General features: G+C 69.9%; 73 protein-coding genes, 3 tRNA genes and 2 pseudogenes. 42 read left to right on the top strand and 36 right to left on the bottom strand.

Annotation, left to right across the window (positions count from 1 at the left end):
* Positions 1–70 precede the first annotated feature (70 nt).
* Positions 71–997, bottom strand: a complete 927-nt coding sequence (locus AC3WQR_RS08550; RefSeq protein ID WP_070062401.1) for an alpha/beta fold hydrolase — start codon at positions 995–997, stop codon at positions 71–73.
* A gap of 118 nt (positions 998–1,115) precedes the next feature.
* On the opposite strand from AC3WQR_RS08550, the gene AC3WQR_RS08545 reads away from it, so the two are divergent.
* From AC3WQR_RS08545 to AC3WQR_RS08530, 4 genes are all read left to right on the top strand, one after another.
* Positions 1,116–2,177 carry an aldo/keto reductase gene (locus AC3WQR_RS08545; protein ID WP_062469984.1) on the top strand — a complete coding sequence of 354 codons (1,062 nt, stop codon included), beginning with the start codon at positions 1,116–1,118 and terminating at the stop codon, positions 2,175–2,177.
* A gap of 17 nt (positions 2,178–2,194) precedes the next feature.
* The gene (locus AC3WQR_RS08540) at positions 2,195–2,686 is read left to right on the top strand and encodes an aminoacyl-tRNA deacylase (RefSeq protein WP_492741736.1); all 492 of its coding nucleotides are present in this window, start codon (positions 2,195–2,197) and stop codon (positions 2,684–2,686) included.
* Positions 2,687–2,760: 74 nt separating this feature from the next.
* The gene (plsY, locus tag AC3WQR_RS08535) at positions 2,761–3,396 is read left to right on the top strand and encodes a glycerol-3-phosphate 1-O-acyltransferase PlsY (RefSeq protein WP_062469978.1); all 636 of its coding nucleotides are present in this window, start codon (positions 2,761–2,763) and stop codon (positions 3,394–3,396) included.
* Between the two features lie 7 nt (positions 3,397–3,403).
* The gene (locus AC3WQR_RS08530) at positions 3,404–3,757 is read left to right on the top strand and encodes a RidA family protein (protein ID WP_070062404.1); all 354 of its coding nucleotides are present in this window, start codon (positions 3,404–3,406) and stop codon (positions 3,755–3,757) included.
* A gap of 19 nt (positions 3,758–3,776) precedes the next feature.
* Here the strand turns inward: AC3WQR_RS08530 and AC3WQR_RS08525 are convergent, their stop codons facing one another.
* Both AC3WQR_RS08525 and AC3WQR_RS08520 read right to left on the bottom strand, forming a co-directional pair.
* Positions 3,777–4,421 carry a retropepsin-like aspartic protease family protein gene (locus AC3WQR_RS08525; RefSeq protein ID WP_492741735.1) on the bottom strand — a complete coding sequence of 215 codons (645 nt, stop codon included), beginning with the start codon at positions 4,419–4,421 and terminating at the stop codon, positions 3,777–3,779.
* A gap of 7 nt (positions 4,422–4,428) precedes the next feature.
* Entirely contained in the window at positions 4,429–4,914 is a 486-nt protein-coding gene (locus AC3WQR_RS08520) for a YajQ family cyclic di-GMP-binding protein (RefSeq protein ID WP_095746332.1), read from the bottom strand.
* Positions 4,915–4,957: 43 nt separating this feature from the next.
* Between AC3WQR_RS08520 and murB the strand changes: the two genes are divergently transcribed.
* Complete coding sequence (murB, locus tag AC3WQR_RS08515; RefSeq protein ID WP_307696005.1) at positions 4,958–6,010, top strand: UDP-N-acetylmuramate dehydrogenase; 1,053 nt, start codon at positions 4,958–4,960, stop codon at positions 6,008–6,010.
* Positions 6,011–6,014: 4 nt separating this feature from the next.
* Positions 6,015–6,848: a glycine-rich domain-containing protein gene (locus AC3WQR_RS08510; RefSeq protein ID WP_487848174.1), complete on the top strand. Its 834-nt coding sequence runs from the start codon at positions 6,015–6,017 to the stop codon at positions 6,846–6,848.
* Between the two features lie 90 nt (positions 6,849–6,938).
* Here the strand turns inward: AC3WQR_RS08510 and argG are convergent, their stop codons facing one another.
* The 4 genes from argG to AC3WQR_RS08490 all read right to left on the bottom strand — a co-directional run bounded on the left by argG (position 6,939) and on the right by AC3WQR_RS08490 (position 9,808).
* The gene (argG, locus tag AC3WQR_RS08505) at positions 6,939–8,279 is read right to left on the bottom strand and encodes an argininosuccinate synthase (protein WP_492741734.1); all 1,341 of its coding nucleotides are present in this window, start codon (positions 8,277–8,279) and stop codon (positions 6,939–6,941) included.
* 15 nt (positions 8,280–8,294) lie between these two features.
* Positions 8,295–8,621, bottom strand: coding sequence for a pyrimidine/purine nucleoside phosphorylase (gene ppnP, locus AC3WQR_RS08500; RefSeq protein ID WP_492741733.1), 327 nt, complete (start codon positions 8,619–8,621; stop codon positions 8,295–8,297).
* A 127-nt stretch (positions 8,622–8,748) separates the two neighbouring features.
* Positions 8,749–9,396 (bottom strand): hypothetical protein, encoded by a 648-nt coding sequence (locus AC3WQR_RS08495; protein WP_492741732.1) that lies wholly within the window; start codon positions 9,394–9,396, stop codon positions 8,749–8,751.
* A 58-nt stretch (positions 9,397–9,454) separates the two neighbouring features.
* Positions 9,455–9,808, bottom strand: a complete 354-nt coding sequence (locus AC3WQR_RS08490) for an ArsC family reductase (RefSeq protein WP_492741731.1) — start codon at positions 9,806–9,808, stop codon at positions 9,455–9,457.
* A 36-nt stretch (positions 9,809–9,844) separates the two neighbouring features.
* On the opposite strand from AC3WQR_RS08490, the gene folC reads away from it, so the two are divergent.
* The 11 genes from folC to AC3WQR_RS08435 all read left to right on the top strand — a co-directional run bounded on the left by folC (position 9,845) and on the right by AC3WQR_RS08435 (position 18,628).
* Complete coding sequence (gene folC, locus AC3WQR_RS08485; protein WP_492741730.1) at positions 9,845–11,152, top strand: bifunctional tetrahydrofolate synthase/dihydrofolate synthase; 1,308 nt, start codon at positions 9,845–9,847, stop codon at positions 11,150–11,152.
* A 72-nt stretch (positions 11,153–11,224) separates the two neighbouring features.
* Entirely contained in the window at positions 11,225–12,100 is an 876-nt protein-coding gene (locus tag AC3WQR_RS08480) for an SPOR domain-containing protein (RefSeq protein ID WP_492741729.1), read from the top strand.
* A gap of 35 nt (positions 12,101–12,135) precedes the next feature.
* Positions 12,136–12,621, top strand: a complete 486-nt coding sequence (locus tag AC3WQR_RS08475) for a CvpA family protein (RefSeq protein WP_192192989.1) — start codon at positions 12,136–12,138, stop codon at positions 12,619–12,621.
* A gap of 12 nt (positions 12,622–12,633) precedes the next feature.
* Entirely contained in the window at positions 12,634–14,136 is a 1,503-nt protein-coding gene (gene purF / locus AC3WQR_RS08470) for an amidophosphoribosyltransferase (protein WP_070062415.1), read from the top strand.
* A gap of 21 nt (positions 14,137–14,157) precedes the next feature.
* A complete protein-coding gene (locus AC3WQR_RS08465; RefSeq protein WP_492741728.1) occupies positions 14,158–15,381 on the top strand; it encodes an O-succinylhomoserine sulfhydrylase in 1,224 nt (407 codons plus the stop codon).
* Between the two features lie 11 nt (positions 15,382–15,392).
* Positions 15,393–16,781, top strand: a complete 1,389-nt coding sequence (gltX, locus tag AC3WQR_RS08460) for a glutamate--tRNA ligase (protein WP_492741727.1) — start codon at positions 15,393–15,395, stop codon at positions 16,779–16,781.
* Between the two features lie 36 nt (positions 16,782–16,817).
* Positions 16,818–16,893, top strand: a tRNA-Ala gene (locus tag AC3WQR_RS08455).
* A 51-nt stretch (positions 16,894–16,944) separates the two neighbouring features.
* A tRNA-Glu gene (locus AC3WQR_RS08450) sits at positions 16,945–17,020 on the top strand.
* A gap of 69 nt (positions 17,021–17,089) precedes the next feature.
* Positions 17,090–17,166, top strand: a tRNA-Asp gene (locus tag AC3WQR_RS08445).
* Positions 17,167–17,385: 219 nt separating this feature from the next.
* Entirely contained in the window at positions 17,386–17,757 is a 372-nt protein-coding gene (locus tag AC3WQR_RS08440; protein ID WP_070062418.1) for a hypothetical protein, read from the top strand.
* A gap of 253 nt (positions 17,758–18,010) precedes the next feature.
* The gene (locus AC3WQR_RS08435) at positions 18,011–18,628 is read left to right on the top strand and encodes a DUF4337 domain-containing protein (RefSeq protein ID WP_070062419.1); all 618 of its coding nucleotides are present in this window, start codon (positions 18,011–18,013) and stop codon (positions 18,626–18,628) included.
* A 159-nt stretch (positions 18,629–18,787) separates the two neighbouring features.
* On the opposite strand, the gene AC3WQR_RS08430 is transcribed toward AC3WQR_RS08435, so the two are convergent.
* The 5 genes from AC3WQR_RS08430 to AC3WQR_RS08410 all read right to left on the bottom strand — a co-directional run bounded on the left by AC3WQR_RS08430 (position 18,788) and on the right by AC3WQR_RS08410 (position 23,430).
* The gene (locus AC3WQR_RS08430; protein WP_492741726.1) at positions 18,788–20,422 is read right to left on the bottom strand and encodes an ATP-binding protein; all 1,635 of its coding nucleotides are present in this window, start codon (positions 20,420–20,422) and stop codon (positions 18,788–18,790) included.
* A gap of 169 nt (positions 20,423–20,591) precedes the next feature.
* Positions 20,592–20,855: a hypothetical protein gene (locus tag AC3WQR_RS08425; protein ID WP_070062421.1), complete on the bottom strand. Its 264-nt coding sequence runs from the start codon at positions 20,853–20,855 to the stop codon at positions 20,592–20,594.
* A gap of 76 nt (positions 20,856–20,931) precedes the next feature.
* Positions 20,932–21,447, bottom strand: coding sequence for a hypothetical protein (locus AC3WQR_RS08420; protein ID WP_062469933.1), 516 nt, complete (start codon positions 21,445–21,447; stop codon positions 20,932–20,934).
* The gene (locus tag AC3WQR_RS08415) at positions 21,437–22,387 is read right to left on the bottom strand and encodes a universal stress protein (protein WP_492741725.1); all 951 of its coding nucleotides are present in this window, start codon (positions 22,385–22,387) and stop codon (positions 21,437–21,439) included. Before AC3WQR_RS08415 ends, AC3WQR_RS08420 begins: the two co-directional genes overlap by 11 nt.
* A gap of 419 nt (positions 22,388–22,806) precedes the next feature.
* Positions 22,807–23,430: a TetR/AcrR family transcriptional regulator gene (locus AC3WQR_RS08410; protein WP_492741724.1), complete on the bottom strand. Its 624-nt coding sequence runs from the start codon at positions 23,428–23,430 to the stop codon at positions 22,807–22,809.
* Between the two features lie 212 nt (positions 23,431–23,642).
* Between AC3WQR_RS08410 and AC3WQR_RS08405 the strand changes: the two genes are divergently transcribed.
* Complete coding sequence (locus AC3WQR_RS08405) at positions 23,643–24,350, top strand: siderophore-interacting protein (protein ID WP_492741723.1); 708 nt, start codon at positions 23,643–23,645, stop codon at positions 24,348–24,350.
* 15 nt (positions 24,351–24,365) lie between these two features.
* On the opposite strand, the gene AC3WQR_RS08400 is transcribed toward AC3WQR_RS08405, so the two are convergent.
* Positions 24,366–25,376: an AraC family transcriptional regulator gene (locus AC3WQR_RS08400; protein WP_492741722.1), complete on the bottom strand. Its 1,011-nt coding sequence runs from the start codon at positions 25,374–25,376 to the stop codon at positions 24,366–24,368.
* A gap of 184 nt (positions 25,377–25,560) precedes the next feature.
* On the opposite strand from AC3WQR_RS08400, the gene AC3WQR_RS08395 reads away from it, so the two are divergent.
* The 5 genes and pseudogenes from AC3WQR_RS08395 to AC3WQR_RS08375 all read left to right on the top strand — a co-directional run bounded on the left by AC3WQR_RS08395 (position 25,561) and on the right by AC3WQR_RS08375 (position 30,691).
* A complete protein-coding gene (locus AC3WQR_RS08395) occupies positions 25,561–26,355 on the top strand; it encodes an SDR family oxidoreductase (RefSeq protein ID WP_070062424.1) in 795 nt (264 codons plus the stop codon).
* 48 nt (positions 26,356–26,403) lie between these two features.
* Positions 26,404–27,651 carry a styrene monooxygenase/indole monooxygenase family protein gene (locus AC3WQR_RS08390; protein ID WP_492741721.1) on the top strand — a complete coding sequence of 416 codons (1,248 nt, stop codon included), beginning with the start codon at positions 26,404–26,406 and terminating at the stop codon, positions 27,649–27,651.
* Between the two features lie 13 nt (positions 27,652–27,664).
* Positions 27,665–28,900 (top strand): annotated as a pseudogene (locus AC3WQR_RS08385) (styrene monooxygenase/indole monooxygenase family protein); the annotation flags it as partial.
* 9 nt (positions 28,901–28,909) lie between these two features.
* Positions 28,910–29,398 (top strand): annotated as a pseudogene (locus AC3WQR_RS08380) (flavin reductase family protein); the annotation flags it as partial.
* 51 nt (positions 29,399–29,449) lie between these two features.
* Positions 29,450–30,691, top strand: coding sequence for a dienelactone hydrolase family protein (locus AC3WQR_RS08375; RefSeq protein WP_492741720.1), 1,242 nt, complete (start codon positions 29,450–29,452; stop codon positions 30,689–30,691).
* Positions 30,692–30,746: 55 nt separating this feature from the next.
* Here AC3WQR_RS08375 and AC3WQR_RS08370 read toward each other — a convergent pair whose 3' ends face one another.
* From AC3WQR_RS08370 to AC3WQR_RS08350, 5 genes are all read right to left on the bottom strand, one after another.
* Entirely contained in the window at positions 30,747–31,106 is a 360-nt protein-coding gene (locus tag AC3WQR_RS08370) for a hypothetical protein (protein ID WP_095746312.1), read from the bottom strand.
* 103 nt (positions 31,107–31,209) lie between these two features.
* A complete protein-coding gene (locus AC3WQR_RS08365; RefSeq protein WP_235944037.1) occupies positions 31,210–31,539 on the bottom strand; it encodes a roadblock/LC7 domain-containing protein in 330 nt (109 codons plus the stop codon).
* 101 nt (positions 31,540–31,640) lie between these two features.
* Complete coding sequence (locus tag AC3WQR_RS08360) at positions 31,641–32,165, bottom strand: GTP-binding protein (protein WP_062469903.1); 525 nt, start codon at positions 32,163–32,165, stop codon at positions 31,641–31,643.
* Positions 32,162–32,878, bottom strand: a complete 717-nt coding sequence (locus tag AC3WQR_RS08355) for a hypothetical protein (RefSeq protein ID WP_369646213.1) — start codon at positions 32,876–32,878, stop codon at positions 32,162–32,164. The genes AC3WQR_RS08360 and AC3WQR_RS08355 overlap by 4 nt, the downstream gene beginning before the upstream one ends.
* A gap of 351 nt (positions 32,879–33,229) precedes the next feature.
* Positions 33,230–34,078 (bottom strand): plasmid replication/partition related protein, encoded by an 849-nt coding sequence (locus AC3WQR_RS08350; protein WP_307637836.1) that lies wholly within the window; start codon positions 34,076–34,078, stop codon positions 33,230–33,232.
* A 175-nt stretch (positions 34,079–34,253) separates the two neighbouring features.
* On the opposite strand from AC3WQR_RS08350, the gene AC3WQR_RS08345 reads away from it, so the two are divergent.
* From AC3WQR_RS08345 to AC3WQR_RS08300, 10 genes are all read left to right on the top strand, one after another.
* Positions 34,254–34,787, top strand: a complete 534-nt coding sequence (locus AC3WQR_RS08345; protein ID WP_492741719.1) for a sigma-70 family RNA polymerase sigma factor — start codon at positions 34,254–34,256, stop codon at positions 34,785–34,787.
* Positions 34,788–34,826: 39 nt separating this feature from the next.
* Entirely contained in the window at positions 34,827–35,075 is a 249-nt protein-coding gene (locus tag AC3WQR_RS08340; RefSeq protein ID WP_492741718.1) for a FecR/PupR family sigma factor regulator, read from the top strand.
* A 159-nt stretch (positions 35,076–35,234) separates the two neighbouring features.
* A complete protein-coding gene (locus AC3WQR_RS08335) occupies positions 35,235–35,483 on the top strand; it encodes an MbtH family protein (protein WP_492741717.1) in 249 nt (82 codons plus the stop codon).
* Between the two features lie 5 nt (positions 35,484–35,488).
* The gene (locus tag AC3WQR_RS08330; protein WP_492741716.1) at positions 35,489–36,232 is read left to right on the top strand and encodes a thioesterase II family protein; all 744 of its coding nucleotides are present in this window, start codon (positions 35,489–35,491) and stop codon (positions 36,230–36,232) included.
* Positions 36,210–36,911 carry a 4'-phosphopantetheinyl transferase family protein gene (locus tag AC3WQR_RS08325; RefSeq protein ID WP_492741715.1) on the top strand — a complete coding sequence of 234 codons (702 nt, stop codon included), beginning with the start codon at positions 36,210–36,212 and terminating at the stop codon, positions 36,909–36,911. Before AC3WQR_RS08330 ends, AC3WQR_RS08325 begins: the two co-directional genes overlap by 23 nt.
* A gap of 5 nt (positions 36,912–36,916) precedes the next feature.
* Complete coding sequence (locus AC3WQR_RS08320) at positions 36,917–42,178, top strand: amino acid adenylation domain-containing protein (protein WP_492741738.1); 5,262 nt, start codon at positions 36,917–36,919, stop codon at positions 42,176–42,178.
* Positions 42,178–49,221, top strand: a complete 7,044-nt coding sequence (locus AC3WQR_RS08315; protein WP_492741714.1) for an SDR family NAD(P)-dependent oxidoreductase — start codon at positions 42,178–42,180, stop codon at positions 49,219–49,221. The genes AC3WQR_RS08320 and AC3WQR_RS08315 overlap by 1 nt, the downstream gene beginning before the upstream one ends.
* 5 nt (positions 49,222–49,226) lie before the next feature.
* A complete protein-coding gene (locus tag AC3WQR_RS08310; protein ID WP_492741713.1) occupies positions 49,227–52,331 on the top strand; it encodes a non-ribosomal peptide synthetase in 3,105 nt (1,034 codons plus the stop codon).
* Positions 52,328–60,091 (top strand): amino acid adenylation domain-containing protein, encoded by a 7,764-nt coding sequence (locus AC3WQR_RS08305; protein ID WP_492741712.1) that lies wholly within the window; start codon positions 52,328–52,330, stop codon positions 60,089–60,091. Before AC3WQR_RS08310 ends, AC3WQR_RS08305 begins: the two co-directional genes overlap by 4 nt.
* Positions 60,092–67,468 (top strand): amino acid adenylation domain-containing protein, encoded by a 7,377-nt coding sequence (locus AC3WQR_RS08300; RefSeq protein ID WP_492741711.1) that lies wholly within the window; start codon positions 60,092–60,094, stop codon positions 67,466–67,468. It begins immediately after the preceding gene.
* Positions 67,469–67,564: 96 nt separating this feature from the next.
* On the opposite strand, the gene AC3WQR_RS08295 is transcribed toward AC3WQR_RS08300, so the two are convergent.
* The 6 genes from AC3WQR_RS08295 to fhuF form a co-directional block, all read right to left on the bottom strand.
* A complete protein-coding gene (locus AC3WQR_RS08295; protein WP_492741710.1) occupies positions 67,565–70,012 on the bottom strand; it encodes a TonB-dependent siderophore receptor in 2,448 nt (815 codons plus the stop codon).
* A 204-nt stretch (positions 70,013–70,216) separates the two neighbouring features.
* Positions 70,217–71,245, bottom strand: a complete 1,029-nt coding sequence (locus AC3WQR_RS08290) for a FecR family protein (protein WP_492741709.1) — start codon at positions 71,243–71,245, stop codon at positions 70,217–70,219.
* On the bottom strand, positions 71,242–71,820 hold the full coding sequence (locus tag AC3WQR_RS08285; RefSeq protein ID WP_070062439.1) for an RNA polymerase sigma factor: 579 nt from the start codon (positions 71,818–71,820) through the stop codon (positions 71,242–71,244). Before AC3WQR_RS08285 ends, AC3WQR_RS08290 begins: the two co-directional genes overlap by 4 nt.
* 160 nt (positions 71,821–71,980) lie before the next feature.
* Positions 71,981–73,291, bottom strand: coding sequence for a lysine N(6)-hydroxylase/L-ornithine N(5)-oxygenase family protein (locus AC3WQR_RS08280; RefSeq protein ID WP_447746396.1), 1,311 nt, complete (start codon positions 73,289–73,291; stop codon positions 71,981–71,983).
* The gene (locus tag AC3WQR_RS08275; protein WP_492741708.1) at positions 73,278–74,384 is read right to left on the bottom strand and encodes a GNAT family N-acetyltransferase; all 1,107 of its coding nucleotides are present in this window, start codon (positions 74,382–74,384) and stop codon (positions 73,278–73,280) included. The genes AC3WQR_RS08280 and AC3WQR_RS08275 overlap by 14 nt, the downstream gene beginning before the upstream one ends.
* Positions 74,385–74,452: 68 nt before the next feature.
* On the bottom strand, positions 74,453–75,238 hold the full coding sequence (fhuF, locus tag AC3WQR_RS08270) for a siderophore-iron reductase FhuF (protein WP_492741707.1): 786 nt from the start codon (positions 75,236–75,238) through the stop codon (positions 74,453–74,455).
* A gap of 162 nt (positions 75,239–75,400) precedes the next feature.
* On the opposite strand from fhuF, the gene AC3WQR_RS08265 reads away from it, so the two are divergent.
* The 3 genes from AC3WQR_RS08265 (at position 75,401) to AC3WQR_RS08255 (ending at position 78,724) form a co-directional block, all read left to right on the top strand.
* Positions 75,401–75,634 carry a hypothetical protein gene (locus tag AC3WQR_RS08265; protein WP_062469860.1) on the top strand — a complete coding sequence of 78 codons (234 nt, stop codon included), beginning with the start codon at positions 75,401–75,403 and terminating at the stop codon, positions 75,632–75,634.
* Positions 75,635–75,719: 85 nt separating this feature from the next.
* Positions 75,720–77,399, top strand: a complete 1,680-nt coding sequence (locus AC3WQR_RS08260) for a cyclic peptide export ABC transporter (RefSeq protein WP_492741706.1) — start codon at positions 75,720–75,722, stop codon at positions 77,397–77,399.
* A gap of 74 nt (positions 77,400–77,473) precedes the next feature.
* Positions 77,474–78,724: a glutamate carboxypeptidase gene (locus AC3WQR_RS08255; protein ID WP_492741705.1), complete on the top strand. Its 1,251-nt coding sequence runs from the start codon at positions 77,474–77,476 to the stop codon at positions 78,722–78,724.
* A 17-nt stretch (positions 78,725–78,741) separates the two neighbouring features.
* On the opposite strand, the gene AC3WQR_RS08250 is transcribed toward AC3WQR_RS08255, so the two are convergent.
* From AC3WQR_RS08250 to AC3WQR_RS08240, 3 genes are read right to left on the bottom strand one after another with little or no spacing between them, the layout of a single operon-like run.
* Positions 78,742–79,446: a glutathione S-transferase N-terminal domain-containing protein gene (locus AC3WQR_RS08250; protein ID WP_492741704.1), complete on the bottom strand. Its 705-nt coding sequence runs from the start codon at positions 79,444–79,446 to the stop codon at positions 78,742–78,744.
* Between the two features lie 54 nt (positions 79,447–79,500).
* Complete coding sequence (locus tag AC3WQR_RS08245) at positions 79,501–80,463, bottom strand: TIGR03571 family LLM class oxidoreductase (protein WP_492741703.1); 963 nt, start codon at positions 80,461–80,463, stop codon at positions 79,501–79,503.
* Positions 80,464–80,470: 7 nt separating this feature from the next.
* Positions 80,471–81,142, bottom strand: coding sequence for a TetR/AcrR family transcriptional regulator (locus AC3WQR_RS08240; RefSeq protein ID WP_139702901.1), 672 nt, complete (start codon positions 81,140–81,142; stop codon positions 80,471–80,473).
* A gap of 202 nt (positions 81,143–81,344) precedes the next feature.
* On the opposite strand from AC3WQR_RS08240, the gene AC3WQR_RS08235 reads away from it, so the two are divergent.
* The 3 genes from AC3WQR_RS08235 to AC3WQR_RS08225 are packed head-to-tail and all read left to right on the top strand — an operon-like array spanning position 81,345 to position 84,855.
* Positions 81,345–82,148: an SDR family NAD(P)-dependent oxidoreductase gene (locus tag AC3WQR_RS08235; RefSeq protein WP_369629680.1), complete on the top strand. Its 804-nt coding sequence runs from the start codon at positions 81,345–81,347 to the stop codon at positions 82,146–82,148.
* A 23-nt stretch (positions 82,149–82,171) separates the two neighbouring features.
* A complete protein-coding gene (locus AC3WQR_RS08230; RefSeq protein WP_492680677.1) occupies positions 82,172–83,305 on the top strand; it encodes a DUF5938 domain-containing protein in 1,134 nt (377 codons plus the stop codon).
* 5 nt (positions 83,306–83,310) lie between these two features.
* Positions 83,311–84,855: an AMP-binding protein gene (locus AC3WQR_RS08225; protein WP_492741702.1), complete on the top strand. Its 1,545-nt coding sequence runs from the start codon at positions 83,311–83,313 to the stop codon at positions 84,853–84,855.
* Between the two features lies 1 nt (position 84,856).
* Here the strand turns inward: AC3WQR_RS08225 and AC3WQR_RS08220 are convergent, their stop codons facing one another.
* Positions 84,857–86,464 carry a class I adenylate-forming enzyme family protein gene (locus AC3WQR_RS08220; protein ID WP_492741701.1) on the bottom strand — a complete coding sequence of 536 codons (1,608 nt, stop codon included), beginning with the start codon at positions 86,462–86,464 and terminating at the stop codon, positions 84,857–84,859.
* 115 nt (positions 86,465–86,579) lie between these two features.
* The gene (locus AC3WQR_RS08215) at positions 86,580–87,419 is read right to left on the bottom strand and encodes a hypothetical protein (RefSeq protein WP_492741700.1); all 840 of its coding nucleotides are present in this window, start codon (positions 87,417–87,419) and stop codon (positions 86,580–86,582) included.
* Positions 87,420–87,605: 186 nt separating this feature from the next.
* On the opposite strand from AC3WQR_RS08215, the gene AC3WQR_RS08210 reads away from it, so the two are divergent.
* On the top strand, positions 87,606–88,259 hold the full coding sequence (locus AC3WQR_RS08210; RefSeq protein WP_492741699.1) for a DUF1345 domain-containing protein: 654 nt from the start codon (positions 87,606–87,608) through the stop codon (positions 88,257–88,259).
* Between the two features lie 7 nt (positions 88,260–88,266).
* Here AC3WQR_RS08210 and AC3WQR_RS08205 read toward each other — a convergent pair whose 3' ends face one another.
* From AC3WQR_RS08205 to AC3WQR_RS08195, 3 genes are all read right to left on the bottom strand, one after another.
* Positions 88,267–89,229, bottom strand: coding sequence for a DMT family transporter (locus AC3WQR_RS08205; RefSeq protein ID WP_095950807.1), 963 nt, complete (start codon positions 89,227–89,229; stop codon positions 88,267–88,269).
* Between the two features lie 76 nt (positions 89,230–89,305).
* Positions 89,306–89,803 (bottom strand): methylated-DNA--[protein]-cysteine S-methyltransferase, encoded by a 498-nt coding sequence (locus tag AC3WQR_RS08200; RefSeq protein ID WP_062469816.1) that lies wholly within the window; start codon positions 89,801–89,803, stop codon positions 89,306–89,308.
* Positions 89,800–91,404, bottom strand: coding sequence for a DNA-3-methyladenine glycosylase 2 family protein (locus AC3WQR_RS08195; RefSeq protein ID WP_492741698.1), 1,605 nt, complete (start codon positions 91,402–91,404; stop codon positions 89,800–89,802). The genes AC3WQR_RS08200 and AC3WQR_RS08195 overlap by 4 nt, the downstream gene beginning before the upstream one ends.
* A 110-nt stretch (positions 91,405–91,514) precedes the next feature.
* On the opposite strand from AC3WQR_RS08195, the gene AC3WQR_RS08190 reads away from it, so the two are divergent.
* Together AC3WQR_RS08190 and AC3WQR_RS08185 are read left to right on the top strand one after the other, a co-directional pair.
* Positions 91,515–92,897 carry a phosphomannomutase/phosphoglucomutase gene (locus AC3WQR_RS08190; protein WP_095746279.1) on the top strand — a complete coding sequence of 461 codons (1,383 nt, stop codon included), beginning with the start codon at positions 91,515–91,517 and terminating at the stop codon, positions 92,895–92,897.
* A 7-nt stretch (positions 92,898–92,904) separates the two neighbouring features.
* A complete protein-coding gene (locus tag AC3WQR_RS08185) occupies positions 92,905–94,296 on the top strand; it encodes a 3-deoxy-D-manno-octulosonic acid transferase (protein WP_492736670.1) in 1,392 nt (463 codons plus the stop codon).
* 20 nt (positions 94,297–94,316) lie between these two features.
* Here the strand turns inward: AC3WQR_RS08185 and AC3WQR_RS08180 are convergent, their stop codons facing one another.
* The 4 genes from AC3WQR_RS08180 to AC3WQR_RS08165 all read right to left on the bottom strand — a co-directional run bounded on the left by AC3WQR_RS08180 (position 94,317) and on the right by AC3WQR_RS08165 (position 97,690).
* On the bottom strand, positions 94,317–95,846 hold the full coding sequence (locus AC3WQR_RS08180; protein WP_492741697.1) for a TolC family outer membrane protein: 1,530 nt from the start codon (positions 95,844–95,846) through the stop codon (positions 94,317–94,319).
* Between the two features lie 24 nt (positions 95,847–95,870).
* Entirely contained in the window at positions 95,871–96,224 is a 354-nt protein-coding gene (locus AC3WQR_RS08175) for a rhodanese-like domain-containing protein (RefSeq protein ID WP_369646240.1), read from the bottom strand.
* Between the two features lie 16 nt (positions 96,225–96,240).
* On the bottom strand, positions 96,241–96,918 hold the full coding sequence (locus AC3WQR_RS08170; protein ID WP_369646241.1) for a protein-L-isoaspartate O-methyltransferase family protein: 678 nt from the start codon (positions 96,916–96,918) through the stop codon (positions 96,241–96,243).
* Between the two features lie 94 nt (positions 96,919–97,012).
* The gene (locus AC3WQR_RS08165; protein WP_095950801.1) at positions 97,013–97,690 is read right to left on the bottom strand and encodes a TetR/AcrR family transcriptional regulator; all 678 of its coding nucleotides are present in this window, start codon (positions 97,688–97,690) and stop codon (positions 97,013–97,015) included.
* Between the last annotated feature and the right edge of the window lie 21 nt (positions 97,691–97,711).

Here is a 97,711-nt window from a genome sequence, read left to right as displayed (position 1 = left end):
GCGGCGTCACGCGCCTTGATTGGCCCGCCGTGGCAGACCTTCGCGACGCCAGAAATAGGGTGAACAGGCCCTAGGCCAGGAAGTCTTCGATCAGCTGCGCCACGCGCTGCGGCTGGTCGTGGTGCAGCATGTGGCCCGCGTCGTCGAGCTGCTCGATGCGCACCGAAGGCACGGACTTCAGCCGCTCGTGGAATTCGGCGAGCGTGTAGCGGGCTTTCCACCAGCCGTGCAGGCTGTCGTCCGAGGCCTCGACCATCAGCGTCGGCGCGGTGATGCGCGCGTAGAGCGCCAGTGTTTCGTCGACGCGGAAGATGTTGGCGTTGACGATCTTGTGCGCGGCCTCGCCGAGGATCTGCCAGCGCGCGCTGCCGTCGGGCTGGGCCTGCGGCGCCGACCAGTGGCCGGCCAGCCAGTCGGCCTTGTCCTGCGTGAGGCGCGGGTTGGTCTTCATGAGGCGGCGTGCCACGCCGTCCACCGCCGAATAGCCCGCGAGCGCCTTTTCGCCGCGGTGCAGGCCCTTGAGCTCGTCGATCCACTGGCCATAGCGCGCGGGCGCCTCGGCGGGCTGGCGCGCGGGCATGCCGAAGCCTTCGAGGTTGACGAGGCGGCGGATGCGCGCCGGGCGCACGCCCGCGTAGTGCATCGCGACGTTGCCGCCCATGCTGTGGCCCACGAGGTCGACCGGGCGGGCATCGTCGCCCTCGCCGGCGTAATGATCGAGCAGCCATTCGAGGTCGGCCAGGTAGTCGGGCAGCCAGTAGTTGTCGACACCGCCGCCGTCGGTGAGGCCGAAGCCGCGCCAGTCGGGGGCGATGATGAAGCGGTCGTCCTTCAGCGCATCGACCACGAACTGCCAGGAGGCCGCCACGTCCATCCAGCCATGCACCAGCACCAGCGGCGGGCGCTCGCTCGACGGTTGCCCCCAGAGGCGGACGTGGTAGTTCAGGTTGCGCACGGGCACGAATTCGCTGCGCGAGGGGCGGAGGGCTTGGTACATATGGCGCTCGATGATACGGAGAGGCCGCGCCGCGCGCAGTCCGCCACAGGACAGGGCGGCGCTCGGTTTCTCGGGGCCGGGGCAGCGCCTGCCGCGCGGGCGCGCTAGCATTCCGCGCATGAAAAAGATTCCACTCGGTCAGAGCGACCTCCACGTCACCCCGATCTGCCTCGGCACCATGACTTTCGGCGAGCAGGTCGACGAGCCCACGGCCCACGCTGTATTGAACCGTTCGCTCGAGCGCGGCGTCGACTTCATCGACACGGCTGAGATGTACGCGGTGCCGGCGAGCAAGGAAACCTGCGGCGCGACCGAAACCATCATCGGGAACTGGTTTGCGGCCAACCCCGGCACGCGCCAGAAGATCACGCTGGCGACCAAGGTGGCGGGCCCCTCGCGCGGCATGCCCTGGGTGCGCGAAGGCACGGGCATGACGGCGGCCGACATCGAGGCCTCGTGCCACGGCAGCCTGCGCCGCCTGCAGACCGACGTGATCGACCTGTACCAGATCCACTGGCCCGAGCGCCACGTGCCGGTGTTCGGCAACATCCACTACAACCCCGAGAAGGAAACCTCGCAGACGCCGATCCACGACCAGCTCGAGGCGCTGGGCAAGCTGGTGAAGGCGGGCAAGGTGCGCACCATCGGCCTGTCGAACGAGACGCCCTACGGCGTGCACGAGTTCGTGCGGCTGGCCGAGCAGCACGGGCTGCCGCGCGTGGTGTCGGTGCAGAACGTCTACAACCTGGTGAGCCGCGCGCACGAGAACGCGCTCGACGAGACCATGCACCGGCTCGGCGTGTCGCTGCTGGCGTACTCGCCGCTGGCCTTCGGCCTGCTGACGGGCAAGTACGACCAGAGCGGCATCGAGGGCCCCGACGCTCCCAAGGGCGCGCGCATCTCGAGCTACGAGTCGGTGCGCAAGCAGCGCTGGGGCAAGCCCGACGCGCTGCGCGCGGCGCGGCGCTACAACCAGCTCGCACGCGACCACGGCCTGAGCCCCACGCAGCTCGCGCTGGCCTTCTGCTACACCAAGTGGCAGGTGGCGAGCACGATCATCGGCGTGACCTCGGTGGCGCAGCTCGACGAAGACCTGGACGCCTACGGCACCACGCTGTCGGCCGAGGTGCTGGCCGAGATCGACAAGATCCGCCTGGACATCCGCGACCCCGCCGCCTGACCCGAACAAGTGAGCAAGTGAGCAAGAAAGCCCACGTTTCCGAGACGCCCGCCACCCAGCTGCTGCGGGCGAACAAGGTCGCCTTCACCGAGCACCCCTACGAGTACCTGGAGCACGGCGGCGCCCAGCACAGCGCGCAGGTGCTGGGCTTCGACCCGTTCACCGTGGTCAAGACGCTGGTGATGCAGGACCAGGACGCCAGGCCGCTGATCGTGCTGATGCACGGCAACCGCACGGTGTCGACCAAGAACCTCGCGCGGCAGATCGGCGCCAAGTCGGTCGAGCCCTGCAAGCCCGAGGTGGCGCAGCGCCACAGCGGCTACCTGGTGGGCGGCACCTCGCCCTTCGGCACGCGGCGCGAGATGCCGGTCTACATCGAGTCGAGCGTGCTCGAGCTGCCGAAGATCGCGATCAACGGCGGGCGGCGCGGCTACCTCGTGGGCATCGATCCGCAGGTGTGCGTGACGCTCCTGGGCGCCAAGCCCGTGCAGTGCGCGCTGGCAGAATAGCCGGCGTTTGCTTTTTCCCGCCGGGCATGCAGGCCGGCGGCGCACAACAACAATCCGTTCCCCGGAGACCCGCCTTGAGTTTCGATCTGCCTTCCCTCCTTGCCATCGTGGCGTCGTACCTGATCGGTTCGCTGTCGTTTGCGGTCATCGTGAGCAAGTCGCTCGGCATGGCCGATCCGCGCAGCTACGGCAGCGGCAACCCCGGCGCCACCAACGTGCTGCGTTCGGGCAACAAGGGCGCCGCGCTGGCCACCTTGCTGCTCGATGCGGCGAAGGGCTGGCTGCCGGTGTTCCTGATCCGCCAGTTCGGCGCGCAGTGGGGGCTGGGCGAGGGCGTGGCGGCGCTGGCGGGCCTGGCGGCCTTCCTGGGCCACCTGTACCCGGTGTTCTTCGGTTTCCAGGGCGGCAAGGGCGTGGCCACGGCCGCCGGCGTGCTGGTGGGCATCGCACCCTGGCTGGGGCTGGCCACGGGCGCGACCTGGCTGATCATCGCGATCTTCTTCCGCTATTCGTCGCTGTCGTCGCTGGTGGCGGCGTTCTTCGCACCGGCCTACTACCTGCTGGGTGGAAACATTGCGTGGCCACTCGACCGCACGGTGCTGATTGCGATCATCATCATGAGTCTGCTGCTGATCTGGCGGCACCGCGAAAACATCCGCCGGCTCGCGGCCGGCACGGAGTCGAAACTCGGCTCGAAGAAAAAGGCTTGAACTCACCATGGCATCCATCACCCGCTTCCACGTCGGCCCGCGTCTGTCCGAGACCGCGGTGCACAACGGCACCATCTACCTCGCGGGCCAGGTGCCCGACGACACCACGCAGGACATCCGCGGCCAGACCGCGCAGGTGCTCGGCATGGTCGACCGCCTGCTGGCCGAGGCCGGCAGCGACAAGTCGCGCATCCTCATGACGCAGATCTTCCTGGCCGACATCGGCGACATCGGCGCCATGAACGAGGTGTGGGACGCGTGGATTCCGGCCGGCAACACGCCGCCGCGCGCGACCGTGGAGGCCAAGATGGCCAACGCGGCTTACAAGATCGAGATCGTCGTCACGGCCGCGCAGGCCTGAGGCCGGATCGGGAGCGGTCTCAGTACCGCTTCTCGAGAATCATCTCGTCGGCATCGCGCCGCATCGAGAAGCGGTTGAGAAAGCTGTTGCCCAGCAAGACGAAGGGCATGGGTTGCTGCGAGACGATGGCGTCGATGTCGTAGACCTCGACGTCGCCCACGCGCACGCTTTGCAGCCGCAGCCTGTAGCCCGCAGCGTTGCCGTTGGCCGTGCGCATCTGCACCAGCTGCCCCTTGCTGTAGTCGAGCCCGATGCGCTGGGCATCGACCGCCGACAGCGCGATGGTGGTCGCACCGGTATCGAGCATGAAGGTGACGGCGCGGCCGTTGATCTGGCCCTGCGTCATGTAGTGGCCCCGGCTGTCGGCCTGCAGCACGATGCGGTTGCCGCCGCTGCCGGCAATACCGCCCCGGCCGATGCTCACGGGCGAATCCATGCGCAGCGAGAAGCGCTTGCCCGCCGATTCGACCACCGCCTGGTCGGCCTGCAGCGACACCAGCTTGACGCCCTGGAAGGTCTCCCCGACCGCCACCGTCTTGGGCGGCGCGCCATTCACGATGAGGATGGCGCGGCTGCCGATGGAGCCGGTCAGCGTGACCGAGTCGGCGGCGTGCGCCGCCGTGGCCGCGGCCGCCCACAGCGCCGCGACGAGGAGCGCCTTCATGCGCGGGTCAGTCGCGGAAGTTGTTGAAGGACAGCGGCATGTCGGGCACGTCCTTCTTGATGAGGGCCATGGCGGCCTGCAGGTCGTCGCGCTTGGCCCCGGTGATGCGCACGGCGTCGCCCTGGATCGCGGCCTGCACCTTGAGCTTGCTGTCCTTGACGATGCGGGTGATCTTCTTGGCCTGCTCGCTCTCGATGCCGTTCTTGATCTTGATGACCTGCTTGACCTTGTCGCCGCCCATCTTCTGGACGTCGCCCTTATCGAGAAAGCGCACGTCGACGTTGCGCTTGGTGAGCTTGTTGCGAAGGATGTCCTCGACCTGCACGAGCTGGAACTCGGCGTCGCCGATCATGGTGATCTCCTTGTCCTTGAGCTCGACGGCGGCGGCGGTGCCCTTGAAATCGAAGCGCGTTCCGATTTCCTTGGCGGTGTTTTCGACCGCATTCTTCACTTCGGGCAGATTGGGCTCGCAGACGGTATCGAAAGACGGCATAGGCTCTCCTGGACGCACGGGTACTGAATGCGACAATTCTCCCATGATCGTGGAGTCCAATGTCCCGCTGCAGCCCTACAACAGCTTCGGCATCGTCGCGCGCGCGCAGCACCTGGCGCGCATCACCAGCGAGGCCGACCTGGCCGCGCTGCACGCCGATCCGGCCTGGCGCGACGAACCCCGTTTCGTGCTCGGCGGCGGCAGCAACATCGTGCTCACGGGCGACGTCAAGCCACTGGTGCTGAAGATCGAGATCAAGGGCCGGCGGCTGGTCGAAGAGACGCCGCGCGCCTGGATCGTCGAGGCCGGCGCCGGCGAAACCTGGCACGACACCGTCGAATGGATGGTGCGCAGCGGCTACCCGGGGCTGGAAAACCTGGCACTCATTCCCGGCACCGTGGGCGGCGCGCCGGTGCAGAACATCGGCGCCTACGGCGTCGAGCTGCAGGACCGCTTCGACTCGCTCGACGCCTTCGACCTCGAAACCGGCCGCGCCTTCACGCTCGACGCGGCGCAGTGCGCCTTTGGCTACCGCGATTCGGTCTTCAAGCACGTGCGCAGCGGCCCGAACGATTTCGGCCTGGCGGGCCGCGCGGTCATCACGCGGGTGCGTTTCCGGCTGCCCAAGCCGTGGAAGCCGGTGGTCGGCTACCTCGACCTCGAGCGCAAGATGGAAGAAACCGGCAATTTCACGCCCAGCGCGGTCGACATCTTCGAGTGGATCTGCGCCATCCGCCGCGCCAAGCTGCCCGACTGGCGCGTGCTGGGCAACGCCGGCAGCTTCTTCAAGAACCCGACGGTCACGCCCGAACAGTGCGCCGACATCATTGCGCGCGACCCCAAGATCGTGCACTACCCGATGGACGACGGCAGCATCAAGCTCGCGGCCGGCTGGCTCATCGACGCCTGCGGCTGGAAGGGCAAGTCGGTGGGCAACGCCGGCGTGTACGAAAAGCAGGCGCTGGTGCTGGTCAACCGCGGCGGCTCGGCCAACCCGGTGACGGGCGGCGAGGTGATGACGCTGGCCAAGGCGATCCAGACCAGCGTGTACGAACGCTTCGGCATCCGATTGGAGCCGGAGCCGGTGGTGGTCTGACGCGGTGGATCTCGACTTCCTGCACCTGAACTACCGCCGGCGCATCGCCGTGCTGGGCTGGGCGCAGCTTGCCGTCATCGTGGCGGGCATCGCCTCGGTGTTCCTGGTGCGGGCGGGCTGGTGGGGGTCGGTGCTGCTGATCCTCGCGGCCCTCTTATTCGCGGGGCTCCTGAGCCAGATCGAACTCAGCCTGCGCCGCCAGTTCATCCGCGAGGCCCGGCTGCCGCCGTTCCTGATCGGCAAGCTCCGCGCGGCGCACCCGCAACTGAGCCGACGCGACGCCGAGTTGGTGCTGCGCGGGCTGCGGCAGTTCTTCATGGCGTACCTGCGCAGCAACCTCAAGTTCGTCGCCATGCCCTCGCGGGTGGTCGACACGGCCTGGCACGAGTTCATCCTGCACACGCAGGGCTACCAGACCTGGTGCCAGGCGGCCTTCGGGCGCCTGCTGCACCACAGCCCGGCCGAGGTACTGGGCCAGGACGCGCGGCGCAACGACGGCCTGCGCCGCACCTGGTACTGGGCCTGCAAGGAAGAAAGCATCGACCCGCGCAATCCGGCGCGACTGCCGCTGCTGTTTGCGCTGGACATCAAGTTTGCGATTGCGGACGGCTTTCACTACATCCCCGATTGCCGGGCGATCGAGCGCGCAACGGGCACCGACGCGCACTGCGGCACGAGCTTCGGCGATTCGTCGTCCGACGGCGGCAGCTCGGGCGATGCCGGAGGCTTCGGCGGCAGCGAGGCGAGCGGGAGCGGCGATGGCGGCTCCAGCGACGGCGGTGGCGCGTCCGATGGGGGCGGTGGATGCGGTGGCGGGTGCGGAGGAGGCGGCGACTGACGCCGGGTGCACCTTCCAAAGAAAAACGGGCCCCGAGGGGCCCGTTGTCATTGCTGCCCTTGCGGTTGGCAAGGGCAGCGAAGGGATCGATCAGCTCGCGTCGTCGTCGTTCGCCAGCTTCGGCAGCGAGGCGCCTTCGCCCGACGACAGCAGGCCGACCTGCGTGTAGATGGCGAGCTTTTCGCGCGTGTCGACGATGTCCAGATTGCGCATCGTGAGCTGGCCGATGCGGTCCAGCGGCGTGAACGCGCCTTCGACCTTTTCCATGCTCAGGCGCTCGGGCTTGTAGGTGAGGTTGGCCGATTCGGTGTTCAGGATCGAGTAGTCGTTGCCGCGGCGCAGCTCGACCGTCACTTCGCCGGTGATGGCGCGCGCCACCCAGCGCTGGGCCGTTTCGCGCAGCATGATGGCCTGCGGGTCGAACCAGCGGCCCTGGTACAGCAGGCGGCCCAGGCGGCGGCCGTTGTCGCGGTACTGCTCGATGGTGTCTTCGTTGTGGATGCCGGTGACCAGGCGCTCGTAGGCGATGAACAGCAGCGCGAGGCCCGGGGCCTCGTAGATGCCGCGGCTCTTGGCCTCGATGATGCGGTTCTCGATCTGGTCGCTCATGCCCAGGCCGTGGCGACCGCCGATGCGGTTGGCTTCGAGGATCAGCTCGACCAGGTTCGTGTAGCGCACGCCGTTCAGGGCGACGGGCACACCTTCTTCGAAACGCACCGAGACGGTTTCGCGCTTGACTTCGACTTCGTCCTTCCAGAAGGCCACGCCCATGATGGGCTGCACGATCTGCATGCCGCTGTTCAGGTGCTCGAGGTCTTTGGCCTCGTGCGTGGCGCCCAGCATGTTCGAGTCGGTCGAATAGGCCTTCTCGGACGACATCTTGTAGGCGAAGCCGGCCTTCTGCATGAACGCCGACATTTCGGCGCGGCCGCCCAGCTCGTCGATGAAGACCTGGTCGAGCCAGGGCTTGTAGATCTTCAGCGCGGGGTTGGTGAGCAGGCCGTAGCGGTAGAAGCGCTCGATGTCGTTGCCCTTGTAGGTGCTGCCGTCGCCCCAGATGTGGACGTCGTCTTCCTTCATGGCCGACACCAGCATGGTGCCCGTCACCGCGCGGCCCAGCGGCGTGGTGTTGAAGTAGGTCACGCCGGCGGTGGTCACATGGAACGCGCCGGCCTGCAGGGCGGCGATGCCTTCGTTGGCCAGTTGTGCGCGGCAGTCGATCAGGCGGGCGTTCTCGGCGCCGTAGAGCATCGCCTTGCGCGGGATCTCGTCGTAGTCGGGCTCGTCGGGCTGGCCGAGGTTGGCGGTGTAGGCGTAGGGGACGGCGCCCTTGAGCTTCATCCAGTGCAGCGCTGCGCTGGTGTCCAGGCCGCCCGAGAAGGCGATGCCGACCTTCTGGCCGGCGGGAACGTTTTGGAGAATGGTCGACATGTCAGGGGTTCCGTTTCAACCGAAGTGGCAGATGTAGCTGTAGGGCTCGCCGCTCACGCGGATCTGGAAGCTCGAATTGCCGGGAATGCTGAACTTCTGGCCGGGGCCCGAGGCGATCCATTCGCTGGTGCCCGCGAGCTGGTATTCGCAGCTGCCGCCGGTGCCTTCCATGATTTCAGGCGCGCCGGTGTTGAAGGTGAGGGTGGAGGGCAGGATCACGCCGACCGATTTCTTGGTGCCGTCCGCCAGGGTGAGGTTGTGGCTCACGCACTTGCCGTCGAAATACACATTGGCCTTGGTGGCCACTGCGGCGCTGTTGATGGTGTCGGTAGTCGTCGTCATTGGATGGATGGCGCCGGCGCCTGCGCGTTCGGCGGATCGAGGGACGCGCCGCGGCAGCAGCACCCCCGGGGTTGGAGAAGCCCTCGATTTTAGGGGCTCGGGAGAGCCGGCCCGCCGTGGGGGAAACTCAGTAGCGCCAGCCGTGGCGATGGCCGCCCCATCCGCGATAGCCACGGTAGTAGCCGCCACCGCCCCAGCCGCGCGAATAGCCCAGGTTCAGCGAGATGCCGACCGGCGGGTAGGCGTAGGGCTGCGCATACGGGTAGGTGTAGGCGGGCTGCACGTAGACGGGCGGGGCGTACACCGGGGCCGGCTGCACGTAGACCGGCGCGGGCGCGTTGGACACCACCACGCCGGGTTCGGGCACGACGCTGTCCCAGGGGGAGTTGGCGCCTTGCTGGTACTGCCCCTGTTGCGGGTACGGCTGGTACTGCTCCTGGTACTGCGGGCCGTTGTTGGCCTCGACCGGGTAGGGCTGCAATTGCGACTGGGGCTGGACCGGCGCGGTGGTCACGCCCGACGTGGTCACGCCGTAGGCGCTGGCCTGAATCGGGATGGTGGCGCCCGGCCGGCTGGTGGTGCGGGTCGTGTACTGGCGGCCCTGGTATTCGTAGGTGACGTTGTAGCTGACGTCGCTGCCGGTCGTTTCGCGGATCGGCGTGGCGGAAATCACGCGCGCCTGGACCACTTGCTGGGCCTGCACGACGCTGGCGCCCGTGGCCAGCAGGCCAGCCGCCGACAGCCCCGTGAGGATGCGAAAAACGTGTCTGTTCATGGTGTTCTCTCCTGCAGATCGCGGTTGGAGGCCGGCCGGCGGGACGGGGTTCCGGGGTTTACACGGCGTTCACAGCCCAGCTGTCGGCATCGAAACCAGTCGTTACGCCCGTCTTCGGGCCCCAATCGACCACCGGCCGCTTGATCAGGCTGGGGTTGGCCAGCAGCACGGGGCGGGCCGAGGCGGCGTCGACCACTGCGTCGCGCATGGCCTCGTCCAGCTTGCGCCAGGTGGTGCCCTTGCGGTTGACCAGCGCCTCCCAGCCAGGGGCCTGGAGCCAGCGGTCGAGCTCGGCCTCGGGCACGCCCTGTTTCTTGAAATCGTGGAAGGCGTAGGCCACGCCATGGTCGTCGAGCCAGGCGCGGGCGCGCTTGACGGTGTCGCAGTTCGGAATGCCGTATAGGGTTGTCATGGCCGCCATGATGCCGCGAGCGGCGGGTCGGCGACAATGCCGGCCTCCATGGAAACCCTGAACGACTGGCTCGCGCGCGCCGAGCACCTTCATCCCGACAAGATCGAACTCGGGCTCGATCGCGCCAAAGAAATGGCGCAGCGTCTGGGCCTGCGTTTCGACTGCCCCGTCATCACGGTGGCGGGCACCAACGGCAAGGGTTCGACCTGCGCCATGCTCGAATCGATCCTCACGCACGCGGGCTACCGCACGGCCGTGTTCACCTCGCCGCACCTGGTGCGCTTCGAGGAGCGGCTGCGGCTCAAGGGCGAAGCGGTCGATGCTTCCAAACTGATAGCAAGCTTCGAGGTGGTGGAAAAGGCCCGCGGCGACATGGCCCTGACCTACTTCGAGTTCACCACGCTCGGCATCCTGCATTGCATGATCCAGGAGAAGCCCGACGTGGCGATCCTCGAGGTCGGCCTGGGCGGCCGGCTCGACGCGGTGAACATCATCGACGCCGACTGCGCGATCATCACCAGCATCGACCTGGACCACATGGAATACCTCGGCCCCGACCGCGAAAGCATCGGCTTCGAGAAGGCCGGCATCCTGCGCGCCGGCAAGCCCGCCATCGTGAGCGACCCGGTGCCGCCGCAAAGCGTCATCGACCACGCCAACGCCATCGGCGCCGACCTGTGGCGCTTCGGGCACGACTTCAACGTCTCGGGCGACAAGCAGCAGTGGGGCTGGTCGGGCCGCGGGCGGCGCTACAGCGGGCTGGCCTATCCGGCGCTGCGCGGCGCCAACCAGCTGCTCAATGCGGCGGGCGTGCTCGCGGCGCTCGAGGCGCTGCGCCCGCAGCTGCCGATCACGGCGCAGGCGGTGCGCAACGGGCTCGCGATGGTCGAGCTGCCGGGCCGCTTCCAGATCGTGCCGGGCGAGCCCACGCTGGTGCTCGACGTGGCGCACAACGCCCACGCCGTCGCGGCGCTGGCCGAGAACCTCGACGCGATGGGTTTTTCGCCCACCACGCACGGCGTGTTCGGCGTCATGGCCGACAAGGACCTCGCGCCCATCCTGGCGCGCATCGGGCCGCTGATCGACCGCTGGTACTTCACCGACCTGCCCACGCCGCGCGCCGCCAAGGCCGCCGATCTGCTGGCCGCGTGGCAGGCCCAGAACACGCGCAAAGACGCCTCGGGCAGCGTGCACGCGAGCCCGATGGACGCCCTGCGCGCGGCCATCGAGCAGGCAGGTGCCACTGATAGAATCGTGGTCTTCGGATCGTTCTTCACCGTGGGTGGCGTCCTCGAAAACGGCACCCCCCGGCTGCAAGCCAAACACCTGCTGCCAGGCGGCTGATCGTCGGGCTGTCCACACCCATCCGGCACCATCGGGCACCACCTCGCTGCACTCCTCCAGGGATCGAACTTCATGGCGTTTTTCAAGTTCCGCGCGCGCGGCCCACAAGGCAACGAAGGACGCAGCGCCCCCGCGGCGGTGCCGGCGGAAAGTGTCGAATCCATGCGCCGGCGTGCGCGCCATCGGCTGCTCGGCGCGGCGGTGCTGGTGCTGGTCGGCGTGATCGGCTTCCCGCTGCTGTTCGACACCCAACCGCGCCCCGTGCCGGTCGATATCCCGATCGAGATTCCCGACCGCAACAAGGCCAAGCCGCTGCCCGTGCCCGCCACGCCGGCACCCGCGACGAGCAGCGCGCCGTCGTCGTCGTCCGACGGCAGCTCCCGCGTGGCGGCCGCCTCGTCGGCCGGCGGCATGATCACCGAGACCGCCGACGGTACCGTGATCGAGCCGGGCGCGACCGTGCCCGCGACGCCGGCGGCGCCCAAGCCCGCCGTGGAGCCGAAGAAGCCCGAGCCCAAGCCGGAACCCAAACCCGAGCCGAAGCCCGAGCCCAAACCGGAACCCAAGCCGGAGCCGAAAAAGCCCGAACCGAAGCCCGAGGCCAAGCCGAAGCCGGAACCCGCCAAGCCCGCCGCGAACGCCGATGACGGCGCCCGCGCCCGCGCGCTGCTCGAAGGCAAGCCGCCCGCCGCCGCGCCCAAGCCGGCCGCCGACGACAACGGCCGCTTCGTCGTGCAGGTCGGTGCTTTCGCCGATGCCGACAAGGCGCGCGAAGTGCGCCAGAAGCTCGAACGCGCCGGCCTCAAGACCTACGTACACGTCGCCAAGACGACCGACGGCGAACGCACGCGTGTGCGCGTCGGGCCGTTCGCCTCGCGTGCCGAGGCCGAGAAGGCCGCGGACCGGGTCAAGGGCTTGTCTTTGGCCGCAGCCATCCTCACGTTGTAAGCACCGCCGTCGCCCGCTGCCTGTAGTTCATTGCCGTGGCCCTGCTCGACTGGATCGCCATCGCGCTCATCGTGCTGTCGATGCTGTTCGGGCTGGTGCGCGGCCTGGTGTTCGAAGTGATTTCGCTGATCGGATGGGTGGCCGCCTTCATCGTGGCCCAGTGGGTGGCCTCCGACGTGGCGGCCTGGCTGCCGTTCGGCGAACCGCAGGCCACCTGGCGTTACCCGCTGGCCTTCGTGCTGGTGTTCGTGGCGGTGGCGTTCGGCGTGGGGCTGGCGGCAGCCCTCACGCGCAAGCTGATCGCCGCGGTCGGCCTGCGGCCGGTGGACCGGATTTTGGGAGCAGCGTTCGGCGCGGCACGGGGGGCAGTGGCCCTGCTCGTGCTGGCGGTCGTTGTTCATTTGCTGGCGTTGAGCGACAGTGCCTGGTGGCACGAATCGCGCAGCGCCATTGTTCTCGATGCGGCATTGCAGGGCCTCAAACCCTCGCTGCCTGAAAAGTTGGCAAGCTACCTGCCCTGAGAGGAATCGTTCATGTGTGGAATCGTCGGCGTTGTCAGCAACGCACCCGTCAACCAGCTGCTCTATGACGCGCTGCTGCTGCTGCAGCACCGCGGCCAGGACGCGGCCGGCATCGTGACCTTGCTGGAACGCAAGTTCTTCATGCACAAGGCCAAGGGCATGGTGCGCGACGTGTTCCGCACCCGCAACATGCGCGCGCTGCCGGGCAACGTGGGCCTGGGCCAGGTGCGCTACCCGACCGCGGGCAACGCCTACAGCGAAGAAGAGGCGCAGCCCTTCTACGTGAACGCGCCCTTCGGCATCGTGCTGGTGCACAACGGCAACCTGACCAACGCGCACGCCCTGCGCGCGGAGCTGTTCTCCACCGACCACCGCCACACCAACACCGAGAGCGACTCCGAAGTGCTGCTCAACGTGCTGGCCCACGAAGTCGAGCGCTCTTCGCGCGGCGTGCCGCTGCACCCGGCCGAGGTGTTCGCCGCCGTCAAGAACGTCTACAAGCGCCTGCGCGGCTCCTACGCCGTGGTCTCGCTGATCGCCGGCCACGGCCTGCTGGCCTTCCGCGATCCCTACGGCATCCGCCCGCTGTGCATGGGCCGCAGCGCCGACGGCACCGTCATGGTGGCCAGCGAATCGGTCGCGCTCGAAGGCTCGGGCCACGTGTTCGAACGCAACATCGAACCGGGCGAGGCCGTGTTCATCGACCTCGAAGGCAACGTGCACTCGATGCAGTGCGCCGAAGGTGCGTCGCTCAACCCGTGCATCTTCGAGTTCGTGTACCTCGCACGTCCCGACTCGGTGCTCGACGGTATCTCGGTGTATCAGGCGCGCCTGAACCTCGGCGAAACGCTGGCCAAGCGCGTGGTCTCGACCGTGCCGCCGAACCAGATCGACGTGATCATCCCGATTCCCGAATCGAGCCGCCCGAGCGCCACGCAGCTCGCGCACCTCCTGGGCATTCCATACCGCGAAGGCTTCGTGAAGAACCGCTACGTCGGTCGCACGTTCATCATGCCGGGGCAGGGCGTTCGCAAGAAGTCGGTGCGCCAGAAGCTCAACGTGATCGGCAGCGAATTCAAGGGCCGCAACGTGCTGCTGGTCGACGACTCCATCGTGCGCGGCACCACCAGCCGCGAGATCGTGCAGATGGCGCGCGACGCCGGCGCCCGCAAGGTCTACCTGGCCAGCGCCGCGCCGCCGGTGCGCTACCCCAACGTCTACGGCATCGACATGCCGACCAAGGACGAACTCGTGGCGCACGACCGCACCGTCGAGGAAATTCGCGAGCTCATCGGCTGCGATGCGCTGATCTACCAGGACGTTGACGCCATGAAGCGCGCCATCGGCTCGCTCAACCCGAAGCTCGCCGGTTTCGACGCCTCGTGCTTCGACGGCGTGTACGTGACCGGCGACATCGACACCGCCGCCATCTCGCGCATGAACGGCAACCGTCCGCGCATCGAGGAAAACGAAGAAGACGCTTCGCGCCTCGCCCTGCCGAACCCCAGCGAGTAAGAGAAAGAAGAGAGGGCCGACGTGAGCCAAGACGAACGCACCTTGCCACCCGGCCTGCACCGCGACACCCTCGCGCTGCGCACCGGCCTGGCGCCCAGCCAGCACGGCGAGCACTCGGAGGCCCTGTTCCTCACGAGCGGCTTCGTGCAGCCCGACGCCGAGACCTCGGCCCGCCGCTTCGCCGGCACCGAGGCCGGCTTCACCTACTCGCGCACCTCGAACCCGACGGTCGCCAGCTTCGAGCAGCGCCTGGCCGCGCTCGAAGGCACCGAGGCCGCCATCGGCGCCTCGACCGGCATGGGCGCGATCCTCATGATGTGCATGGGCCTGCTCAAGGCCGGTGACCACGTGATCTGCTCGTGCTCGGTGTTCGGCTCCACGCTGAACCTGTTCGGCAAGGAGTTCGCCAAGTTCGGCGTCGAGACCACCTTTGTCTCGCAGACCGACGTGGCCGAATGGCGCGCCGCGCTCAAACCCAACACCAAGCTGCTCTTCGCAGAAACGCCGACCAACCCGCTGACGGAAGTCTGCGACATCCAGGCACTGGCCGACCTGGCCCACGGCGTGGGCGCGCTGCTCGCGGTCGACAACTGCTTCTGCACGCCGATCCTGCAGCGGCCGGCCGAGCTGGGCGCTGACCTCATCATCCATTCGGGCACCAAGTACCTCGACGGCCAGGGCCGTGTGATGGCTGGCGCGATTTGCGGTCCGTCGAAGCTCATCGTCGATGTCTTCGGCCCCGTGGTGCGCACCGCCGGCATGGCGCTGTCGCCATTCAATGCGTGGGTCGTGCTCAAGGGCATGGAAACGCTCGGCATTCGCATGAAGGCGCAATGCGCGAATGCGCTGGCCGTGGCGCAGTGGCTCGAGCAGCAGCCCGGCATTGCGCGCGTGTACTACCCCGGTCTTGCCTCGCATGGACAGCACGAACTCGCGATGCGCCAGCAGTCGGGGCAGGGCGGGGCGGTGGTGTCGTTCGACGTGGTCGGCGACACGCCCGACGCCGCGCGCGCCAACGCCTTTCACGTGATCAACAGCACGCGCGTCGTGAGCATCGCCACCAACCTGGGCGACACCAAGACCATCATCACGCACCCCGGCACGACCTCGCACGGCCGCCTCACCGAAGTGCAGCGCCAGGCTGCCGGCATCAGCCAGGGGTTGATCCGCCTCGCGGTCGGCCTCGAATACATCGACGACATCACGGCCGACCTTTCGCGCGGCCTGAGCACCCTGACTTCCTGATTTTTCATTTCATGACCGGCAAAGTTCGCACCCGCATCGCACCGTCTCCCACCGGCTTCCTGCACCTGGGCACGGCGCGCACTGCACTCTATTCGTGGGCCTATGCACGCCACCACGGCGGCGAGTTCGTGCTGCGCATCGAGGACACCGACGTGGCCCGCTCCACGCAGGACTCGACCGACCAGATCCTTGCGTCGATGCACTGGCTCGGCCTCGACTACGACGAAGGCCCGATCTACCAGATGCAGCGCCTCGAGCGCTACCGCGAAGTCATCGCGCAGATGCTCGCGGCCGGCACCGCCTACCACTGCTACTGCACGCCGGCCGAGCTCGACGAGATGCGCGAAGCCCAGCGCGCGCGCGGCGAGAAGACGCTGTACGACCGCCGCTGGCGTCCGGCGCCCGGCAAGGTGCTGCCGCCCGTGCCCGAAGGCGTGCCACCCGTGGTGCGCTTTTGCAATCCGCCCGAAGGCGACGTGACGTGGAACGACCTCGTCAAGGGCGAGATCACCATCAACAACCGCGAGATCGACGACCTGATCATCCTGCGGCCCGACGGTGTGCCCACCTACAACTTCGCGGTGGTGGTCGACGACTGGGACATGAACATCACGCACGTGTTCCGCGGCGACGAGCACATCAACAACACGCCGTGGCAGATCAACATCTTCCGCGCGCTTGGCGCACCGCTGCCGCAGTTCGGCCACGTGCCCGTGATCCTCGGCGACGACGGGCAGAAGCTTTCGAAGCGCCGCGGCGCCGTGAGCGTCACCGCGTACGAGGACAACGGCTACCTGCCCGAAGCCATGCTCAACTACCTCGCGCGCCTGGGCTGGAGCCACGGCGACGACGAGCTCTTCACGCGCGAGCAGATGGTGAGCTGGTTCGACGGATCGCACCTGTCGAAGAGCCCCGCGCAGTGGGACGCGGCCAAGCTCGCGTGGGTGAATGCGCAGTACATCAAGGCCAAGAGCGGTGACGAGCTTGCACCGCTTGTTGCAGCGCAGTTGCAAAAGCGCGGCATCGTCGCCGACGCACGTTTGCCTGCGATCTGTGCGCTCTTCAAGGACCGTTGCGACACCACGGCGGCGCTCGCTGGTTGGGCTGCAGCGTTCTATTCGGACATCGAAGTGAGCGATGCAGACCGCGCGCAGCACATCACCGATGCAGTGAAGCCAGCGATCGCAACACTCGTTGAAAAATTGATGACGGTCGCCTGGGAGAGGGCCGAAATCGCAGTTATGATCAAGGAAGTCCTCGCGACACACGCGCTGAAAATGCCCGTGTTAGCGATGCCAGTACGAGTGCTTGTGATGGGAACATCGCAGACACCGTCCCTCGATTCAGTGCTCGAAATTTTTTCCCGCGAAAAAGTTATCGAGCGATTGAAAAAGGCCTGAAAAATCGGGCTATAATTCGAGGCTCGACACCCACACGGGGGTATAGCTCAGCTGGGAGAGCGCTTGCATGGCATGCAAGAGGTCATCGGTTCGATCCCGTTTACCTCCACCATCAAAGTGTCGAGTAGGTTAGAGATGCTGATCGCAGCACGTCCAAGGTTTTGACCCTATCGTCTAGAGGCCTAGGACACCACCCTTTCACGGTGGCTACCGGGGTTCGAATCCCCGTAGGGTCGCCAGTTTCACTTCGGTGAAGTCGGCACGAGTCGTCAACACTCGGTTCCGCAAGGAACGAACGTTGTCTACCAGGAGTGGTAGTTCAGTTGGTTAGAATACCGGCCTGTCACGCCGGGGGTCGCGGGTTCGAGTCCCGTCCACTCCGCCAAACACAAGCCCCAGTAGCAGTTTTGCTACTGGGGCTTTTTGTTTTGCTCCGGGGCTTGGGCGCGGATGGGCACTTGTTCCAGGGATTCCGACCAACCCCACCTCGACCAGCTGGCAGCGTGACATTTGGGAACGTTCTTCACCGTGGCGATGTACGCGGCGCCGCAAGGCCAGGCGTTGGTTGTGCATCAGGGCTATTTCTCGCCCTCCAGGAGATGAAATGACTTTCCCCCGAGCCACTCTCAAGCTGGGTTTCGCAGGTCTCGTTGCTGCCGCAGCCTTGTTCACCGCTGCATCGGCCAGTGCAGCCACCAGCTGGTCCATTGGCGTCAACCTGCCTGGCGTGGTCGTGAGCGAGCCCGCACCGGTCTATTACGAGCCGGCGCCTGTCTATTCGAGGCCCGCCCCGACCTACTACCAGCCCGCGCAGCCGGTCTACTCCGCCCCGGCACCTGTCTACTACGAGCCTGAATCCCGTTGGGAAGAGCGTCGCGCGCAACGCTGGGAGGAGCGCCGCGCAGAGCGCCGCGAATGGCGTCGCCGGCAATGGGAGCGCGAGCAGCACCGTCGCTACTACGAGGATCGCGACTGATATCGGGAACGTCGATCCCTGCGAATCTGCCGGGCCTGGCATCGGTGATCTGCTGCCAAGCCCGGCTCGCACGCACGCGCGGCTGACCTGAGCGCAGCACGTTTCCGGAGTGCACCCAAGCGTTCCCGGCGGGTGCCTGCGAGCCCTGCGCATCCGCAGAGCCGACAGGACTTTCCCCGAGCCATCGACGCATGAAGTCCGGGCATACTCGCGCGCCCTCCAGATTTCCAACAACAACGCCTAGAAGAACTTCATGTCAGGACACGGCTTTCACGTGCATGGTCCGCACGATCACGAACTCGAACATGCCGCCTCCGGCGGCCACGACCACGGCCATGACGGTGCCGCCTCCTCAGGCAAGGGCATGAGCACGACCGGAAAGATCGCCGTGAGCACCGCAGCCATTGCGACGGCGGGCGCGATCTTCGCGTACATGGGCGGGGCCACGCAGGCCAACGCCGGCCTCTACAAGAACAACGCGGCCATCAAGAAGACCGAGGCTTCGAACCAGTGGAACTACTTCCAGTCGAAGAGCACCAAGCAGGCGCTGGCGGAGTTCGCACGCGACACCGCCACCGACGACGGCCGTCGCCAGGGCTGGCAGGTGAAGGTCACCCGCTACGAGCAGGAGAAGACCGAGATCCAGGCGGCTGCCAAGAAGCTGGAGGACGAGGCCAGCCGCTGGGACGCGCAGTCCGAGACGCAGATGCACCAGCACCACCGCTGGGCGCAGGCCACCACCGTGCTGCAGGTCTCCATCGCGCTGGCGGCCATTGCGCTGCTCACCCGGAAGAAATGGCTGGAGCGCGCCATGTACGGCGTGGCCGTCGCGGGCGTCGCGATCGGCGCGCTGGCCGCGCTGCACATCTAGTGTGGTGTCCCACAAATAACTGCGCATGAAATCGCGCCTTTCACGCCAGGGCGGCGTTGCAAATCCTCGCGATACCTACGGGTATCGCTGCGGTTTGCGCCTTGCCCTGGCGCGAAACGCATCGATTTCATTTTGCGCAGCTATTTGCGGGACACCACACTAGGACTTGGCGGGGCGGTTCACCAGCGCGTGAATCCCGCGCAGGTCCAACCGCTCCAGCAGGTCGACAAGCAGGGCCAGGAACGGCGTGTAGGCGGCTTCTTCGGCGTGGCGTTCGATCCAGTGCTCGATGTCCGTGACGCGGCCCTGAAGCGCCAGGCTGGCGAGCTCGTCCAGGGCACGATCCTCCGGCATGGCATGCCGGGGCATCGCGAGCGCCGGTGATGGCTCGCCAGGCGCGGTCTCCCGCTGCGCGACGACGGGCCAGTCCGCGTCGAAGGCATCGACCGGCACCGACAGCGCGAAGGAGAACGTCGCACCCTGACCGGCCACGCTCAGCGTTCCGCCCATGGCCGAGACGATGCGCTGCGCGATGAACAGGCCCAGTCCCGTGCTGCCGCTCGCGGGGTGCATCTGCTGGAAGGCGCCGAAGATGTCGATGTTGCGGCTCATGTCGATGCCGATCCCGGTGTCACTGACCGCGAAGCTCAAGACACACGCGCGTCCCTCGGGCCGGGCCGTGACCGACAAGGTCACCACGCCGTCGCGCGTGAACTTGGCGGCGTTGGACAGCAGGTTCAGCAGCACTTGCTGCATGCGCTTTCCGTCCAGGCCGATCTCTCGGGGCATTCGCTCGGAAGGGCGGTAGCGAAAGCGGTTGTTCCGCTGCGCGCACAGAGCGACGGCGTAGTCGGAAATGTCGTCCAGCAGGCGCGGCAGGTCGGTGGTGACGGGGTGGACCGTCAGCGGTTGCAGCTCTGCCTTGGCGTACTCCAGCAGTTCGTCGATCAGGTGGAGCTGGTACTTGACGCTGCGCTGGATGGTCAGCAGATGCTTGCGCTGCGTGTCGTGCGCATCGGCGAGCAGGAGAGACGCGTACCCGCCGATCGTCGCAAGCGGTGCGCGCAGGTCGTGGCCGATGTAGCCCAGGATCTCGACTTTCTGATGGGCCTTGGCCTCGATGTGGGCGAGGGCCGCGCGCAGATCGGCATGCAAGGCGGCGGCGTGCATGTTGCCGAACGCGAGCGCGTAGCCGATGTGGGTCAACTTCAAGCCGAAGGCCAGCAGGGTCTGGAAATTGCCCGACGCCAGAAAATCCTGTGGCACGGGAAAGAAGGGCGTGCCGACCAGACGTGCACCATGAACCAGCAACGCCAACAAGGCGACGACGACCACTTCGGGGTTGCTGTTTCCCCCGCGTCCACGACCCATCGTGCACAGTGCCTGGAGGGTCATCAGGGCGATCGCCGACTGGGCCGCGCCGTACACGTAGACACGGGCCGAGGTGTCGTAGGTGACATAGGAGAAGCAGGCCAGCAAGGCCACTTCCACGGCCAGTACCCCTGCCATCCAGGGCAGCCACGCGCGGCGCCGATCGAAGAACAGGCAGATGCCCACGTAGAACAGGACCGAACTCAGTGTCGTGAGGAAATTCCCGAGGAGGATGGAGAAGAAGTCCGGGATCCTGTCCCGCAGGATGAGCAGCAAGGCGCCGATCCCGAAGACAAGGAAGCCGACGCCCCAGACCAGCAGATAGCGCGCGCGTCCCTTCGCCCACAGCGCCAGCATGCCGGCGGCAAGGACGAATTCCGCCAGCGCCGTGAAGAACGCAGCAGTTCCCAGATTCAGGTTCATTTGGACTTCGATCGACGCTTGGCGATGCGCGTCGCTCCGAGGGGAGTCCGATTCTGCGGAGGATCTCGTCAGCCGCCTTTGCCTGGCGGTGCGCCGGTTTTGATCGGGCGCCCTGTCCGGTCATTGACCGGTTCGCGCCTTCCCAGGTTGCGCGAGTTCAGGCGCAGCGCTACCCCAGCAGCAGGACCTGCGTGCCGTCGGAGGCCACCATCACACCCGGCGAGGCCGCATCGATCTCGATGCGGATGCCCATGTGCAAGGCCGGGTCCAGGGGGCGCTGGCGGCCCGCGTTGAAGAGCGCCACGTCGCGCAGGTAGGTGTCGTGCTGCGCAAGGTTCAGCACGAACTTCTCCGGATAGGCGCCGGTCGCGCTCAGGTGGTCCGAGAATTTCTCGGTCATCGTGAAGAAGAGGAACAGCGGGTTGTCGGCCATGTCGCAAATCTAGCCGCGCCGGCCGAAATCCGGCTACCGGGTTTGTGGGAGGGAGAAGAGGCGCCCGGCCGCAGCCTCAGGCCATCCCGTAGCGCAGCAGCCAGTTCCAGATCACCGCCGAGCCGTTCGACATCGCCAGCGCCGACTTCGCGTAGCCCATGAGGTCGGCCAGCCGCACCTCGGCGCGGATCACGACGTCGTGGCGCTGCAGGTCTTCTTCCTTCACGTCCGCGCGGCGCCGGTCGAGCTCGTCGCGCAGCACGGTGGCGTAGGCGCGCGGGCTCTTCAGGCGCAGGAACATGATCGGCTCGACCACCGCGTCGAGCGCGGGATCGACGAAGGTGTGGATCTCGGGTTCGCGCGAGACGACCTGATCGCCGTGCGCGTCCCGGATCAGCTGCTGGGCTTCTTCGAGCGCGGCCTCGTTCGCCGCGTAGATCCGGCCGCCGCGTCCTTCGCAGATGAACACGTACTGGTCGGGGCGCGAAAGCCAGTCGACCGGCCCGCGCTGGGCGAAGACGGCCAGGCCTTCGGCGCCGGGCAGCAGCGACTGGCGCAGCGGGTACTTGGTGAGGGGGTCTTCAGCGAACATCTTGCAGCTTCCTCGAAATGACGAGCGACGGGGTGTCGGCGCGGCGGTCCGCGGGCACGACCAGCACGTCGCCCGTGGCCCAGCACAGCACGCGCTGCGCCACGCTGCCGAACAGGAAGTCGGCCATCGGATGGGCGCGGCGCTTGCCGACCACCAGCAGCTCGGCGCGCGCGTGCTGCTGCTGCACCGTGGCCTGCCGCGCCGGGTCGCCGCGGCCGATGGCCGAGAGCACGCGGTTGCGCCGCGCGCTCGACGAGTCGGTGAGCGAGAACAGCCGCTCGCGCGCCTGCCGCATGCTGTCGTGGCGGTAGGTCTTGATGGCGTGCTCGGACACCTCGGCGTAGCGCAGCTTGCTCTCGTGCATCGTGTTGAGTGCGTGGAACAGCTCCAGCGCGGCGTCGGGGTCCAGCCCGTGGGCCAGGCTCACGAGTTCGCGCGAGGCGGGCGTGAAGTCGACGGCCACCAGGATGCGGCTGTAGCGCAGGCGCGTGTCGAGCCGCGTCACGAGCACCGGGCAGCGCAGCTGCCGCAGCAGCCGCTCCACGGGCTGGCCGGTGAAGAAGGCGGCGGGCGAGCGGTCGCGTTCGTGGCTCAGCACCACGAGGTCGACGTAGCGTGCCTCGTCCACGATCTGCGCGAGGCCGCCGCCCGGCCCCGCGACCTGCTTGACCAGCACATCGAAGCGCGAGGCCATGGCGCGGGCCAGCCCCGCGAGGGCGGTCGCTGCTTCGGCGTGCGCGAGCGGCGCCAGGTCCGCGGGCGCGTAGACGAGCTTCAGCAGTGCGCCGTGCTCGGCCGCGAGCAGGGCGGCGCGTTCGACCGCGCGGTTGCCGCGCGCCGTCAGGTCGGTGACGGCGAGGATGGATTGAAAGGACGGCGTGCTGGATGCGACGCCGCCTCCGGGAAGGGCGTGCTCCCGCTGAACCTGATGATGATGCATGACGCACTCCAGTCGAACGCGACCCCGGATGACGGGGGCGCAGCCGCGCGGGGCAGGTGCCCGGCGGTCGATGGTTTGCGCTGAAAAGAGAGAGGGGGAAAGAGGCGGACCGCCGGGCTCAGGAATGTGCGGGCGTCTGCTGGGCCGCCGCTGTCATCCGCGCCCACGCAGGCGTGCAACCGCCGGGGCGGGACGTCGAGGTGTGGAGGAAGGGCTGGGCGTTCATGCGGGGGAGTCTAGGCCGGATGCGGCCGAATCCGCTCAGTACCCGCACAACCTTTGCCAGATTGGAGCCGCGCGGTGCAGGGTGTGCGCGGTTGGGCTTCCCATTTTTCCTTTTCATTTGTCATGCGCAGGAGGGGACGTGTTTCCGTGTCTGTCCCTGTCTTCCTGGAGGTTCACGCATGAGATCCCACTGTTTAGCGCCCGGCCGGGCCGCAGAGATAGCCCATGAGCGCATCGACGATCGAGGCCTCGAGCGCGGCCGGCTCGAACTGCGCGGGCGGCTCGATGACGGCCGCATGCACCAGCGTCTCCATGATCTGCAGCACCACCCAGGTGGCGAGGTCGAGGTTGCGCGGCGCGAGCTCGGGGCGGTGCTCGTCCAGCAGCTGGCGCACGCGCCGGAAGATGTCGTGGTCGGCCGCACTCTCTTCGCGCGGCGCATCGAAGAAGGGAAATTCCTTTTCGAGCACGCGATGCAGCTCGGGATACACCGCATGCGCCGCGAGCAGCGCGCGCACCATGGCCTGCACGCGCCCGCGCAGGCTGCGCGCACGCGAGGCGGCCAGCACCTCGTCGATCACCGCGTACATCTGACCCGCGTGCCGCTCGTGCAGCGCGGTGATCAGCGAGTCCTTGTTCGGGAAGTACTGGTAGAGCGACCCCACGCTCACGCCGGCGCGTTCGGCCACCACGTTGGTGTTGGTGCCGGCATAGCCGCGCTCGCCCAGAACGCGAGCCGTGGCTTCCAGGATGACCTCGACCATCTGCTGCGAGCGCGCCTGGCGCGGCGTCTTTCTTGGCTGGGGAAGGGATTTCATCGGGCGGTTCGAATGCGAGTTTTCAATGCGAGTGATGGCTCGTATTCTAAGAAGAACCGAGCAAATGCTCGCATTCAAGAGTTCGCAACATCCGAATCGATACACACACCATGACAGCCAATGCCTCCGAGGCCCACGCGCCGCGTGCGTTGCCTTCCGCCTTCCAATCCCCGCAACCGAGTGCAGCGGCCCCGCCTGAGCGCGGTGCGCGATTGGAAGCCCACGTCCTGCAGTGCCGCCTCGTGACGCCGCACATGCGCCGCATCACCCTCGGCGGCTCGGATGTCGCCGCCTTCTTGCGCCACGCGGCGGCCGACCAACCCAGCGCCTGGGTGAAGGTGTTCGTGCCCGGCGGCGAAGGGCGGGCCTACACCATTCGCCGCATCGACCGCGTCGCCGCCACGCTCGAGTTGGACTTCGTGCTGCACGGCGACAGCGGCCACGAAGGCCCTGCGTCGGCCTGGGCGGCACGGGCGCAGCCGGGCGAACGCATCGGCTTCGCCGGGCCGCGCGACGGCGGTTTCGCGCTCCCGGACGACGCGCGCTGGGTGATGCTGGCCGGCGACGCGACCGCGCTGCCCGCGATCCAGTCGATTGCCGCGAGCCTCGGGCCGGAGATCCGCCTCAAGACCTATGTCGAAGTGCCCACGGCGGCCGATGTGCAGGAGATCCGCAGCCAGGCTGTGTTGCGCACCTGCTGGCTCACCGGCGATCCGGCCGAGCCGGGGCTGGCGCTTCAACAACAGCTGATGCACCGGCCGCAGCCGGCAGGGCCGGGTTACATCTGGCTGGCGGGCGAGTCGGGCGTGGTGCGCACGCTGCGCGCCCATTTCCTGAACGACCAAGGCCTGGCGCGCACGCGCCTGACCGCCAAGGGCTACTGGAAGCACGGCGAAGCCGATCACCGCGACCGGGCCTGAGCCCGACGCGCCGGGTCAGTGTTCCGCCGGTGCGTGGCGCGCGCGGGTGTCCGAGGGCCGCTCGCCGAAGCGTGCGCGGTACTGGGCGGCGAAATGGCCCAGGTGAAGGAAGCCGTATTTCTCCGCCACGTCGCGCACGCCCGTCTGCGTGGACGCGGCCTGCAGCTCGGCGCGCACCCGGTCCAGCCGCAGCTCGCGCAGAAACTCCATCGGTCCCTGGCCCGCATGCTGGCGGAACGCGATCTGCAGGGCGCGCGCGCTGCAGCCGGCCTCGCGGCACACGTCGGCCAGCGACAGCGGCTGCTCGGCGTGCGCGGCCATGAACTCCTGTGCCTTGCGCACCGCGCGCGGCAGCAGGTGGCGCTGCGCATCGCCGGCGAGCGCGCGCGAGTGGTTGTGGCCGGCCGACATCAGCAGGCTCGACATCAGGTACTCCTCGGCATGCTCGGCCAGTCGCCCGCCGCCTTGGAGCGCATTGCCGGCATCGAGCGTGAGCCGCAGGTAGTCGATGAAGTGCACCAGCGGCGCGAGCGCGGGGTTGTCCAGCGGCACGCCGAGGTCGAACACCAGGTGCTGGCGCACGGGGGCCTGCAGCAGTGCCTCGAGCCGCGACAGCAGCGCCGCGCGCGCGATGCGCACGATCAGGTGCGGGCTGTCGTCGGCCCAGCGCATCGACAGCAATTCGGTGGGCGAGGGCAGCGAGGCGACGCGCGGCGTGGCGTCGACCTGCTGGCCGCCGCAGCGGATGTCGGCGCCGCCGCGCAACGGAATCTGCAACAGGAAGAAATCCTGCAGGTAGCCCGGGTCGATCTGCACGCCGGGGCCGTACTGCACGTAATTGAGGCTCACGTCGCGGTGCAGCCGCGCGCTGTGGTGGCAGGCGTCCAGTTCGGTGCGCGGGCGCAGCATCGTGAGGCCGTGGGGGCAGAACACGCGGGCCACGCTTTCGCGCGCCTCGTCCATGTCGTGGCTCTCGAACAAACGGTAACGCTGCAGCGGCAGCCGGGGGGCGGTGGCGGTTTCCATAGGGAAGCGGGCAGACCGTAGCAAAAAGCCTTCCAGCCCACAATTCGGGCCGTCCCTTGGAGCCCCCGAAAAAACCTGCGCGGCAGGGACAGCGCCTGCGTTTTCCGGATCGGCCGGCGAGGTCCGGCGCTCTACCTTTGGCCCATTCGCCGAACCGGCGATTCAACCGAGGAGAGCAAGCGTCATGTTCAAGGGACTCGAAGGCAAAAGCGCCATCGTCACGGGTGGCTCGACATTGATAGGCGCCGGCGTGGTGCGCGCCTTCCACGCGGCGGGCGTGAAGGTGGTCATCGCCGACATCGACGCCGACAAGGGCCAGCCGCTGGCCGACGCGCTGGGCGCCGGGGTGCGCTTCGTGCGCACCGACATCACCGACGACGCACAGGTGAAGGCCTGCGTCGACGAGGCCGCCACCCGCCACGGCGGCGTGCACTTTCTGGTGAACCTGGCGTGCTCGTACGTGGACGACGGCTTCAAGTCGCCGCGCGCCGACTGGCTCACCTCGTTCAACGTGAACGTGGCCAGTGCCGTGGCCATGCTGCAGGCGGCGCACCCGCACATGGTGGCGGCCGGCGGCGGGGCGGTGGTCAACTTCACCAGCATCTCGTCGCGCGTGGCCCAGACCGGGCGCTGGCTTTACCCCGTGAGCAAGGCCGCCATGGCGCAGCTCACGCGCAACATGGCGATGGACCTCGCCCCCGACCGCATCCGCGTGAACAGCGTCTCGCCGGGCTGGACCTGGTCGGCCGTGATGGACCAGCTGACGGGCGGCGACCGCGCGCGCACCGATCGCGTGGCCGCGCCCTACCACCTGCTGGGGCGCGTCGGCGACCCCGACGAGGTGGCGCAGGTGGTGCTGTTCCTGTGCTCCGAGCACGCGAGCTTCGTCACCGGCGCCGACTACGCGGTGGACGGCGGCTATTCCGCCATGGGCCCCGAGCAGGCCGTGCCAGCCATTCCCCGCCTGATGGAGCCCTGATCGGCATCCACAACAACACCCCACGAGACAACACAGAAGGAGCAAGCCATGAAGCGAATCGCCATCGTCGGCGCGGGCCAGTCGGGCCTGCAACTGGGACTGGGTCTGCTGGACGCAGGCTACGAGGTCACCATGTACAGCAACCGCACGGCGGACGACATCCGCCACGGCAAGGTCATGTCGAGCCAGTGCATGTTCCACACCGCGCTGCAGGTCGAGCGCGACCTCGGGCTCGACCATTGGGCCAGCGACTGCCCCACGGTCGATGGCATCGGCTTCGCCGTGCCGCACCCCGAGCAGAAGGGCGCCAAGGCCATCGAATGGGCGGCGCGGCTGAACTCGAGCGCGCAGTCGGTCGACCAGCGCGTGAAGGTGCCGGCGTGGATGGCGCTGTTCCAGCAGAAGGGCGGCGAGCTGGTCTTCAAGGACGCCGGCATCGACGACCTCGAGGCATGCGCCCGCAGCCACGACCTCACGCTGGTGGCCAGCGGCAAGGGCGAGATCTCCAAGCTCTTCGAGCGCGACGCCGCCAAGTCGACCTACGACCAGCCGCAGCGCGCCCTGGCGCTCACCTACGTGAAGGGAATGCGCCCGCGCACGCCGTACTCGGCCGTGTGCTTCAACCTCATTCCGGGCGTGGGCGAGTACTTCGTGTTCCCGGCGCTGACCACCACGGGCCCGTGCGAGATCATGGTGTTCGAAGGCGTGCCCGGCGGCCCGATGGACTGCTGGGCCGACGTGAAGACGCCGCAGGAGCACCTGGCGCGCAGCAAGTGGATTCTCGACACCTTCACGCCCTGGGAGGCCGAGCGCTGCGCCGACATCGAGCTCACCGACGACAACGGCATCCTTGCGGGCCGCTTCGCGCCCACCGTGCGCAAGCCCATCGCCACGCTGCCTTCGGGTCGCAAGGTACTCGGCCTGGCCGACGTGGTGGTGCTCAACGATCCGATCACGGGACAGGGTTCGAACAATGCGGCCAAGTGCGCCGACACCTACCTGAAAAGCATCCTGGCGCGCGGCGACGGCGCGGCCGATGCGCCGTGGATGCAGCAGACCTTCGACCGCTACTGGTTCGGCTACGCGCAGTGGGTCACGCGCTGGACCAACATGCTGCTCGCACCGCCGCCGCCGCACGTGCTCAAGCTGCTCGGCAGCGCCGGCGCTGTGCCGCCGATGGCCAGTGCCATCGCCAACGGCTTCGACGATCCGCGCACCTTCTTCCCGTGGTTCGCCGACCCGCAGGAGGCCGACCGCTACCTCGACACCTGCGCGGCCGCCGCGGCGGCTGCGTAGGCGGAGCCAGCGCATGACACGACGCGTGGCCATCGTCGGCGCCGGCCAGTCCGGCATGCAGCTCGCGCTGGGCCTGCGGGCCAAAGGGTACGCCGTGACGGTGTATGCGAACCGCACGGCGCAGGAGATCTTCGACGGGCCGGTGATGTCCAGCCAGTGCATGTTCGAGACCGCGCTGCAGACCGAGCGCGAACTGGGGCTCGACAGCTGGGCCGACACCTGCCCGGTGGTCGAGGGCATCGGCATGTCGGTGCGAAGCCCGGAAGGCAGTCGCGCCATCGCGTGGGAGGCGAAGCTCGACGGCCCCGCGCAGTCGGTCGACCAGCGGCTGAAGATCTCTGCGTGGATGACGTTGTTCGAGGCGCGTGGCGGCCGGCTCGTTCACCAGGACGCAGACCTCGACACGCTGGAAGACTGCGCGCGCACGCACGACCTCGTGGTCGTGGCGAGCGGCAAGGGCGAGATCTCGGCGCTGTTCCCGCGCGATGACGCGCGCTCGCCGTTCGACGCGCCGCAGCGCGCGTTGGCGCTCACCTACGTGAAGGGCATGCGCCCGCGCGAGCCGTTCGCGGCCGTGAGCTTCAGCCTCATTCCGGGTGTCGGCGAGTACTTCGTGTTCCCGGCGCTCACCACCAGCGGCCCGTGCGAGATCATGGTGTTCGAAGGCGTGCCCGGCGGCCCCATGGATTGCTGGGACGACGTGAAGACGCCGCAGGAGCACCTGGCGCGCAGCAAGCAGATTCTCGAAACCTTCCTGCCCTGGGAGGCCGAGCGCTGCGAACACATCGAGCTCACCGACGACCACGGTGTGCTGCGTGGCCGCGTCACGCCCGTGGTGCGCCACCCGGTCGCCACGCTGCCCTCGGGCCGCCAGGTGCTGGGGCTGGCCGATGCCGTGGTGCTCAACGACCCGATCACGGGGCAGGGCTCGAACAACGCGGCCAAGGCGGCCGACATCTACCTCAAGCGCATCCTCGAACACGGCGACGCGCCCTTCGGCGCCGCGTGGATGCAGCAGACCTTCGATCGCTACTGGGAGGGCTACGCCCGCTGGGCCACCGACTGGACGCACAGCCTGCTCACGCCGCCCGCGCCGCACCTGCAGAAGCTGCTGCAGAGCGCCACGCACAGGCCGGCCGTGGCGAGCGCGGTGGTCAACGGCTTCGACGATCCGCGCAACTTCGCACTCTGGTGGTTCGACGCGGCCGAGGCCGACCGCTTTCTCGAAGCCAAGGCGCGCGAGGCGGCGGTCGACCGCTTCGACCGGCGCGACTTCCGCAAGGCGCTCGGCCAGTTCAGCACCGGCGTCACCGTCATCACCACGCGCGCGCTCGACGGGCGCCGCGTGGGCATGACGGCCAACTCGTTCTCGTCGGTGTCGCTCGATCCGCCGCTGGTGCTGTGGAGCCTGGCACGGCAGGCGCCCAGCGTGGCCGACTTCACCGGCGCGAGCCACTTCGCGATCAACGTGCTGGCCGCGCCGCAGCATCATCTGTCGCGCCAGTTCTCGACACCGCAGGCCGACAAGTTCGGCGGCGTCGACTGCTGCGAGGGCACGGCCGGCGTGCCGCTGCTCAACGGCGTGCTCGCGCGCTTCGTGTGCCGCAACGTGCGACAGTACGACGGCGGCGACCACCTGATCTTCATCGGCGAGGTCGAAGGCTACGAACGCTTCGACGGCGAGCCGCTGGTTTTTCACTCGGGCTACTACCAGGTCACGACGCGCCATCCGGAATGCGTACAGTGAGCCCCTGGTTCCCCACGTCCACCTTTGAGCATTGAACGGAGTCACACACCCATGCAGAACAAGGCATCCACCTCCTCGTCGCAAGACATCCGCATCCAGGCCGCCGACGGCAGCGGCAGCTTCGGCGCCTACCTGGCCCTGCCGCGCGGCGGCACCGGCCCGGGCCTGGTGCTCGCGCAGGAAATCTTCGGCGTCAACAAGACCATGCGCGACGTGGCCGACTACTACGCCGAGGAAGGCTACGTGGTGCTCGTGCCCGACCTGTTCTGGCGCCAGCAGCCCGACGTGCAGCTGGGCTATTCGCCCGACGACTGGCAGCGCGCCTTCGCGCTGTACCAGGGCTTCGACGAAGCGCTCGGCATGCAGGACATGCAGGCCGCCATCACCGCGCTGCGCCAGCGCCCCGAGGTGCCCGGCGGCAAGGTCGGCGTGCTCGGCTTCTGCCTGGGCGGCAAGCTCGCCTACCTGGCGGCCTGCCGCACCGACGCGGACGTGGCCGTGGGCTACTACGGCGTGGGCATCGACGCCGCGCTCGACGAGGCCGACCGCATCCGCTGCAAGCTCGCGTTGCACGTGGCCGAGCTCGACGGCTTCTGCCCGCCCGAGGCGCGCGACCGCATCGTGCAGACCCTGCGCGGCCGGCCGAACGTCGAGGTGCATGTGTACCCCGGCGTCGACCACGCCTTTGCGCGCGTGGGCGGCGAGCACTTCCACCGCGCCTCGGCGCTCATGGCGCACGAGCGCAGCGTGGCCGCGCTGAAGTCGGCCATCGGCCCGAACTACGACCTTGCCGCGCTGTGGGACAAGCACTGCGAGTACGAGTTTGGCACCCGCAACGTGGACGACACCATGGGCACCATGGTGGCCGAGCCCTACGTGAACCACATCCCGACCATGACCGGCGGCGTGGGCTACAAGAACCTGCACGCGTTCTATACGAACCATTTCGTCAACAGCAACCCGCCCGACACCTCGCTGGTGCCGATCTCGCGCACCGTGGGCGCGACGCAGGTGGTCGACGAGATGCTGTTCTGCTTCACCCACACCACCGAGATCCCATGGATGCTGCCCGGCGTGGCGCCCACCGGAAAGCGCGTGGAGATCCCGCTGCTCGCGGTCATCAAGTTCCGCGGCGACAAGCTCTACCACGAGCACATCTACTGGGACCAGGCGAGCGTGCTGGTGCAGGTGGGCCTGCTCGATCCGGCGCTGCTGCCGGTGGCGGGCGTGGAAACGGCGCGCAAGCTGCTCGACGAGACGCTGCCGTCGAACACGCTGCTGACGCGCGCTTGATGCGAACCTGATGCGTCCGCGCGGCGAAGCTGCCGCGCGGGACGCGGCGGGCTTCTCAGACCGTCATGCCTTGTTCGACGTCGAGCGTCTTGCGGCGCGCCATGGCCAGGTTCGACTTGGTCTTGTCCAGCACCAGGTAGACGAACAGGCCTTCCTTCTTCTGCATCGGGCGGATGATGTGGTATTGCTTGCCGAGCGTGATCAGCATGTCTTCGATGCTGTCGTTCAGGCCGAGGTCGCGCATGGTGCGCAGCTTGGCGCGGACCACTTCGGTGTTGCCGGCGGCGGCCACCTCGAGATCGACGCCCGAGCCGATCTGGCCCAGGATCATGCCGCTGCTCGAGTCGACCAGCGCCGCGCACAGGGCGCCGTCGCAGGTCATCAGGTCGTCCATGGATTGCTTGATATTTGCCATCGAAATCTTTCCTAGTCCTCGCCCCTGAAAGTCGGCGGCCACCCGGGCGAAGGGGATGGGCGGCTGCCGGTGTCGAATGGGTGTGGTGCGCCGATGCCCGGCGTCAGGCGTGCTGCAGCAGCTGCGTCGCCTGTTTCGCGAAGTACAGGACCTGGCCGATGATGGCTTCGCGGCTGGTGACCACGCTCACGATCAGCGTCATCTCGGGATGCCGCGCCTGCAGCATCAGGATGTGGCCGTGCGTGGCCTCGATCGCCACGTTGTCGCAGTGGCCCAGCTGGCTTTCCTCGCCGGCCACGGCGCCCAGCGCGGCCAGCGAACTGGCGATGGCCGACAGGCGCGCGACCTGCGCGGTGTTCTCGACGCGCGCGGCCAGCTCCAGGCCGTCCTCGGTCGAGATCACCACGGCCTTCACGCCCTTGATTTCCCGCATCAGGGTGTCGATGGCCGATTCCGCTGCAAGCCTGATTCTTGGAGTGATGTTCATTGCTGCCTGAATGGAAGGAAAAGGAGAAAAAGAGGGGCGTCCTGCGTTCAGACCTCGAGCTGGAGCAGGAGCAGTTCCAGCAGCTGCACGACCTGCTGCGCATCGGTGACGTTGGCCGGCAGCACCGGGCACACGACGCCCTTGGCCTCCATGCGGCGGGCGTAGGCGTCGATGCCGGGGCTCGGGTGCGTTTCCATGCGGCCCACCGCCACCACGCAGGCGGTCTGCGCGATGAGTTCGGCGAAGCCGTCCAGGTAGATGTCGAGGTCGGCCAGCGGATCGGGGCGGCTGTTGTCCACCAGGATCACCACGCCGAGCGCGCCGCGTCCCAGGATGCGCCACATGAAGTCGAAGCGCATCTGGCCGGGCGTGCCGTACAGGCGCAGCTTCTCGCCGTTGTCGAGCGTGAGTTCGCCGTAGTCCAGGCCGACCGTGGTGGTGGCCTTGGCGACCGAGGTGTCGCTGTTGCGCACGTCGGTGCTCACGGGCGGGATCTCGCTCACGCCGGCGATGGCCGTGGTTTTGCCGGCGCCCATGGTGCCGGTGAAGAGGATCTTGTGTTCTACGGTCATTGAGGGCCTGACGGCAGCAAGCCGAGTCGGTTCCTGATGCGTGCGAGCAGGCCGGGCTGCACGGTGTCGCGGGCGGGTGCCGGGAAGCGGCTGTCGGGAAAGACGCTGTCGGGGGCCGAGGCCGCCACCAGCGCGCCGGGGGGCGCGGCGCGTTCGAGCAGGCCGGCGCGCTGCAGGTCGGCCAGGAAATCCGCGCACTCCTGGCGCGTGGCGGGCGAGCGCTGCTGCAGCGACAGCACCGACGCCGGCCGGTTGGACATCAGCGTGGCCAGCCGCAGGCGGATCGGCGCCTCGAGCACGGCCGCGGGCGGCCAGCGCAGCATGCGGAATTCTTCGTGCTCGCCGATCGGCACCTCGGTCGTAGCCAGCCCCAGGCCGCGGGCGTGGACGACCATCGCGCCGAGGCGGTTGAGCACCACTTCCAGCGCATCGGTGTGCAGCGGCAGGGCCAGGAAAGGGCCGCGTTGCGGGTCTGCATGGGCGACGGTCAGCGTGGGCACCGCCGGTTGCGGCGAGGCGGCGGCAAGGGCGACCTGGTCGCCGACGACCCGCAGGTCGGCCTGTTCAGCTTTCCATGACCAGTTCTGGTGCGTGCGGTGGTCGAGCAGCCGGATCAGCGACTTGAGCAGCACTTCTTCGCGGTGCGGCAGCCCTTCGACGCTGTAGCTCAGCAGGGCGCGTTGACTTTTGGGAACGGTGTTAACGGCCGTCATGCAGCCTCCGCACCACCGTGCACATCGGCCGGCCGCTGTGGGATGTTGCGTTCAACCGCATCGAAAACACCGATTGGAGGCGGCATCGCCGTTCTTTTTGCAACTTAAGCACTCACTGTAAGAAGTTGGACGGAGACGCCGATCGCAACGCTGGCTGGGAGAACTAAAGTGTTTGTTTGGAGGTGGCGTCAAAAATATAACACTTGTTTCAAATAAAAACACAAGATTACGAACAACTGTTTTCAGTGGGTCGCGGACGCGACAAAGCCTCGCGGGCCGCAGTGCGGCGCGCGAGGTTTCAGGGAGGGGCGGTGAAAGCGGCGGGCGAGGGGAAGGTCGCCCGCCGGGGCGTCAGTGCGCCAGTTGCGCCTGCAGCTCGGCCACTTGCCGGCGCAGGTCCGCGTTCTCGGCCGTGAGTTCGGCCACGCGCTGTTGCAGTTGCTGCACGGCGTCGAGCGCCGCCGGTTCGGCGCCTTCTTCGGTGTCGGGCGCGGCCTCGCGCGGCTTGCGCTTGGCCTCGCGCACGCGCTTGGCGGCCTGCTTGAGCTCGTCCTTGCCGGCGTTGGCGGCTGTCACCTGCTCTTCGGCGGGCAGCGAAGCGACGGCCGCGGCCGTGTTGATCGAGATCACGCCCGATTTCACGGCAGCCACCAGCTCGGGCGCAGCCTGCTTCTGGATCTTCTCGATCATCACGACCTGGCTGCTGCTCAGGCGCGCGGCGCGGGCGATGGCCTCGCGGCTGTTCAGCGGCACGGGCGGCGGCAGGGCTTCGTCGGAAGCGGGAGAAGAGGTCGAAGCGGGCGCGTCGTCGACATCGAAGGGCGGGTCGTCCGCCGTGGTCGGGGTGGTCGGCGTGGCGGCGCTGCTGCGGGCGCGGCGCTCGTCCACGATGTCCTTCTTGCGCAGCGCCAGCACGCCGCGCAGGTAGTCCGAGATGCTGCGGCGGCCCAGGTGCTGGTCGATCATCCACAGGTGCACGTCCTGCAGCGTCTTGAAGCGCGTGTTCTGCACGGTCTGGAAGGGCAGGCCGTGCTTCTGGCAGATGCCGTAGCGGTTGTGGCCGTCCACCAGCACGTCGCCCCACAGCACCAGCGCGTCGCGGCAGCCTTCGGTGAGGATGCTGCGTTCGAGGGCTTCGTACTCCTCCGGCGTCAAGGGATCGATATAGGCTTTGAGTTCTTCGTTGACGACGATGTTCATGGGTACGGGTGCGATGTAAGGGGCGGAATTTTAGGTGTCTCGGTTTCGGCCGCTCGAACGTCTAGACAGGGAGAGAGACGAGAAGGCGCCACCGGGAAAAACAGGGCCTTCTTGCGTCATCAAATGGTAATAGTTCTTATTTGCATCTTTGCCCTTGAACACTTCAGGAGTACCCATGGATCTGTCGCTTTCCCCGTCCGCGCCCACGCTGGGGGAGGTCTTCATCGCGAACCGTGCCCAGCTCCAGCGCGTCGCGCAAAAGATCGTCCGCACCGCTGACCTCGCAGACGAAGTGCTGCAGGACGCCTACCTGAAGCTCGCCGACGGCGCTTTGGTGCGCGATGTCCGCAAGCCGCTCGGTTACTGCTGCCAGGTGGTGCGCAACGTGGCGGTCGACTACCACCGCCACCATTCCGTGGAGGCCAGCTACCGCACCTACTGCGACGACGTCGAGCTCGTGAGCCCGCCCAGCAGCAACGACGCGCCCGACCGCGTGCTCGGCGGCCGGCAGGCGCTGGTGGCCATCGACCGCGTGCTCGAAGCGCTGCCGGCGCGCACCCGCCTCGCGTTCGAACTCAACCGTCTCAGTGGCCTGACCCAGCGCGAGATCGCCACGCGCCTGGGCTGCTCCGCCACGCTCGTGAACTTCATGATCAAGGACGCCGACGCCGCACTCGAAAGCTGCCGCTACCTCGTGCAAGCCGGCTGATTTTTCCGACGCACCGCATCGGCGCTACGATGGCCGCCGATGAGCAGCAGCCCCAACGACACGCAAAGCGACCCCACCTGGCAGACCGCCTGGGCGTGGGTCCGCCGCCAGCACGCCGGCGAGGGCGAGCTCGACGCCGCCGCGAGCGCCGAGCTCGCGCACTGGCTCGCCGCCGATCCCGCCCATCGCCAGACCTATGCCGAGGCGGCCCGCCTCTGGCTGCTCGTCGGCCGCGTGCCGCCCGCGCACGACGTCCCTTCGCCGGACGCCGAAGACGCGGCCCGCTGACCGACTTCCTCTTTTTTTCGCAGCTCCTACAGCGGCCCTCGCCGAGGCGCAGCCGTGTGCGGCTTTCATGCACAGAGGACTAAACACCCGGCCTCGCGGCGCGTCTTGTATCGCAAGGGCAAACCCTGCCCGCCATTGCACTTACCAAGAGGACCGCCCATGTCTACCAGCTGTTTCGACCGCGAGGACGAGACCTTCATCGTGCTCGTCAACCACGAAGCGCAGTACTCCATCTGGCCGCACTGGAAGGCCGTGCCCGGCGGCTGGAGCGCCGTCGACGGCGTCAAGGGCGACAAGAAGACCGTGCTCGACTACGTCGAAGCCCAGTGGACCGACATGCGCCCCAAGTCGTTGCGCGACTGGATGGCCGCGCAGCAGCAGAGCGACAACGCCTCCACCTCCGCCTGACGCGCATGCAGGCCTCGCTGCCCCTGCTGTGCCTGCCCTGCGCGGGCGCCAGCGCCACCATGTACCTGCGCTGGCGGCGTGCGCTGCCGTGCTGGATCGAGGTCGTGCCGGTCGAGCTGCCGGGCCGCGGCGGGCGCCTGGGCGAACGCTTCGTCGACAGCTTCGACCGCATGGTCGCGCAGCTGTGCGCCGAGCATGAAGGCCTGCTGCGCGGTCGCTACGCGCTCTTCGGCCACAGCATGGGCGCCTTGCTGGCCTGGGGCATGGCGCAGCACCAGCGGCAACAGCACCGCCCGCTGCCGAGCGCGCTGATCGTCTCCGGCAGCGCGGCACCGTCGCAGCGCGACCCCGACCGCTTTCTCGACAAGACCGACGACGCGGCCCTCATCGCCGACCTGCGCAAGCAGGGTGGCACGCCCGACGAACTCTTCGGCAGCCCCGAGCTGCTGCGCATGACGCTCGACACCCTCGGCGCCGACTACCGCCTGTGCCGCAGCTTCGTGCACGCCGACCCTGCGCCGCTGCCCGTGCCGCTGCATGTGCTGGCCGGCCGCCAGGACGACATCGCGCCGTGGCGCATGCAGGCCTGGGCCGCCGAGACCGCGCATGTGCGCTTCACGCTCGATTGGTTCGAGGGCGGCCATTTCTTCATCCGCCAGCACGAGACCTCCGTGCTGGCCGCGCTGGCGCGGCACCTCGCGCCGGCGGTGATGGCGGGAGGCGTCGATGCGGCTCGTGCCCTGGCATGACCCGTTGCCGCCGGGCATCGCGTTGCACCGCCTGGACCTCGACCTTGCGACGGAGGACGGCGATGCCTGGGCCGATCTCACGCCCGACGAACGTGCCCGCGCCAATCGCTTTGCCCGCCGCGCCGACCGCGTGCGCTTCGCCCACACCCGCGCCGCCGTGCGCCGCCTGATCGCGCAGCGCCTCGCCTGCCGTCCGGCGGAGGTGCCGCTGTGCGCCGACGCACACGGCAAGCCCTTCGTCGAGGCTGGCGACGACAAAGCAGTGCCCCTCTTCAACATCTCGCACGCCGGAGACCACGCGCTCATCGCGCTGGCCGATCCGGCGCGCGTGCGTTGCGTCGGCGTCGACATCGAAGCCTGCGCGCGCGACCTCATGGCCGACGCCGATGCACTGCTCGCCATGGCCTTCACCGCGCGCGAGCAGCGCGAAATCCGCAGCGACGCCGACCTGCCACGCGCCTTCTACCGACGCTGGGTCGGCAAGGAGGCTGTGTTGAAAGCCGCCGGCGTCGGCATGGCCGAACACCTGCAAAGCATCGGCATTCACCCCGACGCCCACGGCGCGCTCGCCGTCGACTGCGCCGTGCCCGCGTGGGCCGGCATCGAAGCGATGGCGCTGTCCGCGCCGCCGGGCTATGCCGCCGCGCTGGCCTGGCACACCAAGGAACAACCCCTGTGAACCCGATGCATCCCGTGGATTTCGTGACCCACCTGCGCAGCCTCGCCGCGCAGCGCCCCGACGACATCGCCTTGATCGCCATCACCGACCGCGATGGCGCCGCACTCGACACGCCCATCAGCTACCGCACCCTCGACGCGCGCGTGCGCGGTCTCGCGGCGCACCTGCAGCGGGCCTTCGCGCCCGGCGGCCGCGCGCTCATCATGCTGGACAACAGCGACGACTACGTTGTCAGCTTCTTCGCCTGCCTCTACGCGGGCCTCGTCGCCGTGCCGGTGTTCCCGCCCGAGTCCACGCGCAAGCGCCACCTGGGCAAGCTCGAGGGCATCGCCGCCGACGCGGGCGCCTGCTGCGTGCTGACCCACGCCGCCATCCGCGATGCGATGGCGGGGGTGGCCGACGCCTTCGCGCAGGCCACGCTCATCGCCGTGGACGAGATCGACGCCGCCGGCGCCGACGCATGGCGCCCGCACACGCCGGCCGCCACCGACATCGCCTTCCTGCAGTACACCTCCGGCTCCACCTCGGCGCCCAAGGGCGTCATGGTCACGCACGCCAACCTGATGGCGAACATGCGCGCGATCGAGGAGGGCCTCTCGGTCTGCACGAGCGACACCTTCGTCACCTGGCTGCCGCTGAACCACGACATGGGCCTCATCGGCGGCCTGCTGCAGCCGATGCACCGTGGCGCCGTGGTGGCGCTGATGTCGCCGCGCTACTTTCTCGAGCGTCCCGTGCGCTGGCTCGAAGCCGTCTCGCGGCTGCGCGCCACCGTCAGCGGCGGGCCCGACTTCGCCTACCGCCTGTGCCTGGACCGCGTGTCCGACACGCAGTTGCAAAGGCTCGACCTGTCGTCCTGGCGCCTCGCGTTCTCCGGCGCCGAGCCGGTGCGCGCCGACACGCTGCGATCGTTCCAGCAACGCTTCGCGCCCGCGGGTTTTCCGGCCGAAGCGGTGTACCCCTGCTACGGCCTGGCCGAATCGACGCTGTTCGTCACCGGCGGGCAGCGCGGCGCCGGCATGGTCGCGCACGCCTTCGACAAGGCGCGCATGGCGCAAGGCGCCGTGGTGCGCGACGAGGGCGGCGCCATGCTCGTGGGCTGCGGCCGCAGCGTCGCGCACCATGCGGTGCGCATCGTCGACACGGCCACGCTGGCCGTGTGCGCGGACGACGGCGTCGGCGAAATCTGGGCCTCGGGCCCGAGCCTGGGCAGCGGCTACTGGAACAAGCCCGAGGTGTCGCAGCAGACCTTCGTCGTGCAGGACGGCACGCGCTGGCTGCGCACCGGCGACCTGGGCTTCGTGCACGACGGCCAGCTCTACGTGGCGGGCCGCATCAAGGACATGGTCATCGTGCGCGGCCACAACCTCTACCCGCAGGACATCGAGCGTGAAGTCGAGCGCGAGGTCGAGGCCGTGCGCAAGGGCCGCGTCGCGGCCTTCGCGGTCGAGGGGCCGGAAGGCGAGGGCATCGGCCTTGCGGCCGAGGTGTCGCGCAGCATCCAGAAGCTGGTGCGGCCCGAGGTGCTGGTCGAGGCGCTGAGCGCGGCCGTGAGCGAACAGTGCGGCGAGCCGCTGTCGGTCGTGATGCTGCTCAACCCCGGTGGCATGCCCAAGACCACGAGCGGCAAGCTGCAACGCGGCGCCTGCCGCCAGGGCTGGATCGATCGCACCGCGGACGCCTATGCGATCTACGCACACGGCGCGTTCGTGCTGGGCGGCAGCGCCCCCGAGGTCGACACATCCGAAACCGCACTCGACGACGTCGAGCGGGCCCTCGCCACAATCTGGCACGAGGTGCTGCGCCGCCCCGCCGAACGGCCGCTGGCGCGCGACGCGCACTTCTTCACCCACGGCGGCAACTCGCTCGCCGCCACGCAGGTGGCCGCGCGCGTCGGCGAGCGCTGGGACATCGACTTTCCGCTTCGCGCGCTGTTCGAACAGCCGCGCCTGGGCGACCTCGCGCGCGAACTGCAGCGCGTGCTCGCGCTCGGCCAGCGCCGCGCGCACCAGCCGATCCCGGCCCTGCCGGCCGAGCGCCGCACCGGGATGCTCGCGCTGTCGCATGCGCAGGCGCGCCAGTGGTTCCTCTGGCAACTCGATCCGCAGAACAGCGCCTACCACGTGGGCGTGGCGCTGCGCCTGTCGGGCGTGCTGGATGCCGATGCACTGAAGGCGGCGCTCGAAGGCCTGCTCGCGCGCCACGAGAGCCTGCGCACCGTGTTCCGCACCGCGGCCGACGGCACGGTCGGGCAGCAGGTGCTGCCGACGGCGCCGCTGGCGCTCGCCCACATCGACCTGCGCGCGCTGCCGGACGGCGACCGCGAAGGCGCCGCCGCCGCACAGGCCCGCGCGCTGCAGGCCGAGCCTTTCGATCTCGCAGCCGGCCCCGTGCTGCGCGCGGCCTGGCTCCAGCTCGGCGACGCGCACCACATCCTCGCGATCGTCACGCACCACATCGTGTCCGACGGCGCCTCGCTGCAGGTGCTGCTCGACGAGTTTGGCGTGGCCTATGCGGCGCACGCGAAGGGCGAGACGCCGTCGCTCGCCGCACCGGCGATCCAGTACGCCGACTACGCCGCCTGGCAGCGCGACTGGCTCGCCGCCGGCGAGGCCGAACGCCAGCTGGCCTACTGGCGCACCCAGCTCGGCAACGACCATCCCGTGCTGGCCCTGCCCACGGACCGCCCCCGCCACGCGGTCGCCAACTACCGCGCCGCCTCGCATGCCTTCGACCTCGATGCGGCCCTCGTCGCTCGCCTGCACGCCACCGCGCAGGCGCATGGCGCCACGCTGTTCATGGTCTTGCTCGCGGGCTTCCAGGCGCTGCTGCATCGCTACACGGGCCAGCCCGACGTGCGTGTGGGCGTGCCGGTCGCCAACCGCCACCGCCCCGAGACCACGGGCCTCATCGGCTTCTTCGTCAACACGCAGGTGCTGCGCGCCGCGCTGAGCGGCCGCACCCCGTTCGCGCAACTGCTCGCCCAGACCCGCGAGGCCGCGCTCGGCGCGCAGGCCCATCAGGACCTGCCGTTCGAGCAGCTCGTGGACGCCCTGCAGCCGCAGCGCAGCCTCAGCCACAACCCGCTCTTCCAGGTGATGTTCAACCTGCTGCGCGAAGACACAGCCGTGCTGCGCGGCCTGCCGGGCCTGGCGGTCGACGAGTACCGCATGGACGACAGCGCCGCGCAGTGCGAACTCGCGCTCGACATCCGCGAGCGCGCCGACGGCCAGGTGCGCGCGGTCTTCACCGCGGCGGCCGAGCTGTTCGATGCCGCGACGGTTGCGCGCATGGCCGCGCACTACCGCGCGCTGCTCGAAGCGTTGACGGCGGACCCGGTCCGTGCCGTCGGGGACGCGCCGTGGCTCGCAGCCGAAGAGCAAGCGCAACTGCATGCCTGGGGCACGGGCCCATCGCCCGCATCCGCCGCGACTCCCGCGCATCGCCTGTTCGAGGCGCACGCCCGCCGTGCACCGGATGCCATCGCCTTGATCGACGGCGACACCGAACTGTCCTACGCCGCCCTCGACCGCCGCGCCAACCGCATTGCGCACCGCCTGCTGCGCCACGGCGTGCGGCCTGACACGCGGGTCGCCGTGGCCGTCGATGCCCCGATCGATCGCGTCGCCAGCCTGCTGGCCGTTTTGAAGGCCGGCGGCACCTACCTGCCGATGGACCCGTCGCACCCGCCGCAGCGACTGTCGCAGTTGCTGGCCGACAGCGGCGCCGCGCTGCTGCTGGCCGGCAGCCACAGCTCGGTGGACGGACCCGTCACGCGCATCACGGTCGATGACGCATCGCTCGACGACGAACCGAACGAGGCCCCGCAAGTCGCGCTGCACGACCACCACCTGGCCTACGTGATCCACACCTCGGGCACCACCGGCCGCCCCAAGGGCGTGGCGGTCGCGCACGGCGCGCTGTCGATGCACCTGCAGGCCATGGCCGAGGCCTGCGGCTTCACGGCGGACGACCGCTCGCTGCAGTTCGCGCTGCCGCACGTCGATGCCGCCATCGAGCAGTGCCTGCTGCCGCTGACCTCCGGCGCCGCGCTGGTGCTGCAGCCGCAGTGGTGCTCGCTCGCCAGCGAACTCGACGCCCTGCTGCAGCGCCACCGCGTCAGCGTGGTCGACCTGCCGCCGGCCTATGCGCGCCAGCTGCTGCAGGACCAGCCGCCGTTCCAGCACGCCGTGCGCCTCGCGCTCTTCGGCGGCGAGGCCTGGACCGGCGAAGACCTCGCGCTGGTCCGCCGCGTGCTGCACCCTGCACGCATCGTGAACGCCTACGGCCCGACCGAAGCCGTGATCACGCCGACCCTGTGGTCCGCCGACGCCGAGGCCATCGTGCAGGGCTACGCCCCCATCGGCCGCCCGGTCGGCCGGCGCACCGCCCACGTGCTCGACGCCGACCTGCAGCCCGTGCCGCAGGGCGTGCCCGGCGAGCTGTACCTCGGCGGCGACGGCCTCGCGCGCGGCTACCTCGGGCGTTCGGCCCTGACGGCCGAGCGCTTCGTCGCCGATCCGTTCGACGGGGCGGGCGGTCGCCTGTACCGCACCGGCGACCTCGTGCGCTGGCGCGCCGACGGCCAGCTCGAGTACCTCGAGCGGCTCGACCACCAGGTGAAGGTGCGGGGCTTCCGCATCGAGCTCGGCGAGGTCGAGGCGCGCTTGCGCGAGCAGCCCGGCGTGCGCGAGGCGCTGGTGTGCCTGCATGAGGGCGCAGCCGGCCCGTCGCTCGTGGCCTACGTCGCACCGGCGGCGGGCGCATCGCTCGACGCGATCACGCTCAAGACGCAGTTGGCGCAGGCGCTGCCCGACTACATGGTGCCTTCGGCGCTGATGGTGCTCGACAGCTTCCCGCTCGGTGCCAACGGCAAGGTCGACCGCCGCGCGCTGCCCGCACCGGCGGCCGCCGGCACACCAGGCTACGAAGCCCCCCACGGCGACGTCGCGCAGACATTGGCCGCGATCTGGGCCGAGCTGCTCAAGGTCGTGCAGGTCGGCCTGCACGACAACTTCTTCGACCTCGGCGGCAACTCGCTGCTCGTGATCCGCATGCACCGGCTGGTGGAAGACCGCCTGCAGCCGGGCTTGGCGGTGGTCGACCTCTTCAAGTACCCGACCGTCGGCGCGCTCGCCCGCCACATCGAGCAGAAGGGGCGCGGCCCCGCCGCGGCCTCCGACGACGCCGCGCAGGCGAAGCAGCGCGCGCAACAGCAGCGCGCCGCCCTGCTGCAACGCCGCCGACCCACGGAAAGAACCCTCTGATGCACGCGCAAGACGACACCCCGCCTTCTTCCCCCGACACCACGGGCCTCGAGATCGCCATCGTCGGCATGGCCGGCCGCTTTCCCGGCGCGCCCGACGTGGACGCCTTCTGGCGCAACATCCGCGACGGTGTCGAGTCGGTCACCGTCTTCAGCGACGACGAACTGCGCGCGCGCGGCGTGCCCGAGCGCGCGCTGGCCGATCCCGACTACGTGAAGGCCGGCGTGCTGTTCGACGGCTTCGACCGCTTCGACGCCGGCTTCTTCGGCTACTCGCCGCGCGAGGCCGAGCACCTCGATCCGCAGCAGCGCATCTTTCTCGAATGCGCCTGGGAGGCGATGGACCATGCGGGCTGGCCGACCGGCCAGAAGGGCGGGGCGCCGGTCGGCGTCTACGCGGGCGACGGCCCCAACCTCTACCTCATGAAGCACCTGCTGCCCGCCGTCGGCATCGACGCGGGCACCGGCATCGCCGACATGCTGGGCCTCATGAGCGGCAACTCCGCCGGCTCGCTGTGCACGCGCGTGGCCTACAAGCTCGACCTGCGCGGCCCGGCGCTGAGCGTGCAGACCGAATGCTCGACTTCGCTGGTGGCCGTGCACCTGGCCTGCCAGGGCCTGCTGAGCCACGACTGCGACATGGCGCTGGCCGGCGGCGTGTGGCTCAACCTGCTGCAGGAGGGCGGCTACCGCTACCAGAACGGCGCCATCCTCTCGCCCGACGGCCACTGCCGCGCCTTTGACGCCCAGGCCGCGGGCACGGTGATCGGCAGCGGCGCGGGCATCGTCGTGCTGCGCCGACTGGCCGATGCGCTGCGCGACGGCGACACCATCCACGCCGTCATCAAGGGCACGGCCGCCAACAACGACGGCGCCGACAAGATCGGCTTCACCGCACCGAGCGTGCAGGGCCAGGCCGGCGCGATCCGTGCGGCGCAACTGATGGCCGACGTGCCCGCGCACACCATCGGCTATGTCGAGGCGCACGGCACGGGCACCACGCTGGGCGACCCGATCGAGCTGGCCGCGCTCACGCAGGCCTTCCGTGCCGACGGCGGCGACGGCGGGCGCTGCGGCTATTGCGCCATCGGCTCGGTCAAGACCAACATCGGCCACCTCGATGCGGCGGCCGGCGTGGCCGGGCTCATCAAGGCGACGCTGGCGCTGCGCCACCGCACGCTGCCGCCGAGCCTGCATTTCGAGCAGCCGAACCCGCAGATCGATTTCGCGAACAGCCCGTTCCGCGTGAACACCGAGGCGCTCCCCTGGCCCGAGGGCGATACACCGCGTCGTGCGGGCGTCAGCTCCTTCGGCATCGGCGGCACCAACGTGCACGTCGTGCTGGAAGAGGCGCCGCGCGTGGTCACGGCCACCGCATCGGCCGGCTGGCAGGTGCTGGCACTGTCGACCCGCAGTGCGCCCGCGACACGGCAGGCCGCGCAGCAGCTGGCCGATCACCTGCGCGCGCAGCCCGCGTTGCCGCTCGCCGATGTCGCCCACACCCTGCAGGCGGGTCGCCGTGTCTTCGAGCACCGCAGTGCCGTGGTGGCCGACCATGCCGAAGGCGCCGTGCAATTGCTCTCGGCGGGCGAAGGCCTGGCCGTGCGCGCCGCACCCGCGCAGGCACCCGAAGTGGTCTTCCTCTTCCCCGGCGGTGGCACGCAACATGCGCAGATGGGCCGCGCGCTCTACGAGGACGACGCGGCCTTCCGCGGCGACATCGACCGCTGCTGCGCGCTGCTGGAACCCGAGCTGGGCTTCGACCTGCGCACCGTGCTGTTCCCCGCGCCCGGCGGTGAAGCCGAGGCCGACGCGCGGCTGTTCGACATCGCACTCGCGCAACCCGCACTCTTCGTCGTCGCGTACGCGATGGCGCAGTGGTGGATGCGTCGCGGCGTGCGGCCCGCGGTGATGATGGGCCACAGCTTGGGCGAGTACGTCGCCGCCTGCCTGGCGGGCGTGTTCCGTCTCGAAGACGCGCTGCGCGTCGCGGCCCTGCGCGGTCGCCTGCTGCAGTCGATGCCGCCCGGCGCGATGACCGCCGTGCCGCTGTCGCAAGCCGCGCTCGCGCCCTTCCTGGCGCCGGGCTGCGACCTCGCTGCCGCCAATGCCGAACAGCTGTGCGTGATCTCGGGCCCGCGCGAGGCGGTCGAGGCCGCCGAGGCGCGGCTGCGCGCGGCGGGCCACCTGCCGCGCCGGCTGCATGTGTCGATCGCTTCGCACTCGGCGATGACCGAGCCGCTGCTCGCGCCGCTCGAAGCGCTCATCGCTTCGGTGCCGCGCCGGCCGCCGACGATCCCCTTTGTCTCGAACGTCACGGGCCAGCTCATCACGCCCGAAGAGGCCATGAGCCCCGCCTACTGGGCGCGCCACCTGCGCGGCACCGTGCAGTACGCCGACGGCGTGGGCACCTTGCTGCAGGTGCCGGGCCGCGTGCTGCTCGAAGTCGGCCCCGGCGAAACGCTGGCGGGCCTGGCGCGCCAGCATCCGCTGGCCGACACCGCCGCCGGCGTGCTCGCCAGCCAGGCGCATCCGCAGCAGCAGGCACGCAATGCGCAGCAGATCGCGCAGACGCTGGCCCAGCTGTGGGTCGCTGGCGTGGACATCGACTGGGCTGCCTGCCGCGCGGGCGCCGCGCGTCGGCGCGTGCCGCTGCCGGCGTATCCGTTCCAGCGCCGCCGCTACTGGGTGGATGCGCCTAGTGGTGCGAAGGCACCGCAACACATCAACGCCGGCGCGTTCTACGTGCCGTCGTGGCAGCGCACGGAGCCGCTGGCGCTTGCGTCTTCGATCAATGCCGATGGTTGCCTGCTCGTGCTCGGCGACAGCCGCAGCCTCACGGGCCACCTCGTGCGTCAGCTGCGTGCACAGGGCCGCACCGTGGTGCTGGCCGAGCGCGGCAGCGCCTTCGCGCGCACGGCCCACGGCCACTGGACGCTGCGCCCCGGCGCGCGCGACGACCACGCCCGCTTGCAGACGGAGATTGCGGCCGACTTCGGCGCCATCGCCGGCATCTACCACCTGTGGAGCCTCGACGAAGCGCTGCCCGCGCAGCAGCCGCAGGCCGAGCTGCTCGAGCGCAGCTTCTTCAGCCTGCTCGCGCTCGTGCAGTCGCTCGACGCCGGCGACCGCACGCTGCCGCTGGCCGTGGTCGCCAACCAGCTCGAAGACGTGACCGGCACCGAGCCGCTGTGCCCCGAGAAGGCCACGCTGCGCGGCATCGGCAAGGTGATCGGCCAGGAATACCCGCGCGTGCATTGCCGCGTGATCGACGTGGTGCTGCCTGCGCCCGAAAGCGATGCCGAAGGCCGGCTGGTCGCGCAGATCGTGGCCGAGGCCGTGGCGTTGCAGACCGAGCCCGGCGAGCCGCTGGTGGCCTGCCGTGGCGCGCACCGCTGGATCAAGACCTACGAGCCCGCGACACTGACCGCCGCCGCGCCACCGCGTCTGCGCCGCGAGGGCGTCTACCTTGTCACCGGCGGCCTGGGCGGTGTCGGCCTTGCGCTGGCGAGGCACCTCACAGTGCACTGGCAGGCGCGGCTGGTGCTGCTGGGCCGCACCGCGCTGCCGGCGCGCACCGAGTGGCCCGCGCTGGTGGTGGCCGACAGCACGCCCGCCGATCTGAAGGCGCGGCTGCATCAACTGCTCGAACTCGAAGCGCTCGGCGCACAGGTGCTCACCGTGTCGGCCGACGTGTCCGACGCCGACGCGGTGCGTGCCGCCCTCGCACAGGCGAACGCCCGCTTCGGCCCGCTGCACGGCGTCGTGCATGCCGCCGGCGATGCGGGCGGCGGAATGATGGCCGGGCGCACGCGTGCGCAGGTCGACACCGTGTTCGCAACCAAGGTGCGCGGCACGCGCGTGCTGTTCGACGCGCTGCGCGGCCAGCCGCTGGACTTCGTGCTGCTGTGCTCGTCCATCTCCAGCGTGGCCGGCGGCCTGGGCATGAGCGACTACGCTGCCGCCAACGCCTACTTCGACGCCGTGGCCGTCGCGCACGAGCGGCTCGGCGCGTTCCCGGTGTTCTCGGTCAACTGGGACGCCTGGCGCGGCCTGGGCATGGCCGCGCACATGGACGTGCCCGAGGACATCGGCATGGACGGCCCGGAGGGCGCGCGCGTCTTCGAGCGCATCGTCAACGGCCCGGTGCGCGCGCAGACCGTCATCTCGACCGCCGACCTGGCCACACGCCTGGGCCCGCTCGACAACGGCATGCTCGAACTGCTCGGCGACGAGGCACCGGCCGCCGCCGCGGGCGCGGCCCATCCCCGGCCCGCGCTGCAGACCCCGTTCGTCGCGCCGCAGGGCGAGATCGAGACCGCGCTCGCCGCGCTGTGGACCGAGCGCCTGGGCATCGCGCCCATCGGCGTGGACGACAACCTGTTCGAGCTCGGCGGCGATTCGCTCGTGGCCATCCAGCTGCTGTCGCGCGTGCGCAAGCGCTACGCGACCGAGCTGCACCCCAGCGAGTTCTTCAAGGCGCCGACCATCGCCGGCCTGGCCGCGCGGCTCGGTGTCGCCTCGACCACCGCTGCGCCGCAGCGCAGCGCGATGGAGATCACGCCCGTGGCGCGCGGCGGCGCGCTGCCGCTGTCGCCGATGCAGCGCCGCCTCTGGCTGGTCGATCGCCTCACCGACGCTGCCAACCGCAGCGGCCGCGCGGCCTACAACATGTCGGCCGGCCTGGCGCTGCACGGCGAGCTCGACATCGGCGCGCTGCGCGCCGCCATCGACGCCATCGTGGCGCGTCACGAGGTGCTGCGCACCGTGTTCACCGAAGACGACGAGGGCGAACCCATGGCCGTCGTGCGCCCCGGTGCGCCGCTCGACATTCCCGTCATCGCACTCGACGACGGCGCGCGCTACGGTCAACTTTTCGACGAGCTGGTGCGCGCACCGCTCGCACTGGCCGAGGGCCCGCTCATCCAGGCCACCGTCGTGCGCATGGCTGCGCGCGAGCATGTGCTGGTGCTCGTGGTGCACCACATCGTGTTCGACGGCTGGTCGATCGCCGTGTTCGCACGCGAGCTGGCTGCGTTCTACGAGCGCGCACGGCGCGGCCAGCCGCTCGAACTGGCACCGCTGCCCGTGCAGTACGCCGACTATGCCGCCTGGTACGCGCGCGCGCTGGCCTCCGACGGCTTTGCGCCGAAGGCCGCGTTCTGGCGCGAGCGGCTGGCGGGCGCGCCGCAGGCCTCGGGCATCAAGCCCGACCACCAGCGCCCGGCCGTGCCCACGCACGCCGGCGATTCGGTGCGGCTCACGCTGTCGCCGGCGCTGTCGCAGTCGTTGGCCGCGCTCGCGCGCGCGTCGGACACGTCGCTGTTCACGCTGCTGCTGTCGTCGTTCTTCCTGTTCTTCCACCAGGTCTCGGGCGCCGACGACATCGTCATCGGCACCGACGTCGCGGGCCGCGGCCACCCGGACCTCGAAGGGCTGCTCGGCTTCTTCGTCAACGTGGTGCCGCTGCGCTCGCGCCGTGCGAATGCCGCGACCGACTTCGCGCACTGGCTGGCCGTCACCAAGGCCGACACCCTGGCCGCGATGGACCACCAGGACGTGCCTTTCGACCGCATCGTCGAGTTGTCGGGCGTGCCGCGCGCACGCGACCGCAACCCGCTGGTGCAGGTGCTCTTCGTGCTCCAGAACACTCCCGAGATCCGGTTCGCCATCGAAGGCGCCGAGGTCCAGGTGCTGCCCCAGCAGATGAACGAATCCAAGTTCGACCTGGCGGTGTTCGCCAGCGAACAGGGCGGCGCGCTCACCGCCGAGTGGGTGTTCGCCACCGACCTCTACCGGCGGGAGACCGTCGAAACCTTCACCGCTTCGTGGCATGCGCTGCTGGAGCGGATCGTCGTCACACCTGGCCAGCCGATCGACGCGCTGGCCCCCATGCCCTCGGAGGAATCCATCGCCATGACAAACGCTCCCAACGTCCGCCCGGCCTCGAAACTGGACAAGCTCGGCAAACTTGGAAAGCTCGACGCCCTGGGCGCCGGCCGCGCGCCCGTGCGCGCCGCCGCGCGGCCCGCCGTGCAGACCTCGTTCCTGAAGCCCGGTGCCGAGTTCCCCATCGTGCTGCAGGCCACCAGCCCCGAGCTCGACACCGTCGCCTGGGCCAAGGGCCAGGCCGACTACATCGAGATGCTGGTCGCGAAGCACGGCGGCATCCTGTTCCGCGACTTCGGCCTGAAGACGCCGCAGGACTTCGAGGCCTTTGCCGAGGCCATCGAGCCCGAGCTGTACGGCAGCTACGGCGACCTGCCGAAGAAGGAGGGCGGCAAGAAGACCTACCGCTCCACGCCGTACCCCGAGCGCCAGATGATCCTGTTCCACAACGAGAGCGCGCACCTGGACCGCTGGCCGCGCAAGCAGTGGTTCTTCTGCGAGCTGCCGTCGCCCGTGGGCGGGGCCACGCCCATCGTCGACTGCCGCGAGATGCTGCGCCGCCTGCCGGCCGAGGTGGTCGCCGGCTTCGAGCGCAAGGGGCTGCAGTACGCGCGCACCTTCACGCCCGGCCTGGACGTGAGCTGGCAGGACTTCTACAAGACCGACCGCCGCGAAGACGTCGAAGCGCGCCTGGCCGCCGCCGGCATCGAATGGCGCTGGCTCGACGGCGACACGCTGCAGACACGCACCCGCTGCCCTGCCGTGATCCGCCACCCGCTCACCGGCGAGCGCGTGTTCTTCAACCAGGTGCAGCTGCACCACGTCGCCTGCCTCGAGCCGCAGGTGCGCGAAGACCTGCTGGCCATGGGTGGCGTCGAGCGCCTGCCGCGCCACGTGACCTACGGCGACGGCTCGCCCATCGCGGACGAAACCATGGCCATCGTTGGCGAGGCCTACGAGGCCTGCGCCGTGCGCTTCGACTGGCGCCAGGGCGACGTGGTGATGCTCGACAACATGCTCGCCGCACACGCACGCGATCCCTTCGAAGGCCCGCGAAAGATCGTGGTGGCGATGGGCGCGATGTTCGACCGCACCGCGCTCGACGACGGCGCGCGCGGCACCGAGTCCCGCCTGGCCGACGAACAAGGCGCCTGAACGAAATGACGACCATGACCGACCACTTCGACGACACGACCTTCCCGCTGAGCCCCGAACAACGCGCGGTGCCGGCCGATGCGCCGCGCCTGCTGCTGCGCGCCGACATCGAGGGTACGCTCGATGCCGCGCGCCTGCGCGACGTGGTGGCGCGCGTGCTGGGCGCGCATGGCGCGCTGTGCAGTGCCATCCGCGCGGTGCCGGGCTACCGCGGCCTGCGCCAGCAGTACACCGACGGGATGACGCTGCTGGCCTGGGCGGACGCAGACCTGCGCGATGCGCCTGAAGCTGCCTTGGCCGACTGGCTGGCGAACCTGCAGGCCGCGCCGCTGGACATCGCGCGCGGCGAGATGGTCCGTGCCGGGCTCGCACGCACCGGTGAGGCGCGCCACACGCTGGCGCTTTCCGTGCATGCCTGGGTCGGCGACCGGGGCAGCCTGCAGCACTTGTTCGACCAGATCGCCACGGCCTTCGCGGACGAACACGCCTTCGATGCCGCCGAGGTGTTCCCGTACGCACGCTTCGTGACCTGGCGCCAGGACCTGCTCGACGGCGAAGACGCCGCCGAGGGACGCGCCTACTGGCAGCGCTACCTCGCGCAGGCTTCCTCGCTCACACCGCCGCGCCTCGTCGGCCGGCAAGCTGCTGCCTCCCAGCAGGCTGTGCGCGTGCGTGCTGACGAATCTGTCAATGCCACTTTCGCGAGTCGCATCGCCGCCTGCGCCGACACGCTGGGCGCGCAGCCCGACACGTTGTTGCAAGCCGTCTGGTGGCTGCTGCTCGCGCGGCTGGACGGCACCGGCCGTTTCGTCGCCGGCTGGCAGCACGACTGCCGCCGCGACTACCCGCCGATGCAGGGTGCGGTCGGCGTGTTCGACAAGGTGCTGCCGCTCATCGTCGAGACCGCCCCCGAGACGCGCTTTGCCGACTGGTTCGAGAACGTCGACGGCACGCTGGCCGCGCATGTCGAGGCGCAGGAGTACTGGGCCGTCGAGTCGCCGCCCATCGCCGCGCACCTCGCGGTCGGCTTCGCGTGCCACGAGCGGCCGCGCCGTCACGGCGCCGATCCGCAATGGCAACTGGCTGCGCTGCCGGGGCCGTTACCGGCTTTCGAACTCGCCTTGCAGGTTGCATGGGATGCCGACGGTGTCGCGCTCTCGGTGCATGCCGATGCCGCACGCCACAGCGAGGTGGCGGCGCAGCGCCTGCTGATGCAATACCTTTGCCTGCTGGATGCCATCGTCGAACGCCCCGACACTGCGCTCGGCGCGCTGCCGCTGGTCGGTGCGCGTGAGCGCGAGTTGCTGCTGCAGTCGCAAGAAGCCGTGGCCGATGTCGGCACGCAGACCGTCACGCAGCGCATCGCCCACTGGGCTGCCCAGACACCCGACGCGCCCGCGCTCGAAGCGGGCGACCAATGCCTGAACTACCGCGAGCTCGACCGGCGCACGGGCCGCGTCGCCCGCTGGCTGCAAGGGCAGGGCGTGACGCCCGGCGCCATCGTCGCGCTGAACCTGCCGCGCGCGCTCGACCTGCCGGTGGCGATCCTCTCTGTCTGGCGCGCGGGCGCCGCCTACCTGCCGCTCGACCCCGACTGGCCCGAGGCGCGCCGTGCGGCGGTGCTGGCCGATGCGCAGCCGGTGTTCACCATCGACGCCGCATTGCCCGATGCGACCACGCTGCCCGAAGCGAAAGCCGCATCGCACATCGCCGCACCGAGCGACCTCGCCTACGTGCTCTACACCTCCGGTTCCACCGGCACGCCCAAGGGCGTGGCCGTCGAGCAGGGCCAGCTGCAGAACTACGTGGCAGCCGCCTCGGCCGCGATGCAGCTCGACACCTGCCGCCGCTGGGCGCTCACCAGCTCGGTCGCGGCCGACCTGGGCAACACCGCGCTGTTCGGTGCGTTCCACAACGGCGCCTGCCTTGTCGTGGCGGCGCCGCATGAGGCGAAAGACGCCGAGGCCTTCGCGCGCTTCATGCGCACGCACGCCATCGACGCGCTGAAGATCGTGCCCTCGCACCTCGAAGCGTTGCTTGAAAGCACCACGCCCTGCCTGCCGCGCACCCTGGTGCTGGGCGGCGAGGCCGCGCCGCGCGCGCTGGTCGAGCGCATCGCGCGGCTGGCGCCGCAGTGCGCCATCTACAACCACTACGGGCCGACCGAGGCCACGGTCGGCGTCATGGTGCATGCCGTCGAAGCCGGCGCGCCCGTGCCCGAGCAGCTGCCGCTGACGCGCGTGCTCGCGAACAACCGCGTGCGCGTGCTCGATGCGTCGCGCGGCCTCGTGCCGGCCGGTGGACTGGGCGAGGTCCACATCGGTGGTGCGCAGCTGTGCCGCGGCTACCTGAACCGCGCGAACGCTGACGTGTTCGTCGCCGACCCGTTCCGTTCTGGCGAGCGGCTCTACCGCACGGGCGACCTCGCGTGGGTGCTGCCCGAAGGCGGCCTGCGGCTCGCGGGGCGCGCCGACCACCAGGTGAAGGTCCACGGCTACCGCGTCGAGCCCGCCGAGGTCGAGGCGGCGCTGCTGGCGCGGCCCGGCGTGCGCCAGGCCGTGGTGCTGGCCGTGCCCGATGCGGCCGGCGCCGCCACGCTCGCCGCCTTCTTCGTCGGCGACAGCGAGGCGACCGACGGCCGCGCGCTGCGCGAGCAACTCGCCGCGCTGCTGCCGGCGCACATGGTGCCCGCGAGCTGCACGGCCGTGAGCGCCTTCGTGCGCTTGCCGAACGGCAAGATCGACCGGCTCGCGCTGGCGGTATCGGCCCCGGCCGAAGCACCGCAGCGCGTCATCGCGGCGCCGCGCGACGCGCTCGAAGCGCTGCTCGCCGACGGCATGGCCACGCTGCTGGGCAGCGGCCCGGTCGGTGTGGAAGACGACTTCTTCGAACTCGGCGGCCACTCGCTGCAGGTCATCAAGCTGGTCGCGCGCATCCGCAAGCTGCTGCAGGTCGAGGTGGCGGCCGGCGTGGTGTTCGACCACCCGACACCCGCGGCGCTGGCCGCCGTGTTGCGCGAGGCGAGCGCCGACGCGGTCGCACTCGAAAATCTGGCGCAGACGCACCGGCAGCGCGACCTGGCCGACGAATCCGTGGGCGAGGCCGCATGAGCATCGTCATGGACGAGATCACCCGCACCGTGCACGACGGCCAGGCGGTGCCGTTGTCGTATGCGCAGGAGCAGTTGTGCTTCCTGCAGAAGCTGGAGCCCGGGCTCACGGCCTACAACCTGCCGCGCGTGTTCCGGCTGACCGGCGCGCTCGACGCCGATGCGCTGGAACGTGCGTTCCAGGCGGTCGTTGCGCGCCACGCGATCCTGCGCACGCACTTCGTCGAGCATGACGGCGTGCCGATGCAGGTGGTGCAGGCCGAGGTGCCGTTCGCGCTGGAGCGCATCGACCTTTCGGGCCAGAGCGCCGACGCGCAACAAGCCGCTGTCGATGCGCTCGTGCGCCGTACAGCGACGCATGTGTTCGACCTGGGCCGCGCGCCCGCACTGGTGGCCCGGCTCGCAAAGCTCGCAGACGACCGGCATGTGCTGGCCGTCTGCCTGCACCACATCGTGTCCGACGCCTGGTCGAACCCGATCCTGGCGCGCGACCTCGGCGCGGCCTACGCGCTGGCGCTGCGCAGCGAGGGCCCGGTGCAGCTGCCGCCGCTGCCCGTGCAGTACGCCGACTTCGCCGTGTGGCAGCGGGCCCGCGTGCAGGGCGGGGCGCTCGCGCCGCAGCTCGACCACTGGAACCGCCACCTCGGCGACGAGGTGCCGTCGCTCGATCTGCCGACCGACCGCGCACGCCCCGCGCAACAGACCTTCGCCGGCACTGCACTCGGCTTCGAACTGCCGCCGGCCCTGGCGGCGGCGTTGCAGAAGTTCTGCCGCGCCGAACGCTGCACGCCGTTCGTCGTGCTGCTCGCGGCCTGGCAGGTGCTGCTGTCGCGCTGCAGCGGGCAGGATGACTTCGCCATCGGCGTGCCCAATGCCGGCCGCCACCGCGAGGAGGTGCAGGACCTGCTGGGCTTCTTCATCACCACCCAGGTGTTCCGCGTGCGGCTCGCGCCCCGGTGCACGCTGCGCGAGGTGTGCCGCCAGGTGCGCACCGACGCGCTGGCCGCGCTCGACCATGCCGACCTGCCGTTCGAAGTGCTGCTGGCCAGCCGCAAGGACCGTCGCGATCCCGCGCGCAGCCCGCTGTTCCAGGCCATGTTCGGCGTGCAGATGGCCGGCGAGGCCGTCGCGCTCGACTTCGCGGGCGTGCGCGCCGAGCTGCAGGAGTTCGACGACGCGGGCGCCAAGTTCGACCTGTCGCTGGACTTCTACATCGACCCGCACGGCGTGCGCGGCCGGCTCGAATACAACACCGACCTGTTTGACGCCACGACCGCGCAGCGCCTGGTGCGCGCCTACCAGCGCGTGCTGCAGGCGATGTCGGACGACCCCGACCGCGTGCTCGCGAACCTCGTGCTCACCGATGCGGACGATGAGGCGCGGCTGCGTACGTGGAGCGAGAACCTGCCGCACCGCCCGTACACGCAGCCCGTGCACCGGCTCATCGAAGCACAGGCACGTCAGCAGCCGGAGTCGGTGGCGCTGGTGTTCGGCGACGCGGTGCTGCGCTATGGCGAACTCGACGCGCGCGCCAACGCGCTGGCCCACCGCCTGATCGGTCGGGGCGTACGGCCCGACATGCCCGTGGGCATCGCCGCCGAGCGCAGCCTCGAGATGGTGGTGGGGCTGCTGGCGATCCTGAAGGCCGGCGGCGCCTATGTGCCCATCGACCCCGAGCTGCCGCGCGAACGCATCGCCTACATGCTCGAAGACAGCGGGGTGACGCTGCTGCTCACGCAGTCGCACCTGCGCGAGGCGCTGCCGGTGGCGGCGCATGTGCAAATGCTGGCGCTGGATGCGCTCGACCTGTCGGCCGAATCCACCGCCCGTCCGCAGGTCGCACTGCATGGCGAGAACCTCGCCTACGTGATCTTCACCTCCGGCTCCACGGGCCGTCCCAAGGGCGCGGCCAACCGCCACAACGCGCTCTACAACCGCCTGGCCTGGATGCAGGACGCCTACGCGTTGAACGAGGGCGATACCGTGCTGCAGAAGACGCCGTTCGGCTTCGACGTGTCGGTGTGGGAGTTCTTCTGGCCGCTGATGCAGGGCGCGCGCCTTGTCGTCGCTGCGCCTGGCGATCACCGCGAGCCGGCACGCCTGGTCGAGCTGATCCGCGCGCACGGCGTGACCACGCTGCATTTCGTGCCCTCGATGCTGCAGGCCTTCCTGGCGAACGACGGCATCGAGGCCTGCACCAGCCTGCGGCGCATCGTCTGCAGCGGCGAGGCGCTGCCCGCCGAGGCTCAGGCGAAGGTGTTCGAGCGCCTGCCGGGCGCGGGGCTGTACAACCTCTACGGCCCGACCGAGGCGGCCATCGACGTGACGCACTGGACCTGCCGCGCCGACGGCCTGAACCACGTCGCCATCGGCCGCCCCATCGCGGGCTGCAAGACCTACGTGCTCGACGCGGGCCTGAACCCGGTGCCGCCGGGCGTGGGTGGCGAGCTGTACCTGGGCGGCATCGGCCTGGCGCGCGGCTACCTGCACCGGCTGGGCCTCACGGCCGAGCGCTTCGTCGCCGACCCGTTCAGCGACACCGGCGAGCGCCTGTACCGCACGGGCGACCTCGTGCGATGGCGCGACGACGGCCAGCTGGCCTACCTGGGCCGCATCGACCACCAGGTGAAGGTGCGGGGCTTCCGCATCGAGCTCGGCGAGATCGAGGCGCAGCTGCTGGCCCAGCCGCAGGTGCGCGAGGCCGTGGTGGTGGCCGACGAAGGCCCCGGCGGCACGCGGTTGGTCGGCTACGTGTCGCCGCAGCCCGGTGCGGCGGTGGACGCGGCCGTGCTCAAGGCCCGCCTGGCCGAGGTGCTGCCCGAGTACATGGTGCCAGCGCTGCTGTGCGTGCTGCCGGCCCTGCCGCTCAATGCCAACGGCAAGATCGACCGCAAGTCGCTGCCCAAGCCCGAGCGCAGCGGGGCGCAGGCCTACGAGGCGCCCGAGGGCGAGATCGAACAGGCTCTGGCAACGGTCTGGGCCGAGGTGCTCGGCCTTCCGCGCGTGGGTCGGCAGGACAACTTCTTCGAACTCGGCGGTGATTCGATCCTGAGCCTGCAGATCGTGTCGCGGCTGCGCACGGCCGGCTGGAAGCTCACGCCGCGCCAGATGTTCGAGCGCCAGACCGTCGCGGGGCAGGCGGCCGTGGCCGAGCCCGTGGGCGCGGCGGTGCAGGCCGAGCAGACCGCAGCTGAAGGCGAGGTGCCGCTGCTGCCGTTCCAGGCCGCGTTCTTCGAGGCCGACATGCCCGAGCGCCATCACTGGAACCAGTCGCTGCTGCTGCGAGGCCGCGAGCCGCTGGCAGTGCCCGCGCTCGAAGCTGCGCTGGCGGCCGTGGTGCAGCATCACGATGCCTTCCGCCTGCGCTTCCATCGAACGACCGATGGGCGTTGGCAACAGACTTACGAGGAACTGCCGGCGCGCTGGCGCGAGGAATGGCTCTGGGTGCGCGATGCAGCGCACCCCGCGCAGATCGCCGCGCTGTGCGACGAGGCGCAGCGCAGCCTCGACCTCACGCACGGGCCGCTGCTGCGTCCGCTGGTCATCCGCCTGCCCGGCGGCGACTGGCGCCTGCTGCTGGCAGCGCACCACCTCGTGGTCGATGGCGTGTCGTGGCGCATCGTGCTCGACGACCTGGCCACCGCGTACGCGCAGTGCCGCGACGGCGAACCGGTCGTGCTGCCGCCGAAGAGCGCCAGCCTGCAGGCCTGGGCGCGCGCGTTGCAGAGCGAAGCTGCCGCGATGGACGGCGAACTCGCGCACTGGCAGGCCTTCGCCGACGTGCCGGTCGCGCTGCCCTGCGCGCGGCCCGAGGGCGCGAACACCGTGGCGCGTCGCGCCAGCATCGCGTGGCAGCTCGACCGCGCGCGCACGCAGGCATTGCTCAAGACGGCGCCGGCCGCCTACCGCACGCAGGTCAACGACCTGCTGCTCACGGCACTGGGGCGCGCGCTGTGCGGCTGGAGCGGGCATGCGCAGCTCGCGATCCTGCTCGAAGGGCACGGCCGCGAAGACATCCTCCCCGCGCGGAAGGCGCTCGACCTGTCGCGCACCACGGGCTGGTTCACCAGCCTGTTCCCCGTGCGGCTCGATCCGTTGGGCGCGTGGGGCGACGCGATCAAGCGCGTGAAGGAAGACCTGCGCCGCGTGCCGCAACGCGGGCTCGGCCATGGCGTGCTGAGGCACCTGGGCACGGACGCACAGCAGCAGGCGCTGCGCGCATTGCCGCGGCCGCAGCTGGTTTTCAACTACCTGGGGCAGGTGGATGGTGCGGCCGAGGCTGCGTGGTCGCTCGCGCCCGAAGACGCGGGCGAGCCGGTCGCGGCGAGCGCGCCGCTGCTGCACGAGTTCAGCGTCAACGCGCAGGTGCGCGACGGTGCGCTGCAACTGACGGTGGACTTCAGCGCGGCGCGGCATGCGCAAGAGGACGTGCAGGGCTGGGTGAACCGCTTCGGCGACGAACTCGAAGCGCTGATCGCGCACTGCACCTCGGGCGCTTGCGGCGTCACGCCGTCGGACTTCCCGCTGGCCGGCCTCGAAGCCGCGCAGCTCGACGCGCTGCCGCTGCCCGTGGCGCAACTCGAAGACCTCTATCCGTTGTCGCCGATGCAGTCCGGCATGCTGTTCCACAGCCTGGTCGATGCGCAGGGCGAGGCTTACGTCAACCAGCTGTGCATGGACATCGACGGCCTCGATGCCGAGCGCTTCCGCGCCGCATGGCAGCGCGTGCTCGCGCGCCACGAGATCCTGCGCAGCGGCTTCCTGGCCGACGGCGCCACGCCGCTGCAATGGGTGGCGCGCAGTGCCGAGATGCCGTGGGTGGTGCAAGACCTGCGTGAGAGCGCCGATGTGCCAGGTGCACTGGCGCGGCTGGCCGCATCGCAGCGTGCGAGCGGCTTCGACCTCGCGCGCCCGCCGCTCATGCGCATCGCCCTGGCGCGCACGCAGGCGCAGCGCCATCACCTCGTCTGGACCTACCACCACCTGCTGCTTGACGGCTGGAGCGTGGCGCAGCTGCTGGCCGAGGTGCTGCGCAGCTACGCGGGGCAGGCCGGCGAGCCCGCGCCGGGGCGTTTCCGAGATCACATCGCGTGGCTCGCAACGCGCGACGCGCAGGCCGGCGAGGCGCACTGGCGCAGCGTGCTGGCCGGTGTGGAAGAACCGACGCGCCTTGCCACGGCGCTGGTGCCGCCTGTCGCACCGCGCCCGGGCAAGGCCCGCCAGCGGCTGGCCTTCGACACCGAAGCCACGCGCGGCCTGCGCGAAGCCGCGCGGGCCGCGCACGTCACGCTCAACACCGTTGTGCAGGCCGCCTGGGCGCTGCTGCTGGGCCAGCGCACGCGCACGGGCACCGTCGTGTTTGGCGCCACCGTCTCCGGCCGCAGCGCCGAGATGCCGGGTGCCGAGCGCATGCTGGGCCTGTTCATCAACACGCTGCCCGTGGTCGCGCGCCTGCGGCCCGGCCAGCCCGTGGGCGACTGGCTGCGCGAACTGCAGGCGGCGCAGGTCGCGTCGCGCGAACACGAGCACACGCCGCTGCACGAGATCCAGGCCTGGGCCGGGCTGGGCGGGCAGGGCCTGTTCGACACGCTGGTGGTGTTCGAGAACTACCCGGTCGATGCGGCCTTGCGTGGTGACGCTGCGGCCGGCCTGAGCTTCGGCACGGTGCACACGAAGGAAGAAACCTCGTACCCGCTGACGCTGATGGTGCATGACGATGCGGCGCTGCACATCGACCTCGTGCATGCGCTCGACGTGTGCGACAACACGCAGGCCGCGGCGCTCGTGGGCCAGTTGCGCGCGGCGCTGCTGGCGCTGGCCGGCGATGCGGCGCAGGTCGTGGGCCAGCTGACGTTGGCCGATGCGGCCGAGCGCAAGCGGTTGTCGTCATGGTCGCGCGGTGCATTCGCACCGCAGGCGGTCGTGCCCGTTCACCACCTCATCGAACAGCAAGCGAAGGCGAACCCCGACGCACTGGCACTGGTCACAGCCGAGCATCGCCTCACCTACGCCGCACTGAATCGCCTCGCCAACCGCTGGGCGCATCGCTTGATCGCGCAGGGCGTGCGGCCCGACATGCCGGTCGCGATCGCGGTCGATCGCTCGGCCGAGACCGTCGTCGGCCTGCTCGCCGTGCTCAAGGCCGGCGGCGCGTACGTGCCGCTCGACCCGGCGTTCCCGACCGAACGCCTGGCCTACATGGTCGAGGACAGCGGCGCCTCGCTGCTGCTCACGCGCCGCGCGCTGATGCCGCGTTTGCCCGACGCAGCAAGCGTGCAGAGGCTGGCCTTCGACCTCGACGCAACCGACGACGGCATCGCCGACTGGCCCGACCACGACCCGGCGGTGCCGGTGCATGGCGAGCAGCTGGCCTATGTGCTCTACACCTCGGGCTCCACCGGCCGCCCGAAGGGCGTGGCGATGCGCCACGACGCGGTGGCGCGCCTCATCGCGTGGCAACTGCAACGCCTGCCGGGCGCGAGCCGCACGCTGCTGTTCGCCTCGCCGTGCTTCGACGTGGCGTTCCAGGAAATGGTCAGCGGGCTGGCCGGCGGCGGCTGCCTCGTGCAGACGACCGACGCGCAGCGGCTCGACCTCGATGCGCTCGAGGCGTTGGTGCACGGAGAAGGCGTCGAACGCATGTTCCTCACCTTCTCGGTGCTGCAGCATTTCGCCGAACAGTCGCTGGCCTCGGGCCGGCGGTTGCCGGCGCTGCGGCAGGTCATCACGGCGGGCGAGCAGCTCAAGCGCACGCCCGCGCTGGCCGAGTGGCTGGCGCGCGAATCGCAGTGTCGGCTCATCAACCAGTACGGGCCGACCGAGACGCACGTGGTGAGCGAGTTCGTGCTCGACGGTGCAGGCCCCGACGACCTGCCGCCCATCGGCACGCCCGCATCGAGCGCGTGCCTGCGCGTGCTCGATGCCAATCTTCAACCCGTGCCCGTCGGCGTGGCCGGCGAGCTGTGCGTGGGCGCCGAGGTGCTGGCGCGCGGCTACCTGCACCGCGCCGGCCTGACGGCGCAGCGCTTCGTCGCCGATCCGTTCGATGGGCATGGCGGGCGGCTCTACCGCACCGGCGACCTCGTGCGCTGGCGCGATGACGGGCAGCTCGAGTACCTCGGCCGGCTCGACCATCAGGTGAAGGTGCGGGGCTTTCGCATCGAACTCGGCGAGGTCGAGTCGCAGCTGCTCGCGCAGCCCGGCGTGCGACAGGCCCTGGTGCTGGCGCAGGACGGGCCGGGCGGCGCGCGCCTGGTGGCGTATGCCGCGGGCGCCGAAGGCCAGCCGCTGCGCCCCGCGGCGCTGCGTGCGGGGCTGGCGGCGGCGCTGCCCGACTACATGGTGCCGAGCGTCATCGTCGCGATGCCGCAGGGGCTGCCGCTGAACGCCAACGGCAAGGTCGACCGGCAGGCGCTGCCGCCGCCCGAAGCGGCGGAAGAGCGCGCCCACGTGCCGGCGCAGGGCGCCACCGAAGTCGCGCTGGCGGGTCTGTGGGCGCAGGTGCTGGGGCTGTCGCGCGTGGGGCGCGGCGACAACTTCTTCGAGCTCGGTGGGCATTCGCTCGCGGTGCTCAAGCTGCGCCAGCAGGTCAAGGCGCAGATGGGCATCGACCTGCCGCTGCAGCGTTACTTCGAGCTGCCCGACCTGGCGGCGTGCGCGCAGGCGCTCGACGCGCAAGGGCCGGCGCAGGCGCAGCAGGCCGCGCAGGCCGAGAGCGATCTCGATCGCATGGATGCATTGTTGGAAAGTCTGGGGGGTTGAGTGAGCAGTAGCGAACGCAGTAGGGCCATCGCCCAACGGCTGGCGGGTTTGCCGCCGGCGCGGCAGAAGGAATTCATCGCCGCGTTGCGTGCGCAGGGCATCGACTTCGGCCGCCTGCCGATCGTGCCCGACCCGGCCGCCGTGCCCGGTGCGCCGCGGCCCGCCTCGTACGCGCAGGCGCGCCAGTGGTTCCTCTGGCAGATGGACCCCGAAAGCACGGCGCAGCACATCACGGCCGCGCTCACGCTGCACGGCGCGCTCGACCATGCGGCGCTGCGCGCGAGCCTGCAGGCGCTGGTGGCGCGGCACCCGTCGCTGCGCACGCGTTTCGGCGTGAGCGACGACGGCGTGCCGCAGCAGACCGTGTCGCCCGAGGCGGTGCTCGACCTGCGTGAAGCCGATCTGCGCGCCCACCCCGCGCAGGTGCGCGACGAGGCCGCGCGCCTCGTGCGCACGCCCTTCGACCTGGCGAACGGCCCGCTGTTGCGCGTGGGCCTGCTGCGCACCGGCGAGACCGCGCACCTGCTGGTGCTGGTGATGCATCACATCGTGTCCGACGGCTGGTCGATGCAGCTGCTGGTCGACGACTTCGGCGCGCTGTACCAGGCGCACCGTCAAGGGAACGCCGTCGCCGTGCCGCCCGCGCCCGCCCTGCAGTACGCCGACTACGCCGCCTGGCAGCGCAATTGGCTCGAAGCGGGCGAGGGCGAACGTCAGCTCGCTTACTGGACCGGGCGGCTCGGCGGTGAGCAGCCGCTGCTGCAACTGCCCGCCGACCGCGCGCGTCCGCCGCAGGGGCCGTACCTGGCCGCGCGCCATCGGCTCGACCTGCCGGATGAGTTGACGCAGGCGCTGCGCCGCCGCGCGAGCGCCGAGGGCGCGACGCTCTTCATGGTGCTGCTGGCCGGCTTCCAGGCGCTGCTGCACCGCTACACGGGCCAGGGCGACATCCGGCTCGGCGTGCCCGTGGCCAACCGCGACCGGCCCGAGACGGCCGGCATCCTCGGCCTGTTCGTCAACACGCAGGTGCTGCGCGCCAAGCTGGGCGGCCACACCACGCTGGCCGAGGCGCTAGCGCAGGCACGCGAAGCGGCGCTAGGCGCGCAGGCGCACCAGGACCTGCCGTTCGAACAGCTGGTCGAGGCGCTGCAGCCCGAGCGCAGCCTGAGCCACCCGCCGCTGTTCCAGGTGATCTTCAACCACCGGCAGCAGGACCTGGGCGCGCTCGACCGGCTTGAAGGCCTGCGCATCGAACCCTGCGAACTCGACGAACAGGCGGCGCCCTTCGAACTCGCGCTCGACACGCTGGAGCAGGCCGACGGGACGCTCGGCCTGAGCTTCACCTACGCCCGCGCGATCTTCGAGCCCGCGACCATCGAGCGCATGGCCGCGCACTACGTCGCGGTGCTGCGCCAGCTGGCCGACGACCCTACGCGCACGTTGCGCGAGGTGGCGCTGCTCGGTCCGCAGGAGCACGCCCAGTTGCGCCAGTGGGGCGAGGGCCAGGACACCGCCTGGGACGAGGTGCCCGTGCACCGGCTCGTCGAGCGCCAGGCCGCGCTGCGGCCCGAGGCCACGGCGCTGATCGTCGATGGCGTGCCGATGAGTTTTCGCGACTTCGACATGCGCGCCAACAGGCTCGCGCACGCACTCATCGCGCAGGGCGTGCAGCCCGAGGACCGCATCGGCCTCGCGGTGGAACGTTCGCCCGAGATGGTGGTGGCGCTGCTCGGCGTGCTGAAAGCGGGCGCGGCCTACGTGCCGCTCGACCCCGACTACCCGCCCGACCGGCTCGATTTCATGGCGGCCGACAGCGGCGTGCGGCTGCTGCTCACGCAGGCGCGTGTGCGCGAGCGGCTGGGCGCGTCGATGCAGGCGCTGCCCGCGCTGCTGCTCGACGGCGGTGTGCTCGACAGTGGCCCCGACGGTGCACCCGATGTCGCGGTGCATCCCGAGCACCTGGCCTATGTGATCTACACCTCGGGCTCCACCGGCCAGCCCAAGGGCGTGGCCGTGGCGCATGGCCCGTTGAGCATGCACATCCAGACCATCGGTCGCGCCTACGGCATGACGCCCGAAGACCGCGAGCTGCAGTTCGCGTCGATCAACTTCGATGGCGCGCACGAGCGCATCTGGACGCCGCTGGCCTTCGGCGCCACGCTGATGCCGCGCAGCCAGGAACTGTGGACCGTGCACCGCAGCCGCGAAGAGATGCGGCGCCACGGCATCACGGTCGCCTGCTTCACGCCGGGCTACCTGCAGCAGATGGCCGACGAGCTCGGCGAGGACGGGCGCGTGCCCACGCTGCGCTCGTACACCGTCGGCGGCGAGGCCATGGGCCGCGTGGCCTGCGAGCGCGTGATGCAGACGCTGCAGCCGCCGCGCCTCATCAACGGCTACGGCCCGACCGAGACGGTGATCACGCCAACGATCGCCAAGGCCTATGCCGGCACTGCTTTCGACGCCGCCTACCTGCCCATCGGCGCGCCCGTGGGCGACCGCCGCGCCGTGGTGCTCGACACCGACATGAACCTGGTGCCGCCTGGCATGGCCGGCGAGCTGTACCTCGGCGGTTCGGGGCTAGCGCGCGGCTACCTGAACCGCGCCGGCCTGAGCGCCGAGCGCTTCGTGGCCGACCCCTTCGATGCGAAGGGCGGGCGCCTGTACCGCACGGGCGACCTCGTGCGCTGGCGCGCTGACGGACAGCTCGAATACCTGGGACGGCTCGATCACCAGGTGAAGGTGCGCGGTTTCCGCATCGAGCTCGGCGAGGTCGAGGCGCGGCTGCGCGCGCAGCCCGGCGTGCGCGAGGCCGTGGTGGTCGCGCGCGAGCGTGCAGGCGGTGCGCTGTTGCTGGCCTACGTGTCGAGCCTCGACGCGCAACGCCCGGTCGAGGCCTTCACGCTGCGCGACGGGCTGGCGCAGGTGCTGCCCGAGTACATGGTGCCGTCGGCGATCACCGTGCTCTCGGCGCTGCCGCTGAACGCCAACGGCAAGGTCGACCGCGCCGCGCTGCCCGAGCCCGTGTTCGCTGCTACAGCCGACAGTTGGGAAGCGCCGCAGGGCGCGGCCGAGGAGGCGATGGCCGCCGTGTGGGCCGAGGTGCTCGGCGCGCCGCGCGTGGGCCGCAACGACAACTTCTTCGAACTCGGCGGCCATTCGCTGCTGGCCATGCAGCTGCTCGAGCGGCTGCGCCGGCAGGGCTTCGGCGCGCAGGTGCGCACGCTGTTCCAGAACCCGCGCTTTGCCGACTTCGCGCGCGCCACGCTGGAGGCCGGCGCCTCGCCGCGCCCGGCGCCGGTAGTGCCCGACAACGCGATTCACGACGGCTGCACTTTGCTCACGCCGCAGATGCTGCCGCTGGTGACGCTCGACGATGCGCAGCTGCGCCGCATCGAAGCCGCGGTGCCCGGCGGCGCGGCCAACATCCAGGACATCTACCCGCTCGCGCCGCTGCAGGAAGGCCTGCTGTTCCATCACCTGATGCAGGCCGAGGGCGACGTCTATGTGCAGTCGCTGCAGATGCGCTTCGACAGCGAGGCCCGGCTCCATGCGTTCATGGACTGCCTGAACCGCGTCATCGCGCGCCACGACATGCTGCGCACGGCGGTGCTGTGGGAAGGGCTGGCGGAGCCGGTGCAGGTGGTGCACCGCCATGCACCCGCCAAGATCGAATGGCTGGCTATCGACGCCGCCGCGGGCGATGTCGCCGCGCAACTCGAAGCCCATGTGCGCCCCGGCCACTACCGCCTCGACGTGCGCCGCGCGCCCATGCTGCGCGCCATCGCCGCGCACGATGCGGCGGGCGGCGGCTGGCTGCTGCAGCTGCCAAGCCACCACCTGGCGCTCGACCATGTCTCGCGCGACCTGCTGGTCGAGGAGATCACGCTGCTGCTGCAAGGCCGCGCCGACGCGCTGCCCCCGCCCGTGCCGTTCCGCAGCTTCGTCGCGCAGGCACGGCTGGGTGCCGACGTGGCCGAGCAGGAGTCCTTCTTCCGCCGCATGCTCGGCGACGTGCGCGAACCGACCGCGCCCTTCGACCTGTTCGATGCGCGCGGCGACGGCACGGCGGTGGAAGAAGCACACCTCGAACTCGACGCGGCGCTGGCGCAGGCTGTGCGCACGCAGGCGCAGCGCAGCGGCGTGAGCGCGGCCACGCTGTTCCACCTGGCGTGGGCACTGGTGCTGGCCAAGACCACGGGCAAGGACGACGTGGTGTTCGGCACCGTGCTGTTCGGCCGGCTCGCGGGCGGCGAGGGCGCGGGGCGCGCGCTCGGCATGATGATCAACACGCTGCCGCTGCGCGTGACGCTGGGCCGCAGCCATGCACTGGCCTGCGTGCGCCAGACCCACGCCGCGCTGGCCGGCCTGCTGCACCACGAGCACGCGAGCCTGTCGCTCGCGCAGCGCTGCAGCGCGGTGCCCAAGGGCACGCCGCTGTTCTCGACGCTGCTGAACTACCGCTATGTGGCGCAGGCGCCCGAGGCGGGTGCCGATGCCGGCGGCTGGGAGGGCATCGAGACGCTCGGCGCGCAGGAGCGCTCCAACTACGCCTTCGCGCTGTCGGTGAACGAACGCGCCGACGGCTTCGCGCTGACCGCGCAGGTCGATGCATCGGTTGGCGCCGCGCGCGTGTGCCAGTACATGCACGACGCGGTGCGCCGCGTGGCCGACGACCTCGCGCAGGCGGCCACGCACCCGGTCGTCGCCTTCGACCTGTACACGGCCGACGAGGCGCAGCGCCTGCAGGCCTGGGGCGAGAACACGCCGGCCTACCAGCACACCGCACCGGTGCACGTGCTGGTCGCACGCCAGGCCGCGCTGCGGCCCGAGGCCACGGCGCTGATCTTCGGCGACCGCACGTTGAGCTACGCCGCGCTGGAGGCGCGCGCCAACCGGCTGGCGCACCACCTCGTGCGCGCGGGTGTGCGGCCCGAGGTGCGCGTGGGCCTTGCGGTGCGGCGCTCGGCCGACATGGTCGTGGCGCTGCTCGCGATCCTGAAGGCCGGCGGCGCCTACGTGCCGCTCGACCCGGCGTATCCGCCGCAGCGCCTGGCCTATATGGTGGAAGACAGCGGCGTCGCGCTGCTGCTGGCCGACGACGCAGTGGTGCTGGGCCGCATCGGCAAGCCCGGTGTGAAAGCACTGACGCTCGACACGCTCGACCTGTCGAACGGCCCGTCGCACGATCCCGGCGTGGCCGTGCACCGCGACCACCTGGCCTATGTGATCTACACCTCGGGCTCGACCGGCAAGCCCAAGGGCGTGGCCGTGGCGCACGGCCCGCTGGCCATGCATGTGCAGTCCATCGGCGAGGCCTACGGCATGACGCCGGACGACCGCGAGCTGCAGTTCGCGTCGATCAACTTCGACGGCGCGCACGAGCGCACCTGGGTGCCGCTGGCCTTCGGCGCGGCGCTGATGCCGCGCGACGAAGAGGTCTGGCCGGTGGAGCGCACTTGCGCCGAGATCGCGCGCCACGGCATCACCATCGCCTGCTTCACGCCCGGCTACCTGCACCAGATGGCCGAGCTGATGGGCGAGGCCGCGAGCCGGCTGCCGATCCGCTCCTACACCGTGGGCGGCGAGGCGATGCCGCGCACCAGCTTCGCGCTGGTGCAGTCGGTGCTGAAGCCGCCGCGCATCGTCAACGGCTATGGGCCGACCGAGACGGTGATCACGCCGATGATCGCCAAGGCCGCACCGGGCGAGGGCTTCGACGCGGCCTACATGCCCATCGGCCGCCTCGTGGGCGACCGCACGGCCTATGTGCTCGACGGCGCCATGAACCAGGTGCCGCCCGGCGTGGCCGGCGAGCTGTACCTCGGCGGCGACGGCCTGGCGCGCGGCTACCTGCAGCGCGCGGGCCTGAGCGCGGAACGCTTCGTGGCCGACCCCTTCGGCGCGCCGGGCGGCCGGCTCTACCGCACGGGCGACCTCGTGCGATGGGAGCCCGACGGGCAGATGGCCTACCTGGGGCGCATCGACCACCAGGTGAAGATCCGCGGCTTTCGCATCGAGCTCGGCGAAATCGAGGCGCAGCTGCTGGCGCTGCCGCAGGTGCGCGAGGCCGTGGTCGTCGCCAGCCAGGGCGCGGGCGGCGCGCGGCTGGTGGCGTATGTGTCGCCGCTGGCGGGCGAGCGCATCGAGACTGCGCGGCTGCGTGCCAGCCTCGCGGCGCTGCTGCCCGAGCACATGGTGCCGGCGGCCATCGTCGTGCTCGACGCGCTGCCGCTGAACATGAGCGGCAAGGTCGATCGCCATGCGCTGCCGGCGCCGGTGTTCGCCGGCGGCGACGGCTACGACGCACCGCGCGGCAGCACCGAGCAGGCGCTCGCGCGCATCTGGTCCGAGGTGCTGGGCGTGGCACGCGTGGGCCGCGACGACAACTTCTTCGAACTCGGCGGCGATTCGCTGCTGAGCCTGAAGGTGATGGCGCAGGCACGGCGCCTGGGCCTGCCGGCGCTGGACCTGAAGCTGCACGACTTCCTGCGCGCGCCGACCATCGCGGGGCTGCTGGGCGGGCGTGCCGATGCGCCGTCGCTGGTGGCCCTGAACGCCGTGGTGCCCGGTGCGCCGCCGCTGTTCTGCATGCACGCCGCCCTGGGCACGGTGTACGACTACGCGCCGCTGGCGCGCCGCCTGCAGGGCGTGCGCACCGTGTACGGCCTGCCGTGCCGCATGCTCGCTGACCCCGCGCACCGCGACGTGTCGCTGGCGCGCATGGCCGACGACTACGCCCGCATGGTCCGTGCCGTGCAGCCGCAGGGGCCGTACCACCTGCTGGGCTGGTCGCTCGGCGGTGCGCTCGCGGCGGCCGTGGCCGCGCGGCTCGAGGCCGAAGGGCAGGCCGTGGCCTTTCTCGGTCTGGTCGATCCCTATGTGCCCGAGCCCGACGCGCCCCTGCAGACGGTGGACGACGACGGCCGCCGCGACTTCGCCGATTTCATCGCCTCGGCCTGGCCGGCGGCGCGCCTGGACGGACTGCTGGACATCGACGACTTCGTCAGCGATGAAGCCACGGTGGCCGCGCTGCTCACCCAGGCGCGTGCGAAAGCGCAGGCCCGTGGCGATGCGCTGGAGATGCCGGCGCACGCGAACCTGCCCGACGACGAGCTGGCCCGCATCTTCCTCGTGAGCCAGCAACTGAAGGCGATCGAGACCGAGGCACTCGTGCCGCTGCGCTGCCACGCCGAGTGCTGGTGGATCGCGCGGCGCCCGGCGGCGGACCGCGCCGCGCTCGCGCTGCAACTGGGGCGGCCGGACCTCGCGAGCGCCGCGGCGCTCGACGAGGACCACCACGCGATCCTGCGCAGCCCGGTGTTGTTGACGCAACTGGGCGAGCGACTGGGCGAGGCCGAAGCCTTCGCGGTCTGAGACCCAGGCATAAAAAAACGCACGACCCGGCAGCCGGGTCGTGCGTCAAGGGCACCCTTATGCCGGTGCCGCCCTATTTCATTTCGTTGGTGCGTGTCAGAGCTTGTAGCTGAGCTTCAGCCAGGCGTTGCGCGGGTTGCCCTGCGTGTAGCCGTTGTAGGCGCCCAGGCCGTTGTAGTAGCGCTTGTCGCCGAGGTTCTCGATGTGCAGCGAGGCGCTCAGGCGGTTGTTGATGTCGTAGCGCGCCATCAGGCCGAACAGCGTCAGGCCGCCTTGCGAGGCGCGGCCGAGTTCGTTGAACTCGTCGTAGTAGATGCCGCTCTGGTAGCTCACGCTGCCGCCGACGGTGAGCTTGCTCCACTCGCCCGGCAGGCGGTAGCTGGTGGCCACCCGGAACAGGCGGCGCGGGTACTGCGGGTTCAGCAGCACGCCGTCGGCATCGCGCTTGGCGTGGTAGGTGTAGCCCGCGAGCATCTGCAGGCCCGGCAGCACTTCGCCGGCGGCGGTGAGCTCGAAGCCCTTGCTCTTGGCGCCCTGCACCGCGCGGTACGGAATGCCGCCGTCGGGCAGCAGCGAGCCGGCGCCGGTGTCGATCACGGCCAGGTTGGTCTCGCGCGTCTTGAAGATCGCGGCGCTGGTGTTGAGCTTGCCGCCGAAGTGCTCGCCCTTCAGGCCCAGCTCGATGTTCTTGCCGCGCTGCGGTGCAATGAGCGAGTTGTTGCGGTCGCGCACCGTGTTGGGCTGGAAGATGTCGGTGTAGCTGCCGTACAGCGAGAGTTCCTTGCTCACGTCGAACACCACGCCCAGGTAGGGCGTGACCACGCCGTTCTCGCGCATCGAACTCACGCCGGTGCGTCGCCAGGTGGTCCAGTCGAGCGTGGACGCATCGGACTTGTACCAGGTGCCGCGCGCGCCGACGATGAGCGACAGCGGCTCGGCCAGCTTCAGGCGGGTCGAGGCGTAGATGGCTTTCTCGGTGGTGTTCAGCGGCGCCGTGTACAGCGGGTACGAGAAGGAGGTCGGCTCGGGGAAGCTCTGCAGCTGGTAGAAGTTCAGCGGCCGGCGGTCGATCATGCGCGGCACGGCGCCGCGCGTGTAGACCGTGGCGTCGTAGGTGTTGTAGCTCATGCCCACCACGGCCTCGTGCGTCTGGCCGAAGGCCTCGAACGGGCCCTTCAGGTGCACGTCGAGGGCCTTGTTGGCGCCTTCGGCGGGGTTCTCGCGGATGTCGATGGTGGAGGCGCCGGTGCGCGCGTTGATCGCGCGGTAGATGCTCAGGTCGCCCGAGGCGCGCTCGCGCTTGCTCTTGAGGTAGCTGGCGTCCACCTTGAGCTGCCAGCCCGCGCCCAGGCGCTGGTCGAGGTTGGCGAACAGCTTGTCGCTGTACATGTCCCAGTAGCTCCACGGCGCGCTGGAGTTGAACGAGCGCGGCAGGTTGGTGCGCTGGCCGTTGCTGAAGAACAGCGGGCTCTGGCCGTAGTTGGCGCCGTCGATGGCGGTCTTCTGGTGCTCGAAGCCCACCGACAGGCGCGAGCCCGCCGCGAGGTCGACTTCGAGAATGCCGTACAGCGCGTCTTCGCTGCGCTTCTTGTTCTCGATGAAGCTCTTGCCGTCGGTGCGCGAGGCCATGAAGCGGCCGCGCACGGTGCCGTCGGCGTTGAGCGGACCGCCCACGTCGATCTCTGCGTTGTAGCGGCTCCAGCTGCCGATGCCGCCCGAGATGTGCCCTGCGAACTCCGAGGTCGGGCGCTTGCGCACGAGGTTGATGGCGCCGCCAGGCGAGCCCACGCCGTTGAGGAGGCCAGCCGCGCCGCGGATCACCTCGACGCGGTCGTAGAAGGCGGTGCTGATCATGCTCGACTCGCCGGCCACGCTGTTGAAGCCCAGCGTGGGCACGCCGTCGATCATGGTGCTCAGGGCGAAGCCGCGCGAGGAGAAGGTCACGCGCTCGTCGTTGCGGTCGGCCACGATGCCGGGCGTCTGGCGCAGCACGTCCTCGAGGGTGACGAGGTTCTGGTCGTCGATCTGCTGGCGACCGATGACGCTGACCGACTGCGGCGTTTCGCGCAGCGACAGGTCCATGCGCGTGGCACCGGCGGCGGCGCGCGTGGTGTACGAGCCCGTGCCTTCGGTGGTGCCGTCGGTGGCGGCCTGCGCGGCCACGGTCACGGCCGGCAGCGTGGACGCACCGGCCGTGCTCTGGCGCTGGATGGTGACGCGCGTGGGGCCGTTGCGCACGGCCACGAGGCCGCTGCCGGCCAGCAGGCGGTCGAGCGCCTGCTGGAAGCTCAGGCGGCCCGACACGGCCGGTGCGGCCAGGCCCGAGACCACGTCACCGGCGGCGAGCACCTGCACGCCGGTCTGGCGCGACAGCTCGTTGAGCGCGGCGCCCAGCGGCTGGGCGGGGACGTTGATGTCGCGTGCTTGTGCAGCGGACTGGTCGGCGCCCTGGGCGGCGGCGAGGCCGCTCCAGCTGGCAAGGGCGGTTCCGAAGGCGGCGGCAAGCGCGGCGCTCAGGAGTCGGTGGCGAGGCGAGAAACGCATGGGTGAAGGCTCCAGACAAATAAATCGGTGCGGCATGAAACGGGGGCGCGCCGCAGCCGTCGATCGGATGCGGGGTGCTTCTGGATGTAAGACGTTTGAACTCGAAAAAGAGAGACAGGCCCGTGACAAGGCATCGGCCGCCGCGGCGATGCGGGTCGAAAAACGAGCGGGAAAAGGAGCAGCGCGCCCGTGGGCACGCCCGGGTCAGCGCGCCTGCAGGTGCACGCTGCCGTCGGGCCGGGCCACCGCCACCAGCGGCAGGATGGCCGGCAGTGCGTCGAGCAGGCCGGCCGAGTCGTTGGTGCGAAAGCGCCCCGAGAGCCGCATCGCGTCGATGCGGGCGTCGGCGCCGACGATGGGCGCGCTGCGGTAGCTGTTGACCGCGGCCAGCGCGTCGCCCAGCGGGGTGTTGTCGAACACCAGCCAGCCGTCGCGCCAGGCCGAGAGGGCGGCGGTGTCGGCCTGGCGCACCGGGTCGGCGTGGCCGTCGCGCACCTCGAGCATGTCGCCGACGCGCAGGTCGACCACTTCGCCGCTGCGTTCGGTGCCGGCGTGGCGCAGCACCTGCACGCGCACATGACCGTGCTCGACGCCCACGGTGATCGGGCCGCCGCGGTCGCGCACGGTGAAGGCGGTGCCGACGACTTCGATGATGGCCTCGCGCGTGCGCACCACGAAGGGACGGTCGGCGTCGGGCGCCACATCGAAGCGGACCTCGCCGCGCGCCATGTCGATCATGCGGCGGCGGCGGTAGAGCGTGACGTCGACGGCGCTCTGGGGCGCCAGGTCGAGGCGGCTGCCGGCTGAGACATCGGCGGCATCGGCCAGCGTGACCTTGAGCATCCGCGCGTTCGGTGTGCGGTACGTCGCCTGGAACACGGGCTGCTGCCAGTACCACTGCACGCCGCGCCCCGCGACCACGCCGGCGCCGAGCAGCCCGGCGACCGACAGCAGCATCTTGCGGCGCGAGGGGTTGCGTGGGGCCGGTGCGGGCACGGGTTCGTCGAAGTGCGCGCGCAGGTCGTCGGCCATGCCGCCCAGGGCGTTCCAGCGCTCGCGCGCCTCGCGCACGGCGGCGGCGTGTTCGGGCGAGCGCGTGCGCCACTGGTCGAGCGCGAGCCGGGCGCTGTTGGCGGCCGGGCTCGGCGGCGCGATCTCGTCCTCGACGATGAGCGCGAGCGCGCGTTCGATCAGCCGTTCACGCGGAACGACCGCTGTGGCCGCACGGCTCATGAAAAGTCTTCGGCCAGTGCGGTGTCGAAGCCCGCGTGGCTGTTCACCGCCTGCGGCTCGATCAGTTCATGGCGCAGCTCGGCGAACACGCGCGAGCAGTCGATGGTGGCGCGCAGCAGGTGCTTGGCGACCGCCATCTCGGTGATGCCCAGGCGCTGCGCGATCTCGGCGCGCGAGTGGCCGTAGGCGCGGAACAGCAGGAACACCTCGCGCCGGCGCGGCGGCAGCTGTTCCATGGTTTCCACCACGCGGCGCAGCACACGGTGCTGCGCCACGACGTATTCGGACGAGGGGGCCGTGAGGTGCGTGCCCACGACGGCATGCGAGACGGCCCACTCCTGCGCCACCTTGCGGTGGCGGGCTTCGTCGATGCACAGGTTGCGCGCCACGCGGAACAGCAGGGCGCGCGGCGACTCGATGGCGGCGCCGTCACGCAGGCCGAGGGTGTGCGTGTACACGCGCTCGAAGCTGGACTGCGCGATGTCGGCCGCATGGTGCGGGTCGCGCAGGTCGCGCGTGAGCTGCCGGCGCAAGTCCGCGTAGTGAGACACAAGTTCCTGGACGAGGTCGCGCATCCGGTCGCCTTCTCGCAAGCATCGACAAAGGACCCCTGGGCCGATGGCTGGTGCGCGCCGGTGAAGAGGAGGCGAGGGCGCTGGCTTCGGTGACCCCGGGGATGGGGTGAATAAGAACTATTCTTATTGAGTGTAGCACCGAAGCCTTGCGTTTCCGTGGCTAGACCACGGGCGCGGCGTGGGCGGGGCGCTCCGCGGCGGGCGCCTGCGCCATGTGCCGCGGCGTGGCGTTCAGCAGCGCCTGGCCGATCTCGTCGGAGCGGATCGCGGTGACCGACAGCAGCGTGTCGCTCAGGCCGTGGCTGGTCTCGCAGGCGCCCTGCAGGAAGATGCCCGGGCGCAGCGCCGGCGTGCCCTGCACGCGGTAGTCGCGGTCGACCGAGAAATCGCCCAGGTAAGGCGCCAACGGTGCCAGCAGCGTGCGGTGCGCGTCGCGGGCGTAGCCGGTGGCGAGCACCACGGCGTCGTAGGCCTTGTCGTGGCGCGCGCCGGTGTTCAGGTCGTGCAGCGACAGGTGGATGCCGTCCTGCGCGGCGCGCACGGCCGACACCTCGTGCCGACGCAGGAAGCTGTGGCGCGTCGAGCCGGCCACGCGCTGGCGGTAGAACACGTTGAAGATCTGCTGGATCAGCTCCAGGTCGGGCGCGGCGTAGTTGGTGTGCCAGAACTCCTCGAGCAGCTCGGCGCGCTCGTTCACCGAGCGGTTGAAGACGAAGTCGGTGAAATCGGTGTTGAAGATCTCGTTCACGAACGGGCTGTCGTCCGAGGGCTTGATGGAGCGCGCCCGCATGATCAGGTCGACCTGCGGCTTGGCCGGGTGCGACTGCAGGTCCATGAAGATCTCGGCCGCGCTCTGGCCCGCGCCCACGATGGCGATGCGGTCGGCGCCGGGGTGGCGGGCGATGGCCTCCAGGTAGGTGCTCGAATGGAACACGCGGCCGTCGTCCCGCAGGGGCTGGAAGCGCGCCGGGATGTTCGCCACGCCGCCCACGCTCACCACCAGGTTGCGCGCCAGGCGCTCGCGCACCGCGCCGTTGGCGTCGCGCGAGCGCACGCGCAGCAGCGAGACCTCGTTGCCCTTCATCTCGGGCACCACCTCGAACACGGCCTCGCCGTAGGCGCAGCGGTCTTCGAACTGCGCCGCGGCCCAGCCCAGGTAGTCGTTGAACTCGTGGCGGCTCGGGAAGAAGGTCTTGAGGTTGATGAAGTCCTGCAGGCGCTGCTTTTCGTGCAGGTAGTTCAGGAAGGTGAAGCGGCTGGACGGATTGCGCAGCGTGGCCAGGTCCTTCAGGAACGAGATCTGCATGTGCGCGTTGTCCAGCAGCATGTTGCGGTGCCAGACGAAGCCCGGCTGCTTCTCGATGAACAGCGCATCGACGAAGTGGCCCTTCTGGCGCTTCTCGTCGAGCGCGATGGCCAGTGCGATGTTGGACGGGCCGAAGCCGACGCCGATCAGGTCATGGATTTGCATGGATGTCCTCCAGGGATGGCTCGTGTCGACGAGCCGGGGCCGGCGAAGCGGCGGTGGGGTCGGCGCGCGGAATCCACAGCGCCTCGCCGAAGAAACGCTCGCGCCACAGCACGCCCAGCAGGGCGCGCTTGTGCGGAAAGTCGAACTCCTTCACATGGGCGTAGCCGCAGCGGCCCAGGCTCCGGATCATTTTTTCGTTGTCGGCGCGCGGCTCGATCACCAGGCGCTGCGTGCGCGGGTCGTCCAGGAAGAGGTAGTGCGACACCGACGGCATCCAGGCCGTGAGAAAAGGCTTGCCGCGAAAGCGCGCCTCGCCCACCAGCGCGTGCCAGCCGCGGTCGTGGTCGGTGGCGTCGTAGAACGGTGCGATGCGGTCTTCCCTGGCCCAGTAGGCCTCGAAGTAGCCGAAGGCCTCGCCATCGAAGCGGCCGACGAGACCGGTCACGCGCGGGTCGGCCGCGATGCCTTCCAGGTACTGGCGGTGGCGCGCGAGGTCGCCTTCCTCTTCCCAGAAATGGGCGACCACGGGGTCGTTCATCCAGCGGTGGAAGGCGGGGAGGTCGCGTTCGATGTCGACCGTGTCGAGCGTGAGCGTCTTACCCAACCACGGGATGTGGCGGCGGTACACGGTGCCTTGCGGCTTGGCGGGGCGCAGCGGATGGCGCTTGCCCTGCGTGACGACGAAGCGCTGGGCGAAGGGCTCGCGCGGCTGCGGCAGCCAGGCGCGCGGCCATTGCCAGAAGGCCTCGCGCGCGACCGTGGGCAGCGCGCCCTCGGCCGGTGTGACGATGCCCGCGTCCACCAGCCGCGTGCCGGTCGGCAGCGGCGACTGCAGCGCGAGCTGCCGCGCGGCCGGGTGGCGTTGGAAGGCCGCCTCGATCGCCGCCAGCAGGTGCGCTTCGTCAGGCTCGCCCGCGCAGGTGCCCAGCCATTCGAGGCGCGGCGTGCCGGGCTGCGCGCGCAGGGCCCAGGTGCTGCTGTGGCGGTCGCCATCGTGCGGCGTGACCTTGAGCACGGTGCCTTCCAGCCGGACGTCCAGCACCCGGCCTTCGGGGTGCGCGTGAAAGCGCCATGCGGTGTCGTGGGCGGTCAAGCAAAACCTCCGGGGTGTGGTCGATGTGTGTGGGATGCAGAAGGAAGACGCGGGCTGCGGCCGGATGTTTAGTCGGCGGTGCTTGCACAGCGCTCCCGCTCGAACTCGGGCGAGAGCGGGCACGCGCCGCAGTAGCCCAGCCGCGGCACGAGGTAGTAGAGGCAGCACTGGCGGTGCAGCGTGACGGGCGGCGCGCTGCGATCGGCCACGCGCACGCCGCGGCGCGCGGGCATGAACATCGGGTTGTCGCGCGCCTCGCCGCCCGGTTGCGGCCAGGTCGGGCGGTGCAGCAGGTGCTCGAGGTCGGCGGCCACGGCGGGCGCCTGGCCGCTCATGCGCAGGCCTTCTTCCAGCACCGGCTCGAGGTAGCGCACGGCGTTGCCCCAGAGGATCTTGGGCGCCAGCCGCGTGAGCTGCGTCAGCCGCGCGAACAGGGGCGCGAGGTGCGTCCACAGCAGCACGTCGTAGCGCGCGGCCGTATCGGTGCCGGGGCGCGGCGTGCCGATCTCGACGATGTGGAAGCACTCCGGGTCGCCGTCTGCGTCGTCGAGGCTGACCCAGACCTGCTCGGGCCTGACCGGAAAGCCGTGCTGCAGCAAGCTCGCCGCAGCGGCCACGGGCGGCAGCAGCGCGTGAAGGTAGTTCATGCTCCAGGCGGAAGCGACCGCGCGCAGGTCGCGCTCCGGCATGTTCAGCGTGCGCGCCTTCAGGCGCAGCAGCGCCAGCAGGCGCGGCGGGTCGGCCAGCAGGTCGGCCACGCGCACGGCGTCGGGCGGCGGGTGCGGGGCGCAGGCCAGCGTTTCGCCGTAGGGCGCCCATTCGCCCTGGAAGATCGGCGCGAGCAACGGGATCACGGGGCGGGGCCGAAGGTGGCGTGAAGAAGAAGGCGCACAGGCATGCAGCAGAAGACGCGCCGGCGGGCCGGAAATTTAGTCCGCACGAGGCCCGCGCCTAAACAGCGTGCCTCACGGAGCGTCTACTCACTCATCGACAGCAGTGCAGGCGTGCGAATCCCCATGAGCTTCCCGAGACACCGTCCCTCCGATCCGGCCTTCAGCATGGCCTGGCGGCTTTTTCGCGAGCTGCACGACGCACCGTCGCCCGAGCGCGCCGAGCAGCTCGTGGCCTGGCTCGGCCAGGACCCGGGCCACGTGCGTGCGCTCGACGAGGCCCTGACGCTGTGGGCGCTGGCGGGCGCCTCGGTGGTGGAGGCCGCGCGCGAGGCGGGGGCGCAGCCGCTGCTGCAATAGGCACCGCGCCTTCCTGCTAAACAAGCAGGCGCGCCGAACGTCATTGCAGGGAGCCCGTCTCCCTTTGCAACGAACCGTCCGCCGCATGAACCTCACACCCGCCAGCGCCCCCGCGTCCGAACTCGTCCGGCTGTTGCGGCCCTACTTCCCGTGGATCGCGCTGTCGACCGTGACCGGCATCGGCGCGGGCATCGCGACCGTCGCGCTGCTGGCGACCATCAACCAGGTGCTGCATCGCCCCGGCGGCCTGGCCGGCGGACTGCTGCTGACCTTCATCGGCCTGTGCGTGGTGGCGCTGGTCGGGCGCGCCACCTCCGACATGTCGAACAACGTGGTCGGCCAGCGGCTCGTGGCGCAAGTGCGCAAGAGTCTGGCGCTGAAGATCCTCGCGGCGCCGATCGATGCGCTCGAGCGTTACCGCATGCACCGCCTGATGCCCGTGCTCACGCAGGACGTCGACATGATCAGCGACGTGGCCTTCATGCTGGCCTCGACCATGATCGCGCTGGCCGTCTCCTTCGGCTGCCTGGGTTACCTGGCGTGGCTCTCGCCGCCGTTGTTCGGCCTGCTGCTGGTGGCGCTGCTGGTGGGCATCACCGTGCAGAGCCTGGCGCATGCGCGCGGCATCTCGGGCTTCTTCAAGGCGCGCGAGCAGGAAGAGGCGCTGCACAAGGCCTACCGCGGCATCAGCGAAGGCGCGAAGGAGCTGCGCATGCACCGCGCGCGCCGCGCCAAGGTGTACGAGCAGCAGGTGGCGCACACGGTGGAACGCATCCACGACATCAACCGCCGCGCCATCAACATCTTCGTGCTCGCCTCGTCCTTCGGTTCGGCGCTGTTCTTCTTGCTGATCGCGCTCATCCTCGGCTGGGCCGCGTTCCGCGACACCGCGCCCGTCGTGCTCAGCGGCTTCGTGCTGGTGCTTCTGTTTTTGAAAGGGCCGCTCGATCAGGTGGTGGCGGCCCTGCCGCATCTGGGGCGCGCGAAGGTGGCCTTCGAGCGCATCGGCGACCTGTCGGCCCGCTTCGCCACGCCCGAACCGCACCTCGACCTGCACGCGCCGCCCGCCACGCCGGTGCTGCACGACGCCATCGAATTGCGCGGCGCGCGCTATGCGTTCCCGGCGGTGGAGGGCGCGGAGCCCTTCGTGCTCGGCCCGGTCGATTTGCGCATCGGCCGCCGTGAGATCGTCTTCATCGTCGGCGACAACGGCTCGGGCAAGACCACGCTCATCAAGCTGCTGCTGGGCCTGTACGCGCCGGTGGATGGCGAGCTGCTGCTCGACGGCAAGCCCGTGACGCCGCAGACGCGCGACGACTACCGCCAGCTCTTCACCACCGTGTTCTCCGACTTCTACCTGTTCGAAGACCTCGTGGCCGGCGAAGAGGGCGGCCACCAGGCGCTGCCCGAAACCGCCTTGCCCTACCTGCAACGGCTGGAGATCGCGCACAAGGTGTCGGTGAAAGATGGCGCCTTCAGCACCACCGACCTGTCGACCGGCCAGCGCAAGCGGCTGGCGCTGGTGCATGCCTACCTCGAAGGCCGGCCGGTGCTGGTGTTCGACGAATGGGCCGCCGACCAGGACCCGGCCTTTCGCCATCTGTTCTACACCGAGCTGCTGCCCGAGCTGCGCGCCAAGGGGCACTCGCTCGTGGTCATCTCGCACGACGACCGCTACTTTCATGTGGCCGACCGCATCGTCCACATGAAGGCCGGGCGCATCGCGCAGGCCACCGAGGCGCCGGCGCCGAGCCTCGCGGCTTGACCCGTTCGCGAAGCGGGTGCTAGTGTGGGGTTCGCTTCGAACGAACCTCCACAACAGAAAGAACAGGCTTCCTCATGCACCTTCGCTCCACCCCGCGCTCATGGACGCGCGCCGCCTGCCAGGGCGCCGTTCTGGCCAGTGCCTTGCTCGCCGCCAGCGCCATGGCCCAGAAGCCGCATCAGGGCGTGCTCGACGCCGCCACGCAGCAAAAGGACGAGACATTGCAGCTGCTGGAGCGCATGGTCAACATCGATTCGGGCTCGACCAACACCGAGGGCCTGGCCAAGGTGCGCGAGATGGTGGCGGACGAACTGCGCAAGCTCGACGCGCGCATCGAGAGCTTTCCCGCCGAGCCGCACCCGGGCACCAACCTGGTCGCGACGCTCACCGGCCAGGGCAAGAAGAAGATCCTCATCCTGGCCCACATCGACACCGTGTTCAAGGACGGCACGGCCGCGGCCAAGCCCTTCTACATCAAGGATGGGCGCGCCTACGGACCCGGCGTGATGGACAACAAGGGCGGCGTCGTGGCCGGCCTGCAGGCGCTGAAGATCCTGCAGAAGATCGGTTTCAAGGACTACGGCCAGATCACCTTCCTGATCGACACCAACGAAGAGACCGGCTCGGTCGGCACCAGCGCGCTCATCGAACGCGTGGCCAAGCAGCACGACGTGGCGCTGAACCTCGAGCCGGGCCGCCCGGCCGACGGCCTCGTGGTCGAGCGCAAGGGCTCGGCCACGGCACTCATCGAGGTGAAGGGGCTCGCGTCGCACGCGGGCGTCGCGCCCGAGGCGGGCCGCAACGCGGCCATGGAAGTCGCGCACCAGGTGCTGCAGTTGTCGAAGGTGGCCGATGCGCCCAAGAAGACCACGGTCAACTTCACGGTGCTCACGGCCAACGGACCGACCAACGTGATTCCCGCGTCGGCCAGCGCCAAGGGCGACGTGCGCGCAGCCACGCCCGAGGAGCTCGACCGCGTCGAGAAGGACCTCACGCGCATCGCGCAGAACAAGCTCATCCCCGAGACCGAGGTGCGCGTGCGCCTCGTGCGCGGCTTGCCGCCGATGCCGCGCTCGCCCGCATCGGACAAGCTCGTGCGCATGGCCGAGGGCATCTACGGCGAGATCGGCAAGAAGCTCACCATCGAGAGCAGCGGCGGCGCCGCCGACGCCAGCCTCGTGGCCGGTGTCGGCGTGCCGGTGCTCGACGGCTTCGGCATCGTGGGCGGCGGCATCCACACGCCGGAGGAATACGCCGAGGTCGAGAGCGTGGTGCCGCGGCTTTATCTGTTGTCGCGGATGCTCATGGACTTGAGCGCGAACTAGGGGCTGTTGTTGGGGCCTCAGCCCCGCTTCGGAATGCCCAGGCCCTTCACCACGGCGGGCCGCACCACGAAGGCCTCGAGCACGCGCGCCACGTTCTTGAACTCACTGAAGCCCACGAGGTCGCCGGCCTCGTAGAAGCCGATCAGGTTGCGCACCCACGGGAAGGTGGCGATGTCGGCGATGGTGTAGCTGTCGCCCATGATCCAGGCGCGGTCGGCGAGGTGCTTGTCGAGCACGCCGAGCAGGCGCTTCGATTCGGCCACGTAGCGGTCGCGCGGGCGCTTGTCTTCGTAGTCCTTGCCGGCGAACTTGTTGAAGAAACCGAGCTGGCCGAACATCGGGCCGATGCCGCCCATCTGGAACATCACCCATTGGATGGTCTCGTAGCGGGCCGCCGCATCCTTCGGGATGAACTGGCCGGTCTTTTCTGCGATGTACAGCAGGATGGTGCCCGATTCGAACAGCGCCAGCGGCTGGCCGCCCGGGCCGTTGGGGTCGAGGATGGCGGGGATCTTGTTGTTCGGGTTGAGCGACAGGAACTCCGGCGACATCTGGTCCTGGGTCTCGAAGCTCACGAGGTGCGGCTCGTAGGGCAGGCCGGTTTCCTCCAGCAGGATCGACACCTTCACGCCATTGGGCGTGGGCAGCGAGTACAGCTGCAGGCGCTCAGGGTGCTGCGCGGGCCATTTCTTCGTGATGGGGAAGTGCGAGAGATCGGTCATGGGGAAAGTCCTTGGAATAGGGGCGACAACGGCGAGCGCCGGATTCTGCACGGGTCAGGCGGGCGGTGTGCGCGCATGGCCTTGCAGGCGCGGCAGCACCTCGCGGCCGAGTTCGTCGACCACGTCCTGCGCGGGCCGCCGGCTGCTGCGAACGAGGTTCAGCAGCACGTGCGCGACGCCGGCGTCTTCCATGCGGTAGAGGTAGTCGACGAGCGCATGGCGTCCTGCGCGCAGGCCGAGTTCGATGGGCTCGGCGGGCGCGTCGGCATCGTCCAGCAGGTCGAGCTGCAACGATTGAACGAAGGGCTTGGCCTCGCCGCCCGCGCGTTCGCGCAGCGCGGTCTGCCACAGGCCGATGCGGCCCTGCTGGCGTGCCTCGTCGCGGTGGTAGGTGGCCCAGCCGTCGGCGTGGGCGGCGGTCCATTGCAGCGACTGGCGCGCCGAGCCCACCACCAGCATGCCGATGCGCGCGACGGGCGGTGCCATGAGGTCGTGGCCGCCGGTGGCGTCGTGCAGCGCGGCGCGCTCCTGCGCGTCGGGAGCGAGCGCCGAGCGCACGAGGTTCCAGCGTTCGCGGAAGACGTCGCCGCGCAGCGCGATGTCCTGCTGGAAGATGGCGAACTCGGCCTCGCGGTCACCCGAGCCCAGGCCGAGGATGAAGCGGTCGTTCGACAGGCGGTTGAGCGAGAGCGCGGCCTTGGCCACGTGCAGCGGATGGCGCAGCGGCAGCACGGCGGCGGCGGTGCCGAGCGCGATGCGCTGCGTGGCGGCGGCCAGCGCGGTGAGCCAGAGGAAGGGCTCGTCGAGCACCGCGGTCTCTTCGCCCTGCGGCACCATCACTGGCACATCGCGCGTCCACAGCGCGGCAAAGCCGAGCGTGTCGGCCAGGCGGGCCAGATGCAGTTCGATCGCGGGGTCGGCCATCGCGCCGTGCGGGCGCGCCAGCGGCGTCATCAGGCCCAGGGTGAGGCGCCCGGCGAGCAGCGTCTGCCGGTAGGCGGTGTTGAACGGCGCCATGGCGGCGTCAGGCGCGCCGCTTGCGGGAGGCCGGCGCGACGGGCGCAGCGAACAGCCGCTCGATCGATTGCCGCACGTCGGCCTGCATGTCGGCGATGGCCTTGGTGTCGCCCGAGAGGTGCTTGAGCAGCGCCTGCAGGAACAGCCCGTCGAAGAGGGCGTAGCAGGCCGAGGGCGGCAGGCCGGGGGCTTGCCCCGAGAGTTCGGCGAAGCGGCTCATGATGCGCCAGATCATGTCTTCGAGGCTCTTGTCGATCTGCACCACGTCGTCGTGGAAGGCCGCTTCGAACAGCGCCTGCGAACGCAGGTCGTACCAGAGCCGGTGCACGTGGCCTTCGCCAAGCAGTGTGTCGCCCAGGCTCTGCAGGAAGCCTTCCATGAGCTCGTCATACGTCGTGGCGGTGTCGACTGCGTGGTCGTAGCGCGTGACGCAGCGCGCCTTGTACTGCTTGACGCTGCAGACGATGAGGTCGACCTTGTCGCTGAAGTAGTAGTGCAGCACGCCATGCGAGAACTCGGAGTTCTGCGCAATTTCGCGCAGGCTGGTGCGCGCGTAACCGAGCGTGGCCAGCGTGGTGAGGGCGGCTTCGCCGAGCTCGGCGCGGCGCTGCTCGAACTTGTCGGCCGGTGCCTTCTGCACCCGTCCGGCGTGCTTCTTTACCCGTGAATGAGTGGTCATTTCTAGCCAGGCCGCAGAGTGCCGGCCGCTGTGTTTCCTGGTGATTGCAAACCATAGCACGCGGCGTGGGAAATCCCTCGTACGTGCATTCCAGAGGCATTTTACGAAATTTGGGCAGTCGTCAAAAAAATTCTTGACACTCGTCAAGTCGATTCCTAGCATGACCGCTCCATCTCATACACATATCCACAGGAGACAAGTGATGGCCAAGTTCGACTTGACGGGGCGCAAGGCCCTGGTGACGGGAGGTGCGCGCGGCATCGGCGCGGGCATTGCCCAGGCGTTGGCGCAGGCGGGTGCGTCGGTGATGATCGGCGACGTGCTCGCCGACCTGGGCAAGGAGACCGCGCAGCGGCTTTCCGCAGAGGGAGCGAAGGTGGGCTTCGTCCCGCTCGACGTCACGAAGGACGGCGATTGGGCCTCTGCCACCGAAGCCACGGTGAAGGCGCTCGGCGGCTTCGACATCCTGGTCAACAACGCCGGCATCGAGATCACCTCGCTGGTGGTCGACGTCGACGGCGACGACCTGCGCCGCATGCTCGACGTGAACGTGGCCGGCACGCTGCTGGGCATGAAGCACGCCTTTCGCGCGATGCGCCCCGGCGGCAGCGCGGGCGGCGGCGGGGCGGTGGTCAACATCGCATCGGTCGCGGCCACCATCGCCTTTCCCGCCATCGCCGGCTACTCGGCGACCAAGTCGGCGGTCGACCGCGCCACGCGCGTGGCGGCCATGGAGTCCGGCAAGCTGGGCTACGGCGTGCGCGTCAACTGCATCTACCCCGGCCTCGTGCCCACCGACATGGGCATGAAGCTCGCCAACGACATCGTGGCCGCGGGGCTCGCGCCCAGCGTCGAGGCCGCCGTGGGCGACGTCATCGGCCAGACGCCGCTGGGCCGCCTCGGCGAGATCGGCGACATGGCCGACGTGGTGGTCTTCCTCTGCTCCGACGCCGCCCGGTTCATCACCGGCGCGGGCCTCGCGGTGGACGGCGGCATGGGCATGTGAGCGATCAACAAGGAGCAAAGAACATGAGCAGCAAGAAGAAACCCGTCATCGTCTACGGCGCCTCCGGCTACACCGGGCGCCTGGTCTGCGAGTACCTGCGCGAGTACCACATCCCCTTCATCGCGGCAGGCCGCAGCGCAGAAAAGCTCGAAGCGGCGATGAAGTCGAACGTGCCCGGCATCGAGACCGCCGACTACGAAGTGGTCGAGGTCGCGCACACGGTCGAGGCGCTCACCGAGCTCTTCAGCGGCGCCTCGGTGGTGCTCAACACGGTGGGGCCGTTCGCCAAGTTCGGTCCCGAGGTGGTCGATGCCTGCCTGGCCGCCGGCTGCCACTACACCGACACCACCGGCGAACAAGACTGGCTCATCACGCTCGACCAGAAATACGGCGCCAAGTTCGCGGCGGCCGGCCTGCTGCTGTCGCCCGGCCTGGCGCAGATGTACACCACCGGCGAAATCGCGGCGCAGCTGTGCCTGGAAACACCCGGCCTGGACACGCTCGACATCGCCGTGTTCTGGGGCGGCAGCCCGACCATCGCGTCGACGCAGACCATCCTGGTGAACGCGGCCACGTCCAAGGCCTTCTACCTGGAGCAGAACCAGTACGTCGAGTGGCAACCCGACGCGGGCCTGTACCACCTGTCGATTCCCGGCCAGCACGAAGCCGCATTGGCATTGCCCTGGGGCGGCACCTCGCACCCGGTGTGGTTCAAGCGCGACCCGCGCGTGGCCAACGTGAAGGTGCTCGGCGGTGTCTTCAACAAGCCGCTGATGCTGGGCGTGCCGCAGATCGTGGCCGCCGCGCTCAAGGCCACCGAGGGCATGAACGACGAAGACCGCTATGCCGCGCTGGCCCAGACGGCCGCGGGCGTGATGAACACCATGCCGCCGCGCGAGAACCCGCGCATCAACAAGTCGGTCGATTCGGTGCACGCCTCCGGTCCGCTGGGGCGCGCGCATTGCGTGATCTTCGGCAACTGCAACTACAAGCAGACCGGCCTGCTGCAGGCCTATGCCGCGGCCTCGCTGCTGCAGCAGGCGCCGCGCCGCGCCGGTTTCGCCTCGGGCTGCCAGGCCTTCGGACACCGCGAGCTGCTGGGGGCGCTGCGCAGCTTCGGGCTGGTGCAGGAACCCGTGCTCACGCGGATGGGCTGACGCGCATGCGCCTCGTCGACTACCTCGACAAAGGCGCCCAGCAGGGCGCCGATTCGCCGTGCCTCACCATGGGCGACGCCGACCTGAGCTACGGCCAGGTGCAACGCATCAGCTGGCGCGTGGCGCGCGGCCTGCAGCGCGCGGGCATCCAGCCCGGGGACAAGGTGGCGGTGCTCTCGAGCAACGACGCCCTGGCCTTCGCCACGGTGTTCGGCATCTCGCGCGCCGGTGGCGTGTGGTGCCCGATCAACCCGCGCAACGAGGCCAGCGAGAACGCCTTCGTGCTCGATGCCTTCGATTGCGCCTGCCTGGTGTTCCACAGCAACTACGCGCCCATGGTCGAGCAGATGCGCGCGCAGCTGCCGAAACTGAAGGCGCTGGTGTGCCTCGACCAGCGGCAGGCCTTCGCGCCCGCCATGGACGAATGGCTCGACGGGCTGGACGATGCGCCGATCGACATCGCGCCGCCCGACGACGTGGCCATGATCGCCGGCACTGGCGGCACCACCGGCCAGCCCAAGGGCGTGATGCTGTCGGGCGGCAACCTGGAGGCCATGTCGGCGCTGACCCTCATGGGCTACCCCTTCGAAGGCCGGCCCGTGTACCTGGCGCTCGCGCCGCTCACGCATGCGGCCGGTGTGCTGTGCCTGCCGGTGATGGCGCTGGGCGGGCGCGTGGTCATCATGCCCAAGCCCGACCTGAGCGAGTTCCTTTCGCTCATCGAGCGCCGGCGCGTCACCCACACCTTCCTGCCGCCGACGCTGATCTACATGCTGCTGCAGCACCCCGAGCTGGCGCAGACGAAACGCGATTCGCTGCAGTGCTTCTGGTACGGCGCCGCGCCCATGTCGGCCGCGCGGCTCGAAGAAGCGCTCGACAAGATCGGCCCCGTCATGGCCCAGCTCTTCGGCCAGACCGAGGCGCCGATGATGGTCTCGATGATGCCGCCGCGCGCCCACTTCAATGCCGACGGCTCTGTGGCGCGCCAGCGCCTGGCCTCGGCGGGGCGCCCCGGGCCGCTGGTGCAGGTCGGCATCATGAACGGCGAGGGCGCCTTGCTGCCCACGGGCGAGAGCGGCGAGATCGTGGTGCGCGGCTCGCTCGTGATGCGCGGCTACTACAAGGACCCGAAGGCCACGCAGGAGGCCTCGCGCCACGGCTGGCACCACACGGGCGACATCGGCTACCTCGACGCCGACGGCTTCCTGTACATCGTCGACCGCGCCAAGGACATGATCATCTCGGGCGGCTTCAACGTCTACTCCACCGAGGTGGAGCAGGTGCTGATGCAGCACCCCGATGTGCAGGACAGCGCCGTCGTCGGCCTGCCCGACGAGAAGTGGGGTGAGCGCGTGGTGGCCGTGCTGCAGCTGCACGCGGGCCGCAGCGTGGATGCCGAGGCGATCAAGACCTTCGTCAAGTCGCGCATCGGCAGCGTGAAGGCACCCAAGCAGGTCGAGGTGTGGACCGACCTGCCGCGCTCCAAGGTCGGCAAGGTGCTCAAGAAGGAAGTGCGCGCGTCGCTGTTGCAGAAGCTGTCGTCATCCTGATTCAGTCGCGCTGGTAGTGCCCCTGGTGCGCCTGGCGCAGCTCGAACTTCTGGATCTTGCCCGTCGAGGTCATCGGCAGCGCGGGCACGAAGACGATGTCCTTGGGCACCTCGAAGCCGCCTAGGTGCTCCTTGCAGTGCGCCGTGAGCGTGGCTTCCGAGAACTCTGCCGGCGCATCGGGCCGGCGCGTGACGAAGGCCGTGATGGCCTCACCCCAGCGCTCGTGCGGCAGGCCGACCACCGCGGCGTTGAGCACGGCCGGGTGGCGCAGCAGCACCTCCTCGACCTTGAGCGAGGGCACGTTCTCGCCGCCCGACTTGACCATGTCCTTGAGCCGGTCGAGAAAGATCAGCTGCCCGTCGTCGTCCAGCTTGCCCAGGTCGCCCGAGTGGTGCCAGCCGAAGCGCTGCGCGTGCGCCGTGGCCTGCGGGTCCTTGTAGTAGCCGAGCATCACGTTCGGTCCGCGAAAGACGATCTCGCCGACCTGGTTCGGCGCGAGCAGCTCGCCCTCGTCGCCCATCACCGCGACCTCGTTCACCAGCGTGCCCACGCCCCAGTACGAGCCGAAGCGCTCGCGCTGCTGGTGCGTTTCGAAGATGGTGGCGCCGGGGTACATCTCGGTCTGCCCCGAGGCCAGTGCGAAGTTCGGGCACAGCGCATCCAGCAGGCGCAGCAGCAGCGTGCGCGACATCGGCGCCATCGCATACACGCACAGCCGCAGGCTCGACAGGTCGCGCGATTCGCGCTGCGGGTGGGCCAGCAGCGCGCCGTACATCATGGGCAGCCCGACCGTCACGGTGATCCTGTGGCGCTCGATGGCGGCGAGCATCGCGCCGGGGTCGAAGCCGCGCAGGATGACATTCGTGCCGCCCACCGCGAGCGCCGACATCAGCACCGTGTGCTGCCCGCAGTGAAAGAGCGGCAGCACGTTGCTCCACACGTCGTGGTGCGCGGGGCCGCCGCCCCATTCGAGCATGTTGCTCTGGAGCACCGAGTGCACCGAGGCGTGCGAATGCATCACGCCCTTCTGTCGGCCGGTGGTGCCGCTGGTGTACATGATGAGCGCGAGTTGGTCGCTGTCGATAGGCACGTCGGGCAGCGTGGCGGGGCCCTGCGCAATGGCCTGCGCCACGGTGGGCACGCCGGGCGGCGGCGTGTCGCCGTCGAGCACGCACAGCAGCGGCGAGACGGCCGCGGTGTCGAGCAGCTGGCGCAGCTCGGGCTTGGCGTGCAGCGCGGTGTCGATCACCAGGTGCCGCGCTTCGGCGTGTTCGAGGATGTAGCCGATGGCATCGACCGCGAGCGCCGTGTTGATCGGCACCCACACGAGCCCGGCCTTCTGGATGCCCAGCAGCGCGACCACCATCTCGATCGAGTTGTTGCACAGCATGGCCACGCGCTCGCCGCTGGCCAGGCCCAGGCCCAGCAGGTGGTGCGCGAAGCGGTTCGATGCGGCGTCGAGCTCGCTGTAGCTCATGCGGTGCTCGCCTTCGATGAGCGCGGTGCGCGCGCCGAAGCGCCGCGCGCTGCGGTGGATCACGTCGCCCAGCGCGATGCGGGCGATGCGCTGGAAGGAGGAGGGCGTGGGCTCGGTGCGGGCGGCGGGCATGGGGGCGTGTCTCCGGTCGTTGGGGGTGTTCGATCGGAGCGCAGACTAAGACCGGCACCGCCTGCCGGTCTTGCGAAGAGTGGCTATGCGGCGCCGGCCGCCCGCCGGGGCCGCGTCAGAAGCGGGCCTTGAGGAAGGCCGAAGGCCCCTGCAGCCGCACCTTGAGGCGCGAATCGGCGAAGCCGCCCTCGCGCGTGAGGTCGATGTTGGTCACGCCATACGACAGCACCAGGCCCACGTTCTTCACCGGGAACCACTCCACGCCGGCTGCGGCGTTGTAGATGTTGCCGTGGAAACGGCCACTGCTTTTCCACACGCCGGAGGCGTCGGCGAACAGCCGAAGGTCGGGCGTGATCGCGTGGCGCACGCCGACCTCGAGCAGGGGCGCGATGGCGTTGTCGCTCGAGCGCTCGCTGACCGAACGCACCTGTCCGTTCACGCCGACCAGCGCACTGGCGCCGAGCGTCGCGCGGTAGTAGGCCGCGCCGGCGCCCAGGCCGAAGACGGTGTTGCCCGAGCCGAGCCACCACTTGTAGGCGAGCTTGGCGAAGTCGAGTTGGGCCGAGAGGTTCGCGTTGCCGATGGCGCTCAGCGAGCCGAAGCTGCCGAACGAGGTGTTGCCCGCCACCTGTCCTTCGTAGTCGCGCTTGTAGCGGTAGTAGTCGAAAGACAGGCCCTGGCTGTCGCCGATCAGCACGTCGGCCGAGATGCGCGGCATGGTCACGCGCCCCGGCTTGAGCTCGTTCGAGCGCAGCACGCCGTAGGGGGTTTCGACCGAGGCGCTGAACTTGGGATCGGCACTGAAGGCCCCCACCGAGAAGCTGAAACGGTCCAGTGCCGGCGAGGGCTCGGCCGCAGCAAAGGGTGCGAAGCACAGAAGGCAGAGGGCGCCGGTTCCGGCCAGGGCGCCGAATCTCGCGGTCCGGTCGAACGGACGCGAACGAAGCAACAGCATGAAAGAAATCCTTCGGGTGAAAGATGCCTCGGGCATGTGCGTGGCGCGATGCCTCCGGGCTGAGGCTCCCTGAAACCGCATCACCTTAGTGACGGGGCACCGCGCCGCGCATGCGCCGTTGGCCGATGTGCCTGTAGGAAATTGCCGATCGCACGCCGACGCATGCCGCGGCGCTACAGTCCGCCCATGCGCGAACACCTTTCCACCACCACCGGTCCCCAACGTCTTCTCTACGGGGCCGCGGCGGCCGTCGCGGTGGCGCTCGTGCCTTGGCCGATGGGCCTCACGGCGCGCGCGCTGGCCGGCTGGTGCGCAGGCGTGGTGGTGTACCAGGTGCTCAGCTGGTGGCTGGCCGAGACCTTCGACGCCCAGCGCACGCGCGAGCGCGCGCAGCAGCTGGACCAGCCCAACGTCGTGATCCTGGTGTCGATGCTGGTGGCGGTGGGCGTGAGCGTGGTCGCCATCGCGATGCTGTTGCAGCAGGTGCGCCAGCTCAGCGGCTGGGCGCGCGGCGCGCACGTGGCGCTAGGGCTGGTGGCACTGGCGGGCTCGTGGCTGATGATGCACACGATCTACGCCTTCCACTACGCGCACCGCTACTACATCGACCGCAAGGACAGCGCCTCCGACGGCGGGCTCGACTTTCCGGGCAAGGAGGCGCCCGACTACTTCGACTTCATGTACTACGCCTACGTGATCGGCATGACCTCGCAGGTGTCGGACGTGCAGGCCACCTCGCACGAGATGCGGCGCATCACGCTGATCCACAGCGTGCTTGCCTTCGCCTTCAACATGCTCGTGCTGGCCCTGTCGGTGAACGTGGTCGCAGGCGTGGTCTGAAGAAAACTCAGCCCGCGGCCTTGCGCAGCGACGGCAGCTTGACGATGCCGGTCGACAGCGCCACGCCGCACACGATCACGAAGGCGCAGATCAGCATCCACTGCGTGATCTGCTCGCCCAGGAACACGGCGCCGTAGAACAGCGCGAACACCGGCACGAGGAAGGTCACGGTGAGGGCGCGGGCCGGGCCGGCGCGTTCGATGAGTCGGAAGAACAGGATGTAGGCCACGCCCGTGCAGGCGATGCCCAGGGCCAGCAGCGCCAGCCACGCGCGCAGGCTGGGCATCTGCGCGGGCCAGAGCCAGATCGCGGGCAGCGCGAGGAACAGGCTGGCGCCGATCTGGCTGCCGGTGGCCGTGGTCAGCGCGGGCACGCCGGACAGGTGGCGCCGCGTGGCGCTGGCCGAGATGCCGTAGCACAGGCAGGCCGCCAGGCAGGCCAGCACGGCCCACAGCGCGGCGTGGTTGCTGGCCCCGGCATGCAGGCCGGCGCTGCGGCTGGCGAGCATCGCGACGCCCGCGAAACCGATCACCAGGCCGACGAGGCGCGAGCCGTTCGGCCGCTCGCGGAACCAGGCCCAGGCCACCAGCGCGCCGAACATCGGCGTGGTGGCGTTGAGCACCGCCGCCAGGCCGGTGTTGATGGTCAGCAGCGCAAAGCAGAACAGCGCGAAGGGCATGCCCGAGTTGAAGATGCCGACCGTGAGGCTGGCCTTCCAGTGCTTGGCGATCGACGGCCCCTGGCCGCGCAGCAGCGCGATCGGCAGCAGGAACAGCGCCGCGATGACCACGCGCACGGCCGCGGTCGGCAGCGCGCCGAACTCCGCCGCGCCGATGCGCATGAACAGGAAAGAGGCGCCCCACAGCGCGCCCAGCAGCACGAGATCGATGAGCCACGCCTTGGGCGCGAGCGCGGCGGGGGCGGGCGAAGGCGAGGGGGCGACGGTGCTGTTGTTGTTCGTTGTGGTCATGCGTCTCTTTGGGGATTGGCGCGGCGCCACAGCGAGGGGATGTGGCGCTGCGCCATGGGCGGTGTTTTCTTCTGTCTTACTTGCCGGTCTCGAGTTCGAGCAAGGCGGTCTTGCGCTCGAGCCCGCCAGCGTAACCGGTCAGCGAGCCGTCTGCACCCAGCACGCGGTGGCAGGGCACGATCACGCTGATCGGGTTGCGCCCGACCGCCGCGCCCACCGCGCGCACCGCGGCCGGGTTGCCCACGCGCTGGCTCAGCGCGCCGTAGGTCGTGGTCTCGCCGGCCGGGATGGCCAGCAGCGCCTGCCACACGCCCTGCTGGAAGGCCGTGCCGTGCGACAGGTCGAGCTGCATGTCGAAGTGGCTGCGGCGGCCCGCGAAGTAGTCGCGCAGCTGCGCGGCGGCCTCGACCAGCGCGGGGTGGTCGTCCTTGGTCTGCCAGCCCGTGGTGTCGGGCCAGTGGCGCTGGTGGTCGAACCAGACGCCGGCCAGGCCCTGGTCGGTGGCGGCCATCGTGACGCCGCCCAGCGGCGTGTCGGTGTGCGAGGTGTAGATGACGGTGCGCTTGAATTTCATGGTCTTTCAGGCACGGGGCCTGCCGTTGCGAGGTCGGAAGAAGTGGCGGTCGGCGCGGCGGCCGGTGCCGGTTCGGAGGGCGCGGGCGGCGTGTGCCAGGCCCGCAGCACGGCGTAGCTGCGCCAGGGGCGCCAGGCCTGCGAGGCCTCGCCCGCGGCGCGCGCGGTGGTCACGCCCAGCGCCTTCTGCAGGGCCACGTCGCCGGCGGGAAAGGCGTCGGGCCAGCGCAGGGCGCGCATCGCGATGTACTGCGCGGTCCAGGCGCCGATGCCGGGCAGCTCCTGCAGCGCCGCGAGGGTCGAGGGCACGTCGGCGCCCGCATGCAGTGCCAGCCGGCCCGAGGCCACTTCGCGCGCGATGGCCTGCAGCGCGGCCTGCCGCTGGCGCACGATGCCCAGCTGCCCGAGCGCGTCGCCGCTGGCCGCCGCCAGCGCGGCGGGCGTGGGGAAGAGGCGGCTCAGGCCGTCGATGGGCGTGTCGATCACGTCGCCGAAAGCCTCGACCAGCCGCGAGCCCAGCGTGCGCGCCGCGGCCACGGTGATCTGCTGGCCCAGCACCGCGCGCACCGCGAGCTCGAAGCCGTCGACCGTGCCCGGCACGCGCAGCCCGTCGCCGTGCGGAAAGGCCGCATGCAGCGCGGCGTTGATGGCCATCGGCTCCGCGTCGAGGTCGAACAGGGCGCGTGCGCGGCTGATGACGATGGGCAGCACCGTGGCCAGCGAATCGCTCACGGCCAGCAGCACCTGCTCGCGTTCGAGGTCGAAGCGCAGCTGCAGCCAGCCGGCGTGCGCCTGCCCGCCCTGCTGCACGCGCAGGGTGCGCGCCAGGCGCACATAGGTGGGCGTGCTGCCCTTGGCGGGCTCCTTGCCGTCGGCGGTGTGCACGGTCTCGACGCCGCGCAGCGCGCGCCGTGCGAAGAAGCCGAGCATGGCGTTCGCGTCGTAGGGCGGGCGAAAGCCCAGCCGCACCTCGATGGCCTTGCCTTCACCGCCTTCGGTGCCGCCCGCGCGGCGCAGCGCGCTCGGGTTGAGCCCGTAGTGCTCCACGAAGGCCGCGTTGAAGCGCCGCACGCTCGCGAAGCCGCTGGCCAGCGCCACCTGCGTCATCGGCAGGCGCGTGTCGGCGATGAGCTGCTTGGCGGCCAGCAGGCGGCGCGTCTGCAGGTACTGCAGCGGCGACACGCCGAACTGCGCCTCGAAGATGCGCCGCAGGTGGCGGTCGCTCACGCCCAGGCGGGCCGCGATCTGCGCCGCGCCGGGGCCTTCTTCCGACCAGGCATCGGGCTCGTCGATCAAGCGCGCCGCCTGCAAGGCGAGGATGCGCGAGGCATCTTCGGTCGACCAGCTGGCCGCGCGCGGTGCCAGCTCGGGCCGGCAGCGCAGGCAGGGCCGGAAGCCTGCGGCCTCGGCCTGCGCTGCGTGGCGAAAGAAACGGCAGTTCTCGCGCCGCGGCAGCTTCACGCGGCACACCGGCCGGCAGTAGATGCCGGTGGAGGTCACGGCCGTGAAGAACGAGCCGTCGAAGCGCGCGTCGTGCGTCTTCATCGCCAGGTAGCAGGCGTCGCTCTCGAGCACTTCGGAGGGGGCGTGGGCGGTAGACATGGGGAAATGATACGGTTTCGACTCGTTTCAACTGGCCGTTTTCGGACATCGATGTCTACAACGCGTTGCCTACAATGCCCGACTCCGAACCAACAGTGACCCCGCCCTTCATGCAGCTCAGCGCATCGATCTTCAAGGCCTATGACATCCGCGGCGTCGTGCCCCTCAGTCTCGATGTCGAAGTGGCCGAGGCGCTGGGCCGTGCCTTCGGCAGCGCAGCCCGCGCGGCCGGCGAGACCGCGGTGGCCGTGGGCCGCGACGGGCGCCTGTCGGGCCCGGCGCTGGTGGACGCGCTGATCGACGGCCTGGTCGCCACCGGCGTCGAGGTGATCGACATCGGCGCGGTCACGACCCCGATGCTGTACTTCGCGGCCCACACGCTGTGCACCAGCGGCATCCAGGTCACGGGCAGCCACAACCCGAAGGACTACAACGGCTTCAAGATGGTGCTGGCCGGTCGCGCGATCTACGGCGACGAGATCCAGGGCCTGCGCAAGACCATGGAAGACGGCAGCGCCACGCTGGCGCCCGGCGGCAGCGTGCGCAAGGTCGACGTCACCGACGCCTACGTGCAGCGCATCGTGGGCGACATCAAGCTGGCACGCCCCATGAAGATCGTGGTCGATTCGGGCAACGGCATCGCGGGTGCGACCGCGCCGGCCATCTTCCGCGCCATCGGCTGCGACGTGGTTGAGCTGTTCAGCGAGGTCGACGGCAACTTCCCCAACCACCACCCCGATCCGAGCAAGCCCGACAACCTCCGGGACCTGATGGCCGAACTGGCCAAGGGCCAGGCCGAGCTGGGCCTGGCTTTCGACGGCGACGGCGACCGGCTGGGCATCGTCACGAAGGACGGCCAGAACATCTTCCCCGACCGCCAGATGCAGCTCTTCGCGCAGGACGTGCTCTCGCGCGTGCCCGGCGGCACCATCGTCTACGACGTGAAGTGCTCGCAGCGCCTGGCGCCGGCCATCGAGGCCGCGGGCGGCACGCCGATGATCTACAAGACCGGCCACTCGCTCATCAAGGCGAAGATGAAGGAAATCGATTCGCCGCTGGGCGGCGAGATGAGCGGCCACATCTTCTTCAAGGAGCGCTGGTACGGTTTCGACGACGGCACCTACGCCGGCTGCCGCCTGCTCGAGATCCTGAGCAAGCACCCGGACGCGAACGCCGTGCTCAATGCGCTGCCCACCAGCTTCTCGACCCCCGAACTGAACGTCGCCTGCGCCGAAGGCGAGCCGCACGCGTTGGTCGCCCGGCTCGTGCAGAACGCGCGCTTCGACGCGCCCGCCCAGGTCTCGACCATCGACGGCCTGCGCGTGGACTGGCCCGATGGATTCGGGCTGATCCGCGCTTCCAATACCACCCCCGTGCTGGTGCTGCGCTTCGAAGGCCAGACCGAGGCGGCGCTCCAACGCATCGAGACCGAGATGCTTGCGGTGCTGCGAACGGTCAAGCCCGACGCCACGCTGGCCGCTGCTGCCCACTGAAGAACCTGTGCGTTCCCTGCTGCTTCGCCTCTACGGCGTCTTCACCACCGCCGTCCAACCGCTGGTCCGCCGCAAGCTGCGCCGCCGCGCCATCGCCGAGCCCGGCTATGCCGTGGCCGTCGAGGAGCGCTTCGGCCACTATGACGACGCCACCACCGGCTTTGCCCAGTGCTGGGTGCACGCCGTCTCGCTGGGCGAGACGCGCGCCGCCGCCATCCTGATCGCCGAGCTGCGGCGCCAGTACCCGGGCATTCCGATCCTGCTCACGCACGGCACCGCCACGGGCCGCGAAGAGGGCGCCAAGCTGCTCGAGCCCGGCGACACGCAGGTCTGGCAGCCGTGGGACACGCCGGGCGCCGTCGCCCGCTTTCTCGACCGCTTCCAGCCGCGCATCGGCGTGCTGATGGAAACCGAGGTCTGGCCCGAGATGGCCGCCGCCTGCGCCGAGCGCCGCATTCCGCTGGTGCTGGCCAATGCGCGGCTCAACGAGAAATCGCGCGCCGCGGCCGAACGGCTCAGCGGGCTGGCGCGGCCGGCGTACTCGGCGCTCGCCGCCGTCTGGGCGCAGACCGAGGCCGACGCGCACCGGCTGGTGTCGCTGGGCGCCAAGGTGGCCGGGATCTACGGCAACCTCAAGTTCGACGCCACGCCCGACGCGCGGCAACTGGCCACGGCCGTGTCGCTGCGCGAGCATCTGCCACGGCCGATGGTCGTGCTGGCCAGCTCGCGCGATGGCGAAGAACGCCTGCTGCTCGAGGTGCTCAAGCGCTTCGGCGCCACCTCGCCGGTGCCGCCCGAGCAGGGCGCGATCCGCTCGATCGCCAAGCGCGTGCACGACGTGCAATGGATGATCGTGCCGCGCCATCCGCAGCGTTTCGACGAAGTGGCGGCGCTCATCGAGGCCGAAGGCTTCGCCGTGGCGCGCCGCAGCGCGGCCGGCCAGCCGGCCGAGGCCGAGATCTGGCTCGGCGATTCGCTGGGCGAGATGGCGCTGTACTACGGCCTGGCCGACGTGGCCTTGCTCGGCGGCAGCTTCGAGCCGCTGGGCGGGCAGAACCTCATCGAGCCGGCGGCCTGCGGCTGCCCGGTGGTCATGGGCCCCTCGACCTTCAACTTCGCCGAGGCGGCGCAGCTGTCGCTCGCGGCGGGCGCGTCGCTGCGCGTCGAGGGCATGGAGCAGGCCGTGACGGCCGCGCTCAAGCTGGTCGAGAACCCCGAGCGCCGCGCCGCGATGGCGCAGGCCGCGCTGGCGTTTTCGTCGTCGAACCGTGGCGCGGCCGAACGCACGGCGGCGGCGGTGCTGGCGATTGCGCAGGCGGCAGAGCCGGTGACGACACCGGTGGCCGGCGACGACAGCGCGCCGCCCGAAGCGGCGCGGGCCGAACCCACGCTGGATTGATGGCGTGACCCGTTGCCGGGTCAGCGCACCGGCGGGTTCAGGATCACCGGCGGCGGCGGTGCCGACGGTATCGTCGGCGCGGGCGGGTTGAACGGCTGCACCGGCACCGGCGGCACCACCGGAATGGCCGGCGGCGTCACGGGCACCACAGGCGCGCCCGTCGTCGCGGCAGGCACTGCAGGCGTGCTGCCATTGCGCGCCAGCGTCGCGTTGATCGCGTTCATGTCGTCGGTCGTCAGCGTGCCGTTGGCCTGGCGCAGCTTCAGGTTGCCCAGCAGCACGTTGTAGCGCGCCTGCGCGAGGTCACGCTTGGTCTGGAACAGCTGGCTCTGCGAGTTGAGCACGTCGATGTTGATGCGCACGCCCACCTGGTAGCCCAGCTTGTTGGCGTCGAGCGCGCTCTGGCTGGAGGACTCGGCCGCTTCGAGCGCCTTCACCTGGCCGGCGCCCGACACCAGCCCGAGGTAGGCCGCGCGCGTGGCCTGCGCCACGCTGCGGCGCGTGCCCTCGAGCACGCTGCGCGACTGGTCTTCGAGGGCCAGCGTTTCCTTGATGCGGTTCTCGGTGGCGAAGCCCGCGAACAGCGGCAGGTTGAAGGTGACGCCGACCGTGGCGGCGTTGACGCGCGTGCCCACGGTGCTGGTGCTGGTGCCGGTCGGGTTGCGCGTGACGTTGTAGCCCAGGTTGGCGTCCAGCGTGGGCTTGTGGCCGGCCTGCGCCTTCTGCACCTCGAGCCCGGCCACGTCCAGGCCCAGGCGCGCCTGGCGGATCGCCGGATGCACCTCGTCGGCCTGCGCCACCCAGGCGTTGATGTCGGCGGGCTGCGCGGTCGGCAGCAGGACCGGCGCGGCCAGCGGCACGGGCACGCTGCCCGGGCGGCCGACCAGCTGGTCGAGCACCACCTTCTTGACCTGCAGGTCGTTCTCGGCGGCGATTTCCTGGGCGATCACGAGGTCGTAGCGGGCCTGGGCCTCGCGCGAATCGGTGATGGTGGAAGTGCCGACCTCGAAGTTGCGCTTGGCCGAGGCCAGCTGCTCGGCCACGGCCACCTTCTGCGCGCGCACCAGGGCCAGGCTGTCCTGGCTGGCGAGCACGTCGAAGTAGGCCTGGCTCACGCGCACGATGAGGTCCTGCTCGGCGATGGTGAGCACCGCCTGCGCCACCTCGGCCTGGCGCTTGCCCTGCTCGTAGGTGGCCCAGTTGGCGGGGCGGTACAGCGGCTGCGTGGCATTGATGCCGACGTTCTGCGTGGTGAAGTCGCGCGAGGCGCTGCTGCCGCGGCCGGTGCCGGTCAGGGTGTCGATGTCCAGGTTGCTGCGGTTCACGCCCGCGGTGAGCCCGACGGCCGGCAGGATGCCGGCCTTGGCCTGCGCGGCGCGCGCCCGGTTGGCCTCGTACTGGGCCCGCGCGCCCTGGTAGGTGGCGTCGAAGCCGCGCGCGGAATCGTAGAGTTCGTTCAGTGTCTGGCCCTGGGCCGGCAGTGCGAGCAGGCTCGCAATGGCGCTTGCGAGGGCTGCGGAAAGTGGCAGAAGCCGGGGCCTGGGAGGCATTGAACGTCCTTGGGAGGGAAAGAATCAGTAGCGCGGCACGTTCGGGTCGTGCTGCGCCGACCAGGCGTCGATGCCCCCCGCCACGTTGGCGAGCGAGTCAAAGCCGTTCTGGTGCAGAAAAGCGGCCACGCGCTGGCTGCGGGCGCCGTGGTGGCACAGGCAGGCGATGCGGGGCGCGGGCTGTCCGTCGCCGGCGGCGAGTTCGGCCAGCCGGCCGGGGATCTCGTTCATCGGGATCGCGACCAGCGTGAAGCCCTGCGGCGCGACGCTCGCCGTCTGCAACTCCCAGGGCTCGCGCACGTCGAGCAGCACGGGGGCGGCGTCGGCGTCCTGTGCGAACCAGGCGGCCAGGTCGGCGGGGCGGACTTGATCGATCATTCGGTGGGCCGCTCGATCAGAACGCGAAGCGCGAGGGCTCGGGGAAGTTCAGCAGGCGCGGCGCCACGGTGTCCCAGGGCTGGATCGTTTCCCACTTGCTTTCGCTGGTGCGGGTCACGAAATGGGCGCGCATCATGGGCTCGTCGCCGACGATGGCCGACAGGCGGCCGCCGACCTTGAGCGAACCGAGCAGGTTCTGCGGAATGCGCGCGACCGAGCCGCTGAGCACGATCACGTCGAAGCTCGGGCCGCTGGTCAGCGGCACGGCGCCGTCGGCGTGGCGCACTTCGACGTTCGTCACGCCGTTGCTGCGCAGCGTCTCGGCGGCACGGGCGGCCAGCACGGGGTTGATCTCGAGCGACAGCACCTGGGCCGCGCGGGCGCCGAGCAGGGCGGCCATGAAGCCGGAGCCGGTGCCGATCTCGAGCACCGATTCGTGCTTCTGGATGTGCAGGTCCTGCAGCGTGCGGGCCTCGACCTTGGGCGACAGCATGAATTCGCCGGGCACCGAGCCGTCGAGCAGCGGCAGTTCCATGTCGAAGAAGGACAGCGTGCGGTGCGCGTCGGGCACGTAGTCTTCGCGGTGAATCTCGGCCAGCAGCTCGAGGATGTCCGACTCCAGCACGTCCCAGGGACGGATCTGCTGTTCGATCATGTTGAAGCGCAAGCGCTCGAGGGTGGGCGTGGGGTTCATGGCGTGGCTTTCCTTGAAGGCTCTGGACGGGACAAACCTTCAATTTTAGGTCGCACCGATGACGCCACCGCGCCAGTCGGCCATCCGATGGCCGTCATGCGGGGCTCCCGGGGCGCACGCACAGACCGTGAAGCACGGTTTCGCACTGGGTGGCGATGAATTTTTCGGGGTCGAGCGTGCTCACGCCGTCGACGCAGACCATGGCCGAATGCTTCCAGAGCATGAGGAACACCATGGGGGCGACCACCGAGTAGATGGCGTGGTCGATGTCCATGGGCACGAACTCGCCGCGGTCGATGCCGCGCTGCAGGATGCGGCGCAGCAGGTCGTGGCCGGGGCGCACCACCTGCTGGCGGTAGAACTCCGCCAGCTCGGGGAAATTGCCGCCTTCGCTCATCATCAGCTTGGTCAGGCCCGAGGCCTTGGTCAGGCCGACGCGCTCCCACCAGACGTTCATGCAGTAGCGCAGCATCTCGGCCGTCGTGCCCTCGAAGGCCTCGAATTCGGCGTTCCACTCTGTGAAACGGCCGCCGAGGTTTTCGATCACCACGGCCTTGAACAGCTCTTCCTTGCTCGGAAAGTACAGAAAGAGGGTGCCCTTGGACACGCCGGCGCGGGCCGCCACTTCTTCCGAGCGGGTGGCGGCAAAGCCCTTTTCGACGAACAGGTCGAGCGCCGCCGCCAACAACTCGCCCGGACGCGCCTCCTTGCGCCGCTCGCGCTTGGACGGCAGCGGGCAGAACTTGTCGACGAGGGAGCGGGGGGAGGCCATGGTGTTAATGACTGACGGGTT

Source organism: Variovorax sp. FW305-3-2-15-B-LB1, assembly GCF_058787635.1.
The sequence above is the reverse complement of the archived record's forward strand: the minus strand, read 5'-3'. Positions and strand labels throughout refer to the sequence as shown.

What these genes read in the sequence shown, in the direction of transcription:
- purF (WP_070062415.1), top strand. Translation starts at nt 12,634, where the DNA reads ATGTGTGGAATCGTCGGCGTTGTCAGCAACGCACCCGTCAACCAGCTG.
- AC3WQR_RS08375 (WP_492741720.1), top strand. Translation starts at nt 29,450, where the DNA reads ATGCAGAACAAGGCATCCACCTCCTCGTCGCAAGACATCCGCATCCAG.
- AC3WQR_RS08260 (WP_492741706.1), top strand. Translation starts at nt 75,720, where the DNA reads ATGAACCTCACACCCGCCAGCGCCCCCGCGTCCGAACTCGTCCGGCTG.
- folC (WP_492741730.1), top strand. Translation starts at nt 9,845, where the DNA reads ATGCCGGCCTCCATGGAAACCCTGAACGACTGGCTCGCGCGCGCCGAG.
- AC3WQR_RS08230 (WP_492680677.1), top strand. Translation starts at nt 82,172, where the DNA reads ATGAGCAGCAAGAAGAAACCCGTCATCGTCTACGGCGCCTCCGGCTAC.
- AC3WQR_RS08170 (WP_369646241.1), bottom strand. Translation starts at nt 96,918, where the DNA reads ATGAACCCCACGCCCACCCTCGAGCGCTTGCGCTTCAACATGATCGAA.
- AC3WQR_RS08495 (WP_492741732.1), bottom strand. Translation starts at nt 9,396, where the DNA reads ATGAACAGACACGTTTTTCGCATCCTCACGGGGCTGTCGGCGGCTGGC.
- AC3WQR_RS08265 (WP_062469860.1), top strand. Translation starts at nt 75,401, where the DNA reads ATGAGCTTCCCGAGACACCGTCCCTCCGATCCGGCCTTCAGCATGGCC.
- AC3WQR_RS08365 (WP_235944037.1), bottom strand. Translation starts at nt 31,539, where the DNA reads ATGCGGGAAATCAAGGGCGTGAAGGCCGTGGTGATCTCGACCGAGGAC.
- AC3WQR_RS08440 (WP_070062418.1), top strand. Translation starts at nt 17,386, where the DNA reads ATGACTTTCCCCCGAGCCACTCTCAAGCTGGGTTTCGCAGGTCTCGTT.
- AC3WQR_RS08435 (WP_070062419.1), top strand. Translation starts at nt 18,011, where the DNA reads ATGTCAGGACACGGCTTTCACGTGCATGGTCCGCACGATCACGAACTC.
- AC3WQR_RS08190 (WP_095746279.1), top strand. Translation starts at nt 91,515, where the DNA reads ATGCAGCTCAGCGCATCGATCTTCAAGGCCTATGACATCCGCGGCGTC.
- AC3WQR_RS08345 (WP_492741719.1), top strand. Translation starts at nt 34,254, where the DNA reads ATGGATCTGTCGCTTTCCCCGTCCGCGCCCACGCTGGGGGAGGTCTTC.
- AC3WQR_RS08520 (WP_095746332.1), bottom strand. Translation starts at nt 4,914, where the DNA reads ATGCCGTCTTTCGATACCGTCTGCGAGCCCAATCTGCCCGAAGTGAAG.
- AC3WQR_RS08355 (WP_369646213.1), bottom strand. Translation starts at nt 32,878, where the DNA reads ATGACGGCCGTTAACACCGTTCCCAAAAGTCAACGCGCCCTGCTGAGC.
- AC3WQR_RS08360 (WP_062469903.1), bottom strand. Translation starts at nt 32,165, where the DNA reads ATGACCGTAGAACACAAGATCCTCTTCACCGGCACCATGGGCGCCGGC.
- AC3WQR_RS08295 (WP_492741710.1), bottom strand. Translation starts at nt 70,012, where the DNA reads ATGCGTTTCTCGCCTCGCCACCGACTCCTGAGCGCCGCGCTTGCCGCC.
- AC3WQR_RS08215 (WP_492741700.1), bottom strand. Translation starts at nt 87,419, where the DNA reads ATGCTGTTGCTTCGTTCGCGTCCGTTCGACCGGACCGCGAGATTCGGC.
- AC3WQR_RS08415 (WP_492741725.1), bottom strand. Translation starts at nt 22,387, where the DNA reads ATGCATCATCATCAGGTTCAGCGGGAGCACGCCCTTCCCGGAGGCGGC.
- AC3WQR_RS08175 (WP_369646240.1), bottom strand. Translation starts at nt 96,224, where the DNA reads ATGATCGATCAAGTCCGCCCCGCCGACCTGGCCGCCTGGTTCGCACAG.
- AC3WQR_RS08395 (WP_070062424.1), top strand. Translation starts at nt 25,561, where the DNA reads ATGTTCAAGGGACTCGAAGGCAAAAGCGCCATCGTCACGGGTGGCTCG.
- AC3WQR_RS08205 (WP_095950807.1), bottom strand. Translation starts at nt 89,229, where the DNA reads ATGACCACAACGAACAACAACAGCACCGTCGCCCCCTCGCCTTCGCCC.
- AC3WQR_RS08290 (WP_492741709.1), bottom strand. Translation starts at nt 71,245, where the DNA reads ATGAGCCGTGCGGCCACAGCGGTCGTTCCGCGTGAACGGCTGATCGAA.
- AC3WQR_RS08240 (WP_139702901.1), bottom strand. Translation starts at nt 81,142, where the DNA reads ATGACCACTCATTCACGGGTAAAGAAGCACGCCGGACGGGTGCAGAAG.
- AC3WQR_RS08420 (WP_062469933.1), bottom strand. Translation starts at nt 21,447, where the DNA reads ATGTTCGCTGAAGACCCCCTCACCAAGTACCCGCTGCGCCAGTCGCTG.
- AC3WQR_RS08410 (WP_492741724.1), bottom strand. Translation starts at nt 23,430, where the DNA reads ATGAAATCCCTTCCCCAGCCAAGAAAGACGCCGCGCCAGGCGCGCTCG.
- AC3WQR_RS08530 (WP_070062404.1), top strand. Translation starts at nt 3,404, where the DNA reads ATGGCATCCATCACCCGCTTCCACGTCGGCCCGCGTCTGTCCGAGACC.
- AC3WQR_RS08525 (WP_492741735.1), bottom strand. Translation starts at nt 4,421, where the DNA reads ATGAAGGCGCTCCTCGTCGCGGCGCTGTGGGCGGCCGCGGCCACGGCG.
- gltX (WP_492741727.1), top strand. Translation starts at nt 15,393, where the DNA reads ATGACCGGCAAAGTTCGCACCCGCATCGCACCGTCTCCCACCGGCTTC.
- ppnP (WP_492741733.1), bottom strand. Translation starts at nt 8,621, where the DNA reads ATGACGACGACTACCGACACCATCAACAGCGCCGCAGTGGCCACCAAG.
- AC3WQR_RS08335 (WP_492741717.1), top strand. Translation starts at nt 35,235, where the DNA reads ATGTCTACCAGCTGTTTCGACCGCGAGGACGAGACCTTCATCGTGCTC.
- AC3WQR_RS08200 (WP_062469816.1), bottom strand. Translation starts at nt 89,803, where the DNA reads ATGAAATTCAAGCGCACCGTCATCTACACCTCGCACACCGACACGCCG.
- AC3WQR_RS08330 (WP_492741716.1), top strand. Translation starts at nt 35,489, where the DNA reads ATGCAGGCCTCGCTGCCCCTGCTGTGCCTGCCCTGCGCGGGCGCCAGC.
- AC3WQR_RS08225 (WP_492741702.1), top strand. Translation starts at nt 83,311, where the DNA reads ATGCGCCTCGTCGACTACCTCGACAAAGGCGCCCAGCAGGGCGCCGAT.
- AC3WQR_RS08250 (WP_492741704.1), bottom strand. Translation starts at nt 79,446, where the DNA reads ATGACCGATCTCTCGCACTTCCCCATCACGAAGAAATGGCCCGCGCAG.
- AC3WQR_RS08180 (WP_492741697.1), bottom strand. Translation starts at nt 95,846, where the DNA reads ATGCCTCCCAGGCCCCGGCTTCTGCCACTTTCCGCAGCCCTCGCAAGC.
- AC3WQR_RS08235 (WP_369629680.1), top strand. Translation starts at nt 81,345, where the DNA reads ATGGCCAAGTTCGACTTGACGGGGCGCAAGGCCCTGGTGACGGGAGGT.
- AC3WQR_RS08325 (WP_492741715.1), top strand. Translation starts at nt 36,210, where the DNA reads ATGCGGCTCGTGCCCTGGCATGACCCGTTGCCGCCGGGCATCGCGTTG.
- AC3WQR_RS08255 (WP_492741705.1), top strand. Translation starts at nt 77,474, where the DNA reads ATGCACCTTCGCTCCACCCCGCGCTCATGGACGCGCGCCGCCTGCCAG.
- AC3WQR_RS08245 (WP_492741703.1), bottom strand. Translation starts at nt 80,463, where the DNA reads ATGGCGCCGTTCAACACCGCCTACCGGCAGACGCTGCTCGCCGGGCGC.
- argG (WP_492741734.1), bottom strand. Translation starts at nt 8,279, where the DNA reads ATGTCGACCATTCTCCAAAACGTTCCCGCCGGCCAGAAGGTCGGCATC.
- AC3WQR_RS08350 (WP_307637836.1), bottom strand. Translation starts at nt 34,078, where the DNA reads ATGAACATCGTCGTCAACGAAGAACTCAAAGCCTATATCGATCCCTTG.
- AC3WQR_RS08220 (WP_492741701.1), bottom strand. Translation starts at nt 86,464, where the DNA reads ATGCCCGCCGCCCGCACCGAGCCCACGCCCTCCTCCTTCCAGCGCATC.
- AC3WQR_RS08390 (WP_492741721.1), top strand. Translation starts at nt 26,404, where the DNA reads ATGAAGCGAATCGCCATCGTCGGCGCGGGCCAGTCGGGCCTGCAACTG.
- AC3WQR_RS08285 (WP_070062439.1), bottom strand. Translation starts at nt 71,820, where the DNA reads ATGCGCGACCTCGTCCAGGAACTTGTGTCTCACTACGCGGACTTGCGC.
- AC3WQR_RS08280 (WP_447746396.1), bottom strand. Translation starts at nt 73,291, where the DNA reads ATGCAAATCCATGACCTGATCGGCGTCGGCTTCGGCCCGTCCAACATC.
- AC3WQR_RS08320 (WP_492741738.1), top strand. Translation starts at nt 36,917, where the DNA reads ATGCATCCCGTGGATTTCGTGACCCACCTGCGCAGCCTCGCCGCGCAG.
- murB (WP_307696005.1), top strand. Translation starts at nt 4,958, where the DNA reads ATGATCGTGGAGTCCAATGTCCCGCTGCAGCCCTACAACAGCTTCGGC.
- AC3WQR_RS08315 (WP_492741714.1), top strand. Translation starts at nt 42,178, where the DNA reads ATGCACGCGCAAGACGACACCCCGCCTTCTTCCCCCGACACCACGGGC.
- AC3WQR_RS08400 (WP_492741722.1), bottom strand. Translation starts at nt 25,376, where the DNA reads ATGGAAACCGCCACCGCCCCCCGGCTGCCGCTGCAGCGTTACCGTTTG.
- AC3WQR_RS08305 (WP_492741712.1), top strand. Translation starts at nt 52,328, where the DNA reads ATGAGCATCGTCATGGACGAGATCACCCGCACCGTGCACGACGGCCAG.
- AC3WQR_RS08310 (WP_492741713.1), top strand. Translation starts at nt 49,227, where the DNA reads ATGACGACCATGACCGACCACTTCGACGACACGACCTTCCCGCTGAGC.
- AC3WQR_RS08545 (WP_062469984.1), top strand. Translation starts at nt 1,116, where the DNA reads ATGAAAAAGATTCCACTCGGTCAGAGCGACCTCCACGTCACCCCGATC.
- AC3WQR_RS08550 (WP_070062401.1), bottom strand. Translation starts at nt 997, where the DNA reads ATGTACCAAGCCCTCCGCCCCTCGCGCAGCGAATTCGTGCCCGTGCGC.
- AC3WQR_RS08490 (WP_492741731.1), bottom strand. Translation starts at nt 9,808, where the DNA reads ATGACAACCCTATACGGCATTCCGAACTGCGACACCGTCAAGCGCGCC.
- AC3WQR_RS08480 (WP_492741729.1), top strand. Translation starts at nt 11,225, where the DNA reads ATGGCGTTTTTCAAGTTCCGCGCGCGCGGCCCACAAGGCAACGAAGGA.
- AC3WQR_RS08425 (WP_070062421.1), bottom strand. Translation starts at nt 20,855, where the DNA reads ATGGCCGACAACCCGCTGTTCCTCTTCTTCACGATGACCGAGAAATTC.
- AC3WQR_RS08165 (WP_095950801.1), bottom strand. Translation starts at nt 97,690, where the DNA reads ATGGCCTCCCCCCGCTCCCTCGTCGACAAGTTCTGCCCGCTGCCGTCC.
- AC3WQR_RS08370 (WP_095746312.1), bottom strand. Translation starts at nt 31,106, where the DNA reads ATGGCAAATATCAAGCAATCCATGGACGACCTGATGACCTGCGACGGC.
- AC3WQR_RS08195 (WP_492741698.1), bottom strand. Translation starts at nt 91,404, where the DNA reads ATGTCTACCGCCCACGCCCCCTCCGAAGTGCTCGAGAGCGACGCCTGC.
- AC3WQR_RS08430 (WP_492741726.1), bottom strand. Translation starts at nt 20,422, where the DNA reads ATGAACCTGAATCTGGGAACTGCTGCGTTCTTCACGGCGCTGGCGGAA.
- AC3WQR_RS08340 (WP_492741718.1), top strand. Translation starts at nt 34,827, where the DNA reads ATGAGCAGCAGCCCCAACGACACGCAAAGCGACCCCACCTGGCAGACC.
- AC3WQR_RS08210 (WP_492741699.1), top strand. Translation starts at nt 87,606, where the DNA reads ATGCGCGAACACCTTTCCACCACCACCGGTCCCCAACGTCTTCTCTAC.